The 112647-nt window shown below is 71.2% G+C and carries 103 protein-coding genes, 3 pseudogenes and 2 riboswitches (1 of these 108 only partly in view); of the genes and pseudogenes, 52 read left to right on the plus strand and 54 right to left on the minus strand.

Translation table 11 applies throughout. The features are described from left to right. Positions 1–602: 602 nt before the first annotated feature. Positions 603–859: pseudogene (locus AB0J16_RS23845) on the plus strand (Tn3 family transposase); the annotation flags it as partial. 299 nt (positions 860–1158) lie between these two features. On the opposite strand, the gene AB0J16_RS23850 reads toward AB0J16_RS23845, so the two are convergent. The 3 genes from AB0J16_RS23850 to AB0J16_RS23860 all read right to left on the minus strand — a co-directional run bounded on the left by AB0J16_RS23850 (position 1159) and on the right by AB0J16_RS23860 (position 3619). Further along, positions 1159–1773 (minus strand): TetR/AcrR family transcriptional regulator, encoded by a 615-nt coding sequence (locus AB0J16_RS23850; protein WP_358543080.1) that lies wholly within the window; start codon positions 1771–1773, stop codon positions 1159–1161. Beyond that, positions 1773–2621, minus strand: coding sequence for an oxidoreductase (locus AB0J16_RS23855; protein ID WP_358543083.1), 849 nt, complete (start codon positions 2619–2621; stop codon positions 1773–1775). The genes AB0J16_RS23850 and AB0J16_RS23855 overlap by 1 nt, the downstream gene beginning before the upstream one ends. Positions 2622–2908: 287 nt before the next feature. Continuing rightward, positions 2909–3619, minus strand: a complete 711-nt coding sequence (locus AB0J16_RS23860; RefSeq protein WP_358543086.1) for a TetR/AcrR family transcriptional regulator — start codon at positions 3617–3619, stop codon at positions 2909–2911. Between the two features lie 127 nt (positions 3620–3746). On the opposite strand from AB0J16_RS23860, the gene AB0J16_RS23865 reads away from it, so the two are divergent. Beyond that, entirely contained in the window at positions 3747–4613 is an 867-nt protein-coding gene (locus AB0J16_RS23865) for an NAD(P)H-binding protein (RefSeq protein ID WP_358543089.1), read from the plus strand. A 108-nt stretch (positions 4614–4721) separates the two neighbouring features. Here the strand turns inward: AB0J16_RS23865 and AB0J16_RS23870 are convergent, their stop codons facing one another. Then, positions 4722–10184, minus strand: coding sequence for a carboxyl transferase domain-containing protein (locus AB0J16_RS23870; RefSeq protein WP_358543092.1), 5463 nt, complete (start codon positions 10182–10184; stop codon positions 4722–4724). Positions 10185–10358: 174 nt separating this feature from the next. Continuing rightward, complete coding sequence (locus AB0J16_RS23875; RefSeq protein ID WP_358543095.1) at positions 10359–11522, minus strand: Cmx/CmrA family chloramphenicol efflux MFS transporter; 1164 nt, start codon at positions 11520–11522, stop codon at positions 10359–10361. Positions 11523–11932: 410 nt separating this feature from the next. Between AB0J16_RS23875 and AB0J16_RS23880 the strand changes: the two genes are divergently transcribed. After that, positions 11933–13435: a helicase HerA-like domain-containing protein gene (locus tag AB0J16_RS23880; RefSeq protein ID WP_358543098.1), complete on the plus strand. Its 1503-nt coding sequence runs from the start codon at positions 11933–11935 to the stop codon at positions 13433–13435. Positions 13436–13464: 29 nt separating this feature from the next. Here AB0J16_RS23880 and AB0J16_RS23885 read toward each other — a convergent pair whose 3' ends face one another. The 3 genes from AB0J16_RS23885 to AB0J16_RS23895 all read right to left on the minus strand — a co-directional run bounded on the left by AB0J16_RS23885 (position 13465) and on the right by AB0J16_RS23895 (position 15373). Then, positions 13465–13833, minus strand: a complete 369-nt coding sequence (locus AB0J16_RS23885) for a barstar family protein (RefSeq protein WP_358543101.1) — start codon at positions 13831–13833, stop codon at positions 13465–13467. A gap of 7 nt (positions 13834–13840) precedes the next feature. Next, complete coding sequence (locus tag AB0J16_RS23890) at positions 13841–14254, minus strand: ribonuclease domain-containing protein (RefSeq protein WP_358543104.1); 414 nt, start codon at positions 14252–14254, stop codon at positions 13841–13843. Positions 14255–14368: 114 nt separating this feature from the next. Beyond that, positions 14369–15373: a WYL domain-containing protein gene (locus tag AB0J16_RS23895; protein WP_358543108.1), complete on the minus strand. Its 1005-nt coding sequence runs from the start codon at positions 15371–15373 to the stop codon at positions 14369–14371. A gap of 61 nt (positions 15374–15434) precedes the next feature. Between AB0J16_RS23895 and AB0J16_RS23900 the strand changes: the two genes are divergently transcribed. The 3 genes from AB0J16_RS23900 (at position 15435) to AB0J16_RS23910 (ending at position 17982) form a co-directional block, all read left to right on the plus strand. Beyond that, positions 15435–16052 carry a DinB family protein gene (locus AB0J16_RS23900; protein WP_358543110.1) on the plus strand — a complete coding sequence of 206 codons (618 nt, stop codon included), beginning with the start codon at positions 15435–15437 and terminating at the stop codon, positions 16050–16052. A gap of 6 nt (positions 16053–16058) precedes the next feature. After that, entirely contained in the window at positions 16059–17234 is a 1176-nt protein-coding gene (locus AB0J16_RS23905; RefSeq protein WP_358543113.1) for a winged helix DNA-binding domain-containing protein, read from the plus strand. A gap of 166 nt (positions 17235–17400) precedes the next feature. Further along, positions 17401–17982, plus strand: coding sequence for a hypothetical protein (locus AB0J16_RS23910; protein ID WP_358543116.1), 582 nt, complete (start codon positions 17401–17403; stop codon positions 17980–17982). Between the two features lie 9 nt (positions 17983–17991). Here the strand turns inward: AB0J16_RS23910 and AB0J16_RS23915 are convergent, their stop codons facing one another. Further along, positions 17992–18579, minus strand: a complete 588-nt coding sequence (locus AB0J16_RS23915; RefSeq protein ID WP_358543119.1) for a TetR family transcriptional regulator — start codon at positions 18577–18579, stop codon at positions 17992–17994. A gap of 59 nt (positions 18580–18638) precedes the next feature. On the opposite strand from AB0J16_RS23915, the gene AB0J16_RS23920 reads away from it, so the two are divergent. The 5 genes from AB0J16_RS23920 to chrA all read left to right on the plus strand — a co-directional run bounded on the left by AB0J16_RS23920 (position 18639) and on the right by chrA (position 22892). Next, on the plus strand, positions 18639–19787 hold the full coding sequence (locus tag AB0J16_RS23920; RefSeq protein ID WP_358543122.1) for an FAD-dependent monooxygenase: 1149 nt from the start codon (positions 18639–18641) through the stop codon (positions 19785–19787). A 38-nt stretch (positions 19788–19825) separates the two neighbouring features. Continuing rightward, complete coding sequence (locus AB0J16_RS23925; RefSeq protein WP_358543125.1) at positions 19826–20551, plus strand: ArsR family transcriptional regulator; 726 nt, start codon at positions 19826–19828, stop codon at positions 20549–20551. Between the two features lie 48 nt (positions 20552–20599). Beyond that, complete coding sequence (locus AB0J16_RS23930; protein WP_358543128.1) at positions 20600–20992, plus strand: VOC family protein; 393 nt, start codon at positions 20600–20602, stop codon at positions 20990–20992. 62 nt (positions 20993–21054) lie between these two features. Then, positions 21055–21690, plus strand: a complete 636-nt coding sequence (locus AB0J16_RS23935; protein ID WP_358543131.1) for a TVP38/TMEM64 family protein — start codon at positions 21055–21057, stop codon at positions 21688–21690. Then, entirely contained in the window at positions 21687–22892 is a 1206-nt protein-coding gene (gene chrA / locus AB0J16_RS23940) for a chromate efflux transporter (protein WP_358543134.1), read from the plus strand. The genes AB0J16_RS23935 and chrA overlap by 4 nt, the downstream gene beginning before the upstream one ends. Positions 22893–22943: 51 nt before the next feature. Here chrA and AB0J16_RS23945 read toward each other — a convergent pair whose 3' ends face one another. Next, a complete protein-coding gene (locus tag AB0J16_RS23945; protein WP_358543136.1) occupies positions 22944–24137 on the minus strand; it encodes an alpha/beta hydrolase in 1194 nt (397 codons plus the stop codon). Between the two features lie 309 nt (positions 24138–24446). Continuing rightward, positions 24447–24923: pseudogene (locus AB0J16_RS23950) on the minus strand (ATP-binding cassette domain-containing protein); the annotation flags it as partial. 133 nt (positions 24924–25056) lie between these two features. Between AB0J16_RS23950 and AB0J16_RS23955 the strand changes: the two are divergent. Next, positions 25057–26433 (plus strand): histidine kinase, encoded by a 1377-nt coding sequence (locus tag AB0J16_RS23955; RefSeq protein ID WP_358543139.1) that lies wholly within the window; start codon positions 25057–25059, stop codon positions 26431–26433. Continuing rightward, positions 26433–27092, plus strand: coding sequence for a response regulator transcription factor (locus AB0J16_RS23960; RefSeq protein ID WP_358543919.1), 660 nt, complete (start codon positions 26433–26435; stop codon positions 27090–27092). Before AB0J16_RS23955 ends, AB0J16_RS23960 begins: the two co-directional genes overlap by 1 nt. A 477-nt stretch (positions 27093–27569) precedes the next feature. On the opposite strand, the gene AB0J16_RS23965 is transcribed toward AB0J16_RS23960, so the two are convergent. Together AB0J16_RS23965 and AB0J16_RS23970 are read right to left on the minus strand one after the other, a co-directional pair. Beyond that, on the minus strand, positions 27570–27896 hold the full coding sequence (locus tag AB0J16_RS23965) for an AzlD domain-containing protein (protein WP_358543142.1): 327 nt from the start codon (positions 27894–27896) through the stop codon (positions 27570–27572). Next, positions 27889–28632 (minus strand): AzlC family ABC transporter permease, encoded by a 744-nt coding sequence (locus AB0J16_RS23970; protein ID WP_358543145.1) that lies wholly within the window; start codon positions 28630–28632, stop codon positions 27889–27891. Before AB0J16_RS23970 ends, AB0J16_RS23965 begins: the two co-directional genes overlap by 8 nt. 79 nt (positions 28633–28711) lie before the next feature. Here AB0J16_RS23970 and AB0J16_RS23975 point away from each other — a divergent pair, with 79 nt between their 5' ends. Further along, on the plus strand, positions 28712–29152 hold the full coding sequence (locus AB0J16_RS23975; RefSeq protein ID WP_358543148.1) for an Lrp/AsnC family transcriptional regulator: 441 nt from the start codon (positions 28712–28714) through the stop codon (positions 29150–29152). A 274-nt stretch (positions 29153–29426) separates the two neighbouring features. Here AB0J16_RS23975 and AB0J16_RS23980 read toward each other — a convergent pair whose 3' ends face one another. Then, complete coding sequence (locus AB0J16_RS23980) at positions 29427–29870, minus strand: hypothetical protein (RefSeq protein ID WP_358543151.1); 444 nt, start codon at positions 29868–29870, stop codon at positions 29427–29429. A gap of 234 nt (positions 29871–30104) precedes the next feature. Next, entirely contained in the window at positions 30105–30794 is a 690-nt protein-coding gene (locus AB0J16_RS23985; protein ID WP_358543154.1) for a TetR/AcrR family transcriptional regulator, read from the minus strand. A gap of 110 nt (positions 30795–30904) precedes the next feature. On the opposite strand from AB0J16_RS23985, the gene AB0J16_RS23990 reads away from it, so the two are divergent. The 4 genes from AB0J16_RS23990 (at position 30905) to AB0J16_RS24005 (ending at position 32824) form a co-directional block, all read left to right on the plus strand. Then, positions 30905–31639 carry an SDR family oxidoreductase gene (locus AB0J16_RS23990; protein ID WP_358543157.1) on the plus strand — a complete coding sequence of 245 codons (735 nt, stop codon included), beginning with the start codon at positions 30905–30907 and terminating at the stop codon, positions 31637–31639. Positions 31640–31687: 48 nt separating this feature from the next. Next, entirely contained in the window at positions 31688–31894 is a 207-nt protein-coding gene (locus AB0J16_RS23995; RefSeq protein WP_357650494.1) for a tautomerase family protein, read from the plus strand. Positions 31895–31962: 68 nt separating this feature from the next. Next, positions 31963–32403, plus strand: coding sequence for a helix-turn-helix transcriptional regulator (locus tag AB0J16_RS24000; RefSeq protein ID WP_358543160.1), 441 nt, complete (start codon positions 31963–31965; stop codon positions 32401–32403). 10 nt (positions 32404–32413) lie between these two features. After that, positions 32414–32824 carry a VOC family protein gene (locus tag AB0J16_RS24005; RefSeq protein ID WP_358543163.1) on the plus strand — a complete coding sequence of 137 codons (411 nt, stop codon included), beginning with the start codon at positions 32414–32416 and terminating at the stop codon, positions 32822–32824. A 97-nt stretch (positions 32825–32921) separates the two neighbouring features. Here the strand turns inward: AB0J16_RS24005 and AB0J16_RS24010 are convergent, their stop codons facing one another. Continuing rightward, positions 32922–33872: a DUF5829 family protein gene (locus AB0J16_RS24010; RefSeq protein ID WP_358543166.1), complete on the minus strand. Its 951-nt coding sequence runs from the start codon at positions 33870–33872 to the stop codon at positions 32922–32924. A 167-nt stretch (positions 33873–34039) separates the two neighbouring features. Between AB0J16_RS24010 and AB0J16_RS24015 the strand changes: the two genes are divergently transcribed. Beyond that, the gene (locus AB0J16_RS24015) at positions 34040–35203 is read left to right on the plus strand and encodes a hypothetical protein (protein ID WP_358543168.1); all 1164 of its coding nucleotides are present in this window, start codon (positions 34040–34042) and stop codon (positions 35201–35203) included. 37 nt (positions 35204–35240) lie between these two features. On the opposite strand, the gene AB0J16_RS24020 is transcribed toward AB0J16_RS24015, so the two are convergent. Together AB0J16_RS24020 and AB0J16_RS24025 are read right to left on the minus strand one after the other, a co-directional pair. After that, a complete protein-coding gene (locus tag AB0J16_RS24020; protein ID WP_358543171.1) occupies positions 35241–35882 on the minus strand; it encodes a histidine phosphatase family protein in 642 nt (213 codons plus the stop codon). 51 nt (positions 35883–35933) lie between these two features. Then, positions 35934–36941: a YafY family protein gene (locus tag AB0J16_RS24025; RefSeq protein ID WP_358543174.1), complete on the minus strand. Its 1008-nt coding sequence runs from the start codon at positions 36939–36941 to the stop codon at positions 35934–35936. 138 nt (positions 36942–37079) lie between these two features. Between AB0J16_RS24025 and AB0J16_RS24030 the strand changes: the two genes are divergently transcribed. Together AB0J16_RS24030 and AB0J16_RS24035 are read left to right on the plus strand one after the other, a co-directional pair. Next, positions 37080–37454: a nuclear transport factor 2 family protein gene (locus AB0J16_RS24030; RefSeq protein WP_358543177.1), complete on the plus strand. Its 375-nt coding sequence runs from the start codon at positions 37080–37082 to the stop codon at positions 37452–37454. Positions 37455–37666: 212 nt separating this feature from the next. After that, positions 37667–37882 (plus strand): annotated as a pseudogene (locus AB0J16_RS24035) (helix-turn-helix domain-containing protein); the annotation flags it as partial. A gap of 123 nt (positions 37883–38005) precedes the next feature. Here AB0J16_RS24035 and AB0J16_RS24040 read toward each other — a convergent pair. Beyond that, complete coding sequence (locus AB0J16_RS24040) at positions 38006–38887, minus strand: nucleoside hydrolase (RefSeq protein ID WP_358543179.1); 882 nt, start codon at positions 38885–38887, stop codon at positions 38006–38008. 259 nt (positions 38888–39146) lie between these two features. Here AB0J16_RS24040 and AB0J16_RS24045 point away from each other — a divergent pair, with 259 nt between their 5' ends. Beyond that, entirely contained in the window at positions 39147–39860 is a 714-nt protein-coding gene (locus AB0J16_RS24045; protein ID WP_358543182.1) for a haloacid dehalogenase type II, read from the plus strand. Between the two features lie 72 nt (positions 39861–39932). Beyond that, a complete protein-coding gene (locus AB0J16_RS24050) occupies positions 39933–41114 on the plus strand; it encodes an erythromycin esterase family protein (protein WP_358543185.1) in 1182 nt (393 codons plus the stop codon). Positions 41115–41256: 142 nt separating this feature from the next. On the opposite strand, the gene AB0J16_RS24055 is transcribed toward AB0J16_RS24050, so the two are convergent. Then, positions 41257–41871: a TetR/AcrR family transcriptional regulator gene (locus tag AB0J16_RS24055; protein ID WP_358543187.1), complete on the minus strand. Its 615-nt coding sequence runs from the start codon at positions 41869–41871 to the stop codon at positions 41257–41259. A gap of 98 nt (positions 41872–41969) precedes the next feature. Between AB0J16_RS24055 and AB0J16_RS24060 the strand changes: the two genes are divergently transcribed. Beyond that, a complete protein-coding gene (locus AB0J16_RS24060; protein WP_358543189.1) occupies positions 41970–42719 on the plus strand; it encodes an NADPH-dependent F420 reductase in 750 nt (249 codons plus the stop codon). Positions 42720–42813: 94 nt separating this feature from the next. Here the strand turns inward: AB0J16_RS24060 and AB0J16_RS24065 are convergent, their stop codons facing one another. Then, complete coding sequence (locus tag AB0J16_RS24065; protein ID WP_358543192.1) at positions 42814–43323, minus strand: MarR family transcriptional regulator; 510 nt, start codon at positions 43321–43323, stop codon at positions 42814–42816. Between the two features lie 132 nt (positions 43324–43455). After that, complete coding sequence (locus AB0J16_RS24070) at positions 43456–46416, minus strand: glycosyl hydrolase (protein ID WP_358543195.1); 2961 nt, start codon at positions 46414–46416, stop codon at positions 43456–43458. Between the two features lie 262 nt (positions 46417–46678). On the opposite strand from AB0J16_RS24070, the gene AB0J16_RS24075 reads away from it, so the two are divergent. Beyond that, positions 46679–47557, plus strand: coding sequence for a helix-turn-helix transcriptional regulator (locus AB0J16_RS24075; protein ID WP_358543198.1), 879 nt, complete (start codon positions 46679–46681; stop codon positions 47555–47557). 115 nt (positions 47558–47672) lie between these two features. Continuing rightward, on the plus strand, positions 47673–48137 hold the full coding sequence (locus AB0J16_RS24080; RefSeq protein ID WP_358543201.1) for a hypothetical protein: 465 nt from the start codon (positions 47673–47675) through the stop codon (positions 48135–48137). Positions 48138–48173: 36 nt separating this feature from the next. Here the strand turns inward: AB0J16_RS24080 and AB0J16_RS24085 are convergent, their stop codons facing one another. After that, entirely contained in the window at positions 48174–48563 is a 390-nt protein-coding gene (locus AB0J16_RS24085; RefSeq protein ID WP_358543204.1) for a RidA family protein, read from the minus strand. A gap of 67 nt (positions 48564–48630) precedes the next feature. On the opposite strand from AB0J16_RS24085, the gene AB0J16_RS24090 reads away from it, so the two are divergent. Next, positions 48631–49278, plus strand: a complete 648-nt coding sequence (locus AB0J16_RS24090; protein ID WP_358543207.1) for a CGNR zinc finger domain-containing protein — start codon at positions 48631–48633, stop codon at positions 49276–49278. 279 nt (positions 49279–49557) lie between these two features. On the opposite strand, the gene AB0J16_RS24095 is transcribed toward AB0J16_RS24090, so the two are convergent. After that, positions 49558–50460, minus strand: coding sequence for a LysR family transcriptional regulator (locus tag AB0J16_RS24095; protein ID WP_358543210.1), 903 nt, complete (start codon positions 50458–50460; stop codon positions 49558–49560). A 79-nt stretch (positions 50461–50539) separates the two neighbouring features. Between AB0J16_RS24095 and AB0J16_RS24100 the strand changes: the two genes are divergently transcribed. From AB0J16_RS24100 to AB0J16_RS24120, 5 genes are all read left to right on the plus strand, one after another. After that, a complete protein-coding gene (locus AB0J16_RS24100) occupies positions 50540–51796 on the plus strand; it encodes an MFS transporter (RefSeq protein WP_358543213.1) in 1257 nt (418 codons plus the stop codon). Positions 51797–51798: 2 nt separating this feature from the next. Next, the gene (locus AB0J16_RS24105) at positions 51799–52686 is read left to right on the plus strand and encodes an SDR family oxidoreductase (protein ID WP_358543216.1); all 888 of its coding nucleotides are present in this window, start codon (positions 51799–51801) and stop codon (positions 52684–52686) included. Positions 52687–53030: 344 nt separating this feature from the next. Next, the gene (locus AB0J16_RS24110; protein WP_358543219.1) at positions 53031–53156 is read left to right on the plus strand and encodes a hypothetical protein; all 126 of its coding nucleotides are present in this window, start codon (positions 53031–53033) and stop codon (positions 53154–53156) included. Between the two features lie 35 nt (positions 53157–53191). After that, a complete protein-coding gene (locus tag AB0J16_RS24115; protein WP_358543222.1) occupies positions 53192–53326 on the plus strand; it encodes a hypothetical protein in 135 nt (44 codons plus the stop codon). A 101-nt stretch (positions 53327–53427) separates the two neighbouring features. Then, positions 53428–55455, plus strand: a complete 2028-nt coding sequence (locus AB0J16_RS24120) for a hypothetical protein (RefSeq protein ID WP_358543224.1) — start codon at positions 53428–53430, stop codon at positions 55453–55455. Here the strand turns inward: AB0J16_RS24120 and AB0J16_RS24125 are convergent. Next, on the minus strand, positions 55437–57383 hold the full coding sequence (locus AB0J16_RS24125; RefSeq protein ID WP_358543226.1) for a hypothetical protein: 1947 nt from the start codon (positions 57381–57383) through the stop codon (positions 55437–55439). The two genes, AB0J16_RS24120 and AB0J16_RS24125, sit on opposite strands and share 19 nt — an antisense overlap. Before the next feature lie 73 nt (positions 57384–57456). Then, positions 57457–58425, minus strand: a complete 969-nt coding sequence (gene ftrA, locus AB0J16_RS24130) for a transcriptional regulator FtrA (protein WP_358543228.1) — start codon at positions 58423–58425, stop codon at positions 57457–57459. 98 nt (positions 58426–58523) lie between these two features. Between ftrA and AB0J16_RS24135 the strand changes: the two genes are divergently transcribed. Continuing rightward, positions 58524–58982: a rhodanese-like domain-containing protein gene (locus AB0J16_RS24135; protein WP_358543230.1), complete on the plus strand. Its 459-nt coding sequence runs from the start codon at positions 58524–58526 to the stop codon at positions 58980–58982. A 37-nt stretch (positions 58983–59019) separates the two neighbouring features. Here the strand turns inward: AB0J16_RS24135 and AB0J16_RS24140 are convergent, their stop codons facing one another. Genes AB0J16_RS24140 through AB0J16_RS24155 form a run of 4 tightly spaced genes read right to left on the minus strand, consistent with a single transcriptional unit; the run spans position 59020 to position 62736 of the window. Next, on the minus strand, positions 59020–60237 hold the full coding sequence (locus AB0J16_RS24140; protein ID WP_358543232.1) for an SGNH/GDSL hydrolase family protein: 1218 nt from the start codon (positions 60235–60237) through the stop codon (positions 59020–59022). Between the two features lie 12 nt (positions 60238–60249). Beyond that, positions 60250–61554, minus strand: a complete 1305-nt coding sequence (locus tag AB0J16_RS24145; protein WP_358543234.1) for an FAD-binding oxidoreductase — start codon at positions 61552–61554, stop codon at positions 60250–60252. Between the two features lie 31 nt (positions 61555–61585). Continuing rightward, entirely contained in the window at positions 61586–62290 is a 705-nt protein-coding gene (locus AB0J16_RS24150; RefSeq protein WP_358543237.1) for an SDR family oxidoreductase, read from the minus strand. After that, the gene (locus AB0J16_RS24155; RefSeq protein ID WP_357958631.1) at positions 62284–62736 is read right to left on the minus strand and encodes a carboxymuconolactone decarboxylase family protein; all 453 of its coding nucleotides are present in this window, start codon (positions 62734–62736) and stop codon (positions 62284–62286) included. Before AB0J16_RS24155 ends, AB0J16_RS24150 begins: the two co-directional genes overlap by 7 nt. 158 nt (positions 62737–62894) lie before the next feature. Between AB0J16_RS24155 and AB0J16_RS24160 the strand changes: the two genes are divergently transcribed. After that, complete coding sequence (locus AB0J16_RS24160) at positions 62895–65753, plus strand: BTAD domain-containing putative transcriptional regulator (RefSeq protein WP_358543239.1); 2859 nt, start codon at positions 62895–62897, stop codon at positions 65751–65753. 104 nt (positions 65754–65857) lie between these two features. Here the strand turns inward: AB0J16_RS24160 and AB0J16_RS24165 are convergent, their stop codons facing one another. The 6 genes from AB0J16_RS24165 to AB0J16_RS24190 form a co-directional block, all read right to left on the minus strand. Next, positions 65858–66574, minus strand: coding sequence for an alpha/beta hydrolase (locus AB0J16_RS24165; RefSeq protein ID WP_358543241.1), 717 nt, complete (start codon positions 66572–66574; stop codon positions 65858–65860). 203 nt (positions 66575–66777) lie between these two features. Then, the gene (locus AB0J16_RS24170; RefSeq protein ID WP_358543243.1) at positions 66778–67437 is read right to left on the minus strand and encodes a response regulator transcription factor; all 660 of its coding nucleotides are present in this window, start codon (positions 67435–67437) and stop codon (positions 66778–66780) included. Between the two features lie 28 nt (positions 67438–67465). Further along, positions 67466–68536, minus strand: a complete 1071-nt coding sequence (locus AB0J16_RS24175; protein ID WP_358543245.1) for a sensor histidine kinase — start codon at positions 68534–68536, stop codon at positions 67466–67468. Position 68537: 1 nt separating this feature from the next. Next, entirely contained in the window at positions 68538–69959 is a 1422-nt protein-coding gene (locus AB0J16_RS24180; RefSeq protein ID WP_358543248.1) for an alpha/beta hydrolase, read from the minus strand. A gap of 664 nt (positions 69960–70623) precedes the next feature. Then, positions 70624–72864 carry an alpha/beta fold hydrolase gene (locus tag AB0J16_RS24185; RefSeq protein WP_358543250.1) on the minus strand — a complete coding sequence of 747 codons (2241 nt, stop codon included), beginning with the start codon at positions 72862–72864 and terminating at the stop codon, positions 70624–70626. Between the two features lie 34 nt (positions 72865–72898). Then, a complete protein-coding gene (locus tag AB0J16_RS24190; RefSeq protein WP_358543253.1) occupies positions 72899–73816 on the minus strand; it encodes an ATP-binding cassette domain-containing protein in 918 nt (305 codons plus the stop codon). Between the two features lie 210 nt (positions 73817–74026). Between AB0J16_RS24190 and AB0J16_RS24195 the strand changes: the two genes are divergently transcribed. Beyond that, on the plus strand, positions 74027–75199 hold the full coding sequence (locus AB0J16_RS24195; RefSeq protein ID WP_358543256.1) for a sensor domain-containing protein: 1173 nt from the start codon (positions 74027–74029) through the stop codon (positions 75197–75199). Continuing rightward, the gene (locus AB0J16_RS24200) at positions 75184–75843 is read left to right on the plus strand and encodes a response regulator transcription factor (protein WP_358543259.1); all 660 of its coding nucleotides are present in this window, start codon (positions 75184–75186) and stop codon (positions 75841–75843) included. The genes AB0J16_RS24195 and AB0J16_RS24200 overlap by 16 nt, the downstream gene beginning before the upstream one ends. A gap of 864 nt (positions 75844–76707) precedes the next feature. Here AB0J16_RS24200 and secD read toward each other — a convergent pair. Both secD and AB0J16_RS24210 read right to left on the minus strand, forming a co-directional pair. Beyond that, positions 76708–78999: a protein translocase subunit SecD gene (secD, locus tag AB0J16_RS24205; protein ID WP_358543262.1), complete on the minus strand. Its 2292-nt coding sequence runs from the start codon at positions 78997–78999 to the stop codon at positions 76708–76710. Between the two features lie 37 nt (positions 79000–79036). Continuing rightward, a complete protein-coding gene (locus AB0J16_RS24210) occupies positions 79037–79369 on the minus strand; it encodes a hypothetical protein (protein ID WP_358543265.1) in 333 nt (110 codons plus the stop codon). A gap of 123 nt (positions 79370–79492) precedes the next feature. Between AB0J16_RS24210 and AB0J16_RS24215 the strand changes: the two genes are divergently transcribed. The 5 genes from AB0J16_RS24215 to AB0J16_RS24235 all read left to right on the plus strand — a co-directional run bounded on the left by AB0J16_RS24215 (position 79493) and on the right by AB0J16_RS24235 (position 84377). Beyond that, the gene (locus tag AB0J16_RS24215; RefSeq protein WP_358543268.1) at positions 79493–79870 is read left to right on the plus strand and encodes a hypothetical protein; all 378 of its coding nucleotides are present in this window, start codon (positions 79493–79495) and stop codon (positions 79868–79870) included. 272 nt (positions 79871–80142) lie between these two features. Continuing rightward, on the plus strand, positions 80143–80916 hold the full coding sequence (locus AB0J16_RS24220) for a rod shape-determining protein (protein ID WP_358543270.1): 774 nt from the start codon (positions 80143–80145) through the stop codon (positions 80914–80916). A 32-nt stretch (positions 80917–80948) separates the two neighbouring features. Further along, entirely contained in the window at positions 80949–81290 is a 342-nt protein-coding gene (locus AB0J16_RS24225; RefSeq protein WP_358543273.1) for a TraR/DksA C4-type zinc finger protein, read from the plus strand. A gap of 57 nt (positions 81291–81347) precedes the next feature. Then, a complete protein-coding gene (locus AB0J16_RS24230; protein ID WP_358543276.1) occupies positions 81348–83048 on the plus strand; it encodes a helix-turn-helix domain-containing protein in 1701 nt (566 codons plus the stop codon). Positions 83049–83132: 84 nt separating this feature from the next. Then, positions 83133–84377 carry an FAD-dependent oxidoreductase gene (locus tag AB0J16_RS24235; protein WP_358543279.1) on the plus strand — a complete coding sequence of 415 codons (1245 nt, stop codon included), beginning with the start codon at positions 83133–83135 and terminating at the stop codon, positions 84375–84377. A gap of 70 nt (positions 84378–84447) precedes the next feature. Here AB0J16_RS24235 and AB0J16_RS24240 read toward each other — a convergent pair whose 3' ends face one another. The 3 genes from AB0J16_RS24240 to cobF form a co-directional block, all read right to left on the minus strand. After that, the gene (locus AB0J16_RS24240; RefSeq protein WP_358543282.1) at positions 84448–85674 is read right to left on the minus strand and encodes an MFS transporter; all 1227 of its coding nucleotides are present in this window, start codon (positions 85672–85674) and stop codon (positions 84448–84450) included. A 186-nt stretch (positions 85675–85860) separates the two neighbouring features. After that, the gene (locus AB0J16_RS24245; RefSeq protein ID WP_358543285.1) at positions 85861–86493 is read right to left on the minus strand and encodes a DJ-1/PfpI family protein; all 633 of its coding nucleotides are present in this window, start codon (positions 86491–86493) and stop codon (positions 85861–85863) included. A gap of 167 nt (positions 86494–86660) precedes the next feature. Then, positions 86661–87419: a precorrin-6A synthase (deacetylating) gene (gene cobF / locus AB0J16_RS24250; RefSeq protein ID WP_358543287.1), complete on the minus strand. Its 759-nt coding sequence runs from the start codon at positions 87417–87419 to the stop codon at positions 86661–86663. A gap of 63 nt (positions 87420–87482) precedes the next feature. On the opposite strand from cobF, the gene AB0J16_RS24255 reads away from it, so the two are divergent. The 4 genes from AB0J16_RS24255 to AB0J16_RS24270 all read left to right on the plus strand — a co-directional run bounded on the left by AB0J16_RS24255 (position 87483) and on the right by AB0J16_RS24270 (position 90703). Continuing rightward, a complete protein-coding gene (locus AB0J16_RS24255; protein ID WP_358543290.1) occupies positions 87483–87869 on the plus strand; it encodes a pyridoxamine 5'-phosphate oxidase family protein in 387 nt (128 codons plus the stop codon). Beyond that, positions 87866–89077, plus strand: coding sequence for a precorrin-6y C5,15-methyltransferase (decarboxylating) subunit CbiE (cbiE, locus tag AB0J16_RS24260; protein ID WP_358543292.1), 1212 nt, complete (start codon positions 87866–87868; stop codon positions 89075–89077). Before AB0J16_RS24255 ends, cbiE begins: the two co-directional genes overlap by 4 nt. Then, the gene (gene cobM, locus AB0J16_RS24265; RefSeq protein WP_358543295.1) at positions 89074–89829 is read left to right on the plus strand and encodes a precorrin-4 C(11)-methyltransferase; all 756 of its coding nucleotides are present in this window, start codon (positions 89074–89076) and stop codon (positions 89827–89829) included. The genes cbiE and cobM overlap by 4 nt, the downstream gene beginning before the upstream one ends. Before the next feature lie 73 nt (positions 89830–89902). Continuing rightward, positions 89903–90703 carry a cobalt-precorrin-6A reductase gene (locus AB0J16_RS24270; RefSeq protein ID WP_358543298.1) on the plus strand — a complete coding sequence of 267 codons (801 nt, stop codon included), beginning with the start codon at positions 89903–89905 and terminating at the stop codon, positions 90701–90703. Here AB0J16_RS24270 and cobJ read toward each other — a convergent pair. From cobJ to cobG, 3 genes are read right to left on the minus strand one after another with little or no spacing between them, the layout of a single operon-like run. After that, on the minus strand, positions 90694–92175 hold the full coding sequence (cobJ, locus tag AB0J16_RS24275; protein WP_358543301.1) for a precorrin-3B C(17)-methyltransferase: 1482 nt from the start codon (positions 92173–92175) through the stop codon (positions 90694–90696). The genes AB0J16_RS24270 and cobJ overlap by 10 nt on opposite strands. A 5-nt stretch (positions 92176–92180) precedes the next feature. Continuing rightward, positions 92181–92801 (minus strand): precorrin-8X methylmutase, encoded by a 621-nt coding sequence (locus AB0J16_RS24280; protein WP_358543922.1) that lies wholly within the window; start codon positions 92799–92801, stop codon positions 92181–92183. Positions 92802–92838: 37 nt separating this feature from the next. Further along, on the minus strand, positions 92839–94086 hold the full coding sequence (gene cobG / locus AB0J16_RS24285) for a precorrin-3B synthase (protein ID WP_358543303.1): 1248 nt from the start codon (positions 94084–94086) through the stop codon (positions 92839–92841). Positions 94087–94114: 28 nt separating this feature from the next. After that, positions 94115–94303: riboswitch (cobalamin riboswitch) on the plus strand. Between the two features lie 34 nt (positions 94304–94337). On the opposite strand from cobG, the gene cobN reads away from it, so the two are divergent. After that, positions 94338–98021, plus strand: a complete 3684-nt coding sequence (cobN, locus tag AB0J16_RS24290; protein WP_358543306.1) for a cobaltochelatase subunit CobN — start codon at positions 94338–94340, stop codon at positions 98019–98021. Here cobN and AB0J16_RS24295 read toward each other — a convergent pair. The 8 genes from AB0J16_RS24295 to AB0J16_RS24330 form a co-directional block, all read right to left on the minus strand. Beyond that, on the minus strand, positions 97976–99397 hold the full coding sequence (locus tag AB0J16_RS24295; RefSeq protein ID WP_358543925.1) for a cobyrinate a,c-diamide synthase: 1422 nt from the start codon (positions 99395–99397) through the stop codon (positions 97976–97978). The genes cobN and AB0J16_RS24295 overlap by 46 nt on opposite strands. An 8-nt stretch (positions 99398–99405) precedes the next feature. Next, positions 99406–100008, minus strand: a complete 603-nt coding sequence (cobO, locus tag AB0J16_RS24300) for a cob(I)yrinic acid a,c-diamide adenosyltransferase (protein ID WP_358543309.1) — start codon at positions 100006–100008, stop codon at positions 99406–99408. A 2-nt stretch (positions 100009–100010) separates the two neighbouring features. Continuing rightward, the gene (locus AB0J16_RS24305; RefSeq protein WP_358543312.1) at positions 100011–102173 is read right to left on the minus strand and encodes a VWA domain-containing protein; all 2163 of its coding nucleotides are present in this window, start codon (positions 102171–102173) and stop codon (positions 100011–100013) included. A gap of 19 nt (positions 102174–102192) precedes the next feature. Then, positions 102193–102843: a histidine phosphatase family protein gene (locus AB0J16_RS24310; RefSeq protein ID WP_358543314.1), complete on the minus strand. Its 651-nt coding sequence runs from the start codon at positions 102841–102843 to the stop codon at positions 102193–102195. 6 nt (positions 102844–102849) lie between these two features. Further along, positions 102850–103587: a CbtA family protein gene (locus tag AB0J16_RS24315; RefSeq protein WP_358543317.1), complete on the minus strand. Its 738-nt coding sequence runs from the start codon at positions 103585–103587 to the stop codon at positions 102850–102852. 8 nt (positions 103588–103595) lie between these two features. Beyond that, positions 103596–103784 carry a CbtB-domain containing protein gene (locus AB0J16_RS24320; protein WP_357960438.1) on the minus strand — a complete coding sequence of 63 codons (189 nt, stop codon included), beginning with the start codon at positions 103782–103784 and terminating at the stop codon, positions 103596–103598. Between the two features lie 34 nt (positions 103785–103818). Further along, a riboswitch (cobalamin riboswitch) is annotated at positions 103819–103948 on the minus strand. Next, on the minus strand, positions 103926–105476 hold the full coding sequence (locus AB0J16_RS24325; protein ID WP_358543319.1) for a M28 family metallopeptidase: 1551 nt from the start codon (positions 105474–105476) through the stop codon (positions 103926–103928). Its footprint overlaps the riboswitch before it by 23 nt. 179 nt (positions 105477–105655) lie before the next feature. Continuing rightward, positions 105656–107149, minus strand: coding sequence for a phosphoesterase (locus AB0J16_RS24330; RefSeq protein WP_358543321.1), 1494 nt, complete (start codon positions 107147–107149; stop codon positions 105656–105658). A 343-nt stretch (positions 107150–107492) separates the two neighbouring features. On the opposite strand from AB0J16_RS24330, the gene AB0J16_RS24335 reads away from it, so the two are divergent. From AB0J16_RS24335 to AB0J16_RS24360, 6 genes are all read left to right on the plus strand, one after another. Further along, positions 107493–107972 carry a CrcB family protein gene (locus AB0J16_RS24335; protein ID WP_358543324.1) on the plus strand — a complete coding sequence of 160 codons (480 nt, stop codon included), beginning with the start codon at positions 107493–107495 and terminating at the stop codon, positions 107970–107972. After that, entirely contained in the window at positions 107969–108322 is a 354-nt protein-coding gene (locus AB0J16_RS24340) for a DUF190 domain-containing protein (protein ID WP_358543327.1), read from the plus strand. The genes AB0J16_RS24335 and AB0J16_RS24340 overlap by 4 nt, the downstream gene beginning before the upstream one ends. Positions 108323–108330: 8 nt before the next feature. Further along, positions 108331–108693: a CrcB family protein gene (locus tag AB0J16_RS24345; protein ID WP_358543928.1), complete on the plus strand. Its 363-nt coding sequence runs from the start codon at positions 108331–108333 to the stop codon at positions 108691–108693. Between the two features lie 74 nt (positions 108694–108767). Then, positions 108768–109580: a sulfite exporter TauE/SafE family protein gene (locus AB0J16_RS24350; RefSeq protein WP_358543329.1), complete on the plus strand. Its 813-nt coding sequence runs from the start codon at positions 108768–108770 to the stop codon at positions 109578–109580. A gap of 163 nt (positions 109581–109743) precedes the next feature. Further along, positions 109744–110496, plus strand: coding sequence for a Chromate resistance protein ChrB (locus tag AB0J16_RS24355; protein WP_358543332.1), 753 nt, complete (start codon positions 109744–109746; stop codon positions 110494–110496). Next, positions 110493–110921 (plus strand): DUF1232 domain-containing protein, encoded by a 429-nt coding sequence (locus tag AB0J16_RS24360; protein WP_358543334.1) that lies wholly within the window; start codon positions 110493–110495, stop codon positions 110919–110921. Before AB0J16_RS24355 ends, AB0J16_RS24360 begins: the two co-directional genes overlap by 4 nt. Before the next feature lie 171 nt (positions 110922–111092). Here AB0J16_RS24360 and AB0J16_RS24365 read toward each other — a convergent pair whose 3' ends face one another. Both AB0J16_RS24365 and AB0J16_RS24370 read right to left on the minus strand, forming a co-directional pair. Then, positions 111093–111872, minus strand: coding sequence for an ABC transporter permease (locus AB0J16_RS24365; protein WP_358543336.1), 780 nt, complete (start codon positions 111870–111872; stop codon positions 111093–111095). Continuing rightward, positions 111865–112647 carry the 3' portion of an ABC transporter ATP-binding protein gene (locus tag AB0J16_RS24370; RefSeq protein WP_358543338.1) on the minus strand. It continues 243 nt past the right edge of the window, so the window shows 783 of its 1026 coding nt (coding positions 244–1026); its start codon lies beyond the right edge, outside the window; its stop codon occupies positions 111865–111867. The genes AB0J16_RS24365 and AB0J16_RS24370 overlap by 8 nt, the downstream gene beginning before the upstream one ends.

A 112647-nucleotide genomic window follows, 5' to 3' on the forward strand; every position in this document is an offset into this window, starting at 1 on the left:
TCGTCCCGGTCGGCCAGGAAGGCGGCGGCGGAGTCGAAGGACGCCTGATCCTCGCGGGCAAGCGCCTCCATCGCCGCGCCGATCAGCTCATTGGCGTTACTCACACATGCCGTCCACCTTAAAGAAAGTCCGCCAGAACCCTACCGTGACGGAGCACCGTCCCCTGCTCACCGGCGCGGCGGAAGGCGGCGAGGTCCAGACCGACCCCGGCTGTGTTGTCGTCCCGACCGGCGCAAGTTGGCTTGAGTCCCGGTCCTCAAGCTGCGGAGAATGCTTGTCCGCTCTTATGCCACCCGGTGCAGGGCACGCTGGGGCGTGCCAGCATCGTGCTGACCGTCGGCACCCATGTTTCGGTGCTGCCGCAGCTGTATCACGACAGCGACAAGCGGCCGCGCGGCTGGTGCTGAAGGCGGTGCGGACGACCAGCCGGAAGATCGGCAAGGCCCGGGCTGGGACCTGACCCACATGTGGCTCACCGTGACTCACGATCAGACGACACTGACTACAGATGCGGGTAAAGCCACAGGTCAGTGTGGTAGGGCGGGCGAGACTTGAACCCACGACCTACGGGATTATGAATCCGTGGTTTTGCGTGTCACGCGTTGATCCGCCAGCAGTACGACCAGATCGTGAAGTACACCACCGCCCTGCGCCTGGGCACCGCCGAGGCCGAGGAGGTCCTGCGGCGCTTCACCCGCGGCGGGCCCAAGCACCCCACCTACCGGGCGATCGAGGAACTGGGCCGCACGGTACGTACGGCGAGTGGCAGAAGCGGCCCACCGACGCCGGCCGGCGGGACCTGTCGCCACTGTTCTGGACCCACGTGAACCCCTACGGCCGATTCGAGCTGGACATGAACTCCCACCTCGACCTCGCCACCGCGGTGGCGGCCACTCTTCCCGGCCCCCGAACCCCGCCCGAGGCGGAAACCGCCCGATCGGCGGCTGAAGGTGCGACAGGGTCTGCATCCTGAAGACGCCTGCCCCGACGTCGTCGGCGGGCGGCTCGATCGTTGACCGGAGCGAGGCCGCCATCGGCGATCCGTCTGCTTCGGCCATCAGGAGCGGTCGTACGGCGGTTCTCGATCGGATTGATCTCGGGCTGGGATGTGCCGGCGCCAGCATGTCTGCGCCTTCACGTCCAGGCCAGATGCCTCATTCAGGTGGTGAGACCGGCGCTGGTCAGCCAGATGTGTTCGCAGGTCGAAGATGCTTTTTGTAAATTCTCGCGGGATTCCTGCGAGGCGTGGTAGAAGGTCCGCTCGATCATCCAGCACAAGGCGCGTGCCATCGCTGACGCTTGTTCTGGTTCGGTGCCGGCCTGAACGCCGGCTCGTTCCAGGACAGCGGTGATGGCCGTGATGAACAGGTCAGCCGTGTGGCTCCACAGCTCGCCGATCTCCGGCACGGTCAACGACAGATCGATCGCCGTGCGCATGACCAGACCGTGCTCATCCCACAGCTCAACCGTGCGCTGCATGGCTGCTGCGATGGCCTGGCGCGGCTCGTCGGTCTCTGCAGTGGCCCGGGACCGCTCCCACAGATGCTCAACGGTTCGGGCCACGAGTGCCGTGACCACTTCTTGTTTGGAGCCGAAGTAGAAATACAGAGCGCCGCGGGTGATACCGGCGCCCTGAGCTATGTCGCCGACAGTCATGGCGTCGTAGCCCTTTTGCACCAGTAGAGCTTCGCAGGTGTCCAAAATGGCCCTCTCCCGGACATCGCCCTTGCGTTCGGTGGCGCGCCGGCTCCGCGCGGAGTGGTGGCTGGGCATCAGAGCTGAGCACCCTCGGCAAAGTCGGTCGTACGGGAGAGGGGCTCCCATGCGCGGATGTCCTCGTCCACAGCCTTCCGCGCGGCAGTGACCAGTCGCAGCGCATCCGAGCCAAGGACGAGGTGGGCCGGCGGCTGGTCGACCGACGCGATGTGCACGACGGCCTCCCCGCCCTTGGCCGGATCGCCCAGCTGGTGCCCGCTGGCCTTCTGCCTCGCTTCACGGATGGGGGTGAACAGCTCGTCGTAGTCGTCGATGGACCGCGCGGTGCGTGTCATGGACCGTCCGGCCCAGTCGGTACGGAAGGAGCCGGGCTCGATCGCCGTTACGTGGATCCCGAACTGTGCGACCTCCTTGCCCAGTGCCTCGAGAATGCCTTCCAGGGCGAACTTGCTGCCGCAGTAGGCGGACATGCCGGGCACGGCCATCAGCCCGCCCATGGAGGTGACGGCCATCAGGTGTCCGCGGCGCCGCCGGCGCATGTGGGGCAGGGCCGCCTGCAGCGTGGCGACTGTCCCGAATACGTTGACCTCGAACTGCCGCCGCACGTCGGCCAGCGGCGTCTCCTCGAAGGTGCCCTCCAGGCCGTAGCCCGCGTTGGCAACGACGACATCCAGGGGGCCGACGCTCTGTTCCACCTCCGTGATCACGCTCGAGACGGCGGCGTCGTCGGTCACATCCAGGATGCGGCCGTGAGCGTACCCGGGTTTGAGCCCTTCGAAGGCCCGCAGGTCCTCCTCGGAGCGGACCGTGCCGACGACGGTGTGACCGGCGGCCAGGGCGGCTTGGGCGAAGGCACGTCCAAGGCCCGTGCTGACGCCGGTGATGAGCCAGTTCTGCCTCTGCATTGTTCCTCCTGAGGAGACTCGCGAGGAACTGGACTGCTCCCCATCTCAAAGTCTACACGGTGTCGATTTTTATCATCACCACGTAGATTCTGGCAGTGCGTGCGGGGCGGCGGGCCCGTACATGACGCGCCACGACGGACCGTTGTCTTCCCCTCCGCGGGGGTGCCTCCCGAGGGACGCCGGCCGCGACCGACCGTTGTCTTCCTCTCCCCGCAGGGGGCATCCCTCTCAAAGAACCCCAGCCACCACGGACCGAGACGGTTGTGTGACGAATCCCCCGGGGGCCCTCAGGTGGCCGGGTCGGCGATGCGGTCGAGCCACTCTTCCAGGAGGCGCTGCTCCGGTTCGGTGAGGACGGTGGTCCCGGGCAGGACGGCGCGCAGGGTGACCGCGGCGGTGACCGGTCCGGGGGATACGGCCGCCGGAGCGTCGGTGGTGATCGCGGCGATGACCGCCTCGCGGGCGAGGACGGACAGCTCCGGATCGCGCCGGTCCGCCGGCATGGTGATCAGGGTGACGGTCGTGCCGAGACCGGCCGCCTGGACGAGGTGGGCGGCGCGTTCCTCGCTGACGCGCAGCCGGCCCGCCTCGGCGATCCGGCGGATGTGCGCGGCGAGGACCTCTTCGCCGGCGACGGCGGCGGGCGGGGCAGCGGCCCCGAGGCGGGGCTCGTTCATGAGTAGATACAGGGCCGGATTGGCCAGGCCGAAACCGATGTGCAGGTCCCAGCCGGCGCGGAGGTCCTCGACCGGGTCCGCGATGTGTTCCCGGCCGGTCTTGCTGCTCAGGTAGGCGGCGAAGCCCTCGGCCGCGACCGCGTCGAGCAGGCCTCGCATGTCGCTGAAGAGCCGGTAGATGGTCGGCGCCTGCACACCGGCCGCGGCGCCCACCGCGCGCGTCGACACGGCCTCCCGGCCGCCCTCGGCGAGCAGCTTGGCCGTGGCGGCGAGGATGCGTTCGCGAGGGCCGCCCCCGGCGTCGAAGTCATCGGCATCCATGGTGGCAACGATAACAGATTCGCGTTAGCATCACTATTTATCAGTGATAACGTCCATCTCGTTAGCAGTGATGCGCGGGAGTCGATCTGACCCCGGCGACCCTGCTGCGAGACGACAACTGGAGGTCATGATGATCATCGTCACCGGAGCCGGCGGACAGCTCGGCCGGGCGATTCTGGAGGATCTGCTCGAACGCCTCCCCGCCGAGAAGGTCGCGGTGAGCGTCCGCGACCCTGATAAGGCACAGTGGTTGCGGGAACGGGGCGTCCGCGTCCGCCGGGGTGACTACGCCGAGCCCGCGAGCCTCGCCCACGCCTTCGAGGACGCCTCCCAGGTCCTGATCGTGTCCGCCGCCGCCACCGGCGACACGGGGCTCAGCCTGCACCGCGCCGCGATCACGGCGGCCAAGGCGGCCGGCGCGCGCCGGATCCTCTACACCAGCCACATGGGCGCGAACCCGGCCTCGCTCTTCGCGCCCATGCCGGACCACGCCGCCACCGAGGCGGCGCTGGGGGAGTCCGGCGTCCCCTACACCTCGCTGCGCAACGGCTTCTACGCCGCCACGACGCTGATGCTGTTGCGCGAGGCCCTGCGGACCGGCGAACTGGCCGCGCCGCAGGACGGGCCGGTCTCCTGGACGGCCCACGCCGACCTGGCCGAGGCCGCCGCGATCATCCTGGCCGACGAGGGCCGCTTCGACGGCCCGACCCCGCCGCTCACCGGCTCCGAAGCCCTCGACCTCGCCGATGTCGCCGCGCTCGCCGCCGATCTCACCGGACGCCCGATCAGGCGCGTCGTCATCACCGACGAGCAGTACGTGGCGAGCCTGCTCTCCCCTGGCGTGCCGGAGCCGCGGGCACGGATGCTCGTGGGCATGTTCGCCGCCAGCAGGCAGGGCGAGTTCGCCCAGGTCGACCCGGCGCTGGCCGACCTGATCGGCCACCCGCCGACGCCCCTGCGGGACGTCATGAAAGCGGCGCTCACAGAAGGCTGACGCGGGTCGACATTGGCCCGACGCGGCTGCGGAGGACTAACCCCGTGCCAACGCTGGGCTGACGCGGCCGCGAAGGCCCGACGCGGGTCAACGCCGGGCCAACGCGGGCTAACGCAGACGCGACTCGATGGCCTCGATGATGCGCGGGCGGAGTTCGGCGGCGCGGATGACGGCGTCCACGGAGCCGACCTCGACCGCGCGCTGGATGTTGTGCACCCGGTCGAACTCCGTGGCCACCTCACCGAGCTTCTCCGCGCGGACCGACGCGCGGAGCTCGTCGAGCTCCGCGGTCAACGCGGCGCGCTCGGTGCCGGCGGCGGCCGCGGTGCGCGCCTCCAGGTCCCGTACGCGCGGGTCGGCCGCGGTGCGGACGTTGACGTCGCCGGAGAACACCACCGCGGCGGCGGGGGCGCCGCCGAGCACCGAGGCGAACGAGCCCTCCAGCGCGAGCACGGTCATGTTCGGGTTCAGGGCCTTGGAGAACACCACGAACGCGCCACCGTGGTAGCGCGAGATCACGCAGAACACGATGGGCCCGCGGAAGTTCACGATCGCGCGGCCGATCTCGGCGCCGTACTCCAGCTGCAGCTTCCGCATCGACTCCGGCGAGCCGTCGAAGCCCGACAGGTTCGCCAGCACCACCAGCGGCCGGTTGCCGCTGGCCGCGTTGATCGCCCGCGCGGCCTTCTTCGACGAGCGCGGGAACAGCGTGCCCGCGGTGTAGGTGTCCGGGCCGTCGGTGGGCGGGAACCCGCGCCGCGGCACCGCCCGTGACTCGATGCCGAGCAGGCACACCGGGATGCCGCCGAGATGCACGTCCTGCACCGCCGCGGTGTCGGCGTCGGCCATGCCCGCCCAGCGTTCCAGCACCGGGTGGTCCTGGTCGGACAGCGCCCGCATCACGGTCCGGATGTCGAACGGCTTCTTGCGGTCGGGGTTGGCCTCGGTGGAGAAGATCTCGCCGACGGTGGTGAAGTCGCTGTCCGGCAAGGAGTGCGGGAAGTCGGAGATGTCGCGCTCGACGGGGTCGGTGGTCTTCGCCCGCCGCGGCCCCTGCTCGCCGGGCGCGACGTAGGTGTGGTCGTAGTACGACATCAGCACGTCCCGCGCGGCGGCCAGGTTGGGCGCCCAGTACTGAGCCTGCCCGTTCGGGCCCATCACGCGGTCGTAGCCGCCGATGCCGAAGTTGTCCTCGGCCGACACGCCACCGGAGAAGTCGAGCGACTGCTTGCCGGTCAGCACCATCGCCGAGTCCGGCGTCATCACCAGGATGCCCTTGGTGTGCATGAGCATCGTCGCCTCGGCGTTCCAGTAGGGCTGCGCGCCGACGTTGATGCCCGCGACCACGATGTTGATCTCGCCGCCGTCCTGGGTGAACTCGACGATCCGCTTGAGCGCCGCGGCCACCCAGTCCATGTTCTCGGTGCCGGACTTCATGGAGATCCGGGCGCCGGCCGACAGCGCGTACCACTCCAGCGGCACCCGCATCCGCTCGGCCAGGTCCAGTGCGGCGATCACGCGGCGGCACTCGGCCTCCGACAGCGCGCCGAGCGACTTGGTCGGGTCGCCGAGCAGCAGGACCCTGGTGACGCCCTGCGGGTGCCGGCGGGTCGGCGTGGTGATCACGCCCGCGACGATCGCCGCGGTGTTGCGCCCCTTCGGCCGCTCGACCGGCACCAGCGCGTGGTCGTCGTCGAGGTCGTACTCGGCGAAGTCGCCGAGCCGGCCGGTCAGTTCGTACGGGTAGACCGTGTTGCGGCTGCTGGCCCGCAGCACCTTCTGCCGGTAGTCGTCGAGCGGCTCGACCGGCTCGTCCGACGGCTCGCCGATGGTCAGGTCGGTGCCACCGGTGGCGTCGAAGGTGATGCGCACGGCCATCTTCGTCAGCTCGCCGGTCGTCCGGTCGCGCTGCCGCGCGATGAACAGGATCTCCTCCAGACCGGCGCCCACGGTCGTCGGCCGCACGCGCGCGGCGATCATCTCGATCTCGGCGCGGGTGATGCCGCTCGGCGGCCAGACGTAGACCACGATCCGGTTGGTGTTGAAGCGCTTCTCCGACGGCCGCCGCGACTGCGCGCGGCGGATGGAGTCGAGGCAGGTGGCGATGGTGTCCTCGGCCGTCGGCAGCGCGACCAGCCGGCCGTCGTGCTCGCGCAGCTCGGTCAGGTCGCGCACCTGCGCGAAGGCGACGAGGCGGTCGTCCGACGGGTTCTCCCGCGCCACGCACTGGAAGAGGTAGACCTCCTCGTCCGAGGACGGCAGCCGGGTCAGGTCGAACTTGCTCAGCCGCTCCAGCTGCATCCGCTGCGCGATGTACGGGTGCAGGCCGCGGATCAGCCGCTGCTCGGTCATCCCGGTGTCCGACGGACGGAAGGTGAAGTGGTGGTGCATCACCGTGCCGCCGCTGCCCGCGACGGTGGCGGTGAGCCTGCGCACCTGGCTCGGCAGCGGGTGCGCGCTGACGACCTCGTGCAGCGCGGCCGCCATCGCCTCGGAGCCCTCCGGCTGCCTCTCCCAGGCGAGATAGATGTCGGCGTCGACGGCGTCCTCGCCGCTCACCAGCTCCGCGAGCCCGCGCAGCGCGCTGCCCAGGTCCTCGAAGGCGACCGCGGAGGAGACCACGCGGGAGCCCGCGCGCTCGGCGACCACGAACGTGCAGCCCGCGGCCTGGCTGGTGCGGACGCCGGTGAGACCCTTGTTGCCGTAGTAGCGCCGGGTCAGCACCTCCAGCATGATCGCGTTGTCCAGGTCGTCGCGGGTGAGCCGCTGGCCGAGCAGGCGTACCAGCGGCTCGGTGGTGCGTACCATCTCGGCGATGCGCTCGGCGCGGTCCGGCGCGTCCGGGTGCGCGTCCAGATGGCGCAGGTGCTTGCGCACGTCGGAGTAGACGCGGGCGCGGTTGCGGCGCAGCAGCGGCTGGGCGAACCAGGCGAACACCACGCCGCGCGCGAGGTCGGAGACCACGGGGAAGCGGACCTGGGTCGCGGCCAGCAGCCGCTCCAGCGCGAGACCGGCGGGCTCGCGCAGCGTCTCGTCCGGCGGCGACTCCCGCAGCCAGGCGCGCAGCAACGTCGTGACGACCGCGGCGTCGGCGGACGCGCGCTGCTGGGCGAGGAAGATCCGGAACACCGCGGCCTCGAGCTCGGGAGAGCGCTCCAGCTCGGTGACGCCGTAGTGCCCGAGCGCCTTGGCGAGCTTGGCCTGGAAGGCCGCCGGCAGCCCGGCCCGCTCGACGTCGAGGCTCTGCAGGTAGGTGTGGAAGTACTCGCGAGCGCTGTAGACGTGGCCGGCGCCGCCGTCCTCGCCCGCCGGCCGGTTGCGGCTCAGCTCGGCGAGGTCGGCGAACACCTCGACGAGGGCGAGCTCTTCGGCCAGCGGCCGATGGCCCTCCTCGGTGGCCGCCCGGCGCGCTGTGAGGTAGTCCTCGAGCACCCCGCCTTCGTCGTGCGGGTCGACGTCGAAGCCCAGCAGCAGGCTGCGCAGGTCCTCCTGGCCGCGCGCGGCGCGCTTCCACGCCGGGATCTCGCCCGGCGCGGCGGGCAGGTCCAGCTCGACGGACGCGGCGGCCGAGGTGCTCGCGGCCTCGGCGGCGTCGTCGGCGAGCGGCTCCAGCCGCAGCAGCGGCGCACCGGTCTCGACCTGGCTGCCCACGGAGACGACGCACTCCTTCAGCCGCGCCTTGAACGGCGCCCGCAGGACCGTCTCCATCTTCATGCTCTCCAGCACCAGCACCGGAGCGCCCGCCTCGACCTCGGCGCCGACCTTCAGTGGCGTGGCGACGACCAGCGCGGGCGCGGGGGAGCGGACGACGCCGCCCTCGTCGCGGCTGACCCGGTGCGTCACGCCGTCCACCTCGACCAGGTGGATCGGCCCGTGCGTGTCGGTGAGCAGGCGGTAGGGGGTGCCGTTGACGATGATCCGCCCGGTGTGCCGGTCGAAGCGCTCAAGCTCGACGTCGGCGGTGCGGACGTCGTCACCCGCTTGGACGCCGACGCGGAAGCGGTGCGCGCCGACCCGCGCGACGCGCACGCGGTAGCCGGCGCCACGCAGCTTGAGGTCCAGCGGCCGGCCGCTCTCGTGCTGCACCTGCGGGCGGCCGCCGAACGCCGTGGACAGCAGCCGCTGCCGCTCGGCGCGTTCCTCCTCCTCGTACGCCTCGATGGCGGCGGCCGCCAGCGCGACGGCGGAGTGCCGGTGGGAGACGAGCCTGCCCTGGCCGCGGACGCGGTCGATCCAGCCGGTGTCCGCGCTGGCGTCGATCACCTCGGGCTGGTCGAGCAGGTCGAGCACGAAGCTCTTGTTCGTCGCGCCGCCCTCGATGATCACAGTGGTCTGCGCCATGGCCCGGCGCAGCCGGCCGAGGGCCTCGTCGCGGTCGACGCCGTACGCGATGATCTTCGCGATCATCGAGTCGAAGTCGGCCGGGATGGTGTCGCCCTCGCTGACACCGGTGTCCACGCGGATGCCCGGCCCGGCGGGCAGGTCCAGCCGCGCGATGCGGCCGGGGGAGGGGGCGAAGTCGCGGTCGGGGTCTTCGGCGTTGAGCCGGGCCTCGACGGCGTGCCCGCGCTCCACCGGCGGCGCGCCGTCGAGCCGGCCGCCGGATGCCACCCGCAGCTGCGCCTTGACCAGGTCGAACCCGGTGGTGGACTCCGTGATCGGGTGCTCGACCTGCAGGCGGGTGTTGACCTCGAGGAAGGCGAACAGCTGGTCACCGGGGTGGTAGAGGAACTCGACGGTCGCCGCGCCCCGGTAGTCGACCGCGACGGCCAGCCGTTCGGCCGAGGCCTTGAGCTCGGCCGTCTGCGCGGGGCTGAGCACCGGCGAGGCCGACTCCTCGATGACCTTCTGGTTGCGCCGCTGCACCGAGCAGTCGCGGACGCCGAGCGCCCACGCGGTGCCCTGGCCGTCGGCGATCACCTGGACCTCGACGTGCCGGGCGCCGGTGACCAGGCGCTCCAGGAACACCACGCCGCTGCCGAACGCCCGCGCGGCCTCCTGGCTGGTGCGCTCGTAGGCGTCGGCGAGCTCGGCCTCGTCCGTGACCACGCGGATGCCGCGCCCGCCGCCGCCCGCGGTCGCCTTCAGCATCAGCGGGTAGCCGATCTCGGCCGCCGCCGCGAGGGCGGCGTCCAGGGTCTCGACCGCGCCGCGGCTCCACGGCGCGACCGGCACGCCGACCTCCTCGGCGAGCAGCTTCGCGCCGATCTTGTCGCCGAGCCGGCGCATGGCCTCCGCGCTCGGCCCGACGAAGGTGACGCCGATCTTCTCGCACAGCTCCGCGAACGCCGGGTCCTCGGCGACGAACCCCCAGCCGACCCACGCGGCGTCGGCCCCGGTCTCCACCAGCGCGCGCTCCAGCGCCTTCAGGTCGAGGTACGGGCGCTCGGACGCCGGACCGAGATCGTAGGCGAGGTCGGCCTCGCGCACGAACGTGGCGGCGCGGTCGACGTCGGTGTGCAGCGCGACGGTTTGGATCGGTGTCGCGGTCTCCGCGGCCAGCTCCCGGACTGCGTGGATGAGCCGCATCGCGGCCTCACCACGGTTGACGATGGCGACACGACTGAACACCCGACCGAGCCCTCCTGTTGACTGTGCGCGCCTTCCCTGTGGCACCCCCCGCACCTGTACAGCCTTGCCTCTGCCGGCTCGTAGGGAAATGTCGCAGAGGGAGCACACCAAGGCTCCACAGTTGTAGGGAACGACCAAAAGCACGCGTGCGCGAGCGCGCCAGGTGGCCCTAGGTTACCGTGCGGCCACCACAGCGTGACGCCGTACGGCCTCGGCGAGGCCCGCTGCGGCGAACGCCGCCGCCACCAGCACGGCGCTGACCCACAGAGGCGAGTGGTAGCCGAGCCCGGCGGCGATGGTGGCGCCGCCGATGGCGGGACCGGCCGCCGCGCCCACGTTGAGGGCCGCGGTCGCGAAGGAGCCGCCGAGCGAGGGCGCCTGAGCCGCCGCGTACAGAACCTGGGCGATCAGCGTCGAGCCGACGGCGAACGACAGGGTCCCCTGGACGAAGACGAGCAGCAGCGTGGCGACCGGGCTGCCTGCCGTGGCGGCGAAGAGCGCCCATCCGGCGAGCAGGGCGATCCCGCCCGCGATCAGGACCAGCGTCGGCCGCGTGTCGGACAGCCGCCCGCCGATGGTCACCCCGGCGAACGACCCGAGACCGAACAGCGCCAGCACCGCCGGCACCCAGCCCGGCGAGAAGCCGCTCACGTTGGTGACCAACGGGGTCAGGTACGTGAACGTACAGAAGGTGGCGGCGTTCACCAGCGCGGCCAGCGCCAGCACGACGAGCAGACGCGGGCCGCGCAGGGCCCGGAGCTCGCGCCCCGCGCGGGGGTCCACCGTCGCCGGTGCGAGGTCCGGCACCGATCGCAGCACGGCGAAGACGGCCGGCAGGGAGATCAGGGCCACGGCCCAGAACGCCGACCGCCAGCCGAACGTCTGACCGAGCGCGGCACCGGCGGGCACCCCTGCGATACAGGCGAGCGTGATGCCGCCCAGCAGGATGGAGGTGGCCCGCCCCTTGGCGTTCGGCGCGACCATGCCGGCCGCGGTCGCGAGCCCCACGGCGAGGAAGCCGGCGTTGGCCAGCGCTCCGAGCACCCTGGTCACCAGGAGCACCGAGAAGCTGGAGGTGAGCGCGCCGGCTACGTGCACGAGCATGAACGCGACCAGGAAGACGAGCAGCGCCCGTCTACGTGGCCAGCGCATACTGAGCACCGCCATCAGCGGCGCTCCCACGATCATTCCCGCGGCGAAGGCGGACGTCAGCGCGCCGGCGGCCGGGATGGACACGTTCAGTTCAGCGGCGATGTTCGGAACCAGTCCGGAGAGCATGAATTCGGACGTTCCTTGGGCGAAGACCGCCAGTCCGAGGATGTAGATGGCGAAGGGCATGAGCGAAAGACTCCAGGCCGCGTTGAAAGGGCATCACAGGACGACGCGGCGCGCACCAGCGCTCAGCAAGGGGCGCTACCGCGTGAAAGGAGGGACCAGGTCCGGCACCACGACAGGGGCGGAATTCCTGGAACGAATCAGTCCGTATGACGGTGATCCGGCGGCGGGAGTGACGAAAGGGCGCGCAGGCCTCAGGGGGCGGCGCTGCCGCGTGACATCACGAGAAGCCACCGGAAGAACCGGTGGCTAGCGTCTTGACGCCTCAGGACTGGACATTGGCCCCACGATAGTCAAAAGTCACAGAACTCGTCCACCGCATAATCGCTTTTGCCCAGACGCGGGTTTTTCGCACCTGGGAAGTGAGCATGATGCGCACGACCCCTCGGTGGACGTCCGGAGGGGGAGAAGCGATGAAGGGGTACGACTTCGAGGGAGCGGCACTGGAGCTTGGTGCCCTGGTACGCGAGGACGGCACCGCCGACTCCGCCGAGCGGATCCGCATCCCCCTGAGCATGCTGAACCGGCACGGACTGGTCGCCGGCGCCACGGGAACCGGAAAGACCAAGACCCTCCAGCTCATGGCGGAGCAGCTCGTCGCCCAGGGAGTCCCGGTCTTCCTCGCCGACATCAAGGGCGACCTGTCGGGCCTGGCCTCGCCGGGTACGGCCTCCGAGCGCGTCACCCGGCGCGCCGCCGAGGTGGGTGAGACCTGGCAGCCCGCGGCCTGTCCGGTGGAGTTCTTCTCCCTGGGCGGTCTGGGAGACGGCATCCCGATCCGCGGCACCATGACCGCCTTCGGCCCGACCCTCCTGGCCAAGGTCCTCGGGCTCAACGAGACGCAGGAGTCCACACTCGGACTGATCTTCCACTTCGCCGACAAGCAAGGGCTGCCGCTGCTCGATCTCAAAGACCTGATCGCGGTCATCCGGTATCTGACCACCACGCCGGAGGTGCTGAGCGGCATCGGCGGGCTGTCGGCGGCGACGGCCGGGGTCATCCTGCGCGCCTTGACCAACTTCGAGGCGCAGGGGGCGGAGGCGTTCTTCGGCGAGCCGGAGTTCGACGTGCGCGACCTGCTCCGGGTGACGCCGGACGGTCACGGGGTGATCTCCGTTCTCGAGCTGCCCGCCGTACAGGACCGGCCGCAGCTGTTCTCCACCTTCCTGATGTGGCTGCTCGCCGACCTGTTCCACGAGCTCCCCGAGGTGGGGGACGTCGACAAGCCGAAGCTCGTGTTCTTCTTCGACGAGGCGCATCTGCTGTTCGACGATGCGTCCAAGGCGTTCCTGCAGTCGATCGCCCAGACCGTACGGCTGATCCGGTCGAAGGGCGTGGGCGTCTTCTTCGTCACCCAGACGCCGAACGACGTGCCGACGGACGTGCTGGCCCAGCTGGGCGCGCGCGTGCAGCACGCCCTGCGCGCCTTCACCCCCCAGGACGCCAAGGCGCTCAAGGCCACCGTCTCGACCTTTCCCTCGTCCTCCTACGACCTGGAGCGGCTGCTCACCGAGGTCGGTATCGGTGAGGCCGTCGTGACGGTCCTGTCCGAGACGGGCGCGCCGACCCCGGTTGCCTGGACGCGCCTGCGCGCCCCTCAGACGCTCATGGGACCGTCGAGCCCGGACGTGGTCCAAGGCGTCATCGCCGCCTCGCCGCTTCAGCCGAAGTACGGTACGGCGGTCGACCGCCAGTCGGCTTACGAGATCCTGTCCGCGAAGCTGGCCGAGCCTCCCAAGGGCCCAGAAGCTCCGCGCGAGCCGGAGCGGGCCAGGCAGCCGGAGCCGAAGCAGTCCATGCTGGAGCGGGTGCTGGAGTCGAAGGAGTTCCAGTCCCTGGCGCGGTCGGCGGCCTCCAGCCTCGGCCGGGAGATCACCAGATCCATCTTCGGCACCGCCCGTCGCGGGCGACGCTGAATCAACGCACGCGGACCGGGCCCGAGGTTTCAGGCCAGTGCGGCGGCGACCCGCTGCCGGAGCAGGGCTTCGTGGCCGGGGTCGGTGCACAGGGTCGTGGTCAGCCCCGTCTTGGCCGCGTCGGCGAGCACGGCCAGCAGGGTCGCGAGCTGCCCGGGAGGTTCGGCACTGAGCAGTTCCTCGGCATGCCCGACGATCAGGGTGACCGCGCCGACATCGCGCAAGGAGTCGGTCAGCGCGTCCCAGTTGCGGCCGAAGTGGCCGGGGAGGCGCAGGGCGCGTGCCACCTCCTCGAAGAAGGCGGCACGCGTCCGGCAGGCCCGCCCATCCACCAGCGCCGGCGCAGGGTCGGTGGACACTGTCAGCCAGTGCGGCGGCGGATGTGCGGCGGCGGTCATGGCGGTCCTAGAGCCGGTAGAAGTCGGTGTAGTGGTTGGGGGAGAACCACGTCACACCGCTGCTGCGGTTGACGACGATCCGGTACGCGTCACGCGCGGCACCCCGCGCCCGGGAGTACACGTCGTACTCATAGTAGGTGGCGCCGCTGGGGAGCTGGCCTTCCCGGTTGTAGAAGCGCCCGCCGGTGTAGTTGTACCTGCCGTCCGTCCAGGTGTACCAGCCGCTGCTGGTGGGGTAGTTCTTGGCAGTCCAGATCGAGTTGGCCGAGCGTGCGTCGGCGCAGCGGGAGATGGTGCAGGAGTTGTAGACCGTGGCGTTGGCTGGGGTGATGCCGACCAGGCCGACGAGGGAGGTGATGGCGGCGAGGACGACGGTCAGTCGTACCGGCCAGGAAGGGCGGGGGCGCGGCTGTGTGTGCACGAGGCCTCCTTCGGGGGGTGACAGACATGGTCATGTTCGCCGCTCAACTCAGGTCAAATCAAGGCAAAGAATGCCAAGGGAAAGGTGAACACTTCGCGGACGGCTCCTGCTCAATCACTCTGTACCCGGCGGGGCGGCTATGTCGGTCGCCGCGCCGGCATAACGGCGGGCCAGGCGCGCGAAGGCGTCCTTGAGCTCGGCCGGGCCGACGACCTCGATGTCGGCGTCGAACCTGCCGAGGACGGCGGCCAGGTCGGTCCAGGACCACGAGCCCACGACGAGCCGGCAGCGGTTCGGGCCGAGCTCCTCGACGACTCCGTCGTGAGTGAAGCGGGAGACGGCGGCGGCTGGTAGGTCGAGGATCACCTCGCCGCGACAGGGCCAGTTGCCGGCGCCGTCGAGGCCCCGGAACTTGCTGGTCACGAAGGCGACCAGGTCGCCTCCGGGCAGCTCGCGCGGGGTGAAGCGGGGCCCTGCGGGGGTGCGCGGGGTGATCCGATCGGCGCGGAAGGTGCGCCAATCCTCGCGGTCGAGGTCCCAGGCGACGAGGTACCAGCGCCCGCCCCACGTGACGAGATGATGGGGCTGCGCCCGGCGCGGCGGGGTCGGCACGCCGTCGTCGTCCACACCGGGCGGGTAGTCGAAGCGCAGCACCTCCCGGGCGTGGACGGCGGCGCTGATCGCCATGAGGACGCCACTGTCGACCTGTGGGCCCGGTCGGCGCGCCGGCCGCTCGACGGCGGTGATCTGGAGGGTGTCGATCCGGTGGCGCAGCCGTGCGGGCATGACCTGCCGGACGGTGTTGAGCGCGCGCGCCGCGGCTTCCTCGATGCCCGCCCCACTGGAGGTGGCGGCGGTCTGGAGCGCGATGGCCAGAGCGACGGCCTGCTCGTCGTCGAACAGCAACGGGGGCAGTTCCGCGCCGGCGTCGAGCCGGTAGCCGCCGTCGGGCCCCTTGAAGGCCAGGATGGGATAGCCGAGCTCACGCAGGCGGTCGACGTCGCGGCGTACGGTGCGCGGGCTGATCTCCAGCCGCTCGGCCAGCAGCGCCCCCGGCCATTCCCGGCGCGTCTGGAGCAGCGAGAGCAACGACAGCAGTCGCGCGGAAGTCTTCGGCATGACCTCATTTTGCCCGGAGAAGAGGCCACTCCCTGTCCGCTTCCTCTGCGACTGTTGTCGCATGCCAGACAACGACAACGACTCGAAGGGCCCGAACGCCGTGACCGCCACCACCACACCCCCCGCGACCCTCGACGCCGAGCGGAGCGACCTGCTCGCCGCGATCGCGAACGCGCGATCCGCGGTGACCAACGCCGTCCGCGGGCTCAGCGACGAGCAACTCGGCGAGCGCCCGACGGTCAGTGAGCTGTGCCTGGGCGGGCTGGTCAAGCATGTCGCGTCCATGGAGGATACGTGGCTGCGCTTCGTGGTCGACGGCCCGTCGGCGATGACGTACGGCCTGCCCGAGGGTGTCACCTGGGGCGACATCGCGGCCGGCACCGCACGCGAGATCCCGCAGTGGATGATCGACCACCAGAACGAGTTCCAGATGCTGCCCGGCGACACGCTGGCCGGGATCCTGGCGAGTTACGAGCAGGTCGCCGCCCGCACCGCGGAGATCGTCGCCGCAGTCCCCGACCTGTCGGCGACGCAGCCGCTACCGGAGGCACCCTGGCACGAGCCGGGCGCGGTGCGCAGCGTGCGCGCGGTGCTGATGAACGTCATCGCCGAGACCTCCCAGCACGCCGGGCACGCCGACATCCTGCGCGAAACGCTCGACAGTCAGAAGTCGACCTGAGCGGCGATGACCATTCTGGACACCCGGGCGCTCAACCGCGCGACGCTCGCCCGGCAGATGCTGCTCGATCGCGCCGACGTGCCGGTGCTCGACGCCGTCGCGCACCTGTGCGGCCTGCAGGCGCAGGAGCCGCAGGAACCGTTCGTCGGGCTCTGGTCGCGGTTGCGGGCGTTCGACCCGGCGGCGCTCTCGGACCTGCTCATCCGGCGGGGCGTGGTGCGTACCCACCTCATGCGCCGCACCGTGCACCTCCTGACCGCCGACGACATCCTGGCCTGGCGGGGCCGCCATGACGCCATGCTGCGTCAGCGCGTACTCGGGACCTATCGCCGCGAGCTCGCCGGGGTGGATCTCGACGAGCTCGCGGCGGCAGGACGGGCGGTGATGGCCGACGACGAGCCGCGCTCGATGAGCGAGCTCGCGCGGGCGCTGGCCGAACGCTGGCCAGAGCCGGGACCGCGGGCGCTGGGCGAGATGCTGGTCGCCGCGCTCATCCCGATGGCGCAGCTGCCGCCGCGTGGGGTGTGGCGTGCGCGGGCGGGAGTACGCAACGTCCTGCTCTCCTCCTGGCTGGGGCGCGAGATCGACTCACCGGCCCGGAACGGCTCCGATCCGAATGGCTCCGATTCGGTCGGCTCGAATCGGGCCGGCTCGAATCGGGTCGGCTCTGATCCGGTCGGCTCCGATCCGGTTGGTGAGGCGCTGGTGCGGCGCTATCTGGCCGCGTTCGGTCCGGCCGCCTCGGCCGACATACGGGCTTGGTGCGGCCTGGCCGGCCTGCCGGCCGCGGTGGCCGCGATACGAGAGGAGCTGGTCACCTTCCGGGACGAGCGCGGCCGGGTCCTGCTGGACCTCCCCGACGCGCCGCGCCCCGACCCGGACACTCCGGCCCCGGTACGGTTCCTGCCGGCCTTCGACAACGCGCTCCTCGGTTACCACGACCGCGGCCGGATCATCGACGACGCCCACCGCCTCCTGTCGGTCGCCGGGGCTCGCGTTGTCCTGGTCGACGGCCGGGTCGCCGCGACCTGGACTGTCCAGGCGGGCACCGTGATCGTCACCCCGCTGGGTGGCTTCTCCCGAGCCGACCGAGCTGAGGTCGGCGAGCAGGGGCAGGAGCTGGCGGCGTTCCTGTCCGACGGCGAGAGCGACCGCGTACAGATCGACGTGTCTCCTCGCTGACCGCTACACCCGCGAGCCGCTTCTCCTGAGCCCGGGAGAGGGCTCAGGCGACGCGCGGGTGTAGCGTCTGACCAGACGAGTCGATCATGAAGGAGGCCTCCCGCTGGAACCGCGCGGTGCGCGGCCGGACATGTCCCAAGGTGGGCGTCTCGGCAGATACGGCGCTGTGGCGAGCGCGCTGGCGTCGCGCAGTGACCGGCAGCTCGCCGAGTCGCTGCGGCAGGCGCGGGAGCTCGGCTCGGGGATAGGTGGCACCTCCGCGTTATTGGACGTCGGCGGCGTGCCGGTCTTCGCGAAGCGGGTGCCGCTGACCGACGTGGAGCGCCAGGCGGACAACGTGATGTCCACGGCGAACCTGTTCGGGCTGCCCCCGTTCTGCCAGTACGGAGTCGGCTCGCCGAGCTTCGGCGCCTTCGACCTGTCCGCCCGCGAGAGTGGATTTCTGGCCCGCAACGCGACGCATGACACCGGTTACGCGCTGATGCAGCTGGTCAACTGGCTCGTCACCAACATCTGCGGGGTGGCGGTGCCACCAGAGGGCGGGCCCGTGCGGCGCAACGCGTACATCCGCGCGTGCGCGGCCGGTGCGGACCCCGCCGGTGCTCCGCCGGCTGTCGCCGCGGTGATCCGCCGGTACGCCCCTGTCGCGGCGGTCATGAACGACTTCTACTGGGAGTTGTTCGGCGTCGATCGCACGACGCCGTACCCGGCGGAGAAGGTCGAAGGCGTCCTGAGCGCGCTGCGCTGAGCGACCGCCTCATCGCCGGTCCTCGGGTACGGCACAGCCGTGCACCATGACCTCGACCACGTTCTGGACGGCTTCCCTGCTGACGCTCCCCGGCGGCGCGGCGACCAGGGTGAACAGCGCACCCCCGTAGAGCGCTATCAGGGCCGGGATCCTCTCGCGCGGGATGGTGAGGCCGAGCTTGTCGTGGTGGCCGGCGGTGAGTAGCGACGCCGTGTCCAGCAGGCTCGCGAGTGCCGAGGCGAGCACCGGTCGGCGCGCGGCCTCCATCTGCAGTTCGAAGATCGCCACGTAGCGGTCGCGCAGGGTGGTCGCGGCGGTGAGCAGCGATTGCGTCCACAGGTCGACCAGCGTCGTGGGCTGCTCGGTGGCGCGGTCGATGGCCTGGTCGGTGTCGGCGTGATGCAGGTCGACGATGCGCTCGGCGGCGGCCACCAGCAGTGCTTCCCGGCTGCGGAAGTAGTTCGAGGCCGTTCCTGGTGGCAGGTCCGCCTGCTTCTCCACCGCGCGGTGGGTCAGCCCATGTACGCCCGAGGACGCCAGCAGCTCGATGGCGGCATCGGTCAGGGCTCGGCGACGGGCCGGATTGGTGGGCGGCATGCGCCCATGCTACCAATGATCGTACTAGTACGATCGTAGTGAATCAGCGAGGAGGTCCCATGAGGATCGCGGTGGTCGGTGCCGGGCTCGGCGGAGTGGCGGCGGCGGTGGGGCTGCATCGCGTGGGCCACGAGGTGACGCTCTTCGAACGCGGCGCGGAGCTCCGGGAGGCGGGCACCGGGATCGTGGTCATGCCCAACGGGCTCCGCGCGCTGGAGGCGCTGGGGCTGGCCGGCGATGTTCGCGGGCACGTCATGCGGGCGACTCATTGCGGATTGCGGGACCGGCGGGGACGGCCGCTGCTGGTCACCGACCTGACCCAAGCGCAGAAGGAGATCGGGACGCCCGTCATGATCGAACGAGCGGAACTGCACCAGGCGCTACGCGCCCCGCTACCCCCCGAGCTGGTGCGCACCGTGACCCTGGTCGAGCGCCTGGAACCCGACCCCACCGGGGTGACCGTGATCAGCGACGGCGGCCCCGTCACCAGAGCGGACGCGGTGATCGCGGCCGACGGCATCGGCAGCAGGCTGCGCGCGCAGCTCTTCCCCGGCCATCCCGGGCTGCGGCGGACCGGCCGGCTGGACCTGCGCGGCATGCTGCCCCGCCCTCCCGGTCTGGCGCCGGAACTGCTGGCCAGCCAGCTGGTCGACCGTCGCAGCGGGGCGATGTTCGGCCTTTTCCCCGTCGGTGAGGACCGCCTGTACTGGTTCACCGACTCCCTCCTGAACGGCACGCCGCCGCCCGACGCGGGCGAGGCGCGCAAGCAGATGCTGTCCTTGATGGCCGACTGGCACCCTCTCGTCACGGCACTGATCGAGGCCACCCCGCCCGCCGACATCTATGTCGACCCGATCGCCTGCCTGGCCGAACCCCTGCCCTCGTACGCGGCCGGCCGGATCGCGCTCCTCGGCGACGCCGCGCACGCCATGTCACCCGACCTCGGCCAGGGCTCCAGCCAGGCCTTCGAAGACGCGGCCGCGCTGACCCGCCACCTGACCGGCGCCGAACCGGTGGACGTCGCCCAGCGGCTCCTGCGCTACGACGCCGAGCGCAGGCCCAGGGCCAACGGCATCATGCGGGGGGCGTCCCGGCAATCGCGGCTGACCTCCCAGACCGGCGCCGCCGCCTGGCTGCGCGACATGTTGCTGCGCGCCGTGCCGTCCCGGATGGCCACCCGGCAGCTCGCCGCCCTCTGGCACGCCTGAGAAATCGCATCAAAACAGTTTGATGTATTGTCGAGTACGTGGCGACGTCCGATCGAGTGCCGGTTCCGCTGCTGATGCGCATGGCGGCGCACCCGCTGCGCTGGGCGCTGATGACCGAACTGGCATCCAGCGACCGCCGCGTACGGGAGCTGGTCGCCGCCGTCGACGAGCCGCAGAACCTGGTGTCCTACCACCTGGGCCTGCTGCGTACGGCGGGGCTGGTCGTCGCGCGGCGCAGCAGCTTCGACGGCCGCGACAGCTACTACCATCTCGACCTGGCCGGCTGCGTAACCGCGTTCAGCGACGCCGCCATCGCCCTGCATCCGGCGCTGGTGCCCACGGACCGTGGGCGGCCGAGGGGCGGCTCGGTGTTGTTCCTGTGCACCGGCAACAGCGCGCGTTCCCCGATGGCCGAGGCGCTGCTGCGGCGCCGAGTCGACGGCGTCGAGGTCACCAGCGCGGGCAGCCATCCCGCAGCGCGGCTCCATCCGAACACGGTGCGGGTCCTGCGCGAGGACTACGACATCGACCTCGAAGCCCGGCGGCCGCAGTCGCTGGACGAGGTCGCGGGGCGGCGCTTCGACTACGTGATCACGTTGTGCGACAAGATCCGCGAGGTCCCTCGCGACCACGGATCGGCCGCCACGACGCATTGGAGCCTGCCCAACCCGTCCGACGCCGCGGACACCGACAGCGCGACCTACCCGGAATTCCGGCGTGTCGCGAAGGAGCTCGATACCCGCATCAGATTCCTGCCTCTGTAAGCACGCACAACGCTTGCGTGAACATGAACACGACAAGGAGACCTGACCATGACGACCTCACCGACCGAACTGGCCAGCGTCCGCTACCTCAACGACGACGTGCGGGCCGCTGTCGACTTCTACACCACCCACCTCGGCTTCAGCGTCGCCTTCGACGCCGCACCCGCCTTCGCCGACGTCAGGCGCGGTGCGCTGCGGCTGCTCCTGTCCGGCCCGACCACCTCCGGCGCCCGCGCCACGCCCGATGACGCCGCCACCGCCGGCCGCAACCGCATCCACCTCATCGTCGACGACCTCGACGCCGAGATCGACCGGCTACGCGCCGCTGGACTGACCTTCAGAAGCGAGCCGGTGTCCGGTCCCGGCGGGCGCCAGATCCTGCTCGCCGACCCCGCTGGTAACCTCATCGAACTGTTCCAGCCCGCCCCGAGCCCCGCGTAAAACTGAAAGCACCTTCCATGCTGATACGCCGCCGTGCGCTCCGTACTCCGAGGCTGATCGGGATGGTCGTGCTTCTCGCGGCGTTCGCGACGATCGCGCTGTTCGTCCCCTATCCGGACGCCGAACAGATCCGCGACTGGGCACGGGCCGCCGGTCCGTGGTTCCCCCTCATGTTCTTCCTCACGCATGCGCTGGTGACCATCGTCTTCCCGCGCTCACCGTTCTCCCTCGGCGCCGGACTCCTGTTCGAGCCGGTGACCGGCATCGCCATCGCGATCTCCGCGACCTTGGTGAGCGCGGCGCTGGCCTTCCTGCTCGCCCGCGCGATCGGTCGCGACGCGGTCGCCGCGCGGTTGACCCACCCGGCGGTCGCGGCGGTCAACCGGCGCCTCGCCCGTCGTGGCTGGCTCGCCGTCGGGTCACTGCGGCTGATCGGTCCGGTTCCCTTTCCGCTGGTCAACTACTGCGCGGGCGTGTCGTCGGTCCGGCTCGTGCCCTTCCTGATCGCCACGGCCGTCGGTGTGGCTCCCGGCACGATCGCGGTCGTCCTTCTCGGTGACGCGCTCACCGGACGTACCGATCCTGCGCTGGTCGTCGTCACCGTGATCTGCGGTGCGATCGGGTTGGCCGGCCTGCTGGTCGACGGTCGCCTCGGCGTCGAGCAGCAGGACGCGGAAGATCCGGCCGGGGCCAAGTGAGCCAGGACGAGCCCGGAGCGCACGGGCAGGACCCGGCGGCGGCCCGGCGTCGGCTGCGTGAGGTGACGCTGGTGTTCCTCAAGCTGGGCATCATCGCCTTCGGCGGCCCGGCGGCGCACACCGCGATGATGCGCGACGAGCTGGTACGCCGCCGCGGCTGGGTCAGCGACCAGCGGTTCGTGGACCTGATGGGCGCCACCAACCTCATCCCCGGCCCCAACTCCACCGAACTGGCCATCCACCTCGGTTACGACCGGGCCCGCTGGCGCGGCCTGATCGCCGCCGGGGTGTGCTTCATCCTCCCGGCCGCGCTTATGGTCACGGCACTGGCCTGGGCGTACGTCACCTACGGCAGCACGCCGGCGGCCGAGGGTCTGTTGTACGGCATCGTCCCGGCGGTGATCGCGATCATCGCGCACGCGCTGTTCGGCATGCTGCGCACCGTGGTCAAGACCGTCTGGCTGGGCGTGCTGGCGGTCGCCGCACTGGCCGCGTACCTGCTGGGCGTCAACGAACTGCTGGTGCTGGCGGCCGGGGCGGCGCTGGCCGCCACGGCCCGAGCCCTGCGCCGGCCGCCGGACCGGGGCGCGGCCCACGGGGTGCTCGCGGCTCCACTGCTGACGTTCGGCGGGTCCCCGGTGATCGGCGGGTTGCCGGTGTTCGGCGACCCCACGGGCGGCCAGCTGCTTCAGCTGTTCGCCACCATGCTGAAGATCGGTTCGGTGCTGTACGGCAGCGGCTACGTGCTGCTGGCCTTCCTGCGCGGCGACTTCGTCGACCGGCTCGGCTGGATCACCAACCAGCAGCTCATCGACGCCGTGTCGATCGGCCAGGTCACCCCCGGTCCGGTGTTCACCACCGCCACCTTCGTCGGCTACATGATCGCCGGGCCGCCGGGCGCGTTCCTGGCCACCGTGGCCATCTTCCTGCCCTCGTTCGTCTTCGTCGGCCTGCTCACCAAACTCACCGACAAGCTCCGCTCCAGCGAGTGGACCTCCGCCCTGCTCGACGGCCTCAACGCCGCCGCCCTCGCCCTCATGGCAGGGGTGTCCTACGAACTGGGCCGGACCGCGATCATCGACCCGCTCACCGCGCTCATCGCCGTGGTCACGCTCGTACTGTTGTGGAAGACGCGGCTCAACAACGCCTGGTTCATCGCCGGCGGCGCCGCCATCGGCATCGCGCACGCCCTGCTGTTCTGACTCCCGGTCCCGCCCCGCCATGTGCGCGGGGCGGGACCGACGCTGAGCGAGTCAGGGATTGTGGAAAGCGACCTCGGGGTTGGCCGATGACGGCCCGCTGAGCAGCGGTTGCTTCTTGCCCTTCAGGTGCAGGTCGAAGAAGGCGCCGACGTAGGCGCGGGTGAGCTCGAGGGAGCGTTGCGGCGACAGCTCGTCGGGAGCTGACATGCCGACCGCTTTCTGCAGGATGGTCAGGTCGGTGAAGCCGGTGTGGCTGGTATGGGCCACGGTGAGCCAGCGCTTCCAGCCGCTCATCTTGGGCCAGCTCGCATCCCAGGTGTCGTCCTTGCCGGGGACGTGGTCGGCCTGGCTGCCCAGCAGCAGGAAGGGCCGGTCGAGCGTGACGGCGGGGTGGAAGGTGCCGTCCAGGTTCACTCCAGCCCGTACGCGCTTGTCGACGGCCATGGTGGCGGCACTGGCGTCGCCGCCGAGGGAATGGCCGGCCATGCCTATCCGCTTGGGAGCGATCATGCGGGACTTCTCCCAGGCGGGGTGCCGGCCGGCCAGCTCGTCGATGACGAAGGAGACGTCCTTGGTCCGGTTCTTGGTGATGGTCGCCTGCCCGCCTTCCGGAGGTTTGGGCTGGTCGCACAGAGGGGCGCAGGTGATGATCTGCCCGTCGGGCAGGGTGGTGCCGGAGGACTCGTAGGCGTGGTCGACCAGCGCGATGACATAGCCGCGGCTGGCCAGGTCTTCGGCCAGGAAGGTGAGGCTGGCGCGCGGGAGGCCGAGGCCGGGGGAGAGGACGACGAGTGGATACCGGCCGCGCTTGGCGAGCGCGCCGGTGTGGGCGTAGGTGCGGGTGGCGCTGACGGTCTCGGGAGGGAGTTCGACGCCGGGTGCCTTACGCCGCAGCAGCGAGGCGGCCTCAGCGGTGGTCATGTAGGGGGCGGGGTCGCCGGTGGCGGAGCGGGCGGGATAGTACATCGACACCATGAGCCGGCGCGGGCCCGAGTCGGGCACCCAGGGGTCCTTACGGCTGCTGTCGACCAGGTACAGGATGTCGCGACCGACCGCGTCGGGGCCGGTCGGGCGGGGGAGTTCCAACCGGACGGCGGTGGGGGCCGGGTTTCCGGACACGGTCGCGGTGAGGGCCGGGTTTCCGGTCGCGGTCGCGGTTGTCGTGGTGACGGCCACCGCGATCAAGGTAAGGCAGGCCGTCAACGGAATGGCCAGCAAGCGGGTCCGAATCGACTGCACTGTCATGCGATTTCTCCTCATTAGGGCGCTCATACGTCACGCCGACGTACGACGATCAAGGTCACGACGGCGGCGGCCAGCGGCCAAAGCGCGAAGGCAGCCCAAGAGCCGGCCACCGTCGGCAGAGCGGGGTCGTCACGGAGCTGGGGCAGGCCCAGGCAGGTACGCCAGACGTAGAAGGGGACCAGGGCGTACAGGTCGTTGAGCCACTGGTGGACATTGGGCTGGAAGAAGGTGGGCAGGATGACGAGCGCGGCGCAGACCGCGACGACGGCGGCGGCGGTGTGCCGCAGCAGCGCGCCGATCCCCAAGCCGGTCAGCGCCGTTGATCGGCTCGTCGAACAGCAGCACGGGCGGGTTGCCCAGCAGAGCGGCGGCGATGCCGAGCCGCTGGCGCATACCGAGCGAGAACCCGCCGATCCGGCGGCGCGCCGCTCCGGCCAGGCCCACCTCCTCCAGCACCTCGGCCACCCGGCGGCGGGGCAGGCCGTTGCCGACCGCCAACGCGCGCAGGTGAGCGGCGGCGGTGCGGCCGCCATGGACGTCGCCCGCGTCCAGCAGCGCGCCGACATGACGCAGCCCGGCGTGGTGGCGGGCGAAGGGGCGGCCGTCGATGGTGGCGGCGCCCGCGGTGGGGCGGTTCAGGCCGAGGATCATGCGCAAAGTGGTGCTCTTGCCGGCGCCGTTCGGGCCGAGGAACCCTGTGACGTGCCCCGGTCGTACGGCGAAGGTGAGGTCCCGCACCGCCGTCACCGCGCCGTAGCGTTTGGTCAGTCCGTTGACTTCGATCACCCGGTCAACGCTGTCGCAGCTCGCAGACGCGCCGCATCTGGCCGTGGGCCGGTTTCCGCGGCGCGGGGGTGGCCTGCGGGCATACGCCCACAGGCCGATGCCCGGCCCGAAGCGGGTGACTACGATCGGCCGGGTGCGCGACAAAACGCCCAGACCACCGCTTTGGTCACGGTTGCCCTCCGGCATGCGGGCGCTGCTCATCTGGGGCGGCGTCGCGGCCCTGGTGCCCCTGCTGTACGCCGTGACGCTGACCGACGGTGAAGACCTGTTCCCCGTGGGGGCGGCGCATGCGGGGTTCACCGTCGCCATGGCCGTCCCCTTGGCCTGGGCACGGCAGCGGCCTGCCACGGTGCTCGCGCTGCTGCTGGCCGAGATCGTCGTGGCGACGTCCCTGGGTTATCCGGCCCAGGGGGTCTGGCCGCTCTTCCCGGCGACCGACGTCATGGTCTGCCTCCTCACCGCCACCCGATCGCGCCGCGCGGGCCTGGCGGCGGCGGTCGCCGCGTTGCTGGTGCAGCAGACGGCCTGGCAGCTTGACCTGCTACGCGACGGCCTGCGTGCCTCGGCGCCGGGCTTCCTCGCGCTGTCGCTCCTGCTCGGCCTGGCGGTCTTGGTCGCCTGGCTGGCCGGGATGTTCATCAGGCAGCGGCGCGAGTACGACCGGGCGCTGCGCGCTTACGCCGAGGCTCGGGCGGTCACCGACGAGCGGCTGCGCATCGCGCGAGAGCTGCACGACATGGTCGCGCACAGCATCGGCATCATCGCCATCCAGGCCGGCGCGGGCGCCCGGGTGATCGACAGCCGACCGGATCAGGCGCGCCAGGCGCTGGACGCGATCGAGGACACCAGCAGGCAGACGTTGAAGGGGCTGCGGCACCTGCTCGGCGTGCTCCGCACGACCGAGCGCGGGCATCCCGGCCCGACCGAGCGCGGGCATCCCGGCTCGGCTGGGCGCGAGCTTTCCGGCCCGGCCGGGCGCGGGCGCCCTGGCCTGGCTGAGCGTGGGTATTCCGGCCTGGCTGAGCCGGCTGCTCCCGTGGGACTGGCCGACGTCGACCGGCTGGCCCAGACGACCATGGCCGCCGGTGTCCGCGTAGAGGTTCGCCTGCACGGAGAGCCACGCCCGCTGCCCGCCGCCGTCGATCGGTCCGCTTTCCGCATCATCCAGGAATCGGTCACCAACGTGCTCCGCCATGCGAGCACGGACCACTGCCGGGTCGTGATCGACTACGGGAAAGAGGAACTACGCATCGACGTCATCGACGACGGACACGCTGCTCTCTGTGAGGGCGACAGGCACGCCCTTGCCGGTGAAGAGGACGGGCATGCCGCTGTCTGCGAGGGCGATGGGCATGGGATCGTCGGCATGCGCGAACGGGTCGCCCTGTTGAACGGATGCCTCAGCGCGGGCCCCCGGCCAGATGGCGGTTTCCGCGTCACCGCACGCCTGCCGCTCGCGCCGAGCGGCCTCGGCCAGGACACGGACATCGACCTGGTGGAGGCCCGGTGATGATCCGTATCGTGCTCGCCGACGACCAGCCGCTGATCCGCGCGGGCTTGCGCATGGTCATCGATGCCGCCCCCGATGTCGAGGTCGCCGGAGAGGCCGGAACCGGAGCTCAGGCCGTCCAGCTCGTCCGCCGGCTGCGCCCCGACGTCGTGGTCATGGACATCCGCATGCCGGGCATGGACGGCATCGAGGCCACCCAGACCATCCTCGCCGAGTCCCAGACCACCCGTGTGATCATGCTGACCACGTTCGACGACGACGACAACGTCTACGCCTCCCTGCGCGCCGGAGCGAGCGGATTCCTGGTCAAGGACATGGCGTTGGACGACATCCTGTCCGCCGTCCACGTCGTCGCCGCCGGAGACGCACTGATCGCCCCCAGCGTCACCCGCCGCCTCATCGAGGACTTCGCCCGTGGTCCGGCCCGCGCCCCGTCTCCCGAGGCGCGGCGGCTCGCGGGCGTCACCGAACGCGAGCACGAGGTGCTGGCCCTGGTCGGGGGTGGCCTGTCCAACGCCGAGATCGCCACCCGGTTGCACATCAGCCCTGGCACCGCCAAGGCACACGTGGCCAGCCTGCTTGCCAAGCTGAGCGCCCGTGACCGAATACAGCTGGTCATCATGGCCTACGACGCGGGCCTGGTGTTCCCGTCCCGTTGACAGGCCGGCCTGCTGCCGTCCGGCGGGTTCACGACGGACGTCAGTTGACAGGCCGGCACCCCTGCCGGGCGGCGAGTTCATGACGGACGTCAGCGCTACCTCGGGGGCAGACGGCTCAGGAGTCGGACCGCGGTCGCCGTCTCCTCCTGACTGCGGACTGACTACGGACTGACTGCGGACGAAGTTTCGCGAGCAACTCGCCGCCCGTTCTTGTTCGACGAGCCGCTACCTTCGCCGACGGCTGCGGCCTGGCGCGGTGTCGGCGAAGCGATGGCCGGCGGGCTCTGCAATGGCGCGTGCCGGGACGGCGACACGGCGTTCCGAAGCTGTCCGTCGCTCTGCGCATTCCTTCCGGCGAACCTGGGGGCTCGGGCCCGACCGCAAGTGCGCCCGGGGGTTGCCGGCTCGGCCGCGGATGCCGTACCCGCAGCCCACCCTCTGATTACCGGGCGCCTCATCGGCGGTTGAAAGACAGGCTCAGAAGGCGTTGACGAGGACGACGTACACGGCGGTGCCGAGTCCGACGCTCAGGATGGTGCGGCGGCCCGAGGCGAGGTGGACGACCGCGGTTACGGCGACCGCGAGCAACGCGTACAGCGTCGCGCGCGGGTCGGCGGTGATGGTGCCGTGCAGGGCGGTCAGGGCGAGGATGGCGAGGATGCCGACCGGCATCCAGACCGACAGCTGCGCCACGGCGGCCGAACCGCGCAACGTGCGCAGCGCCGCGAAGGGGACGGCGCGCAGCGCGAAGGTGATGGTGGAGACGATCGCGAGGACGGCGAGGGTGTAGGCGATGTCAGGCATCGTCGGCCTCCGGGACGGGTCGGCGAGTGGTGAGCGCGTGGCGGGCCAGCAGCAGGGCGACGAACAGCAGCAGGGCCGTGAACATGGCGACGCCTGGGGTGACGATGAGGGCTGCCGTCACGCTGGCCGCGGCGAGCAGCACGGAGGGGATCTCGCGGCGGGAGCGGAACGCGTCCAGGGTGAGCACCGTGAACAGGGCGCACAGGGCGAACTCCAGGCCCTTGATCGGTGCGGGCAGGGCCGCGCCGATGGCGACGCCGACCAGGCCGCCGCCGACCCAGTAGGTCTGGCAGGAGATCTGCATCGCCAGCAGCCGGGGCGCGGAGCGTTCCGCTTCGGGGAGGGAGGCGTTGACGGCGTACGCCTCGTCGATCATCGCGTACACGGCGTACGCCTTCGCCCACCGGTTCTTGACCAGGTGAAGCGGGAAGGAGAAGGCGTAGAAGACGTGCCGGAAGTTGACCACCAGGACGGTCAGCGCGACTGCGGCGAGCGGTGTGACGGTGGCCATCATGCCCACCAGCAGGAGCTCCAGCGAGCCGGCGAAAGCGGCCATGGACAGGGCGGGGGCGAGCCACCAGGGCAGGCCGGCCTGGAGGACCAGCAGGCCGAGGGCGATCCCCAGCGGGAAGATTCCCAGCCCCGCGGAGAAGGAATCGCGCACACCTGCGGTGATCTGCTGGCGCCGGGTGGTGTGGGCGGGGGTCACCGCGGTCGGGATCAGTACATCTTGCACCCTTCTAGGGTGCCGGAAAACGGCTGTTATGTGGTTGCTGATATTGCTCAGCCAGTGGTCCGCGGTGCAATATTCTTTCGTGGATTCGATTGACAGAGCAATCATCGCCGAGTTGGAGCGAAACGGGCGGCTGACGAACGTGGAGCTGGCCCAGCGGGTCGGGCTCACCACCGGGCCGTGCCTGCGGCGCGTTCAGCGGCTGGAGGCCGAGGGCGTGATTCGCGGCTACCGAGCGGTCATCGACGCCGCCGCCGTGGGCCGGTCCTTCGAGGTCCTGGTCGACCTGACGCTCGACGCCCAGGACGCGGACACGGTCGACCACTTCGAGCAGACCCTGGCGCGGGCCGAGGAGGTCGTCGAGCTGCGGCGGCTGTTCGGCAGTCCCGATTACTTCGTGCGGGTGGCCGTTGCCGACCTGGCCGCCTATGAGGCGTTCCTGAGCCAGTACGTCATGACCATCCCGCGCGTCCGGGGCATCACCTCGCACTTCACGCTCAAGAACCTCAAGCCGGCTCCATAGCGCGCACAACATGCCCAGCCCCGCCGGGCCGGGCATGTTGTGCGCGGGGTCAGCCGTAGCGCTCGGTGCGCAGTGAACTCCACGACGGCACGTCGACGAGGTAGATCTCCTTCACGTCGCCTTCGGTGTACTCCCGGAAGATCCCGTTCCGGTCGGTCGCGCCCGAGCCGGCGTACTGGCCGAAGAAGTCGGTGCGCCAGCCTCGGCGCGGCGGCCGGCCCGCCAGGCGTTCGACATCCTGCGCGACACATGACCTCGCGGTGCCGGGCGGGCCTCAGATCCCCGTCGAAGCTCTGGCGGTCGCGGCGATGTGCTCCTCGGCGGTCATGCCGAGGTCGGGGTCCTGCCGGTTGAGGTCGTGCTGGTCGTCGGCCCATCGCTGGTAGTCCCGCCGTACGGTGCGCTCGTCGGAGTCGACGACGCGGGCGATCTCGGCCCAGGTGACTCCGGCCAGCACCGCGTGGTGGACGTTGGCGGGATGACGCACGGTACGCGCGATGCACTCCGCCAGCGCCAGCAGCTCGATGTGCTCGGCCACGGTAAGGGGAGGACGGTCGTCGGCTCCGTGCCGGGCCGGGTCATAGATCCCTCGGGTCACCAGCTCGATCCGGGCGCGGGCCGACGCGTGCTTGGCGGCCAGCTCGTCGTAGCGCGCCAGCTGCTGACTGACAGGCATGTCGTAGCGAGCGTCGCGCCAGGTCGCGATCTGTTCGGACACGGTGCTTCTCCAGGGTGACTTAGGGGCGTGGTGACGAGCACGGCAGGAAGCCAGAGCGCCGCCCCGGCTGATCGACGCTGCCATGGCATCCTGTGGATACGGGGATGATGACATGAAACGTCGCGGAAGGCGTCGAGGCGCTGGACGGCCGCGGCCGGCTCGGCCGCCTCTTCGACCGGTCGCCCTACACCGCGATCTTCAATGTCACGGGCAGCCACGGCTGACAGCCCAGCGTTATGTCATGCGTTCGAGCCAGCGCAGGAGAAGGGCGACCTCGGCCGGTTCGAGGGCGTCGGCGCCCCCGAGGCCGAGTTGCGCGTGAAGGCGCAGCGCGGCGGTACGCAGCGGGTCGGCGTCCTCTTGAGCGGTTGTCTCGGTGAGCACGTGCGAGAACACGGCGTCGCGCATGCGATGGGACAGCGCGGGGTCGTCGAACAGGGCCGGGTCGGCGAGGTGGTTGAGGGCGTTGCCGATGCTCGCCGACAGGATCAGCTGGGCGGCGGTCCGCGGCTCGACCTTCAGCGCGCCCGTCGCCGCGCACCGTACGAGCGTCGCCACCAGCAAGTCGAACACGCGATCGCGAGCAGTAGAGTGAGACCACGGCCGGGGAGTGAACATCAGCTGGTAGAGGGCAGGATTCTCCCTCGCGAACGCCATGTGGCCGTCCCAGCCGGCGCGTAGATCGGCCACCGGGTCGGCCGTCTGTTCTTGCGCGGCCTTGAGCGTGGCGTACCTCTCATATCCGTGGTCGGCGATGGCGTCCAGAAGTCCTCGTTTGTCGCCGAAGAGCCGGTAGAGCACGGGCTGGCTCACACCGACCGCCTCACAGACCGCCCGCGTGGCGATCTCGTTGTCCGAGGAGGTCGCCAGCTGACGCTCCGCGGCTTCGATCATCGCCGTGCGAAGGGAGTCCGTTCCTGTCATGCGACCGATGATACGCCTCGGCGCTAGCGACGATACGAAGACCGTGCTACCGTCATGCCATATCGACGATATCGCTCATGCGTATCGACGATACGAATGGAGGAGTTTCCATGAACGAGCAGCGCATAGCAGTGGTCAGCGGCGGCTCCCGCGGGATCGGCCGGGCGATCGCGACGACTCTGGCGGCACAGGGGTCCGCGGTCGTCGTGGGCTACCAAGGGTCGGCCGCGGCCGCCACCGAGGTGGTCCAGGAGATCACCGCGGCCGGCGGCCGGGCGATCCCGGCGCAGGCCGACGTGGCGGACGAGGCCGCGGTCGCGGCGATGTTCGATGAGGCGGAGAAGGTCTTCGGCGGGGTCGACGTCGTCGTGAACTCCGCGGGACGGCTGTCGCTGTCCCCGATCGCCGACCTCGACCTCGACGACCTTGACGCCCTGCACCGCACCAACATCCGCGGCACCTTCGTCATGGCGCGGGAGGCCGCGCGTCGCGTGCGCGCCGGAGGCTCGATCGTCACCATGTCCACCTCGGTGGTGGGCATGCAGCTCCCGAATTATGGGGCGTACGCCGCCAGCAAGGGTGCCGTCGAGGCGACGACGCTCATCCTGGCCCGCGAGCTGCGCGGGCGGGACATCACGGTCAACGCGGTCGCGCCCGGGCCGACCGCCACCGACCTGTTCCTCGAGGGCAAGGACGAGGCCACGATCGAGCGGCTCGCCAACCAGCCCCCGCTCGCGCGGCTCGGCACCCCGGAGGACATCGCCCGGGTGGTCGCCTTCCTGACCGGTCCCGCGGGGCATTGGGTCAACGGGCAGGTCGTGCGCGCGAACGGCGGCATCATCTGACGTCCGCCTCCTGTCAACTCTTCATCACCCACACGAAAGGGAAACACCATGCCGTTCGCCAACCTCAAGGTGCCCGCCGACACCCTGACCCCCGAATCCAAGAAGAAGCTCATCGACGCCGTCACCGACGCCTACGCGGCCGTGTACGGCGAGCGGGCCCGGGCGAACACCCTGGTCCTCATCGACGAAGTCCCCGACGGCGGCTGGGGGCTCGGCGGGGACATCCTCACCGCTGAGATGCTCGGCCGAAGCTGAGCACCTGTCCCAGCCATCAGGCGCATTCGTGCAGGTAAATGGCTATTTTGGGGTGGTATGTTCGTTCCATGAATCCGGAAGACCTCGCCAATCTCGCGCACCTGCGCCGAGCGCGCGATCTGATCGACCGGGAGTACGCGAAGCCGCTCGATGTGCCGACGATGGCCCGCCATGCCCTCATGTCGCCGGGGCACTTCTCGCGACGGTTCCGGGCGGCCTATGGCGAGACGCCGTACAGCTATCTCATGACCCGACGGATCGAGCGGGCGATGGCGCTGCTGCGCGAGGGGATGAGCGTGACCGACGCGTGCATGGCGGTCGGCTGTACCTCGCTCGGCTCGTTCAGCTCGCGGTTCACCGAGGTGGTGGGGGAGACGCCGAGCGCGTACCGAGGCCGGGAGCACGACGCCGAAACGGCGATGCCCGCGTGCGTGGCGAAGGTGCGCACGCGGCCGACACGAAACCCGCCGAGCAGGATCGGAGAAGCGGGTCGCGTCGCCGCCGCCTAACGTTGGCGACATGACCATCGCACTCCGCTACTGCCACATCACCGTCAACGACGTGGACGAGTCGCTCACCTTCTACCGTGACGCCCTCGGCCTTGAGGTGCGCAACGACGTCGCCTCCGGCGGGTTCCGCTGGGTCACGCTCGGCAGCGCGATCCAGCCGGACCTCGAAATCGTGCTCTCCGAACCACACGCCGGCCGTTCCCAGGCCGACGGCGACGCCCTGCAGGAACTGCTCACCAAGGGCGTCCTGGCGATGATCATCTTCAGCACCGACGATCTCGACGCGACTTTCGAACGGGTCCGGGCATCCGGCGCCGAGGTGCTGCAGGAGCCCATCGAGCAGCCCTGGGGGCCGCGCGACAGCGCGTTCCGCGACCCCTCGGGCAACCTGGTGCGGATCCAGCAGGCGCCCAAGGCGTAAGCCCACGCCTCCCGCGGGCGACGCCGTCCGCGGTGCCGGCGAGGAAGCCTTCACCGGCACCGCTTCGCCGTACCCGCGGGTAGGCGTGGAGGGATGCTTACTTGACGGGCGCGTCGAAGGTCCACACGGCGCGAGCGCCGGGGCCGACGGCGAGGGTGGACCGGCCGATCCGCTCCTCGGTCATGGACAGCAGGGGCTTGTTGAGCGACATCTGGATCTGCTTGAGGCCGGCCTGCTCGCGCGCGACGGAGTCCAGCTGGATCCGGGTGCCGCCGCCCTCGGCGACGACGCCGCCGGGAAGCGTCCGGATGGTGAAGCCGCCGGCGCGCAGCAGCGGCACCGTGTTGGCGAGGTCGCGAGCGGGCACCCCGATGCGGATGGAGGTCACGTCACGCATCAGGTGGTCGCGGTAGTCGTCGGGCAGGTAGCGCTCCCGGCCGACGTCGCCGGGGAAGCTCTCGGGCTCGGTCTTGCTGCGCGGGTCGGCGAAGTACTCCGGCAGGTATTCCATCGCCCACGGGTCGAAGGCGTCGTACTGGTCACCGGTGGTACGGATGGTGTCGAACCACGGCACCTTGACCCCGTCGCCGAAGTCACGGGTCTGGCGGTACGGGAACGGATTGGCGATCCCCGCGGCCTTCAGGCGCTCGGTCACCGTGGAGAGGTCCCCCGCGCGCTCGACCGAGGTCCCGAGCCCGGCGGAGCCGAACTCGGCGTCCTGGCCGGGCAGGTCACCCACCGAGAACAGCTCCAGATAGGTCTCGCGACCCTTCAGGTAGCGGCCTTTCCAGGTCAGCCCACCACCGGTCGTGGTGCGGACCTCGAAGTTGGCGAACTTCCGGAGGTAGTCGGAGTTCTCGACCGCGTCGGCGGTCTCCTTGTCGACGACGCTGTAGGCGTGGTTGTAGAAGAGCAGCTGACGGTCGGGCTTCGGCTGGCTCTCGTCTGCCATCGCCGCGCTCGCGCCGCCGGTGACCGCCCCGGACAACGCGACGGTGAACGTCGCGGCGAGGACTGTGATCGTCCGTAAGGTTCGGTGAATCAGCATGGACGTGATCTTAGGTTGGGAAGATCACACCCACTGAGGATTTGACGAACCTCTAACATTGCGCCGGAACCATGCCCGCCGCCCTCGCGAATCCGCAGGTCAACCGCCATGCTGCCCGGCCGCTCTGTGTTATGCGCGTCGCTGCCGCCCCATGCGATGATCGCTACATGCCGTCGTCACGTACGTCCGCCGCCCTGACCGGTTTAGCCCTGGCCGTCCTGGTCGCCGGATGCGCCGATCCGGCCGCCGACCGGGTGTCGCTCATCAGCGCACCCCAGCCCTTGACGTCCGCGCCACTGCCGTCGCTGACGATGGTCCCGTCGCCGCCCTCGCCCATGGTGTCCTCGGGTCCGGTACGGCACCCGTTCCCGATGGCGACCTCCTTGGCCGAGCCCATGGCGACCGGAGCGCCCCTGACCGCGACGGGCCCGCCGCGGTTCTTCGTCTCCGCCCGCACTCCGCTCACCCACTTCCCCGGCAGGTCCAAGACCGCTGTCTTCACTCCGGTGCCGCCCGCCGTGCACAACGCTAAGACCGGGGCGTTCATCGCGAACATCCCGCTGCCGCCCGGCGTCGAGAGTTCCTGGCACCTCGTGGCCGCCGCCCGGGACAACCGCACGTTCGCGGTCGCCGGCTGGACCGAGCCGAAGAAGCCCCGCATCTGCTTCTTCCTGGTACGCCTTGGCGAGGACGGGCGGCCCGGAAAGCCGGTGGCCATCACGCAGACAGACCCCGACGACCTGACGTTCGTCTACGACCTCGCGCTCAGCGCCGACGGCACCCGGCTTGCCTACTCCACGCCGCTCATCGGAGGTGGCGCCAAGATCTCCGTGCTCGACGTCGCCACCGGCCGACGCCGGGACTGGAAGACATTGGCACACTCGATGGTGACCGGCCTGTCCTGGGCCCCGGACGGCCGCTCGCTCGCCTGCGTGCTGGATGGCCGGGCCATCGCCTTGCTCGACCTCGCCCGCCTGGGCGCCGACCCGGAAAGTGCCGCGCCCCGGATCATCAAGAACACCACGGGCGTCATGCTGATCGAGTCGGTGGCCCACACCCCCGACGGCAGCGCGCTGATCTACGCCTTCGGGCATGTCGTCGAACGCGTCCCCGTGGCAGGCGGGCCGGCGCAGACCCTGGCCCGGCCGGAGCTGCCGCCCGGCGCCTCACTGAGCCTGCGCTTCAGCGTCGACGGAACCGGCGAGCACCTCCTGTACGTGCACGACTGGCGCGCCTACCGGATCGGCCTCACCGACGGCGCGGCCACCTCGGTGCCGATCACAGTCGACCAGCGTCCGGGTGAGGGCGACCCGCCGCGCGCGGCCTGGTGACCACCGGGCTTCGCGAGCTCGGCGGGCCAGGTAGAGGTCAGCCGGCTTCGGCGGAGTCGAGATGGCGGGTGTCACCGAGGCTGACGACCTGGCGGTTGTGGAAGAAGTCGTCTTCGCGCAGCGTGGTGATGCTGCCGGACGGCGCCCGGAAACTGGCATGGCCGACCGACTCGATCGGCATCTTGATCCAGGACGCCACGACGAATGTCAGGGAGCCACCGTGCGTCACGATGATCTGGTGTTCGCAGGGGCTCCGCAAGATCTCGTCCATGGCCGCGTAGATGCGCCGTGCCCACGCCGCCTTGGTCTCGGCCCCCTCCACGCCCTCGTCGTGTTCCAACCGCTCCCCGACCACCGGCGGCGGGACGAATCGTTGGTCCAGCCACTCCTGTGGCCTTCCCCCCGCCTCTCCGTAGGATTTCTCCCGCAGCCTGCGGTCCAGGATCGCTTTCACACCGAACAGCTCGGCAACCTTTTCAGCCGTTTGCCGGGTGCGCCGCAGATCCGAGGAGAACAGCTCCACATCGGCACCGTCCGGGATCTGGGTCCGCAGCGCCTGGGCAATGGAGGCCGCCGCGCTGAGACCGGCCGGCGTCAGCCGCGAATCATGCCAGCCGCCGACGACCCCCTCGACGTGGTGCGTCGCCTCCGGATGAGTGACGGCGTAGATGGTGCGCATGAGTGAGCTCTTCCCATAGTGGACAGTTCCGGGATGATCTTAAGAGCCGCCCTACCGGTGATCGGTGTCGGTGGTGTAGCGGGCGGCGACCTCGGCCGCCTTGCGGGCCAGGGCCTGGCGGAGCTCGGCCGGAGCGAGGACTTCGGCGTCGGTACCGAAGGCCAGCAGTACCTCGGCCGCGGCCAGAGAGCGGAAGCGCAGCTCGACGTGCACCCGCTCCGGTTGGTCGTCGGCGTCCGGCGAGAGGTCGGTGGGAGGGGGCCCGGCCAGATCTGCTTCGTGGATGCGCAGGAATCTGGCAAGGATGTCCCGGTGGACGCTGACCGTGACGGGCAGTGGGGCGGGAATGTCGTCGATGTGGCGGCGCAGGCCGTCCCAGACGTCGGCCAGTTCGAGGCCGTCGCGGCGTCGTACGGGCTCGTCGAGTATGCCGGCTGACTGGGCTCGATCGGTTCGGAAGAGTGCGGGCTCGCCGCGATGGTCGGCGATGAGGTACCAGACGCCTGCCTTGTTGACCAGGCCGTACGGATCGAGGGTGTAGGAGCGGACGCGGTTGTCGCGGCCGTGCCGGTAGCGCAGGCGCAGCCGCCGGTCGGTGAAGATGGCCTGCTGGAGTACGGCCAGATCGACGGCCGGCCCGGTGGCGGGGCGTGCCGGTCCGCCGCGCCAGCGCACCGGGTCGATGAGGATACGGCGGCTGGCCAGGTCGGCGTCCGGCCGGTGCGGGGCGGGCAGGGCGGCCATCAGCTTGCGCAACGCGGAGCCGAGGGCCCGGCCCAGGCCCAGCTCGGTGTGAGCATGATCGGACAGCAGGACGAACAGGGCGCGGGCCTCGTCGGCGGTCAGGCCGGTGACATTGGTGCGGTAGCCGGGCAGCAGGGCGATGCCGCCATGGGGCCCGCGCACGGTGTAGACGGGCACACCGGCCGCCGACAGCGCCTCGATGTCGCGCATGACGGTGCGGACCGACACTTCCAGGCGCTCGGCCAGGTCGCCGGCGGGCAGCCGGCCGTGGGTCTGGAGCAGCAGCATGATCGACAGCAGTCGCTCGGACCTCATGGTGCCAAATTTACCTATGTATATGACAGCACCTGACATATACCTCGGTGAAGCTACAGGCAGAGAGCCACCTACAGGAGGCGGCTCCGAGCGTCCCCGGGCTCGCCAGGGATAAAGCGCCACGAAAGGAACTGTGCTGTGACCGCAACGAACGCGCTCGCCCAGAAGGTCGCCGAGGACTTCGTCCGCGCATGGACCAGCAAGGACGTCGAGAAGGCGCTGAGCCTGCTCGCCGACGACGTCGTGTGCGAGGCCCCGACCGGCACGTTCGAGGGAGTAGAGGGCTACCGCCAATTCCTCGAACGGTTCGCGAACTCGCTCATCGGCGCCACCGTCATCGACGTCCTGAGCAACGACACGAACGCGGCGACCGTGTACGCCGTCGACACGCCCATCCTGAAGGACTTCCGCGGCATCGACTACCTCACCGTCGAGAACGGCGAGATCACCCGCGTGATCAGTGTCTTCGACCTGCTCCCGATGGCTAAGGCCAGAGGCGACATCCAGCACTGACCCGGCCGCGCCGGGGCCCGCATGCGTGAGCGGCAACAGCCTCGGTCAGCAGGCGCGGGCCTGCTGGGCCGCGTCGCGGGCAGCCATTCAGGCGGTGTGCGGGTCGAAGGCCGCCCGGTTCTGGGCGACGAAGCTCTCCCCATCGAAGGGGCCGGCGCCGCCGATCTTCTTCACGAGGTCGTTCGTGCCGGCGAAGACGCCGTGCCGGGCGGATGTGGGTGACGGCCACCGGGAAGCGCTCCAGCACGCGTTCCGCGACCCAGTGCTGGCGTGCCGCGTTGCTGGCGGTGTCGCGACGGACACTGATCCGCCGCTTCCGCGAGGAGAGCGGCACTCCGCCCATGGCCTGGCTGACCGACGCGCGCATCGACCGGGCCCGCGAACTGCTGGAGGCGACCACCGTGCCCATCGAGCAGATCGGCCGCCTCACCGGGCTCGGCGCTCCCGGGCCGCGTTCCACCGGCACCTTGGCACCTCGCCTCAGGAATACCGGAGCCTGTTCCGCCACGAGGACGAGATGGCGGACGCCTGACCGATCACACCCGCGCGCGTCAGTCGTGCTCGCGGCCGAACGCCCTGATCTTGGCGAACATGTCCTCCAGCAGGAAGCGCACGTCGATCTCCTCGCAGACCTTGATCGGGTGGTTCGAGCCGGGCAGGTAGGAGCCGCCCGCGCCGAAGCGGGGAGCGGGCCTGACGCGCAGGTTTCCGCTCGCGGGAAAGAGCATCAGCGCGATGGCCGGTGAATCGCCCAGTGAGCGGGACTCGATCGGGCCGGGGTGGTACGTCGCGTTCCACTCGTGCAGCTGCTTGATCAGGTAGCGGCCCAGCGGGCCGGCGTCGCCGATCTTCTCCGCCAGTTCGGCATAGCTCACCGAGACCTTGGTGTAGACGTCTCTGGGCACCTGCCACACGCTGATGCCGGAGTCGAACACCACGTTGGCGGCGTGGATGTCGTTGGAGAGGTTGAACTCGATTCGCGAGCCTTCGTCGTAGCCGCGGTACCCGGAGCCACCGATCCAGATCACCACCACCGGCCGTCGTACGAGGTCGGGGTCCAGCAGGATCGCCGAGGCCATGTCGGTCAGCGGCCCGAGGAACGCCACATAGAGCGGGTCTTCCTCGCTCGCGAGCTTCGACTCCTCGATGATCAGCCGGGCCCCGGGAGAGTCCACCGCGGTGTGCTCGTCCGGCAACGGCGTCGCCGCGCCGTTCGCGACGGTGACGGAGCCGGTCAGGCCGAGCAGATCCAGCAGGAGATCGATCTCCTCGCGAGACTCCTCCATGCTCCGCTGCGACCGCGAGCTGCCGAAATGGGCGGGGATCAGCCCGCGCATGTCGAGAGTCGGCGACAACAACCCGTGGACGATGGCGAACTGGTCATCGGCCTCGTTCTTGGCGTCGGTGTTGATGATCACTCTGCGCTGGCGCATCGCAGCTCCAATTGCATAATTATGCACTGCCGCATAATCTTCCGTTCCGGTAGGTTGTCCGATCTCCGGGGCGCTGTCAATGAGGAGCGCTGTCAACGACTGGCAGATGATCTCGGATCGCCTGACTGCCTGTTATACGGTTAACCGTGTCGATTAACCCGATTACGGTGGCGGGCGCCGTCGCCGACGAGCTGTGCCGTCGGCTGTTCGCCGGCCTGGTAGGCGCAGTGCGGAAGACCTCGTCCCAGGAGCGTGCACGGTGACCTTCAGCGATTTCGACGCCCTCAGCTTCGACTGCTACGGGACCCTCATCGACTGGGAGACCGGCATCGCGGCCGTCCTGCGTAAGTGGGCCGGCACACACGGTCTCCGGATGACTGACGAGCAACTGCTGGCGGCGTACGCGCCGCACGAGGCGCAGGCTGAGGTCGAGCACCCCAGCGACCTCTACCCCCGGATCCTGGCCCGCGCGATGCGGGGCCTGGGTGCGAAACTCGGCGTGCCGGTCAGCGACGAGGAGGCAGAGCGGCTGGCGGTCTCCGTGCCTGACTGGCCGGCCTTCCCCGACTCGGCGGAGGCGCTCGAGCGGCTCGCGCGCCGGTACAAGCTCATCATCTTGTCCAACGTGGACCGGGCCTCCTTCGCCGGCTCGAACAAGCGCCTCGGCGTCACCTTCACCAGCATCCTCACCGCTGAGGACATCGGCTCCTACAAGCCGTCTCCCCGTAACTTCGCGGCGCTGGTGGGCGAGGCCGGGCGGCTCGGAGTGGCCGACGGCAAGTTGCTGCACGTGGCGCAGAGCCTGTTCCACGACCACGTGCCGGCCAAGGCCGCGGGCCTGCCGACGGTGTGGATCGACCGCCGTCATGACAACCCGGGAGGGGGAGCGACGCCGGCGCCGTCGGCCGATGTCACCCCGGACTGGACCTTCACGTCCATGGGCGCGTTCGCGGACGCGGTCGACGCTGTTTGACGGTACACACACGTAAACAGTCTGAAATGCCGCCAAAGTTTACACAGAAGGTTCAACGATACAGTCGAATTCATGACGGCCTTCAGCCGGGACGCCGCCCGCCCCCTCACCGGCGGCGCCCTCACCGCGCTCCTGTCTCCCGCCATCCGCCTGCTCGGCCTCGGCGAGCCCACCCACGGCGTCGAAGCCTTCCTCGAACTGCGCAACGAGCTCTTCCACCACCTCGTCGAGCACGAGGGCTACCGCTCGATCACCTTGGAGAGCGACTGCCTCGCGGCCCTGACCGCCGACGCGTACGTCGCCGACGGCACCGCGACCCTCGACGACGTGATGAGCCGCGGCTTCAGCCACGGCTTCGGCGCCTCACCCGCCAACCGTGAGCTCCTGCGCTGGATGCGCGCCTACAATGAGCAGCGTTCTCCGCACGAGCGGCTCCACTTCTACGGCTTCGACGCCCCGCTGGAGGTGACCGGCGTCGCCAGTCCCCGCCCAGCCCTGACCGCGCTGTACGACTACCTCGCCGCCCACCTCGACCTGGCCTGGAGTCGCGAGACCCTCGACGAGCTGCTCGGATCCGACGAACGCTGGATCGACCGGGGCATCATGGATCCCACCGAGTCCGTCGGCCGCGCCCCCGGGGCCAAGGAACTGCGCCTGCTCACCGACGACCTGCGCGCGCTGCTCACCGCGCACGCCCCCCACCTGGCGGCCACCACCTCACTCGACGACTGGTGGCGCGGCGACCTGCACGCCCGCACCGCCGCCGGGCTCCTGCGCTATCACGCCGGCCTGGCCGACACCGCGCCCACCCGCCTCGGCACGCTCATGTGCCTGCGCGATGCGATGATGGCCGACAACCTCGACTCCATCGTCCGCCGCGAGGCCCGTCGCGGCCCCACGCTCGCGTTCGCCGGCAACCGCCACCTGCAGCGCGACAAGAGTCACTTGTGGTTCGCCGGTCAGTCGCTCCAGTGGTGGAGCGCGGGCGCCATCATCGGCACCCACCTCGGCGACCAGTACGCCTTTGCCGCCGCCACCTTCGGCACCCGCGGCTCCGATGTCCCTCATCCCGACACCCTCGAAGGGCTCCTGTCGACCCTGCCTCACGCCCGCGCCGTCATCGATCCCGGCCGCCTCGCCGAGACCCTCGACCGGAAGCTGACGCCTCGCGTGCCGGCCGACCACACCTATCTGCCCCTCGACCCGGCCACCATCGACCAGATCGACGCCATCGTCTTCGTCAAGGAAATCTGAACCACCCATCGTGGCCGCCGTCCCCGAAAGGGGTCCCTTCCTGGGCGCGGTTCGTCACACGACCGCCTCAATGCCTGTGACGGCCTGTCGTGGCCGGGGCCCCTTGATGGGAATGCCCTTCGGGGGGAGATGGCCGACCACCTCAGTGGTGGGTGGGTGTGCCGTCGAGGTGGTGGAGGGCGGCGAGGAGGGGCCAGGTCGACGCGGCCATCTCGTTCGGTGTCCGCGGGCATCCGCGCTGGAGCCAGTCGGAGGCCACGCCGATGAGCGCGCCGGCGGTGAACGCGGCGGGTACGTCATGCGGGACCTCAGGCGCCGCGACCGGTGACGCGCATGCGGCGAGGTGGATGGTCGCGGTGATGCGGCGGCGTACGTGGTCGATGACGCGCGCGCTGCCCTGCGGCCCCAGCAGGCTGCGATAGAGACCGGCGTACTCGGCGAGGTTGGCGAAGAACGCGGCCAGCGCCTGGATCGGGTCCGGCGCCTCGTCCGCCGTCTCGCAGGCGAGGGCGGGCAGGGACTCGATCAAGTCGTCGACCATGGCGGTGCAGGCGGCTTCAGCCAGCTCGTGTACGTCCCGGTAATGGGAGTAGAAGGCGGAACGGCTCACCTCGGCCCGCTCGGCGACGTCGGCGACGCTGATCTGCGACAGGTCCCGCTCCTCGGCGAGCTGGATCAGAGTGCGCCGCAGGGCCGCCTGGGTGCGTCGCACGCGCAGGTCGACCTTCGGGGGATTGCTGTCTCTGGTCGTTGCCACATCCGTAACTCTAGCCTACCGTACATGTGTCTTTATTCTTGCATGTGTGCTGTATCTTGCAGATGTCCCGTAAATTTCCTCACTGAGATGGAGACGCCATGACCAAGACCCTCGGCCTCATAGGCACCGGAATGATCGGCGGCACGCTGGCCCGCCTCGCCGTCGCCGCCGGCCTGAACGTCGTTCTGAGCAACTCGCGCGGCCCCGAGACCCTCGCCGATCTCGTGACCGAGCTGGGCGGGCAGGCCCGCGCGGCCACGCCGGCCGCGGCCGCCGAGGCCGGTGACCTGGTCGTGGCCACCGTTCCGCTGCACGCCTACGAGCAGCTGCCGGCCGCCGCTCTGGCGGGCAAGATCGTGATCGACACGATGAACTACTACCCGGAGCGCGACGGACGCATCGCCGAGCTGGACTCCGACGAGCTGACCTCCAGCGCCCTGGTGCAGCGGCACCTGGCCGGCTCACGCCTGGTCAAGGCGTTCAACAACATCGACTTCCACCGCCTGTCCACCAGCGCCCGGCCGGCCGGGGCCGCCGACCGCAGCGCCCTGCCCATCGCGGGTGACGACCCGGCCGCCAAGGCCGAGGTGATCGCGCTGCTGGACGTCCTTGGCTACGACGCGGTGGACGCCGGGTCACTCGCCGACAGCTGGCGCGTCGAACCGGGCACGCCGGTGTACGTTCAGCCGTACTTCCCGGGGCAGATGCCCGAGGGGGTCGGCCAGGACGAGGCGTTCCGCTGGTTCTTCGAGACCCCGGGCGTCCCGGTGTCGGCCGCTCAGGTGAAGGAACTGATCGACAGCGCCGTCCGAGGCGTGGCGGGCGGAAAGCTTCCCTCTGTGGCGTAGTCCGGCGCGGCCGGGATCGGGCTGACGCCCTCGCCCACGATGGCGTGGGGGCCACTCAGCCCGACCTGGCATGGCCTTTCGGCGTCGGCAGTTTTCACGTTGACAGTTGCCACATCGTGTCGCGGGCAAAGCGGGCGAGGAGGCGTTTGAGCGTGTCCACGTCCTCGTCGCTCCAGTCCGCCAGGAGCGACTCAAGGTCCTGCTGGACGCACTCCATGATCCGCTCCCCGATCTCCCGTCCCCGGGGAGTGAGGGCGAGCAGCACGCTGCGTTCGTCCGATGGCTCGCGAACACGCACGATGAGGCCCGCGTCGTGCAGGCGATGGGCGATCTTGGTGAGATTGGCCCGCCCTGTTCCGAGGGCCAGCGCGAGGTCGCTGGGCCGCATCGCTCCCCGGTAGCTGAGCTGGTTCACGACGAGGAACATCGGCACATCGTTGACGGGGAATTCGACGGCGGCCATGAGGGCCAGCCGTACCGCATGACTGTCCGCCCAGTGGATGATCGAGGAGAGGGAGACGCGCGGATCGAGGAGGTCCGGGGCGATGACGGAGGACAGGTCGATGTCCTGATCGTCCAGCTCGTGGCGTTGTGTCCGCGTCACGATGTGCCTCTCCTCGCCCGTTGTATCCCCGGGAACCCTACTGCCGGTCGGGCGGGTGGGCGACCGGATGCGGAGGCCCACCGCGCGACCGGTCGCCGGCCCGGCCGCTTCAGCCCGCCCCTCCCGGCTGGCTCAGCTCGCCGTCGCTTCGCGCAGTAGCAGCAGTCGCACCGGTCCGAGCAGGCCGTGGTCGTGTACCTCGGTCTGCTGCATCCCAGCGCCTCCGGCGAGCTGTGCGGCGATGTCGGGAATCGAGTCGTAGTAGCCGCGGGCGAGCAGCCGGTTGTTCAGCGAACTCGACACCCGGACCGTCACCGTGTTCTCCCCGGGCCGCAGGTCGGAGGTGACATCCACGGTCGGGCGGGAGGTGTCGAAGCCCTTGACCGTGCCCTCATTGACCTGGACGGAGCCGAGGCCACCCGCCGTCGATCCGAGGTCCAGCACGTACCTGGCCCCCGCGACGGGCGCCTCCTCCAGGGTGAACGTCGCGTCGTACGCGCCGACGCCGCTGACGTCGGGACCGACCTCGGGGAGGTCCTTCCACGGGCGGAGCGAGCCGTGGCCGCCGTCGAGGCGGGTGATCGCGGTGGTGGGCCGTACCTCGCGGGTCTCGTAGCCGAGCCCGCGGTCCTCGCTGATCACCTCGAACTCGCCGGCGTCCCAGCTCTCGACCGTGGTCGTCCACTCCACGATCTCCTGGAGGAGGCGCGGCTCGACGGGCTCGGAGCCTGACGGCTGCCGTGCCGAGCGGTCGATCGTGAACAGCGCGGTCTCCCCGGGCGCCAAGCTCACGGTGATGATCGTCCGCCCCGCTTCGTGCCGGACGCCGGAATGAGGGCGGATGTCGCCGGTCCAGGGGTCGATCCGGTGAGCCGTCCCGGTGCCGGGGAGGGCGATCTCGACCGTGGCCGCCTCGCCGGTCTCGTACAGGAAGTGGTACAGGTACAGGTGCAGCAGGTCGCCGTCCTCGCGCAGGTGGCTGAGCAGGCTGCGGTTCTCGCCGGTGAACTCGGCGCGTCCGGCGATGCCGAGTTCGCGCAGCGCCTCGACGGTGCCGGCCGGGGCGTTCACCTCGGCGACGGTCGGCAGCGCGCGGAGTCGCGCCATCGTCTGGGCGAGCTCCTCGTCGCGGCCGTCGAGCCCCGGAGTGCGGGCGGCGGCATGGGGGTGGGTGGTGTACTGGCCGGCCATGAGCCACTTGAGCTCGGTGGCGCCGTTGACGATGAGCAGCTTCAGCCCCTGCCGCGCCCACTCCAGGAGCTTGACCGCCACGTCCGGGTCGAGCGTGTCCTGGTAGACGACGAGCGCCTGGTAGCCGGGGCCGTGCGGCTGCACTAGCCCGTCCGCGAACGACACCTCCTCGCGCAGCAGCAGTGAGCCGTCGAAGAACTCGTAGGTCCACCCGGCGTCCTGCATGCCCAGGTCCCGCCACCAGTGGTTGTCCCGGTCGCGCATCCACATGCGCCCGTAGGCGTCCTCGTCCGGGACCCGCCGCCCGTCCTGGTCGAGGAAGACCAGCCCCGAGGTGTTGTCGGTGAAGTGGTCGGTACGGAGGATCCCCACGTCGATCCGCGGCCGGCCCTGCCGCAGGACGCACTGGTAGCGGCCGATCGCCTTGTTCCACAGCGGGTAGAACTCCGCCGCGGGCTGACGTGTGTCGAACCGCTCGGAGAACATCGGCCACATGCCCTCATGTCCCGGCCAATGGGTGACACCCTCCGCGCCCGCGGTGCTCGCCCAGCCGTGCAGCACGGTCTTGGTGATCCCCGCCGCCAGCTGGGTGGCGATGATCTGGTCGTAGAAGCGGTGGTCGAGCATGTGATTTCGGGTGGTCGCGCCGGTCTCGGAGGAGTACTGCTTGCCGAACAGGTGCGCCGGACCGGCCAGCAAGCGATAGGCGTCGATCTGCGCGCCGAACTCCAGGGACTCCGTCTCGATGCCGTCGACCTCCGGCCCGGGCCGGGTGAGCTCGAACGGCAGTCCGTAGCTGATCTCGGCGCGGAGCGAAATCCCGTTGGCGTGCAGGAACGCGGCGAAGGGGCGGAGCATGTTCTCGATGTAGAGGTCGGTGAGCGTACGCACGTAGTCGAAGCGCACCTTCTCGACGGTGACGCGGTGCTCCTCGCGCACGTCGTTCTGGTAGATCGTGCTGACAGCCATGAAGGGCGCGGACCGGATCAGGAAGGGCAGCCAGCGGGTGAGGTCGTACCCGCGACGGGCGCGGAACTCCCGCGCGAGGGTGCGCCCCCAGAACATGCCCCCGGCGCCGTAGACGGACAGTTCGAGGGAATCCATGTACATCTGCGCGCGCGGGTTGCGGCTGATCTGCTCGCGCAGCTCCGGTGTGAGGACGACCGAGTCCCAGTAGTCGATGACCGCGTCGACTCCGTCCCGGTCCAGGTAGTTGACGGTGTAGTTGACCGACGCCGAGGGGGAGGCGGTCTGTCCGGTGCCGTGCATCCAGAAGACGAACAGCCGCCAGTCGCCGTCGGCGGGCGCGCTCCACTCCAGCGCCTCGTCCCGCACCTGGTCGGAGAGGTCGACGACGGAGTCGAGGTCGAGGATCGCGCCCGCCTCGCCGCTCTCCAGCAGGCGGGCGGCCACGACGGCCACCAGGTGCTGCTCGGTGATCTTGCCGCGGTGGCCGGGAATGTGCAGCGTCGGCGGCTCGGCGTCCAGGTCGACGCGCGGCAGCGCCCCGCTGCGGGAGCTCGAAGGGGCGAGGTCCTCGAACACCACGTCGAGCTCCTGGGCCGCGGCCGGGTCGTCGGGGGTGATCGTGGGGAGATTCGCGTTCGACCAGTTCGTGCCGGAGGTGAAGCTCACCGACATGTTCCGCTTAGTGGTCTCTTCGACGACCACCTGGGAGTCGTGCACCCACTCCTCCGCGCCCCAGCCGTAGCGAGAGTGGTCGATGGCGCCCTCGTCCATCGCGAGGAACTCCATCCCGCCGAAACCCAGCCGGTGCGCGGTGTCGATCTCGCGGATCAGCGTCTCGTCGGTGTGCAGGCCCTCCGCCAGCCACCAGCGCAGCTCGGGCCGGAACTCGATCGACGGGTCGGCGATCATGCGGGCGAGGTCGTCAAGTGACACGCGTTTCTCCCTGAACGTCAATGGGGCCCTGAGAGTGCCCGCCGGACCGACACTAGGGCGCGCAACAGCAGAAAACAATGTCGTGAGGAAACAATAAATTGTCCTGAGGAAACTTGTGAGCTCTCGCGTACGCCTCGGAACAACGGCTCGACAGTGGCTCGACAGCGTCTCGGCTTCGCGGCAAGCTTGAGATCAGTGGACGCGGCCGCCAGCGGTCCGAGCCGGAACTACCCGAAATGTCAGCCAGTGGCGTGGAGCGGATATGACGGTTCCGAGGCCGGACAACCACTACGCGCGCCTGCTCGGCGCCACCCTGCGCGGCCACCGGGTGGCGCGCGGCATGTCGTTGCGCAAGCTGGCCGGTCAGATCGGGCTGAGCGGGCACGGCACGCTCGTCGACTACGAGCACGGACGGCGCATTCCGCCGGAGGACCTGCTGACGGCCTGCGAGAAGGTCCTGGACATAGCCGACGGCCACCTGCTCAACCTGCGGGAGAAGGCCCTGGCCGAACGCGCGGGCCACGCCGCCGCCCTCCTGCTCGACCCGCCGTCCGAGTCGGGGTTGGAGCCGGTGCCCGAGCCACCTCGCAGGCGGCGTGGGCTGATCCTGTCCGCAATCGTGCTGCTCGTCGCCCTGACGGTCGGCGCGGTGGTGACGTTCCCACTGATCACGGGCGGCGCCGCCGCGACGGTCCGGGTCGGGTTCGAGCGCGACACCGACGACTGGGTCATCCTGTACGGCCCGCAGGTCGCCCAGGCCGAGGTGACGACGAGCATGGCGTACGAGGGCCGCCACAGCCTCCTGGTCACGGTCGCCGGCGCGTCCTCGTCCAAGGGCTACTCCGCCGTGGGCACCACGCACGACCTCACCGGCCTGCGTACCGGGATGAAGGTGACCTTCCACCTCTGGGTCCCGGGACGTCAGTCCGGCGGCGTCCGGTTCTTCGCCTACGACTCGGCCTCCAAACCCCATTGGGCCCCGGAGACCGGCGAGACGGAGGTCCACCTGCCGTCCACCGCGGGTTGGTCCGCGTTCACCTGGACCGTCCCGCAGGTGGACCGCGTGCACGCGATCGGCATGCAGATCTGGTCGGAGTCCGACCGGCCGCTCATCGTCGCCGTGGACGGCGTGGCCTGGTAGCCGGTTCACCGATGGTCCGGGAACGGTTCCCGTTTGGTCCGCTTCGGGTCGCGGCGGCTTGACCAGGGATAACGTCCCCATCGTCGCGTACCCCTCACCGGCAAGGAGAGCAGGCATGATCCCGAGACTCCGCAAGGGCAGGCTCGCCGCCACGGCGGCCGTGGCGATGGTCGCGCTGTCCCTGATGGCCGGCCCGGCGGCCGCGTCCAAGGGCGGCTGCAAGGAGAGCTCCACCATCCAGGGCTACCAGATGGGTGTGTGCCTCTCGGACCTGGACCAACCCATCCTGACCTTCCCCGACGTCTACGTGAACAAGACCCCGGCCAGCACCTCCGGCTGCCGGCTGTACCTGGAGCTGTGGGAGGGCGGCAAGTGGGAAGGGGAGGTGGTGACCGACCCCTTCTCCTGCGCCAAGGGACACTACCCGCTGGTCGCCGGCGACAACGGCATCGCCAGGGAGCCCGGCTGCCACAAGCTGCACTCGCACGCCTACATCCGCATCAACGGCGGCCCCATCATCCGGATCGGCGACAGCCCCGAGATCTGGTACGGCTGGCCGGGCGACACCTGCCCTTCGTGACCTACCGGGACGCCCCCCGCGCGGCGACGCGGGGGGTCACACGACGGCGACGGCGTCGACCTCGACGAGGAACCCGGGGCCCAGGCCGGCGACGACGTGCACCGTGATGGCCGGCGGTGGGTCGGCCCGGTTCCACACCTCCTGGAAGGCGGCCACGCCCTCGTCGAAGGTGTGGCCGTCCACCACGGCGATGCGCCAGTGCACGATGTTCGCCAGGCTCGCCCCCTCGCTCGCCAAGATGGCCGCGAGGTTGCGGAACACCTGCCTGGCCTGCTCCCCGACCGTGGGACCGACGACCTTGCCGTCGGCGTCGACGCCGTTCTGCCCGCCGATGTAGATCGTCTTGGTCGGCTGTTCGACCACGACGGCCTGGCTGAAGGCCGGGCTGCGGTGGAGTCCCTCGGGGTTGATGTGCCGTGTGCTCATGTGTCGCCCTCCTCTGACGCTGACACCAGTAATAGTGGTTTCGTACGACACCAGTTATAGTGGTTTCATGCGTATGAGCACAACCGGCCGGATGCTGCACGACCCCAAGGGAGGGTCGTTCTGGTTCGACGCCGGCGCAGTCTGCCTGGACTTCGCCCACACGGGCGGCGAGGGTCGTTACGCGGTGTTCGAAACCCTGCACGAGCCTGCCGACCTGGGCGAATGGCTGGCCGAGCCGCCGCTGGCCGCGGTCATGACGGTCCCCGTGACGGCCCGCGAACTGATCGCGGCCAAGGCCCTCCGCCAGGCGATCTGGGACGCGGCGCACGCCCAGGCCGCGCGTCGCCCTCTCCCCGCCGAGGCGGTCGCGACCATCAACCGGGCCGCGGCCGAAGCGCCGCTGGTTCCCGAGCTGGTCTCCGCGTCGGTCTCGGCGTCGGTCTCCGCGTCGGTCGCCGGAGGCGCGACCGCGGGGTGGGTGTCGCCCGTGCGGGCGACGCAAGCGCTGTCGACGCTGGCGCGGGAGATGATCGAGCTGCTGTCCGGGCCGCTCTCCGGGCGCATCCGCGAGTGCGCGAGCGACGACTGCCCGCTCGTGTTCGTCGACTCCTCCCGCCCGGGGGCCCGGCGCTGGTGCGCGATGGAGCGCTGCGGCAACCGCCACAAACTCCGGGCGCACCGCGCCCGGCGCACCACGGAGCCGGATGGCGGCTGATGCCGCCATCCGGCCCGGGGAACGTCAGCGCGCAGGTTTCACGTCTTGCTCACGGCATGCCGAAGGCGAGGCCCGTCCGGCGGCCTGGTCGTACCGATGAATCCAGGAAGTGATCCCACCGCCAGCTTGGTTGTCGCCTGCCAGTTCGATCACGGAAACCTTGCCGTACGTGGTTGAGGCGTCGCGAACAGTTCCGATCACTGCACGCTCGCGCCGCTGGCCGTGGCGTTGGTGAAGGACGGCGCAGGCGACGCCGCGGCCGTTGAGCGCTTTCTTGACCTATTCGTCGGGAACCGCCACCGCGGATTCCGCCGCCGAGATGCCGAGGGCGGACAGGAACGCCGCGGCGACGGGGGAGGGAGAGAAGCGACTCCAGATGAGGTGCTCCATACGGGCGGGAGCGTCGCGAAGCTGGAGGACGGGCAGATCGGCGAGTTCGGCCACGAACGCGGCGGGCAGCATCCCGATGCCCAGGCCCTGCCGAACCAGGCGAGTGATGAAGTCCACGGTCGTCACCTCGAAGGCGACCTCCCGCCGCACCCCGGCCGCCGCGAACGCCTCGTCCGACTGGGCCCGCGCGGCGGTGCCCGGGGGGAAGTCGACGAACGGTTCGTCCGCCAGTTGACGCAGGTCCACACGCTGCTCGTCCGCCAGCGGGTGGTCGGGCGCGACCAGGGCGACGAGGTCGCCGCGCGCCAGTTCGCGGCCGCGGACTCCCTTGGGGCGCACGCCCAGGGGAAGCCCCAGGAAGGCGACGTCCAGGGTGCCCTGGCTCACCCCTTCGATGAGATCCTCGCTCGCGCCCGAGCGGAGGCTGATCCGTACCTGCCGATGCCGCAGGTGGAACTCCTTCAGCGCGGCCGGCAGATCGACCGCCGCGACCGTGGGGATGGTGCCGATGGCGAGCCGGCCGCGGATCTCGCCGGCGGCGGCCGCCACCTCGGCGCGGGCGCGTTCGGCGGCGTCGAGAGCCTGGCGGGCCGCGGGCAGGAACGCCGCGCCGGCGGGGGTCAGCCGGACGCGGCGGCTGGTGCGCTCGAACAGCTTGGCACCCAGCTCGCGCTCCAGGCGGGCGATCTGGTGGCTCAGCGCGGACTGGACGACCAGGCACTGCTCGGCGGCGCGGGTGAAGTTGCTCGTCTCCGCGACCGCGACGACGTAGCGCATCTGCTGCAGTTCCATGGATCAATCGTGATACACGATCGGTCCGATGACAAACATGCGTTGGACTCATTGATCTCCTGTCGCCCAAGGTAGGGGCATGACGGCGATGAGACCTCACAACACGGACGGCGGCCTGTCACGCGGGCTGCTCCTGCTCATGTCGGTGGCGACCGGGCTGGCCGTCGCGGGCAACTACTTCGCGCAGCCGCTGCTCGACCTGATCGGCCGGGAGCTGGGGATCGGGTCATCACGGGCGGCGCTGTTGGTGACGGCCGCGCAGATCGGGTACGCACTGGGGCTGGTCCTGCTGGTGCCGCTCGGCGACCTGGTGGAGCGGCGGCGGCTCGCCATGTCGCTCTACGCGGCGACCGCGGTGTTCCTGCTGGTCTCGGCCATCGCTCCCCATGGCATGGTCCTCCTGGTCAGTACGGCCCTCACCGCGCTGACCTCGGTGGGCGCGCAGGTCGTGGTGCCGTTCGCGGCGACGCTGGCGGCTCCGGCCGAGCGTGGCCGGGTGGTCGGCACGGTGATGACCGGGCTGATGCTCGGCCTGTTGCTGGCGCGTACGGCATCCGGAGCCCTGTCGGAGCTGGGCGGCTGGCGGACGGTCTACTGGGTGACCGCGATCCTGATGGCGTTGATGGCCGTGCTGCTGCGCGCCTTCCTTCCCCGACTCGGCGGAGGCGGTGGGCGCCGGTCTTATGTCGGTCTGCTGCGCTCGACGGCGGCGATGTTCCGGTACGAGCCGTTGCTGCGGTGGCGGGCGGGCATCGGCGCGTTGAGCCTCGCCTCGTTCAGCGTGCTGTGGACGGCGCTGACCTTCCTGCTGGCGGGCTCGCCGTACGGCTGGCCGGAGTCGGCCATCGGCCTGTTCGGGCTGGCCGGTGCCGTGGGCGCGCTGACCGCCACGGTGGCCGGGCGGCTGGCCGACCGCGGGTACGTGCAGATCGTTTCCGGCGCCGGGACGGTCCTGCTGGTGGCGTCCTGGCTGGCGCTCGCGGCCGGGGCGCACTCGCTGGTCTTGCTGCTCGCCGGCGTGATCGTGCTGGACCTGGCCCATCAGGCGGTGCTCAACAGCAGCCAGAACGTCCTCTACGCACTCCGGCCCGAGGCCCGCAACCGGATCAACTCCGCCTTCATGACCTCCCTGTTCGTCGGCGGCGCGGTGGGGTCCGCGCTGGCCTCGGCGGTCTGGGCGAACAGCGGCTGGACCGGCGTGTGCGTCCTGGGCGCCACCCTCTCGGCCGGGACCCTCGTGCTCTGGATCCTGGAGCGCGTCATCGTCGACCGGGCGACAGGCAAGCCCCCTAAGGTCGTCCGCGACCTCGTCCGTACCTCCACCAAGGGAGAATGAGCATGTCGCGTACCGTGCTGATCACCGGCGCCACCGGAACCGTGTCCACCGCACTGATCAACGCGCTGGAAGGCGCCGATGTGGACCTCCGGGCTCTCGTCCGCGAAGAGTCCAAAGCGGCCGGCCCGCGCGAGCGGGGCGCCGAGGTCTTCGTCGGTGACCTCGACGACGCCCGGTCGCTGCCGCCCGCCTTCGAGGGCGTGCAGGACGTGTGGCTGCTCACCCCGAACAGCCCGCGCGCTCCGGAGCACAACATGAACGCCGTGTGGGCCGCCCGCCAGGCCGGCGTGGAGCGCGTCGTGCGCCTGTCCGTCGTCGGCGCGGCGCACGACGCGCCGAACCGCAGCGGCAGGTTGCACGCGCTGTCGGACCGGGAGACCGAACGGTGCGGCATGCGCTGGACGATCCTGCGTCCCCACTGGTTCATGCAGAACCTGCTGAACGAGGCGGGCGACCTCGCCGCCACCGGCACCTTCTCGCTGAACATGGCCGCGGCGCGGGTCGGCATGATCGACGCACGCGACATCGCCGAGTGCGCGGCCCGCGTGCTCCTCGACGACCCGGATCGCCACCACGGCCAGACGTACACCCTCACCGGCCCGCGCTCGCTGACGTTCGACGAGGTCGCCGGCCACCTGGGTCTCGCTCTCGGCAGGTCCATCACGCACGTGCCGGTCAGCGACGACGCCAAGCGCAAGACACTGCTCGGCTACGGCGTTCCGCGGTGGATCGTCGACATGCTGGAGGAGTACGCGCAGGCGTATGAATCCGGCTGGGGAGACTTCATCACCGATACGGTCGCCGACCTTCTCGGCCGCCCGCCGCGCGACGTCGCCGACTTCGCCCGCGACCACGCCGCCGCGTTCGCCCCGGCCGCCGGCAACGACTGAAGGCATCAGACCATGCGACCAATCACGGGATTTGGTGCGACTCTCGCCGCACTCATGCTGGCCATCACCATGGGCGGTTCCGCCGGAGCGACATCGGACCGGCGGGCCAGGACGTCTCCGACCTCCCTCTCGTTACCCGACGGCTTCCAACCCGAGGGCATCGCCATCGGACCCGGCCCGTTCGCCTTCATCGGCTCCATGGCCGACGGCTCCCTCTACCGCGCCGACCTGCGCACCGGACGCGGCGCGATCATCAGCCGCGGGCCCGGCACACCGTCACTCGGGATGAAGACCGACCCGCGCGGACGGCTGTTCGTGGCGGGCGGCACGGGTGATGACGCGCGGTGCGGATCCCGCTCACCGGGGATCTGGTGTACGGCGACGGCTTCAACGCCAACGGCATCACCCCGACTCCGGACGGTCGGGGCCTGATCGTCGTGCAGTCGAACACCGGCGGACTGTTCCGCTGAACGCGGCGGGGACCAGCGGCCGCGTCGTGCGGCGGGTGAGTGATCGCCGGTTCGACGTGCCGGCGACCGTGGCGGCCTTCGGGTCCCGGCTGTACCTCCCCAACCCCCGCTTCGACACCAGCCCGACCCCCACCACCCCGTACACCGCCGTCGCGATCCCCCGCCCCTGAGCTGCGGTCGTGAGTCGCCATCGCGTCCTCCTAGGCCGACTACGGCCCTAGCCGTAATAGGAGTACTTGACCGTCACCCCCCTACTTCCTAGATTTCGGTCATGACCTTAATCAGGAGAATCCTGGCGGTGGGGCTCAGCGCCGCCATGCTGCTGAGCGTGGCGCCCCCCGCCCACAGCGCGGCCGACCGGCACCGGACGGGCCGGGTGACCGATCTCGGCGTCCCGCTGCAGGACGTGCTCCTCCTCGGCGGCGTCGTGGCTCCCGGCCCAGACGGCCAGGCGGCGCTTTGGGGCGCCTCCTCGGGTACCCCCGCCCACCTCAACGCCGTCGACCCCGCCACCGGCGCCGAACGCGGCCGGTTCGACCTGCCGGGCGCCGCCGGGTCCTGGGCGGTGGACGCGACGCCCGACGGCAGCCTCTACGCCGGCACGTACGGCGACGGCCGCCTCTACCGCTGGACCCGCCAGGGCGGCGTCGCCGACCTGGGCCGCCCCCTGCCGTCGGAGAACTTCATCTGGTCCGTGGCGGCCGGCGAGGGCGCGACCGTCTACGGCGGTACGTCACCAGGCGGCCGGCTGTTCGGCTACGACCCGGCCGGCGGCGTCCGGGACTACGGCCGGCTGTCCCCGTCGCACGCCTACGTCCGCAGCGTCTCCCACGCCAACGGCAAGATCTACGCGGGTACGGAAGCCCCGGCGGCCGTCTTCGAGGTCGATGCCGCCACGGGCGTGGCCGAGCGGCTGCCCGCCCCGCCGGGGCTGGACCTCACCGACAAGTGGGCCTACGACGTCAACGCCGTCGGCGGGTTCCTCTATGTCAGGTTCGGCAGCGCCTTCCCGGGGCCGTTGCACGTCTGGGACATCGCCGCCCATGCCTGGACGGACACCGTCGAGTCGGCCCACGGCCTCGACGTCTCACCGCCCGACGACCAGGGCCGCGTCTACTTCGTCAAGGCCGCCGAGCTGGTGTGCTACGACCCGCGCACCCGTACGGTGACCGGGACCGGGATGCCGTTCACGGGGCGGGTGGCGAACACCCGGGGCATCGGCTGGGCGGAGCTGGGCCTGCCCGACTATCCCGGCAAGAGCCTGGTCGGGCTGCTGTGGAGGGGGCTGATGTTCCGCTACAACCCGCAGACCGGCGCGCGCTCGTTCGTACAGACCGGCATCAAGGGCGAGCCGATCGACATCACCGCCATCGCCGATGGTCCGGACGGCCGCGTCTACGCCGGTGGCTTCCTCAACGGCGGGTTCGCCGCGCTCGACCCGAAGACAGGGGAGCGGGCCGAATTCCACACCTTCTCCCAGAGCGAGGCCATGACCGCGCACGCCGGCAAGCTGTACGTCGGCGCCTACCCCGAGGCCAGGGTCTACGCCTACGACCCCGCGCTGCCGTGGAACAGCACCGAGTACTCGCCCAGCCCGGAGCCGGGACCGGCGCCCAACCCGGCCAGGCTGTTCGACCTCGCGGCCGACAAGCAGATCAGGCCGCGCGCCCTGGTGTCGGCGGGGCGCTACCTGGTCGCCGGTACGATGCCCGACCTCGGTCAGCTCGGCGGGGTGCTGGCGGTGTGGGATCCGGTGAAGGGCGAGCTGAAACACGCCGCGCGCAACGTCGTACAGGACCAGAGCATCGTGTCGCTGGCCTACCGCGACGGCGTCGTCTACGGCGGCACCTCGATCTACGGCGGCCAGGCGGCCACCCCGCCCACCCAGCCCGAGGCCAAGCTGTTCGCCTGGTCGGTGCGGGAGAACCGGCTGCTCTGGGAGATCGTCCCCGCGCCGGGCAAGCCGGCCATCCCGGCGCTCACCTTCGACCGCCGCGGGCGGCTGTGGGGGATCGCGGGCGGCGAGGTGTTCGCGGTGAACGTGGCGGCCCGCAAGGTGGTCTCCAAGGTCACCCTCTCGTCGAGTACGAGCGCGAGCGGCGCACTCTCCCTCAACAGGAGGGACGGCCTGCTGTACGGCGCGCACGCGGGGACGGAGGTGTTCGCGCTGGACCCGGTCTCCGGGCGGCGGACGGTGCTGCGGCAGGGACCTGTGCACCAGCTCGCGGTGCACAGGTCCGGGGACGTCTACTTCGCCGAGGGGCCGCGGTTGTTCAGGTATCAGCCGCAGAGCCGGTAGGTGGAGAAGTTCTCGAAGCGTGACAGGTACATGTGCTGGTCCGGGCCCTTGAGCAGGATCGAGATCGGGCGGGCGATGAGCGTGAGCGTCATCGCCGCCCGGTCGATCCGGTAGGCCTTGCCCTGCACCTTGCCGTACAGCATGCCGTCGCGGCCCAGCTCGATGTTGGTGTCGAGCCAGACCTGGGTGGCGGTGGACCACGGGTAGGTCTGGTGCCGCACACTGCGCAGGGTCTGGCCCGTGGCCGGGTCGAGCTCGAAGAGCGTGTCCGGCGTGAGCCCCCAGAGCCTGCCCTCGCCGTCGAAGGTGATCGAGCCGAGCGCCAGGTCGCCGGGCACCGGGGTGCTGGTCCACTTGAGGGTGTCGGTGGCGATGTCGTAGGCGAAGGCACGGGCTTCGCCCTGAGGGGTGCTGGTGCCGCCGAACGCCGACGTCGTGCCGTACAGGACGCCGTCGCGGTAGGCCAGGGCGATGATGCTGTGACCCGGGATGAGGTCGCGCCTGATCACCGACCTGCCGGTGGCGGGGTCGAGCAGCCCCAGAGCGCCGCCGACCGTGCCGGCCTTGGGCACGGTGCCGAAGGCGAGCCAGTCGCCGGCCGAGACCATGGCGAAGGGCCGGTCCTGCTCCTGGTCGGCGAGGCCGAGCAGCAGCCGGGGCTCGGTGCCGTCGAACTCGTAGATGCGGGCGCCGGGGTAGACACCGAGGTAGAGCTTGCCCTTGTGGGTGACGATGCCCTCGCTCTGGCCGACGTTCGGCCAGAACTGTGCCGCGCCGGTCACCGGGTCATAGGCGGCCAGGCCGCCGGTGAAGAAGCCGCCCGCGTAGACGCGGCCGTCAGGGCCGACCCCCATCGACCTGATGGAGACGGGCTGGCCGGTCAACGTGGAATCGAACAACTTGCCCCGGCCGCTCTTGCGGTCGTAGTGCCACATACGGCCGGTGGAGGAGGTGCCGACGAGCGTGTGGCCGATCCAGCCCAGCGGGCGGGCGGCGCCGCCGCCGAAGTCGGTGAAGCCGAGCCGGGTCGTCTTCCGGCGCTTGATGTCGTAGACGGCGAGCTCTTCGCCCTGGAACAGGTAGACGCGCTCGCCGCGGGCCCCGCCGCCGACGGTGAGGCTGTCGACGTCCTCCACCACGTCGCGCCATCGGTTCCCGGCCAGGTCGTAGACGCCCATGGGGTTGGCGCCGGTGGAGGTGCCGAAGCGGACCAGCAGGCGACCGGCCACCACGTCCAGGTCGTAGGCATAGCCGCTGCCCTGGATCGGTGGGTCGATGACCTTGATCAGGGTGCCGTCGGGCTTCAACACCGCCACCTTCATGCTCGCGGCGCCCATGCCGGCGTAGATCGTGCCGTCCTTGGCGATGGCGAGGTCGCGTATGTACTGCTCGCCCGGCACCGGGCTGCCCAGGTCCGAGATCTGCCCGGTGGCCGTGTCGTAGCGGAAGAGCCGGCCGTTGGGCGAGGTGCCGCCGTAGACGGCGGAGCCGTCGGGGCTGGCGGCCACGGTCCACACGAACGTCTCGCCCGGCACGGCGATGCCCAGTTCGCTGACCTTGTCGGTGGCGGGGTCGTAGCGGAAGAGCCGGCCCATGGCCCCGGCCGTGGCGTTGTAGCTGCCCACGTAGACGGAGTGATCGGGGGCGACGGTGACGGCCCAGGAGCCGAGCGCGTACGGCAGCGGCCGTTCGGCGACCAGAGTGGCGTCCGCCGCGTTCCTGATGCCGAGCATCGCGGGGCCGGACGCGCTGGAGGTGACCGAGTAGACGCGGGCGCCGTCGCGCGCCGTGCCCGCGGTGGTGGCGCCGGTGAGCGGCAGGGTGCCCAGGCTCTGGAAGCCGCAGCCTGTCGGAGGCGCAGCGGTTTCGGCCTTGACCGGAGATGTGATGGACAGTGCGATGGCTAATGCCACAGCGAGGATGCGCATAGGTCCCTCCAAGAGAGATATAACGGCCTTGACCGTAATTTCTCGCCTGGCTCTCTGGCAAGAGCCGCCAGGGTCAGCGGCCGAATGCCTTCCGGTACGCGGACGGGGAGGTGTGCATCGAGCGGCTGAAGTGGTGGCGGAAGGTCACCGGGCTTTCGAAGCCGACGGCGGCCCCGACCTCCTCGACCGGCGCCGTGGCCGACTCCAGCAGCGGCAGGCTGGCCGCGATCCGCTGCGCGATCACCCAGCGCAGGGGGCTGGTCCCGGTCCTGCGGTTGAAGTGCCGGACGAAACTGCGCTGCGACATCCCGGCGACACGGGCCAGCACCGCCACCGTGATCGGGCGGGAGAGATTGGCCAACGCCCATTCCATCGTCCTGGCCACGGCGTCGTCATCCTCGACGGGGGTGACGGCGGCCTCGATGAACTGCGCCTGGCCGCCCTCCCGGTGCGGTGGCACGACCAGCCTCCTGGCCACCGCGTTGGCCACGCCCGGGCCATGGTCCCGGCGGATGAGGTGGATCAGCAGGTCGATGCCGGCCGCGCTGCCCGCGCTGGTCAGAACATCGCCGTTGTCCACGTACAGCACGCCCGGATCGACCCTGACCTGCGGAAAACGCTCCTGGAGCAGCTCGGCGTACCTCCAGTGCGTGGTGGCCGAGCGGCCGTCAAGGAGGCCGGCCGCCGCGAGGACGAAGGCCCCCGAGCAGATCGACACGACGCGGGCGCCCCGCTCGTGCGCCCGTCGCACCGCGTCGATGAGTGCGGGGGAGACCTCGGCGCGGACGTCCGCCACACCCGGGACGATCACCGTCCGCGCCTCGGCGAACACCTCCAGCCCGTACGCCGCCTGGATGGTGAAGCCGCCGACCGCCCGCAGCGGGACGTCGTGCTCGGCGCAGACGGCGAGGTCGTACCACGGGACGTCCAGCTCCGGCCGAGGAAGCCCGAAGACCTCGACGACGCACCCCAACTCGAACGTGCTCATGCCGTCGTAGGTCAGGACCGAGACGGTGCGGTTGCTGTCATAGCGTCGGAGCATGGCTGGATATTAGCGACATTAGGCATTCATGCCACTCGTGAGGGTGCGGGGGAGCGCTGCACCATTCATGGAAGGAACGAGTTGGAGGTAATCCCGAAATGTCAGCAGTTCTCGCCACGCTGGCCGCCGACGTGGCCGCCACTGTCGCTCACTTTTCCGCCCGTCTGACGTTCGAGACGGACGTGTCCGATGTCCACGCCGATCTCAGCGCGGGTGATGCGAGCATCGTCGTGGTCGACTCGCGCAGCGTGGAGAGCTGGCGTCAGGGCCACATCGAGGGCGCCCTTCACCTGCCCACGGCGGAGATCGCCGCACGCGCGCCATCGATCGTCCCCCGTGACGTGACCGTGGTGACGTACTGCTGGGGGCCCGGGTGCAACGGGGCGACGCGCGCGGCGCTGGAGTTCGCCAAGCTCGGTTATCGCGTCAAGGAGATGATCGGCGGCTTCGAGTATTGGGCCCGCGAGGGCTTCCCCGTCGTGACCGGCTCCGGCGTGGAGAGGCGGCCCGCCGACCCGCTGACGGCTCCCGTCCACGCCGACGCATGCGGCTGCTGACCTGGTCACATACGGCCGCTGACCGCGGACCCCGGCTTCATAGGGTGCGCAGGTCGATGGCGTCGGCCATCGCCTGGTAGCCCGCCGGGTTGGGGTGGAGGTGGTCTCCGCTGTCGAAGCCGGGCCGAATCCGGTCGGGGTCGGCGGGGTCGGCGACGGCGCGCTCGAAGTCGACGACCGCGTCGAACGCGCCGCTGGTCCGGATCCACGTGTTGACCGCGTCGCGGATCCGCTCGGCCTCGTCAGTGAGGTACGCGTACCCCTTGGCGGGCAGGAGGGTGCCGCCGACGATCCGCACGCCGTGCGCGTGGGCGGCGCGGATGAGCTGCCGGTAACCGCCGATCAGGTCGTCGGCACCGACCTTCACCGCGGGCGAGGTGCAGGGCGTGGGTTCCTGCAGGCCCAGGAGGATGTCGTTGATGCCCTCCAGCACGATCACGCTCTTGACGCGGGACCGGTCGAGTACGTCCCAGCGAAAGCGCGCCAGTCCCCGCTCACCCAGGCACGCTGAGTCGTTGAGCAGGCGGTTGCCGGCGATGCCGAGATTGAGCACCGGCCGTCGTCCGGCCAGCCTGTGGGCCAGCGCGTCCGGGTAGCGGTCGTCGGCGTCCTGGGTGGCGCCGTACCCGTCGGTGATGGAGTCGCCGAAGGTCGCCACCGCTGCCGCGTCGCCCAACACGTCTACTCCGGACAGGTAGAACCAGGAGCTGTTGGTCTCGGCGAAGGAGGCCGCGCCGAGGTCGCGGAGGTGATCGCCGATGGCCCGGTAGGAGGTGGCCTGCGCGAGGTTGTGGTAGGTGGCCGGGCCGGTGGTGCCCTGGAAGTAGAGCGTCACGGTCAGCCGCTCGCCCGGCTTGACCGCGAGACGGACGGGATCGCTGGCGGCTTGCCCACCGGTGGGAATGTTCACGGAGGCGGAGCGCGCGAAGGACAGCGGTCGGAGGGTCTCCGCCTGCACTGCGGCGCCCGTGCCGGCCTTGCCCACGCTCGCGCCGGTCAGCCGGAGCGGGGTGCCGCCGTAGCGGTTCGACAGCCGGATCCGGAGCCTCGAGCCGCCGGCGGTGACCCGCACCACCTGGCGGACGGAGTGGTTGGCGAAACCTTTCTCCGCCCAGGTGGGATACCAGACGTCGGCCGACGGCTGCTGGACGGCGCTCGCCCATCCCGCTGTCCACCTGCCGGTTTCCGCGTCGGCGGGTGCCGGTAACGCCGTCAATGTGGCGATCAGGGCGGCCGCGGTCGCGATTTTCCACATGTGGGTGCTCCTTCAGTCCAGGACGGGGAAGTTGGCGCGGAAGACGCCATAGGGATCGCGGTCGCGCTTGATCTCGCGCAGCCGGGCCAGGGCGCCGGCGGGGAAGGCTTGGGCGGCGTTCTCCGCCGGCGCGAGGAAGGTGTACGGTTTGCGCCCGCTGACCGCCTGCCCCAGCGCCTCGACCAGGGCCGCCTGCTTGCCCCGCACCGCGTCGGCCAGGTGAGGCAGCCGCAGGCCGAGCAGGTAGAGCAGGTACGGCTCGGCGAGCACGCCACCCGCGCCGCCGCCGGGATCGGCCTCGGCCAGCGCCCCGCCCAGATGCCGGACCTGCAGGTTCAGCAGCGGCGCGAGGTCGGCGCCGGCGAGCGTCTCCAGCGTCGCCTCGTCCAGGCCGGTCAGCAGTTCGGCGCGGGCCAGCATCGGGCTGGGCTCGATCGGCTCCGCGGCGATCGTGCCCAGGTCGGCGAGGTCCATCAGGCCGCGGCTGTCGGAGAGGCTGCCGCCGATCTCGTCGAAGACGGCCAGCAGCGCCTTGGCCTCCGCGTCGTCGCCGAGGTAGGTCACGTCCACGGTGACCATCGGCGGGGCGGGGGGCGGCGGAGCCACGCGGTTGACCCACACCGACAGCTCGCGTGGCGCGTCCGCGGTGATCTGGCGGAAGGCGTCGAACACCGCGGCCGTACGGGCGGCCGGCCAGACGATCCGTCCGCCGTACACGCTGGGCGCCGGGTACAGCGCCAGCTCGATCGAGGTGATCAGCGCGTAGTCACCGCCACCACCGCGCAGCGCCCAGAACAGCTCGCTGTCGGATTCGGCGGTGACCCGCACCTGCTCGCCGTCGGCGTCGACGATCTCGAAGGCGCGTACCGAGTCGGCGGCCCAGCCGTACTCGCGGCCGAACCACGAGATCCCGCCGCCGGCGACGAACCCGGCGACCGTCACCGCCGGGCTGCTGCCGGCCAGCCCGGTGAGGCCGTACTTGCCGGTCTCGGCCAGCACCCGGCCCCACCGCACGCCGGCACCGACCCGGGCGACACGCGCCTCCGCGTCGACCTCCACCCAGTCCAGGCGGCCGGTACGCAGCAGGATCACCCCCTGCACATCGCCCGAGGCGCCATGGCCCGACGGCTGGGCGGTGACCGTCAGCCCGGCTTCGCGGGCGTATCGCACCAGCGCCGCCACATCCTCGGCGTTCTCGGCCGTCACCACGGCGGCCACCGGCTGGTGCACGCCCACCGCCCACGGCCGGGCCGCCTCGTCGAACCCGTCCTCGCCGGGGAGCAGTACACGCCCTCGGACGGCATTACGCAGATCCATAGCTGTCATCTCCTTCAGGGGTTACCAGGGACTACCAGGGAAGAGGGCCTTCGTGCTGGACGAAGGTGGCGGTGGGGCCGTCGGCTTCCAGCAGGGCCATGGCCACGATCGGTGCGGCGCCTTCTTCGGGGGTTTTGATGCCTTCGTTGTGGTTGATGTCGGTCTTGACCCAGCCCGGGTCGACCGTGTTGACCTTGATCGGGGTGTCCCACAGTTCTTTGGCGTAGGACACGGTGATCATGTTCAGGGCGGCCTTGGAGGAGCAGTAGGCCAGGTTGAGCATCGGCCACAGCGGATGGCTCCGGTCCAGGGTGCGGCCGATCGAGCCGCGCTCGCTGGAGACGTTCACGATGCGGCCCGCCGACGAGCGGCGCAGCAGTGGCAGCATCGCGTTGGTGACCTCGATGACGCCGAACACGTTGGTCTCGTAGACCTGGCGGGCCTGCTCTACCGAGGTCTCGCTGGGCGGCCCGTCGGCGAAGGTGATCCCGGCGTTGTTGACCAGGATGTCGAGCTTGCCGTACTCCTGCTCGATCCATGTGGCTGCGGCTCTGATGCCGGCCGCATCGGTGACGTCGAGTCGCACGTACGGCAGGCCGAGCAGCTCGGCCCCGGCGCGTCCCCGCTCCTCGTCACGGGCGCCGATGATCGCGGTGATGCCCCGGTCACCGAGCTGGCGGGCGATCTCGAAACCGATGCCCTTGTTCGCGCCGGTGACGAGGGCGACCGCTACCATGCCGCGCCCGCGATCTGCCGGGTGGTGGCGTTGAGCCTGTTCCACAGGTTGACGGTGGAGACCGTCATGATCAAGGCGGCGAGCTCGGTCTCGGAGTAGTGGTCGGCGGCCTCGTCCCACACGTCGTCGCCGACCTGACCGCCGTCGGCGAGCCGGGTGACCGCCTCGGCCAGTGCCAGCGCGGCGCGTTCCGCATCGGTGAAGTACGGGGCCTCGCGCCAGGCGGCCACGGCGAAGAGCCGCTCGTCGCTCTCGCCCTGCTTGCGCAGGTCCTTGGCGTGCATGTCGACGCAGACGCTGCACCCGTTGATCTGGCTGGCTCGCAGCAGCACCAGGTCGGACGTGACCTTGGGCAGCCCGGCCTGGTCGGTGGCCTTCTGGAGGTTCATCAGCGCCTGCATGGCACCGGGCAGGACGATGGCGGGGTTCTTCATGCGTGCTTGCATGGTCTGTCTCCTGGAGAGTTCCGAACGTTGTCGCTCATATGACTGAGGCGAGCGGGGGAATGTGACCGCCGCGCCGTACGACCAGCATCACGGGGGCGATTAATACATCGGCGATGCATCGGCGATGTGGTGATCCGCCGCGGATATAGACTCCTGCGATGCTCGGCGGGAATGTACGGTTTGCGGTCCTGGGTGCCGTGGAGGTGTCGGTCGATGGCCTGGAGCTTCCTTCGCTCGCCCCGCGGCACCGTGCGTTCCTGGCGTACCTGTTGCTGCATTCCGGCACGGTGCTGAGTGTCGAGCGGCTGAGCGAGGCGATGTGGGGCCCGACGCGGCCGGACACCGCCCGGGCTCAGGTACACGCCGCGCTGACGGCGATCCGGCGCACGCTGCGCGCGGCGAACGCGGGCCACCTGGTCGAGACCCGGCCGGCCGGATACGTGATCACTCCGGAGCCGGGACAGCTCGACTTACAGGAGTTCACCACGCTCGTGGCCAAGGCGAGGTCCGAACTGGGGTCCGAACTGGGGTCCGAGCGGGGGTCCGAGCCGGCCGCGGCCGTACGGACGCTGCGTGGAGCGCTCGCCCTGTGGCGCGGGCCCGCCTTCGCCGACGTCCAGGCCCATTTCGCCGAGAGCGCCAGGGCACGGCTGGAGGATCGGCGGCTGGCCGCGATCGAGCGGTTGGTGGAGCTCGAGTTCGCCGCCGGAAGGCACGAGGAGCTCATTGATCAGCTGGCCGCCGAGCTGACCGCCCATCCCTTGCGTGAACGACTGGCCGGGCAACTGATGCTGGCCCTGCGCCGCGCCGGGCGCCAGACGGACGCGCTGGCCGTCGGCCGTGGCTACCGCCGCAGACTGGCCGATGAGCAGGGGCTGGATCCGGGCCCTGCCTTCCTGGCCGTGGAGGAGACCGTCCTGCGCGGTGAGCCGCCCGTGGCTGCCACGATCCGGCCCGCGGCGGCCGACCTACTCGCCACGGCGAGGCCCGCGGAGGCCGTGCTGCCCGCTGCCGTCACGGCCCGGCCCGAGGCGGCGTTCCTGCCCTACGACATCGCCGACTTCGCCGGCCGCACCGCGCAGGTGGAGGAGTTGTGCGAGCCCGCCGGCCAGGCGGTGACGATCTCCGCGATCGACGGCATGGCCGGCATCGGCAAGACGGCGCTGGCCGTCCACGCCGCGCATCGGCTCGCCGAGCGATACCCCGACGGTCAGCTCTTCATCGACCTGCACGCTCACACAGCGGGCCAGCGGCCACTTGAGCCCGGGGAAGCGCTGGAGGTGCTGTTGCGGCAGCTCGGCGTGCCGACCGAGCGCATCCCCGCGTCCATGACGGAGCGGGCCGCGCTGTGGCGAGCCGAGCTGGCCGGCCACCGAGTAATGCTGGTGCTGGACAACGCCGCCGACGCCGCCCAGATCCGGCCCCTGCTGCCGGGCGCTTCGAACAGCCTGGTGCTCATCACCAGCCGCCAGCGGCTCACCGACCTGGATGGCGCGCGGGCCCTGTCCATGGACGTACTGCCCCTGCCCGACGCCTTGGCGCTCTTCACCGGCATCGTGGGCGAGCGTGCGGCCGCCGAGCCCGCGGCGGTCACCGAGGTTCTGCTGCTGTGCGGGTTCTTGCCGTTGGCCGTACGCATCGCCGCCACCCGTCTGCGGCACCGCCCTCGCTGGAGCGTGGACCATCTCGCCGAGCGCCTGCGTGATGAGCGCCGCAGGCTCACCGAGCTGGCCAGGTCGGAACGCGGCGTGGCGGCCGCGTTCACCCTGTCGTACCGCCAGCTCACCGCTGACCAGCAGCGGCTCTTCCGCCTGCTCGGACTGCATCCCGGCCGCGACTTCGAACCCTACGCGGCCGCCGCGCTCGCCGATCTCCCCGTGGAGCATGCCGAGGACGTACTGGAGGACCTGCTGGACGCGCACATGCTTCAGCAGCGCGTCTTCGGCCGGTACGTCTTCCACGACCTGCTCCGCCGGTACGCCGCGGACCTGGTGGCCGAGCAGGAGCCGCCGCAGGCCAGGGACGCGGCGCTGACCCGGCTGCTCGGCCACCAGCTGACCACGGCGTCGGCCGCCATGGAGGTGCTCTACCCCGACAGCGCCCACCGGCGACCGCGCATCGAACGAGCCACGCTCCCACCGGTCCCGCTCCATGACGCGCCGCAGGCATTGGCGTGGCTGGAGGCCGAACGAGCCAACCTCGTCCTGGCCGCCGATCGCGACGTGGCGCACACCAGCCTGCTGGCCACCACGCTGTACCGCTATCTCTACGACCACGCCCACCACGACGACGCCCTCACTCTGTACGGCAAGGCACTGCGGGCCGCCCGACGCCGTGAGAATCCGGCCGACGAAGGGCGGGCGCTGACCGACCTCGGCTGGGTGCATCAGGTGCGGGGGCGCCATGACGTCGCCCGTGAGCACTTCGACCGGGCGCTGGCCGCCTGCCGTACAGCTGAAGACCGGCGAGGTCAGGCGCGGGCGCTGCTCGGCTTAGCCAGGGTGAGTACGGACGAAGGCGACCACGAGCGGGCCAAGGAGGCGAACCTGCGCGCCCTTGAACTGTTCCGCGACATCGGCGACCGGTTCGGGGAGGCCGTGACGCTGGACTACCTCGGCATCGTCCACGAGCGGCTTGGCCGGTACGCGCTGGCGGCCGACCTGCATCGTCAGGCGCTGGAACTGTCCCGGGAGATCGGCAGCCGAGGCGGTGAGGCCGACGCTCTGGACAACCTCGGGGTGGCCTGCACCCGGCTGGGCCGGCTCACCGAGGCACGTGACCATCACGAGCAGGCGCTGGAGCTGTATCGGCTCTTCGGCTACCGGCGAGGCGAGGCCAAGGCACTCAACAGCCTGGCCGAGATCGCGGCGACCATGGGAGACCTCGGCCAGGCCGTACGCCTGCACAGCGCGGCTCTCGATCTGGCCGTGGAGCTGAGCAACCGGAGCGAGGAGAAGCGCGCCCGCGAGGCCATCGCCCAGCTCCTCCCCGCACCGGAGACCTCTCACCGAAAGTGACCAGGGGGCTGGCGGTCACCGGTACGACGACGCCTGCGGACGGTACATGTCCTACCGCCGGACCGGCCACAGCCGCCATGACGGACTCGCAGTCGACGGTGGTGTCAGCACAGATGACGGGCGAAGAAGCGCAACGCGCTGTCGGCCTCGAAGGCCGGCACGTCCCCGTGCTTGCCGGGGTTGGCGTGCAGCGTCTTCTCACTCGAACCCAGGGCGTCGAACAGCGCCAGGGCATCCTCGCGCGGAACCCGCTCGTCATCCCACTGAACCAGGAACCGCACGGGCACCGCGACCCCGGCGGCGGCCTCGGCCGAGGCCAGTGACGTCCCGCTCAACCCCAGCACCGCCGCGCGGACGCGCGGCTCGGCGGCGACCAGCGGAATGCCGAGAGCGCAGCCCAGCGACATGCCCCAGTAGCCCACTGGGCCGACATCCCCGAGCGCGTCCAGGACCGCGCGCCATTCCGGGACGGTCTGGGCGGCCAGCAGAGTGTGCAGCTCGGCCAGCAGGGGGAGCGGGTCGCCCGCGCCGGCCATGCGGGCGCGCATCTCGGTGATGATCCGCTCATGTTCGGCGCTTCTGGGCCGGTCGCCATGGGCGGGGGCGTCGATGGCCGCCGCCGCGTACCCGCACTCGGCCGCCAGCCGGACGGCGCGGGCCACCACGCCAGGGGCCCGCTTGTGCTCTCCGCCGCCATGTCCGATGAGAACCAGAGCACGGGGCTCGGCGTCGTCCGGCGTCCACAGTACGCCGGGGATCTCGCCAAGGGTGAAGGGTCGTTCGGTGACGCCGTCGGTAGACGTCTGAGAGATGAAGCGCATGCGCGTTTCACGCCTTTCGGGATGCCTTGCGCGGGCGCTCCCTAGGCCATGCGAGGGAGGGAGCCCCGACCTGTCACAGCGTTGATCGGACTCACCTCCTGGGGTTTGATGCGGTGCACGGCGACGCCGAAGTTATCACAAGGGGGGCGCTCACGTTCCGCAGGGCGGGCGATGCCTGACGCGGCACCAGGGCCGACGGACGGTCAAGGAGCGTCGCGGGTGACGAGGCCGTGTTCGTGGGCGTAGATCGCGGCGTGCACGCGGGTCCGCAGGCCGAGTTTGGTGAGAATCCGGTTGACGTGGGTTTTGACCGTGCCTTCCTCGATGGTGCATGCCGCGGCGATCTCGCCGTTGCTCAGTCCTCGGGCCAGCAGGCGTAGCACGTCGTGTTCGCGCGGGGTCAGCAGGTCGAGTTCAGGTGTGGCGGGGCGCGGGGACAGTGCGGCGAAGCGGCTGATCAGGCGGCCGGTGACCTGCGGGTCGATCAGCCCCCGGCCCTGGTGCAGTTCGCGGACCGCCGTGACGAGCACGTCGGGATCACTGTCCTTCAGCAGGAAACCGGCCGCTCCTGCGCGTAGCGCGCCGAACAGGTACTCGTCGAGGTCGAACGTGGTCAGAGCGAGCACGCGGGGAGCGGACTGGGCGCTGGCGAGACGGTCAATGGCCGCGATGCCATCCATGCCGGGCATCCGCAGGTCCATCACCACCACGTCCGGCCGCCGCCACAGCGCCTGGTGCACCGCTTCGGCGCCGTCGGCGACCGTCGCGACCACGTCGATGTCGGGTTCGCCGTCGAGTATGCACCGCAGCGCCTCCCGCGCCGCCTCCTGATCGTCGGCGACCAGCACCCGGATCGTCACCATGCCCTCCTTACCCTAAGCGGTCGTTTCCCTAAGCGGTCCCTTCCCTGGGCAGATCGGCCCGGACCCGCCAGCCGCCCGTTTCGACCGGTCCCACCGACAGTGTGCCGTCGAACAGGCGCACCCGTTCCCGCATCCCCCGGATGCCCTGGCCCTCAGCCTGGGACGCCGGCGCAGGGGCGCCGTTGTCGAGGACCTCAACGCACAGGCCGCGGTCGTCATGACGTAGGTGGACGGTGACCTCGCTCGCGGTCGAATGGCGTACGACGTTCGTCAGTGCCTCTTGGACCACCCGGTAGGCGGTGTGGTCGACGGCCGGCGGCAGGACGCCTGCTGTCCCCGTACGGCGGATGGTGATCGTACGATCGGCGGAGGTGAGCTGCCCGGCCAGCCGCTCCAGGTCGGCGATGCCGGGCTGAAGGGCGGCCGGGTGCTCGCTGAGCGTCCGTAGCAGGTCACGCACCTCCGTCAGCGCGGACAGCGACAGGTTCGAGATCACTTCCAGGGCCCGCGTAGCCGAGGTCTCGTCGCGCATTCGCCGGGCCGCCGCGGCCTGCAACCGGATCGCCGTCAGGTGGTGGCCCACGCTGTCGTGCACGTTCCTGGCCAGCCAGGTGCGCTCCTCGGCCAGCACACGCTCCGCCTCGGCCCGCTGCACTCGCAGCGACTGACCGGCCCGGTCCCGGTGCAGCCGCAGCGCGTAGCCCGTGGCCACCGGCGCGACACTCATGATCACTATGCTGGTGAGCGCCAGCCCCTTTCCGCCGGTCACCATGCCGATGCCCGTCACCCAGCATGTGGAGATCGCCAGCACCAGAGCGGGACGCCGCGGCCGGTGGTAGACGGCCGCGCAGAACACGGCCATCGTGACCAGCATCCCTTCCCAGCGGTGCAGCTGGACCATCCCGGCCAGCGCGATCACCGCGGAGGCCACCGCGGCGGTCAACGGCAGCACCCGCCGGATGAACAAGGGGAGGCTGACGCCGGCACTGAAGACGACCAGGAGCGGCACGTCGGGCGGGACCGACCCTTCCAGCGCCGTCAGCAGCGTCGCAGCGGTCGCGGCGCCGACGACGAGCAGAACCTCCCTCAGCCAGAGCATGTCACGATGATGCCGGACCGCAGGTCGTGCCCAAGGGCGGGAGCTGCCCGGTGATCAGGTAGCGGTGCACCTGATCGCGGATGCAGGGATTGCCGCTCAAGTAGAGCGCGTGACCGCCCTTGGCCGCCATGTAGCGGGCGCCGTCAAGTTGTGCCGTGATCCGGCGGGCGTACGCGGGCGGCGCCACGTCGTCGTACAGGCCGCCGGCGATCAGGATCGGGGGCAGGCCGCGAGGCTGTACCGGATGGGGCGGGAAAGGCGTCTTTCGCGGGAGTCCGGTGCAGAAGTTGGCCAGCGGCCACGCGATGGTCCAGCCGATGCGCGGCGCGGTGCGCTTCAGCCGCTTCTCCGTGGCCTTGACCTCGTCATATGCGGTCGGGTACGGGAAGTCGGCGCAGTTCGCGATCCTGCTGAAATCCGGATCGGCCACACCGGTGGACGGCTTGGCGAACCGGGTGGCGTCACCCGCGTACGCCTCGGCCAGGGACTCGGCCAGTCCGGGCCACGTCGCATCGAACGTGACAGTCGCGCGGGAGGCGATCAGTGTCGCACTGGCCGCTGCTCCGGCGCCGGCGCCGGGCGCGGGGATCGGCCGCTTGGCTGCGCGGTCCATGACCTCGTCCCACACCTTGAGCACGTCGCGGCCGTGGAGCGCGCAGCTCTGGTCGGTGGCGCACCACTCGGCGAAGCGATGGAGGTTGTCTTCCTTGACCTTCGCCTTGGGCAGGAGCCATTCGGCCCACGATCGGTTGGTGTGGTCGATCGGGCTGTCCAAATACATGCGGCCGACGCGTGAGGGGAACTTCTCGGCGTAGGCCACACCGAGGACGGTGCCGTAGGAGTTGCCGTAATAGTTGAGTTTCTGTTCGCCCAGCGCCCCTCGGACGGCCTCCAGGTCATGGGCCCCTTGACCGGAGTCCAGGTGGCCCGCGAGCGGGCCGGCGGCCTCGGCGCAGCCGTGACCGAAGCGGCGGTTCTGCTCTGTGTACCGGGTGTAGGCGGCGCGGTCGGGGAACACCCACTCCGCGTTCGCAGCCCACGGCGCCGGGCCGGGGCAGCGCACCCCGGTGCTCGCCTCGAATCCGCGCGGGTCGAAGACCACCACGTCGAACCATTGGGTCAGGTCGGCGAAGGCCTGCTTCGCCTGACGCAGGACCGAGATCTGCTGGGCGGGGCCGCCCATGTTGAGGACGAGCGTCCCCTTCTTGGCGGCCGGGTCCCTGGCGGGCAGCTTGGCGAGTCCCAGCGTGATCTGCTCACCCTTGAGGGCGGCCCAGTCGGCGGGTACGGTGAGCCGGCCGCATTGCAGGCCGTCTCCGCAGTCCTGCCAGGAAAGCTTGGCGCCTGCCGTCGCTGTCGCCGGTGCCGCCGCCACCGCGGAGAGCAGCATCGTGCCGAGCACGGCGAGGATCGTCTTCTTCATGACCCTCAGCCTTGCCGGACGGCCTGTTGGTGGTCGTCCACCTTTCGATAGATCCTCACGCGCGCGCACCGGCGATCACCTTTCGATGGATCTTCACGCGTGTGCACCGGCGCTCGCCTTGCGATTCGCCGAACCGGCGCATGGTGTGGGTGATGTAGGGCGAGACGGTGGGATCGAGGCCCAGCAGCGCGCCGAGGCGAAGACCGGTCGCCGTCCTCGCAAAGCACCAGCGTGCCGCGGGTGCTGACCGTCATGTTGTCGGGCAGGTCCAGCGCCAGTGTTGTCGGGCAGGTCCAGCACCGAGTAGCGCGGCGACCTGCGCCTGCCCTGGGTACGGCCCTCCGCTCGAGTCCACGCGGCCAGCCCCAAGTGCTCACCCGCTGCCGGCTGTCAGACACGAGTCTGCCGCGTTGCATCGGACGGACCCGTTAAGACTGATTAGTAGCTAAGCGTGACGATGACCACACTCCGCATTCTCAGATCTGAGCAGTTGTGGAAGCGGGAAGACCCCGGCAATGTGAGTGAGATCGCCGGGGTTCTTGATGTTCACGTCGGCGGCTGAGGGCGCGTTTCCGTCGGCTACCGAGACGTGGCCCGCCCCCTTGCCGTGGCCAGATGGCCCACTCTTACCGCAGCACCGGGCTCCGCACCACCATGCTGAGCTTCACTCGGCGGGGCGGCAGACGGTGCCGGGTGGAGGGAGACGCAGGCTGGTCAGGTAGCGGTTGACGTGGCCGATGATGCAGGAGACGCCGCTGTTGTAGAGCGCGTGGCCGTACGCCTGGTATTGGATCGCCGCCGAGCCCGGTACGCCCCGTACGAGGTCCGCGGACGGGTCGAAGTCGGTCCAGGAGCCGACGCCGAGAAATGGCGGCAGTCCCTTGGTGGGCAGCGGCTCGAACGGGTCGGTGACGGGGGTGGGCCAGCCGGCGCAGCCGAGCCGGTGCCACAACTCGATACCGGAGAAGTTGGGCAGTAGCCGCTCCCCCTTACGGCGCTTTTCGCGGTAGTCCGCGTAGGAGTTGTATCCCATGCCATCCGGGCAGTGGGTCATGTTCATGCCGACGACCGAGGGGACCTTGAGGCTATACGTGCCTTGCCGGACATAGTCGGCGAAGCCGGAGGCATCGCCGATCACGGCCCGTTTGATCGCTTCGGCGAGTTGCGTCCATCGCGGATAGTCGGGCTTCTGACCAGGCGAGATGACGCTGGGAGCGGCGGCCTCCTTGATGTCGAACCCGCTGTAGGCGACCTGCGACGGCTCTCCCCTGATCGGGATCGGTGAGCGGTCGGCGCGCTTGATCAGCGCCCGCCAGACCTCGCCGACGTCCTGGCCGTGCAGGGCGCAGGCGGTGGTCGCCGCGCACCAAGCGGCGAAGCGTTCGAAGGACTTCTCGCTGGTGAGCCTGCTCTCCGCGTCGTCCATGGTCGGGCTCATCGTGCCGTCAATCACCAACGCCCGGACTCGGGCGGGGAACAGGCGGGCGTAGGTGACGCTGGGGATGCCGCCGTAGGAGGAGCCGATGAAGCTCAGCCGCTCCTCGCCCAGCGCGACACGGATCGCCTCCATATCACGCGCCACGGACGCCGAGTCGAGGTGGTCGAAGTACTCCGGGTCGGCGGCGCGGCAGCGCTGCGCGGCTTCCCCGTTGCGCCGGCCAAGCTCCGCGTACTCGGCGGGGCTGTCGGGCAGGGCGATCCACGGTCCACCGATCAGACACTTGTACGGCAGCACGCCCTTGTCGACGGTGTTACGCGGTTCGACGGTGACGATGTCGAAACGTTCGCGCAGTTCGGAGAAGCTGCCCGCGTACTTGCTCAGGTCCTTGACTCCGGAGGCGCCCGGGCCGCCAGGGACCGCGAACACCGCGCCGATGCGGCGTTGGACACCTGTGTTCGGCAGCATCCCGACGGTCAGGCGGATCTTCCTGCCGGATGGCTTGGACCAGTCCACGGGCACCTCGATCGAGGCGCACCTCATCTCCTTGGACAGTTCCTTGTCCGCGCATGCCGCCCAGTCCAGCGAGGAGGGTCCAGAGCCGGGCGAACCGGACGCGGCAGCGGGCACCGCCGACACCAGCATGGTGACGGCCGCACCGATGGCCAGGGCCCTGATCCGGCGTCCCCTGAGCGTGATCGCCGTCGCGCCCGCCGTCAGTGCGGCGATCACGTACGCGACCAGCAGCCCCGCCGCAGCCGCGGGCGACAGCTGCCCACCGCCGACCCCCGCGATCTGGAGCGGCAGATTCTCGATCATGAACGAGCCGACCTGGGCGCGTAGGGAGGAGGGCAACGTCTTGACCACCACCGGCAGCACCACGATGATCACGGTCAGCACGACCAGGGCGCCGGGGGTGGAGCGGACGGCGGCCCCGACGCCCAGCCCGATCAAGGCGAAGGCCGCCATCGACAACCCAGCGCTGATCACCGAGGCGAGCACGCCCGGCTCCGACAGTGACGTGCCCAGCGTCTGGCCGTCGCGGAGCAACTGGCCGGCCCGGTCGCCGAGCACCACCATGGCGGCCGCGTGCATGGCGAACGCCAGAATCTGACCCGCCACCAGCGCGACCGCGGCCAGGCCCGGGATCTTGGCCAGCAATAACGCGTGCCGGCGCGGCACGGCGACCAGGCTCGTCTGGATCATCTTGGTGCTGTACTCGGAGGTGATCGTGAGGGCGCCCAGCGTGGCGAAAACGAAGTAGGCGACCGCGATCCCGTTGCCAAGGCCGTCGCCGTTGCCGGTGAAGGCCATCCGCTCGTCCGGCGACTGGTTGTCGAACCCGCGGCCGATCATGAACGCCACGCCGGCGCAGGCCAGGACGGCCGCCACCGAGCAGGCCAGCAGGTAGAGATTCGAGCGGAGCGAGCGGAGCTTGAGCCACTCGGAAGCGATCACATCGATCATCGGACGGCCTCCCTGTCACCGGCCTTGTATTCCGTCATCGGACGGCCTCCCCAGCACCGGCCCGGTATTCCGTGCTGTCCTCGGTGAGCCGCATGAAGGCGTCCTCCAGGGAGGCGCCGCGCGGGGACAGCTCCGCCAGCGCGATGCCACCGGAGAGCGCCAGCGCGCCGATCCTGGCCGCGTCGAGATTCCGTACGGACAGGGCGCCGTCGTCCTCAGGGGTCACCGTCGCACCGTGCGCGTCCAGAATGGCGGCGAGGCCGGCCGGGTCGGGCGTGCGGACCAGCACGTCGCGCTGGAAGTGGCCGGCCAGAGCATCGATGGGGGTGTCGGCGATCAGCCGGCCCCGTCCGATGACGATGACGTGATCGGCGGTGAGCGCCATCTCGTTCATCAAGTGGCTGGACAGCAGCACGGTGCGGCCCTCGTCGGCCAGCGAGCGCAGCAGATCGCGCAGCCAGCGGATGCCCTCCGGGTCGAGGCCGTTCAGTGGCTCGTCGAACATCAGCACCCCCGGATCCCCGAGGAGCGCAGCCCCGATCCCCAGGCGTTGCCGCATGCCCAGCGAGAAGCCGCCGATCCGCTCGTCGGCGACGCCGGTCAGGCCGACCTGCTCGAGCACGGCGGCCACCCGGGCACGGCCGATGCCGTTGCTGCGGGCCAGGCAGGCGAGATGCGCCCGCGCGCTGCGGCCCCCGTGCACAGCCCCGGCGTCGAGCAGCGCTCCCATTGAGCGCATGGGCCTGGACATTGACGCGTATGGACGGGCGTTCACCAGGGCCTTGCCCGCGAGGGGCACCTCCAGGCCGAGCACGACGCGCATGGTGGTGGATTTGCCCGCGCCGTTCGGGCCGAGGAAGCCGGTTACCAGTCCCGGTTTCACGCTGAATGTTAGGTCGTCCACGGCGACCTTGTCGCCATATCTCATGGTCAGTCCGCTCACTTCGATCACGGCCTGGCCTCCCTTCGTCGGTTGACGGCCGCCGGCCTTCTGGCTCGGGTCGCCGATCTCGATGCCTGCTTCGGTTGACGGCCGCCAGCTTTCCGGCTCGGGTCGCCGATCTCGATGGGCGTGCGCCCACCGGCCGGGGCGAAGATTCCCACCTCCGGAGGTAGGCCTAGACCTACCGACCGCGCGCCGCGCATCGGGCAGACTTCTGGCGTGACCGGCATTCGAAACCTCATCGCCGCAGGTGGTGGGCTGCTGCTCAACGTCGCCACGGGTGTGGCCGCGCTGGTGCTGCTCGCCATGCTGCTGGTGAGCCTCGCGCTGGTCCCGGTAGCCGGGCTCGGCCTGCCGCTGCTGGTCCGCGTGCTCGCGCTCGTACGGTCTCTGGCGCGGCTGCAGCGTGACTGGGCGAGCCAGGTGCTCGACCCGGCCAACCACCGGCCGCACCGGTGGCACAGCAGACCGCGAACCCCACTGGTCCTTGTGCTGCGGGATGCGCGGACCTGGCGGGATCTGGCGTGGCTGGTCGTGCACGGCCTCACCTGGCACGGCCCGGCGCTCGTCATCTGGGCGCTCCTGGCCGCGTTCGACTACATCTTCTCGGTGCAGGTGGTCGTGGTCGACAGCGTGACCACGTTCGCCTTCAGTGTGGCCGTCGTGGCCATCGCGGTGATCGCCGTCATGGCGGTGCCCGTACTGCGCACCGGGCAGGCACGGCTGACGGGGATGTTGCTCCTGCCTGACGCGACCCCGGCCGCGCGCATCCGACACCTGACCGAGTCGCGGGCCGTGGTGGTGGACGCGCAGGCGGCCGAGCTGCGCCGGATCGAACGCGACCTGCACGACGGCGCGCAGGCCAAGCTGATCGCGATCCGGATGAACCTGGGTCTGGCCCGCAACGCCCGCGATCCCACCCAGGCCCAGCTGATGATCGACGAGGCCAGGGAGGTCGCCGGCCAGGCGCTGACCGACCTGCGTGACCTGGTGCGCGGCATCCACCCTCCGGTGCTGACCGACCGCGGTTTAGCCGGGGCGATCCAGGCCGCCGCGCTGCTGTGCCCGATACCGGTGACGGTCGAGATCGAGCTGCCTGGCCGGCTGGAGGCGCCGGTCGAGTCCGCGGTCTACTTCGCCGTCGCCGAGGCCCTCACCAACGTGGCCAAGCACAGCGGCGCGTCGCGTGTGTGGCTGCGGCTGTCCCATGTGGGCGGCCTGCTGCGCGTGAAGGTGTGCGACGATGGCCGCGGCGGAGCCAACCGGGCCAGCGGCAGCGGCATCCGAGGCATCGACGCGCGTCTGTCGGCCTTCGACGGCCGGCTCATCATCCGCAGTCCTCTCGGCGGCCCTACCGAACTCACCATGGAGTTGCTGTGCGCGTTGTCATAGCCGAAGATCTCGCCCTGCTCAGGGATGGGTTGATCCGCTTGCTGACGGCGTACGGCTTCGAGGTGGTCAAGGCGGTCGACAACGCTCCGATGCTGCTCGACGCGCTCGCTCATGGCCGTCCGGATGTCGCCGTGGTCGATGTGCGGCTGCCGCCCGGCTATACCGACGAGGGGCTGCGCGCCGCCCTCGAGGCGCGGCGGCTGGTGCCGGGCCTGCCGGTGTTGATCCTTTCGCAATACGTGGAGCAGTTGTACGCCCGCGAACTGCTCTCCGACCGGCCTGGTGGGGTGGGTTACCTGCTCAAGGATCGCGTCGGTGACGTCGACCGGTTCGTGGACGCGGTGCGTCAGGTGGCCTCCGGCGGCACCGTGATGGATCCCGAGGTGATCTCGCAACTACTGAGCCGTCACAGCCGCGACGAGCCACTGGGTGAGCTGACCCCTCGGGAGCGGGAGGTGCTGGCGTTGATGGCGGAGGGGTTGTCCAACATGGCGATCGCCGCCCGGTTCCAGGTCACGGACAAGGCGATCAGCAAGCACACCAACAACATCTTCGCCAAGCTTGGCCTGCCGCCGTCCGACGATCACAACCGGCGGGTGCTGGCGGTGCTCGCCTACCTGCAGGCCGCCCCAGAGACGGCTTGACCTGGCGGCCTCTCAGGCCGGGCTGTCGAACTGGCGGCCTCTCAGGCCGGGCTGTCGAACTGGCGATCCCCCAGGCCCGGCTGCCGAACTGACAACAGTTGGATAGGCGACCCCACACCAGTCTGGAACCCACAGAACGACAACTCCCTCCTGTGCCGGGCAGCGAGGAGCAATCGTGCCAGGCGTGCGCGGTCGTGGTGGCATCGCTCCGGCGGCGGCTTCTTGCTCAAGGCTGCCCGGCGGTTTCCAACAAGGTTGCCCGGCGGCTTCCCGCTCAAGATGGAAGGAGGGCGGGGGAGCGGCAAGGTCGTGGGAAAGCATCCGGCGGACACGCTCGTTAGCTCTGGCCCAGCCTGCCGGGCCTCGACTTCGGTCCTCTTCGGCCTACTCCTCCAGCTGCCGGGGTGCTTCCGCCACCCGTTGCCTGCGCTGCTGAACGCCACCCCACGCCTCTTCGGGGATAGGGTCTCATTGCGAATCTACATTGTAAAGGCGCTCAACTGAGAACTTCCACACACCAACAAAGCACGGGCTTCGCCCGTACCCCCATCAACAACTCCATTGACGACTCGCTGATGGGAACGCAGCGGACTGGGGGGCAGGGCGCTCGGCACATCTGTCAGCGCCGGCTCACCCAGTCGCTGAGCCGGCGCTGGTGACGGGGGCGGGGGCGGAGGGCGGAGGGCGGGGCGCTCCGGTGGCGTGGATGACTCCTCTGCATAGTTCCACCGGGCGCCCCGTGCGGTGCTTACAGGACCGCACGGGGCGCCCCGTGCGGTGCTACAGGACCGCGCCGCCCCGTGCGGTGCTACAGGACCGCGCCGCCCCGTGCGGTGCTACAGGACCGCGCCGCCCCGTGCGGTGCTACAGGACCGCGCCCGTGCCCTGCCGGCGGCGTTTGCGCGGCTGGGGCGGCTGGGGTGGGGGTTGCTTGCTGAGGCGTTCGAGCTCGATTGCGAGGGGGCCGGCCACGAACGATGACGACGCGGTCCCCACCACGATGCCGAAGATGAGCGCGATGGCGAAGTCGCGCAGCGTGTCACCGCCGAAGACGGCCAGCGCGGTGAGGATGAACAGGGCGCCCAGGCCGGTGTTGACGGTACGCGGCACGGTCTGCAGGATCGCCGCGTTGACGATGCCGGGGAAGCGTGCCTGCCGCGAGGCCTGCCATAGTTCGCGGACGCGGTCGAAAACCACCACCTTGTCGTTGATTGAGTAGCCGATGATGGTCAGCATGGCTGCCAGGAAGACCCCGTCGATGGGTTTGCCCAGCCAGGCGAACAGGCCGAGCACAGCGAGGGTGTCCACGACGAGGGCCATCACGGCGGCGGCGCCGAATGTCCAGCGGAATCTGACGGCCAGGTACAGCAGTTGCGCCGCCAGCGCCACGGCGAGTGCGATGAGCGCGTTGCGCCGCAGTTCGTCGCCCAGGCTGGGGCCGATGAGCTCGTCGCGTTGCTTGGTCACTTCGCCGAGCTGGGTATCGAGTGCCTGCTCGATGGCGGCGCTGTCGTCGGCGCTGATCTGGCCGGTACGCACGGACACGCTGGTGCCGGAGCTTTGCACGTTGGCCGCCGGGTGGCCGGCCTCGGCCACCGCCTGCCGCGCGGTCTCGGCGCTCACCGGTTGCGCGGCTGTGTACTGGAGCATCCGACCGCCGGTGAACTCGATGCCGAGGTTGAGCCCGTGCAGGGCCAGCCCGGTCACGGCCGTGGCGACCAGGGTGGCGGCCGCGGCCAGCCACCGTCGGCGCCCGGCCATCAGGGACGGGTCGCGCCGGGTGATCCAGGCCCTGACCCGGCCGTGCACCGCCAGCCCGGACAGCCGGGCCAGCCGGGGGCTGGTTCCGCTGAGGATGAGGTGGGTCAGGACACGGGTGATGAGCATGGCGGAGACGAGTGAGGCAAGGACGCCGACGGCCAGCGTCACACCGAATCCGCGCACCGGCCCTGAGGCCAGCCAGAACAGCAATCCGGCGGCCAGGAGCGTGGTGATGTTGGAGTCGGCGATGGCGCTCCAGGCGTTGGCGAAGCCTCGGTCGAGGGCGGTGCGCAGGCTGCGGCGCGGCGCGCGGCCATACTCTTCCCGCGCTCGCTCGAAGACCAGCACATTGGCGTCGACCGCCATGCCGATGGCCAGAACGAACCCGGCTAGGCCGGGCAGGGTGAGCGTCGCGCCGAGGGCGAGCAGGGCGGCGTAGGAGATGAGCCCGTAGGCGGCCAGCGCGAGGGTGGCCAGCAGCCCCGACAGCCGGTAGGTGAGGATGATGAACAACGCGGTGAGCAGGACACCGGCGATGCCTGCCTTGGCGCTGGCCTCGATGGCCTGCGCGCCGAGCGTGGGGCCGACGGTGCGCTGCTCGATCAAGGTGAGCGGGACGGGCAGGGCGCCGCCCTTGATCAGCACGGCCAGGCCTTGTGCCTCCTGGTGGGTGAAGGAGCCGCTGATCTGGGTGGATCCGCCGGGGATGCCGATCTGGCAGGGCACGCCCGCATCGACTTGGGGCGACGAGATGATCTCGTTGTCCAAGACGATGGCGACCCGCCGCTGGGGGTTGCTCGGGCTGTGGCAGGCGGCCTCGCCGGTCAGCCGCTGCCAGGCGGCGGCGTCGCGGAAGTCGACGGTGGCGAACCAGCCCGGCCCCTGCTGCGGGTCGTTGCGTGCGGCGGCGTCGCTCACCCCGTCGCCGGTGATCGCGGCAGGGCCGAGCCGCAGGCGTTGCCCGCCTTCGTCGGCCAGGACCTGCCCGGATGCGCCGATGCCCCTGCTGGTGGGGGTGCCTTGATCGGCGCTGGTGTCGTCGGCTTGTTCCAGGACCGGGTGGAAAGTGAGCTGGGCGGTCTTGCCGATGACTTCGGCGGCCTGGCGGGGATCGAGCACCCCGGGCAGCTCGACGATGATGCGCCGATCGCCGGAGCGCAACAGGGTGGGGTCGACCACGCCGAGCGCGTCGGCGCGCCGGCGCAGCACGTCCAGGGCACGGTCAGTGGTCTCGGCGTCGGCCTTGACTGTTGAGGCGTCTCGGGTTTCGAAGACGAGTTGGGTGCCACCGCGCAGGTCCAGCCCTAGACGTGGCGATGTGGTGAGGGTGAATAGCAGTGCGGTGGCGGCGATGGCGCACGCCGCCACCGCGCGCCAGAAGGGCGCGCGGGACATGAAGCCTCCACGGGCTGTCGAAGAAGGAAAGGGGACGTCAGCGCGTCGTGGAGGGTGGCGCTCGGGCCGGCGCCTGACGGGCGGGCGGCTGAGGTGCCGCGGTGAAAGGCCGGGCGAGGGCCGTCAGGGGCCGCGCCCGTGGACCGGGCCGTTCGGTGGACGGCAGTACGGCCGGCCACATCGGCAGCGCGGGCGCGCTGCGGGCGGGATGCAGCCGGGGCAGGGCCGCGTCCTGCACGGCGTGCTCGGACGGGCCGCTCCACCAGGTCGCGGGCGTCGCGGTGACGGGCAGCTGGGCGCTGCCAGGCGCGGGGCCCAGCAGGAAGGCCGACAGCAGCAGGAGCAGAACGGCGGGCAGTCTGCTGCGCACGTCTCCTCCTGGCAGGTTACGGGTCGGGTCTCGGCGGTCACCGTACCCCGGCCCCGGCGCGGATCGCACCCTGCGATGGAACGGCATGCCCTTTTTCGCGCCGTCTGGGCTATGGTCTGCCCTATGACGGGACCGTGGAGAACACCACGAGGGTCCATCGCGTTCGCCGGCGTGATGGGTCTGGTCCTGCTGTGCTTGGTGCTGGCCGGCGCCACCGGCAGTGCGAGCGCCGACGGCCCGATCGCGCCTGAGAATTCGCTGTCCGGCCTGGCATGGAGCCCGGACGGTGGGGGCGGTGACCTGCCCGGTCTGCCCCCGCAGGCGGGTAGCGTCCGCGAGCACCACGTGCTGGCGCTGTGGCCGCCGTTGCGCGGTGAGCGTCACGATGAGCCCGCTTATCTGGCGCTGTCGGCGTCGCCTGGCTCGAAGGTCGATGAGCTCCGCGATCCGCAACAGCTCGCGCACCGCACTGCGGGATCGCGCAGCCCGCCGCTCATCTAGCCGACGCTACCTCTCTCCGAAGGGCTGCGGCCGCTCGTGCCGTGGATCCTGACGCCCCATGTCCCGAGCCCATGGACTGCGCCCTGGGTGGGGCTGGTCCATGCTCGCCGTCGCCTTCGGAGCCCTCTCGCGGTCCCTGCAGCAGGGCCGTGTCCTGTACTGCCTTCCTTTGGCCTCAGCAAGGAGCCGATCATCGTCATGTCCGTTGTCGAATCAGTTCACGCCTGGCCGCGGCTGGAGCGGCCACATCCGGCATCGCCGGGAGGTGCGAGGTGAGCACCGGGCAGCGCTTCGTGGCGCTCGACCTGGGTACCGCGCGTACCCGGTCGCTGTCCTTGAGCGGGTTCGCCATCGTGGACCGGCCGTCGTCGGTCACCCGGCCGCCGTCCGGCTCCGGCCTGGCGGCCGCGCTGTGGCCCGTCCGGCACGGCATGGTGGCCGACCCGGACGCCTGCCTGCGGCTGGTGCGGCGGCTGCTGCAGGACGCCCAGGTATCGGGGAGCCGCCCGCGATGGGTGCTGGCCGGCGTGCCGGTGGCGGCCTCGCCGAGCGATCGCCGGGCGGTCCGCGCCGCGGTCGCCGAGGCCGCCGGATGCGAAGTGGGCCTGATGGAGGAGCCGATGGCCGCAGCCGTCGGCGCCGGCCTGGACATCCTCGATTCCCAGCCCTGCCTGGTCCTGGACGTGGGGGCGGGCATTGTCGAGGCCGTCGCCATCGCGGACGGGGCCGTCACTGACGCGGTCGCCCTCCAGCTCAACGCCACCACCAGCGAGGGGCTGGTGTCGTATGCGCTGGAAGGCGTCATCGAGATGACGGCGGGCCTGGTGCGTCGCCTGCCCGCCGCTTCGCGTCCGGCCGCGCGCGAGCGGGGTCTGACGGTCACCGGCGGCGGTGCTCACCAAGAGCAGCTGCTGGCCCGCCTCCGCGCCGCGCTTCGCCTGCCGGTCACAGCGACGCCCCAGCCGCAGCACGCCACCATCCGCGGCCTGATGCGCCTGTGCCTGCAGCCGTCTCTGACGGCCGCCCTCGCCCCGCGCGTCCGCTGACGTCTTCGCTTCGCAAGAAAGGACCTTCGATCATGACCGACAGCCACGCGACCTCACACCTCAGCAGCGTGCAGCTTGAGTCGCTGCGCCAGGACCTGACCCAGCAACGGGAGCAGCGCAGCCGGTACCTGGATAGGCTGCGGGCACAGGAGCAGGACGGTAGCGGCGCCGACGGCACCTGGCAGGAGCTCCTCGCCTCGATCACCGCCGCCGAGCGCGCCGTCGCCGAACTCGCTCAGGCCTACGACAGGCTGGAGGCCGGCATCTACGGCCGCTGCGGCCACTGCCAGGCGGCCATTCCGTTCGAACGGCTCAAGATCCGGCCGCTGGCCCGCAACTGCATCGAGTGCCAGCGGCGGCACGAGGCCGCCTGACAACCAGTGAGAGGGGAGCGGGGTCGCCCCGCCCCCTCTGGGCACCCGGAGCCGCACATGATCACATTGGACCGCCTGGTGAACGTGCTCGGCGGGTACGGCGTACGGTTGTGCGGCCGTCCCGAGACCCGCTCGGCCTGGCTGCGCAGCGTGGCGGTGCCGGATGCCACCGACCGCCACGTCACCGGTGATCTGCTCCTGGCCGTCGGCACCTCCTCGATCGCCGAGGCGGTGCGGTGGGCGGCCGCCGCCCGCGCCGCGGCGGTCCTGGTCCGCCCCATCGAGACCGCGACCGGGACCGACGCTGACCCCCCGTGCGCCTCGCCGAGCGCGGCGGCCGAGCGCGAGGCCGCCGCGCTCGGCGACCAGCTCGGGGTGGCTGTGCTGCTGGCCGATTCCGCGGTCTCCTGGAGCCAGCTCGCCGGCGTGGTGTACGGGCTGGTGCTGGAGAGCCGCGAGACCGCTTCGGGACGCGGCCCGACCGACCTGTTCGCCCTGGCCGACAGCCTGGCCGACACGATCAGCGGGGCGGTGACCATCGAGGACCGGCACTCGCGGGTGCTGGCCTACTCCCGCTCCCAGCAGGCGGGGGATCCGGCCCGGTTGGAGACGATCCTCGGCCGGCGCGTCCCGGACCGGCTACGCGAGCTGTTTCAGCAGCGGGGGGTGTTCGCCCAGTTGGCGGCGACGGACGAGCCGGTGTTCGTCCCCGCCGATCCCGGGCACGGCCTGACCGGGCGGATGGCGGTGGCGGTGCGGGCCGGCCGCGAGTTGCTCGGTTCGGTCTGGGTGAGCTGCGAGCGCCCGCTGACCGGCGCCCGCCGGCGCGCGCTGGCGCACGGCGCACGCACGGTAACGCTGCACCTGCTGCGCTCGCGGGCCAGCGCCGACCTGGAGCGGCAGGTGGAGTCCGACCTGGTCCTCCGGCTGCTGGAGGGCAGCGTCGACGCGGAGACGGTGATCAGCCGGCTGGGCCTGCCGTCGCAGGCGCTGCGGGTCATCGCGATCCGCGCCCACACCGACGGCGAGGAGCCCCACGCCGCGCTGCTGCTGGCCTTCGAACAGGCCACCATCGGCTTCGGCTGGTCCAGACCCGGCCGCAGCACCCTGCTCGGCGACACGCTGTACACGATCCTGCCCGCCGAGCAGGCGGACATCGCCCGCCACTGGATCGCCGCGCTGCGGGTCGAACTGCCCGCCCGGGTACGCATCGCGGCCGGCATCGGCGCGCCCGCCGCGACCGAGGAACTGCCCGCCGGCCGCCAGGAGGCCGACGAGTGCCTGGCTTTGCCCGAGACCGGCCGGCCCGGCACTGTCGCGCCCGCCTACGACGAGTCGTGGGACGACATCTTGCTGCGGCGGCTACGCGCGGCCTCGCGCACCGGCCGTACCCCGGCCCGCGGGCCGCTGAGCACGCTGCTGCGACATGACGCCCGCCATGGCACACGCTACGTGCCCACGTTGCGGGCCTGGCTGGAGACCCAGGGCGACCCCGCTTTGGCCGCCGAACGACTGCGGGTGCATCCCAACACCGTCCGCAACCGGCTGCGCAAGATGAGCGAGATCACTCTCCTGGACCTGGACGACCCCCGTAAACGCCTCGCCATGATCATCATGCTGGCCGCCTCCGACGCCGAGGACGACCCCGCCGATGATCTTGTGCCAGGCCTGTCGCTGACGCCGACGCGGCCGGTCAACGCTGTCGAGGCGTGGCTGGGGGCCGGGCGTTGTGACGATGGCACAACGGCCGCGAAGTGATTGTCGGCCGCCCACAACGCCGCCGGCTGCCGCGCGCGCCATGCTGGCTTGGACACCGGCATTCGTACCCGTTGGAGGTTGGGCATGGTCGGCAACTGGCCGCGATCGGTGATCGTGGTGGGCGCGGGCATCGTGGGCCTGTCGACCGCGTGGTTCCTGCAGGAGCGCGGCGTCGAGGTCAAGGTGGTCGACCGTGGCGGCGTGGCGGCCGGCGCATCCTGGGGCAACGCCGGATGGGTCGCCCCAGGCCTGGCCATCCCGCTGAACGAGCCTGCGGTTCTGCGCTACGGCCTGCGCTCGCTGCTGAACGCGGACGCGCCGCTGCACGTGCCGGCGAGCCTCGATGCGGGGCTGTGGGCGTTTCTGGCCCGGTTCGCCGCCAACTGCCGCTGGCGATCGTGGATGCGCGCCGTGCGCGCCAACCTGCCGCTCAACGAGGAATGCGTCGAGGCTTACGAGGTATTGGCCGCCAACGGCGTGTCCGCCCCGGTCATCGCGGCGCCGATCACCGCCGCGTTCCGCACGGCACGCCATGCCGAGAGCCTGCTGCGCGAGCTGCGCCGACTGGAAGCGGCCGGGCAGCGGGTCGACCATACCGTGCTGGACGCCCGGCGACTGGCCGAGCACGTGCCGCTCGCCGGTCCGGCGCTGGGCGTGGGGGTGCGCATCGACGGGCAGCGCTACGTCGACCCGGGCGCCTTCGTGCACGCCCTGGGCAAGGCCGTGATGAGCCGCGGCGCGACCGTGTACGCCTTCGAGGTCGACGAGGTGCGCACCGACGGCAGGAAGGTGATCGTGCGCTCGGGCAAGGGCACCGTCCTGTCGGCCGACGCGGTGGTACTGGCCACCGGTGCGTGGCTGCCCCGCCTGGCCCGGCAGTGGGGCGTGCGCGTCCCGGTCCGGGCCGGCCGCGGCTACTCCTTCACCGTGCCGGTGGACCACCCCGTCCCTGGCCCGATCTACCTGCCCGACGTACGGGTGGCGTGCACGCCGTATCGCAACGGGCTGCGCGTGGCCGGCACCATGGAGTTCCGCGACCCGGACGCCCCGCAGGTGCCCGCCCGGCTGGAGGCCATCGTCGCCTCCGCCCAGCCCCTGCTGCGCGGTGTGCACTGGGACGAACGCACGGATGTCTGGGTGGGCCCTCGCCCGATCACCCCGGACGGCCGGCCGCTCATCGGCGCGACCAAAGCCCCCGGTATCTACGTGGCCGGCGGTCACGGCATGTGGGGTCTGGCCCACGGCCCCATCACGGGGCGGCTGCTCGCCGAGCACATCACCACCGGCAAGCAGCCCACCGCCCTTGCCGACTTCGCCCCCCTGCGCTGACGGGCTTCTCCTGTCCGGCCGAGCGCGCGGGCTGGCCATTGTGCCGAATACGTCAGGCAGATCTTCGCCGTCAACCTGGCAGGCGCCGCAGCATCAATGGCACCAGCAGGAACGCCAAGCCGGCAGCCAGGAAAGCACCGGCTCCGACAGCGCCGACGACGGTCGCGGCGGCCGCGGCCAGCGGTGGGACCATGGGTTGCGCCACGCCCCACGATGATCCTTGTACGGCGAACCAGCGCGGCCGGTCGTCTTCCGGCGCGGCATCGGCGACCGCCGCTTGCCAGCGGCCGAGCAGGACGCTGTTGGCCGCGGTACAGCCCAGGTAGGCGGCGATGGTGAGTGGCACACTGGTGGTGGCGGCCATCACCAGCGCGAGCACCCCGAGCAGCAAAGCGCCCACCCCGAGAATCAGCCCGTGCGAGCGCCCGGCCAGCAGCCGGCGGGCGGCCCACAGCGTGAGGGGGGCCAGCGCGGCGGCGCTCGCCAGCGTCAGGCCGGGCAGCCACGATGCGGCGCCCCGTTCCAGCAGCGCCAACGGCACGTACATCAGCACCGCCAGAGAGCCGATCGCGAACGCGGTGCCCGCCACGGTCAACCGCATCAACGCGGCGGGTGGCCGCCAGCGCCCGCTCAGCCGCTCGGTGCGGTGCCTGCTCTTCCCTGCGGGCTCGGTGCGGCGCTCGTTTGGCCCAGCGGGCCGCTCGGCGCGGCGGCCGCTCTTCCCAGCCTGCTGCTCGGCGCCGCGCCCGCCGGATCGGGCATCATCGCGTGGCAGGAACGAGACCGCGACGGCCGCCGCGACCAGGCAGGTGAGCGCGTCGGCGGCCACCAGCCAGCGCACTCCCAGCGGCAGGAGCACCGCCGCCAGCAGCCCCGCCGCGGCCCCGGCCGCCGACAGTGCCACTCCCAGGACGGCGAAGGTGGCATGGCGCTGCTCACCCTCGCTCGCCCTCGCCAGCAGTTCCTGCGAGGGGGGCTCGTACACCTCGAAGGCCAGTCCGACCAGCGCGATGGCGATCAGCACCTGCGCCGGGCTCTGCGCCAGGACGAGCGTGAACAGGGCCAAGCCGGTCGCGGCCAGCCCGGCACTCAGCACACCGCGCGGCGAGAACCGCTCCAGCAGCAGCGCCCCCGCCCAGCGCGAGAGCAGCGCGGCCACCCCGAACAGGGCCAGCGCCGCCGCGGCCAGCTCCGGCCCGGCCAGCACCGCCAGGAAAGACAGCGCGTAGGCGCCGAGCGCGTTGAGAATCCGGACCCACAGCAGCACCCGCGCCGCCACCGGCAGCGACCTCCACATGGAACCCCCGAGACGCCGACAAAGACGCCATCCTCACAGACGCCACCGACGATTCCGGTGCCCTCCTGGAGTCTGGTGGCGCCGTGGGAGCCCAGGGACCTGCGGCTCGGCTGGCCGGCCGAGCTCGGTGCCGCGCCCACGGGATCCGCGTTCGCATCGGCCGACCGGCCAGGCTCGCCGCCGTCCCTATCCCGTTGCGGTCCTCGTGCGCAGCGTCGCTTCGACCGTACGCACCCTGGAGATGACGCGCTGGACGATCTCCTGCTTCTCACCGACAGGCGCCGCGTACTCTATCGCGGCCCGGGCGGCGGCCTCGCCGACCGTGTGGAGGAGCGTCCACGCCGCCAGATAGACAGATGCCAGGCATCCGCCCGCGGTGGCGATCGCGCCCTCCGCGTGGAACGGCGCGTCCAGCACCGTCACTCCGCGCTCTTCGAGCCAAGGCCGTGTGATGGTGTCGGTGCAGGCGGGTCGTCCGGCCAGAAGGCCGAGGTGCGCGAGCATCAGGGCTCCGGAGCACTGCGAGCCGATCAACTGTCGTGCGGGATCAAGGGGGAGACGCGTGAGCAGGGTGTCATCAGCGACGACATCACGGGTCTTGATGCCGCTGCCGAGGAGTACGACGTCGGCCTCGGCGATGAAGTCCAACGGCCGTTGTCCGGTCACCTCCACGCCGTTCATCGAGGTCACGGCGGGCGCTGGTGTCGTGATGTACGCGGTGACGTCCTGACCTTGCACGCGAGCGCGATTGATCAGCCCATACGCGATAAAGCTGTCGAGCTCGTTGAATCCGTCAAAGGTGACGACCGCGACCTGCAAGCTCACTCCCTGCGCAGCTCTCCACAGCAAGCTCATATGGTACAAGTCTCACGACTGGCAGTTCAGGTCGGGCTCCTGCTGGGGGCGACGACGTCTTCCACGCCACCGACCGCCGCGTCCGCGAGCTGCCCATCACCGCCGATGCGCTGCTTTGACCACGCGGGTCCTCAGCCGTCCGTACGGGGGAGGCGGCGCAGCAGGTAGGTGTCCATGATCCAGCCCTTGCGAGCCCTGGCCTCGGCGCGAAGCTCACGGATCCGGTCGCCGACCTCGGCCACCGGGCCGGACACCAGGATCTCGTCGGGGCTACCCAGATAGGCGCCCCAATGGATGTGGAAGTCGTCGAGGCCGGCGAAGGAGCAGTGGGCGTCCAGCATGACGACGACGTCGTCGGCGGACGGGCCGTCCTCGGCCAGACGGCGGCCGGTGGTCAGGTGCACGGGGCGGCCGACCTGGGTGAGGCTGGTGCGGTGCCGGGCGGTGAGCGCGGCCACGCTGCTGACCCCGGGGATCACCTCGTAGTCGAAGGTGACGTTTCCGCGTTGGAGTATCTCCTCGACGATGGTCAGCGTGCTGTCGTACACGCCCGGGTCACCCCACACCAGGAACGCCCCCGTCTGGCCCTCCTTCAGCTCCTCGCGGATCAGCTCCTCGCAGGCCAGCGCGCGGCGGGAGCGCCAGTCCTCGACGGCGGCGGTGTAGGCGGGGGTGGTGCGGTCGCGCTCGGGGTCGCGGGCCTCGGCGATCCGGTACGGCGGGCGGCCGTGCTGGTCGATCAGGTCCAGCCTGAGGCGTACGAGATCCTGTTTGACCTCGCCCTTGTCGACGATGAAGAACACGTCCGTGGCGGAGATGGCCTTGGCCGCCTGCAGAGTGAGATGGTCGGGATCTCCGGCGCCGATGCCGATGATGAGTAGCCGCTTCACCCGCACGAGTCTGCCAGAGAGCCGGATATACGATATGCCTCCGCAATTCCCTTGAGGAGGCTCGTGAATCTGGTCGAGCAGGGCGCCGCTTTCGCCGCGTTCTGGCAGGAACGGCACCTGTGCACGCTCTCAACGGCGCGTTCCGGCGGGCCGCCGCACGCGGTGCCGGTCGGCGCGACGCTGGATCTGGAGACCGGCATCGCCCGGGTGATCACCTCCGGGACCTCGTACAAAGCCCGGCTCATCGGGGCGGACGGCGCGCTGGTCGCGCTCAGCCAGGTGGACGGCCGACGGTGGTCGACGCTGGAGGGGCGGGCCGTGGTGCGTACCGAGCCGGAGCAGGTGGCCGACGCCGAGCGCCGTTACACCGCCCGCTACAAGCCGCCCCGGCCCAACCCGGCGCGGGTGGTCGTGGAGATCCAGGTGACGCGCGTGCTGGGCAACGTGTGATCACCGTCGTCGGCATCGGCGCGGATGGCTGGGACGGCCTGCCGCCGGAGTCGCGCCGCGTACTGGAGGCGGCGGAGGTGCTCATGGGCGCCTCCCGCCAACTCGGCCTCGTGCCTCGGTCCCGTGCGGAGCGGGTGGCCTGGCCCTCGCCGCTGCTGCCCGCGCTGCCCGCGCTCATGGAGCGGTACGCCGATCTCCAGGTGTGCGTGCTGGCCAGCGGCGATCCGATGTTCTACGGCATCGGCTCCACCCTGGTGCGGCTGCTCGGCGCGGCCCGGATCAGGGTGCTGCCTCATCTGTCGTCGCTGTCGCTGGCGTGCGCTCGGCTGGGCTGGCCGGTCGAGCAGGTGGACGTGGTCAGCCTGGTGGGCCGACCTCTGGCCGCGCTGAACGCGGCGGTCCTTCCCGGGCGCCGGGTCCTGGTGCTGGGCGCCGGTCGGGACACTCCAGCTCTGGTGGCGGGGCTGCTGGCCGGGCTCGGGTACGGTCCGAGCCCGATGACGGTCTTGTCGGACCTGGGCGCGGCGTCGGAGTCCGTCCGGACGGGAACGGCCGAGAAATGGGCGGGAACGGCCGCGATGTCGGCGTTGCAGGTGATCGCGGTCGAGTGCGTCGCCGGACCCGGCGCCGAGCCGTTCGCTCGCGTGCCCGGACTGCCGGACACGGCCTTCGAGCATGACGGGCAGCTCACCAAGCGCGAGGTCCGGGCCGTCAGCCTGTCACGGCTGGCGCCGCTTCCCGGCGAACTGCTGTGGGACGTGGGCGCGGGCGCGGGCAGCATCGCCGTCGAATGGCTGCGCGCCCACTCGTCGAACGCCGCCGTGGCGGTCGAGAGCAGGGCCGATCGCGTCGCCGCCATCCGCCGCAACGCCGACCGGCTCGGGGTTCCCGCCCTGCGGGTCGTGGAGGGGCGAGCGCCGGTGGCGCTGGAGGGTCTGCCCGCGCCGGACGCGGTGTTCGTCGGCGGCGGCGCCACCGCGCCCGGAATGCTGGAGACCTGCTGGGCGGCGCTGCGGCCCGGCGGCAGGCTCGTGGTGAACGCCGTGACCTTGGAGTCGGAGTCCGTCGTCGCCGGATGGTACGCCCGGCTGGGCGGCGATCTGGTGCGCCTGTCCGTGCAGCGGGCCGCGCCCGTCGGCGGGTTCACCGGCTGGCGGGCCGCGATGCCGGTGACCGTGTGGTCGATCACCAGAAAGGACGTGCCGTGACCGTGTACTTCATCGGGGCGGGGCCCGGTGCCGCGGATCTGATCACGGTGCGGGGGTTGCGGCGGTTGGAATCATCGCCGGTCTGCCTGTACGCGGGCTCGCTCGTCCCCCGCGAACTGCTGGAGTCCTGCCCGGCGGGCGCCAGGCTGGTGGACACCGCGAACCTGACGCTCGACGAGATCGTCGCGGAGCTGGCCGCCGCCCACACCAAGGGCGTGGACGTGGCGCGGCTGCACTCGGGGGACCCGTCGGTGTTCAGCGCGGTGGCCGAGCAGATGCGCAGGCTGGACGTGCTCGGCGTGCCGTACGAGGTGGTGCCGGGCGTTCCGGCGTTCGCGGCGGCGGCGGCCGCGCTGGGCCGGGAGCTGACCGTGCCCGGTGTCGGCCAGACGGTCATCCTGACCCGTACATCGGCGCGCGCCACGCCGATGCCCGACGGCGAGGACCTGACCACGCTTGGTGCCAGCCGGGCCACGATGGTGCTGCACCTGGCCGTGCAGCGGATCGACGCGGTGGTGGCGGAGCTGCTGCCCTCCTACGGGGCCGACTGCCCGGTCGCGGTGGTGGCGCGGGCGAGCCGGGCCGATGAGGTCGTTCTGCGCGGCACGCTGACGGACATCGCCGCGCAGGTCCACGAGGCGGGGATCCGCCGCACCGCGGTGATCGTCGTCGGCCGGGCGCTGTTGGCGACGCAGTTTCCCGACAGCCACCTGTACAGCGCGGAGCGGGAGCGATCATGCGACGGGACTTGATCGCGCTGCCCCTGCGGCAAGGCAGGCGGTGCCGCAGGGCGAGCGGCAAGGCGCGGGAGCGCAGGATCGCGGCATGAGACGGGTTCTGATCCTGGGCGGCACGGCGGAGGCGCGGGCGCTGGCCGCCGAGCTGGCCGACGTCCCGAGCGTGCACGTGGTGTCGTCGCTGGCCGGGCGGGTGACGAACCCGAGGCTGCCGGTCGGCGAGGTGCGTTCGGGCGGGTTCGGTGGGCCGGACGGGCTGGCCACGTGGCTGGCCGCCGAGCGGATCGACGCCGTGGTGGACGCCACCCACCCGTTCGCGGCGCAGATGACGGCTTCGGCGGCCGAGGCGTCGGCGCGCACGGGCGTGCCGCTCCTCGTCCTGCGCCGACCGGGCTGGCCGCAGGGACCAGCCGACACCTGGCAGCGCGTCGACTCCCTGGAGGCCGCCGCCACCCGCTTGGCCGAAGCCGCCACCGCCCGCCTGGCCATCGCCAAGCCGGTCGAGCCGACCGAGGGCACTACCGAGTCGGCCGGGCCGGTGCGGGTGTTCCTCACCACCGGGCGCCGGAGTCTGCCCGTCTTCACCGGGCTGGCCGGAGTGTGGCTGCTGGCCAGGTCCGTCGATCCGCCCGAACCGCCGGTCCCGCCCCACGTACACGTACTGCTCGACCGCGGGCCCTACACGGTCGAGGGCGAGCTGGCCCTCATCCGCGAGCACCGTCTGGACGTGCTGGTCACCAAGGACAGCGGCGGCCGGCTGACCGCCGCCAAGCTCGTCGCGGCCCGCGAGCTGGGGCTACCGGTGATCATGGTGGACCGGCCGCCGCTGCCGACGGGTGTCCGTCTGGTGGAGACCGTGAACGCGGCGGCCCTCTGGGCTCAGGGGTAGCGGCGGGGGGTGTAGACGACGCCGCGAGCGGTGACCTGGGTCGTGGAGGAGCCGACGATCAGCAGGCAGCGCATGTCCACCTGGGCCGGGTCGAGCTCGCCGAGCGTGGTGACGGTGACGCTCTCCTGCGCGCCGCCGACGTCACGGCCGATCACCACGGGGGTGGCCGCGTCGCGATGCTCCAGCAGCAGGTCACGCGCGGCGGCGAGTTGCCACGTACGGCTGCGCGAGGCCGGGTTGTACAGCGCCAGCACCAGGTCGGCCTTGGCCGCCGCGGTCAGCCGGCCGGCCACCACGTCCCACGGTTTGAGCAGGTCCGACAGCGACAGTACGCAGTAGTCGTGGCCGAGCGGCGCGCCCGCCCTGCTGGCCACCGCCTGCGCGGCCGTCAGACCCGGCACGATCCGCACCGGCACGTCAGGGAACCCGGCCGCCGCCTCCTCCAGCACCGCGCTGGCCATGGCGAACACCCCGGGATCGCCGGAGGACACCACGGCCACCCGTGCGCCCGTCGCGGCCAGCTCCAGCGCGTGCCTGGCGCGTTCGGCCTCCACCCGGTTGTCGGTGCGGTGGCGGCGCTGGCGCGCGTTGGGCGCCACCCGGTCCACGTACGGGCCGTAGCCGACCAGGTCGGTGGCCGCGGCGAGGGCCTCCTGCGCTTCCGGCGTGAGCCACGGCCGCCCGGCCGGGCCGAGGCCGATGACGGTCACCTCGCCGCGCCCCTCGGTCGACGAGGGCTCGGGGACGAAGGTGCGCTCGGCCGGGCTGGCGAGCAGGGCCAGCGAGAAGTACGGAACGCCGTCGGCGTCCACGTCCTTGAGCGGCGCGACGCGTTCGGCGCCCATGGTGGCACGCTCGACGTACCAGGCGTCGTCCAGCCGCCCTGCCTCGGCCAGGGCGTCGCGGACCTTCTCGAACGTCCTGCCCAGCTTCAGCACCGCCGCCGAGTCGGTGCCGCGCAGCCGCTCGGCCAGCACTTCGGCGGGCAGCGTGCCGGGCAGTATGGTCAGCACTTCGTCGCGCTCCACCAGCGGCCGCCCCAGGACGGCGGAGGCGGCGCTGACCGAGGTCACGCCCGGCACCACCTCGGTCGGATAGCGGTGGGCCAGCCGCTTGTGCATGTGCATGTAGGAGCCGTAGAACAGCGGGTCGCCCTCGCTCAGCACGACCACGGTCCGGCCCGCGTCCAGGTGGGCGGCCAGCCGTTCGGCGCAGTCGGCGTAGAAGTCGTCCAGCGCGCCCTGGTAGCCGCCGGGGTGGTCGGTGGTCTCCGTGGTCAGCGGGTACAGCAGCAGCTCCTCGATCTGCCCCTCCCGCAGGTACGGCAGCGCGATCGAGCGGGCGATGCTGCGGCCGTGCCTGGCGGCGTGGTAGGCGATCACGTCCGCCTCGCCGATCAGCCGGGCCGTCTTGACCGTGACCAGCTCCGGGTCTCCCGGGCCCAGTCCGACCCCGTACAGTCGTCCCGTCATCGCCGTCACTCCGTCTCGTTCGCGATGGCGTTGACCGCCGCCGCCGTCATCGCACTGCCGCCGCGGCGTCCGTGCACCACCAGGTATTCCAGGTCGCTGTCCGCCAGAGCCCGCTTGGACTCGGCCGCGCCGATGAAGCCGACCGGCACGCCGAGCACCGCCGCCGGCCTGCCGGCCCCCTCGGCGACCAGTTCGAGCAGCCGGAACAGGGCGGTCGGGGCGTTGCCGATCGCCACCACGGCGCCGTCCAGCCGGTCGCGCCACAGCTCCAGGGCGGCGGCGCTGCGTGTGGTGCCGAGGCGTTCGGCCAGCTCCGGCACGCCTGGCTCGCCCAGAGCGCACACCACGTCGTTGTCGGCGGGCAGCCTGCGCCTGGTGACGCCGGAGGCGACCATCTGCGCGTCGCACAGCACGGGCGCGCCGCGCCGCAGCGCCTCGCGGGCCCGGACGACCACCGAAGGCGACCAGTCCAGGTCGGCGACGAGGTCGGTCATGCCACACGCGTGGATCATCCGCACCGCCACCTGGGCCACATCCGGGGGCATCCCGGTGAGATCGGCTTCGGCACGGATGGTCGCGAACGAACGCCGGTAGATCTCGGCGCCGTCGCGCAGGTAGTCGGTCACTGCTGCCTTTCCTCGCATCGGTCGAAGCTGACCGCCATCAGTGCGGCCGTTCCTCGTATCCGTCGGCGGTGGCCACCATCTGGACCACCCGGCCGCGGGGCAGTCCGCAGCGCCGCTCGCAACCGGCCCAGTGCACCGGCGTCGCAGCGGGCGCGTCCAGGGTCGCCACCCACCGCCGTACGTCCTCCTGCACGTCCGCCAGCGATTTGGCGCAGCCGGGACGTCCGGTGCAGGCGCTCACGCCGACCCAGGGCGACGCCGGATCGGTCACCAGCCCGGCCGTGGACAGCTGCCGCACCGCCCGCTCGGCCGCGGCGGGGGACAGGTCCAGCAGGACGACCGTTCGCCAAGGCGTCAGCCGTACGGGAACCGCCCCACCGTCGTCGGCGGTGTCGGCGATGGCGTTTACCTGAGCGGCGGACAGCCGCCCGAGCGGCACCACGGCCTCCAGCGCCACGCGGCCGTCCCGCTGATCGACAGGCCCGGGGCGACGGGCCGAGAAGGCAGGGGAGGCGTCCAGGGCGGTCGTCTTACGCGCGCCCGCCACGCCCAGGTGGGCGGCGATTCGGGCGGGACCGTCCGCCAACTCCGCGATCCGCCACGCGCCCCGGTCACGATCGGAAAGCCCGCGCTCCCGCTCGTCGAGGAACGCTTCGGCGGCGGCGATCATCAGCCCGACCGCCGCGTCACGGGACACGACAAGCCCGACGTCCACGCCCGCCAGCAGCAGTGACAACCAGGCGCCACCGCCCGCCACCGCGCCCTCGGGCAGTGAGACCCAGGCGTCACCGTCCACTGCCGCAGGCACGAGAGTGACATCGGCGGCCAGCTGCCACGTATCCCCAGTGCCGTCGTCCAGCGCGAACAGAAAGCGCCCCGGCAGCCCGGCCAGCCGGACCCGTGCGCACAGAGCCAGGTCCAGGGCCTCGACCAGGGGTTGCGTGTCCACCGAACCCGAGGGACCACGGCCGCCGAGCGGCGAGGCGACGATGTTGCGTACCCGTTCGTGCGCGGCCGAGGGCAGCAGCCCAGCGGTGGCGATCCGTTCGGCGAAGGCGGCCGGCGCGCGCAGGCCGCGCACCTGTACGTTCGCCCGCGACGTGAGCTCGACCACCCCGGAGCCCAGCTCCGCCGCGCAGGCCGCCAGCTCGCGGAGCTGCCCGCCGGAGACCGCGCCGCCGGGCAGGCGGACCCGGGCCAGCGGGCCGTCGGCGGCCTCGTGCACCTGGAGCGCTCCCGGACAGGCGTCGGGCCGGACCCGTCCGGAAAAGTCGGCTATGGACACGATGAGGATGGTAACGCCACTTCTGGTGGAGGTTGCTCCTGCCGTAGGCTCCTGGGTAGGCGATGGCAAAGGGAGGAAGCCGGTGCGAATCCGGCGCGGTCCCGCCACTGTGACCGGGGAGCGAACCCCACCGCAGGCCACTGCCCGGCAACGGGTGGGAAGGCCGGGGTGAGCGCTGATCCGGGAGCCAGGAGACTCCTGCCGTCGCGACACCCACGACCGGGGCGAGGACCCCGAGGGAGGATCGCGCCGTGCCTGGCGACAGCCGTACCGTCCTGCTGCTCTCCACCTCCGACACCGACCTGTTGAGCGCGCGTGCCTGCGGCGCCGCCTACCGCCTGGGCAACCCCGCCCGGCTCGGCCCCGACGATCTTCCCGGCCTGCTGGAGGGGGCCGACCTGGTCGTCGTACGGCTGCTCGGCGGTCGCCGCGCCTGGCAGGAGGGGCTCGACGCGCTGCTGGCCGGGCCCCGTCCGGTCGTAGTGCTGGGCGGCGAGCAGGCGCCGGACGCCGAGCTGATGGAGCTGTCCACGGTGCGCGGCGGCGTCTGCGCCGACGCGCACGCGTACCTGGCGCACGGCGGGCCCGCCAACCTGACCGAGCTGCACGCCTTCCTGTCCGACACCGTCCTGCTGACCGGGCGCGGGTTCGCGCCGCCGGCGCCCACGCCGTCCTGGGGGCGGCTGGAGCGCGAGGCACGGTCACACGAGGGGCCCGTGATCGGGGTGCTCTACTACCGGGCGCACCACATGGCGGGCAACACGGCCTTCGTCGAGACGCTCTGCGCCGCCGTCGAGGAGGCGGGCGGGCAGGCGCTGCCGGTGTTCTGCTCCTCGTTGCGCACCGCCGAACCCGAGCTGCTGGACACCCTGCGGGCCGCCGACGCGCTGGTGGTGACCGTACTGGCGGCGGGCGGCTCGCGTCCTGCGACAGCGGGCGCGGGCGGGGACGACGAGGCGTGGGACGTGGGCGCGCTGGCCGCGCTCGACGTGCCGATCCTGCAGGGCCTGTGCCTGACCACGGCCAGGCAGGCGTGGGAGGACAACGACGACGGCCTGTCGCCGCTGGACGCCGCCTCGCAGGTGGCCATCCCCGAGTTCGACGGCCGGATCATCACCGTGCCGTTCTCCTTCAAGGAGATCGACCCCGACGGGCTGACCGTCTACGTCGCCGACCCCGAGCGGGCCGCGCGGGTGGCGGGCATCGCCGTACGCCACGGGCTGCTGCGCCACACCCCGCCTGGCGGGCGGCGGCTGGTGGTGATGCTGTCGGCGTACCCGACCAAGCACTCGCGCGTCGGCAACGCCGTCGGCCTGGACACCCCCGCCAGCACCGTACGGCTGCTGGCCCGGCTCGCCGAAGCGGGCTACGACCTGGGCGAGGGCTTCCCCGGCGTGGCCGAGCAGGACGGCGACGCGCTCATCCACGCGCTCATCGCCGCGGGCGGCCAGGACCAGGACTGGCTGACCGAGGAGCACCTGGCGGGCAATCCGGTACGCATCTCCGCCGCCTCCTACGAACGCTGGTACCGCACGCTCCCCGCCGACCTGCGCACCGGGATCGAGCGGCACTGGGGAGCCCCGCCCGGCGAGCTGTTCGTCCATGACGGCGACATCGTCCTGGCGGCGCTGCGCGCCGGGAACGTGGTGGTCATGGTCCAGCCGCCGCGCGGCTTCGGCGACAACCCGATCGCCATCTACCACGACCCCGACCTGCCGCCCAGCCACCACTACCTGGCCGCCTACCGCTGGCTGTCGGCCGAGTTCGGCGCGCACGCGATGGTGCACGTGGGCAAGCACGGCAACCTGGAATGGCTGCCGGGCAAGTCGGCCGGCATGTCCGCCTCGTGCGGCACCGACGCGGCCATCGGCGACCTGCCGCTGATCTACCCGTTCCTGGTCAACGATCCGGGCGAGGGCACCCAGGCCAAGCGGCGGGCGCACGCGGTGCTGGTGGACCACATGGTGCCGCCGATGGCGCGGGCGGAGACGTACGGCGACATCGCCCGGCTGGAACAGCTCCTGGACGAGCACGCCACCATCGCCGCCATGGACCCGGCCAAGCTGCCCGCGATCCGCGCCCAGATCTGGACACTGATCCAGGCCGCCCGGCTCGACCACGACCTCGGGCTGGCCGATCGGCCGCACGACACCGAGTTCGACGACTTCATCCTGCACGTGGACGGCTGGCTCTGCGAGGTGAAGGACGCGCAGATCCGCGACGGCCTCCACGTGCTCGGCCAGGCGCCGGTCGGGCAGGTCAGGGTGGACCTGGTGCTGGCCATGCTGCGCGCCAGGCAGATGTGGTCGGGCCGCGAGACGCTGCCCGGCTTACGTGAGGCGCTCGGCTTGGCCGAGGACGGCACGGCGGGGCTGGCCGACGTGGACCGGGCCGAGGCGACCGCCCGTGCCCTGGTGGCGGCGATGGAGGAGCGAGGCTGGGCGCCGGAGGCGGCCGAGGAGGTGGCGCAGGAAGCTGCGGAGAAGCTCGCGGAGGAGGTTGCGGAGGAAGCTGTGGAGGAAGCTGCGGAGGAGGTCGCGGAAAAGGTCGCGCAGGAGGTCGCCCTCGCGCTGCCCGCCGATCGGCGCGAGCTCGTCACGCGGGTGCTCGCGTTCGCCGCCACCGAGGTGGTCCCGCGCCTGGCCCGGACGACCGACGAGCTCGACCACATCCTGCACGCCCTGGACGGCGGCTACGTGCCCGCCGGGCCGAGCGGCTCGCCGCTGCGCGGCCTGATCAACGTACTGCCGACCGGCCGCAACTTCTACTCCGTCGATCCCCGCGCGGTGCCCAGCCGCCTGGCCTGGGAGACCGGCCAAGCGATGGCCGAATCGCTGCTGGAGCGCTACCGCGCCGACACCGGCGACTGGCCGCGCTCGGTGGGGCTGTCCATCTGGGGCACCAGCGCCATGCGTACGGCCGGCGACGACGTGGCCGAGGTGCTGGCCCTGCTCGGCATCCGCCCCGCATGGGACGAGGCGTCCCGCCGGGTCACGAACCTGGAGCCGATCCCGCCGGCCGAGCTGGGCCGGCCGCGCGTCGACGTGACCGTCCGCATCAGCGGCTTCTTCCGCGACGCGTTCCCGCACGTGGTGGCCATGCTGGACGACGCCGTACGGCTGGCCGCCGGGCTGGAGGAACCGCCCGAGCACAACTACGTACGCGCCCACGTGACCGCGACCGGCGGCGAGGAGCGGCACGCCACGATGCGCATCTTCGGCTCCGCGCCGGGCGCCTACGGGGCCGGGCTGCTGCCGCTGATCGACAGCCGCAATTGGCGCGACGACACCGACCTGGCCGAGGTGTACGCGGTCTGGGGTGGCTACGCCTACGGCCGCGACCTCGACGGCGTGGCCGCGCGCCCGCAGATGGAGGACGCCTACCGCAGGATCGCCGTGGCCGCCAAGAACGTCGACACACGCGAGCACGACATCGCCGACTCCGACGACTACTTCCAGTACCACGGCGGCATGATCGCCACGGTCCGCGCGCTCACCGGCCGGGCCCCGGCCGCGTACGTGGGCGACAGCACCCGCCCCGACGCCGTGCGCACTCGCACCCTGTCGGAGGAGACCTCACGGATCTTCCGCGCCAGGGTGGTCAACCCGCGCTGGCTGGCGGCGATGCGGCGGCACGGCTACAAGGGCGCCTTCGAGCTGGCCGCGACCGTGGACTACCTGTTCGGCTACGACGCCACGACGGGCGTGGTGGCGGACTGGATGTACGACAAGCTCGCCGAGACGTACGTGCTGGACCCGGAGAACCAGGAGTTCATGACCCGGTCCAACCCATGGGCATTGCACGGCATCGCCGAACGGCTCCTGGAGGCCGCCGAGCGGCGCATGTGGGAGCACCCGGACCCGGAGATCCTGCGCGGTCTGCAGGAGGTCTATCTCAAGACCGAAGGGGACCTGGAGGACGACACGAGCCGGTGAGCGAGGGCCGGCGATCCGGCCCAGTGAAGGTGCAGGTAGGACGCGGTGACCAGCGGGTCGCCGTGTCCGTCCGTGCCGCCGCCCCGGTTACGGAACAGCGGCTCGCCCGCGTGCTCGACCGTGGTCCGGTGGAACTCGTGCCCGTGGAAGCGCTCGCCCGCCCTGGTCAGGGGCGAATCCTTCAGGGCCACGGCGTCCCGGTAGCCGAGCGTGAGCCTGCCGGTCATCCGTGCCCGGCCCGGCACCCGCCCGCACATGCGCCGCCCGTCCAGCTCCTCGCACAGGTAGAGCAGCCCGGCGCACTCGGCGGCGATCGGGCCGCCGAAGGCCGCCACCTGGTCACGGAGCTGCTCGTTGGCGGCCAGCTCGGCGGCGTACACCTCGGGGAAGCCGCCGCCGAGCACCACCGCGGCGGTGCCGTCCGGCAGCTTCTCCTCGCGCAACGGGTCGAAGGTCGCCACGTCCGCGCCGGTCGCGCGCAGCAGTTCGACGTGCTCGGCGTACCCGAACGTGAAGGCCGCCCCGCCCGCCACCGCCACGACGACACCCTCTCCTACGCGCGCTCTCTCCTCGACGCGCGCGCTCTCCTTCGCCGGGCCCCATGCCGGGCCGGCGAGCTCGGGCGCCGCCGTTTCCGGGTCCCATGCCGGGTCGGTGAGGGCGGGCGCCGTCGCGGGGTCCCATGCCGGGGCGGTGAGTGGGGGCGCCGTCGTCGCCAGCCGCATCAGCCCGTCCAGGTCGCAGGAGCGCGCCACCAGGGCGCCGAGCCGTTCCACGGCCCGTACCGCCTCGGCCTCACGCTCGGCGGCGGGCACCAGACCCAGATGGCGGGAAGGTGTGGAGACGGCGTCGTCGCGGCGGATCGCGCCGAGCACCGGCATGCCTGCCGCGTCCAGAGCGGCCCGGCACAGTTCCTCGTGCCGGTCCGAGGCGACCCGGTTGAGCACCACTCCGCCCACCCGTACGCGCGGGTCGAATGTGGCGAACCCGTGCACCACGGCCGCCACCGACCGGCTCTGCCGGGCCGCGTCCACGACCAGCACCACCGGCGCGTCCAGCAGCCGGGCGACGTGCGCGGTGGAGGCGAAGTCGCCGTCGCCCTTACCGTCGAACAGCCCCATCACGCCCTCGACCACCGCCACTTCACACCCGGCCGCACCGTGCAGGAACAGCGGTGCCACCCGCTCCTCGCCCACCAGCCACGGATCCAGGTTGCGCCCCGGACGCCCGGCGGCCAGCGCGTGATAGCCCGGATCGATGTAGTCGGGCCCCACCTTGTGCGGCGAGACCGCCAGCCCGCGCGCCCGCAGCGCCGCCATCAGCCCGGTGGCCACGGTCGTCTTGCCGCTGCCCGACGCAGGCGCGGCGATCACCAGCCGCGGCACTACCACTCGATGCCTTTCTGACCCTTCTGCCCGGCGTCCATGGGATGTCGTACCTTGCCCATCTCCGTCACCAGATCGGCGAGTTCGACCAGCCGCTCGGGCGCGTCCCTGCCGGTGATCACCAGGTGCTGGTTGCCCGGCCGCCCGGTGAGCGTCTCCAGCACGTCGTCCAGATCGAGCCACCCCCACTTCAGCGGGTAGGTGAACTCGTCCAGCACGTAGAACCGGTACGTCTCCGCCGCCAGGTCGCGTTTGATCTGCGCCCAGCCCTCACGGGCGTCGGCCGCGTGATCCTCCTCGGTGCCGGGACGCTGGATCCACGACCAGCCCTCGCCCATCTTGTGCCAGGTCACCGAGCCGCCCTCGGCCGTGTCGCCGAGCACCTTGAGCGCCCGTTCCTCGCCGATGCGCCACTTGGCCGACTTCACGAACTGGAACACCCCGATCGGCCACCCCTGGTTCCAGGCGCGCAACGCCATCCCGAACGCGGCCGTCGACTTCCCCTTGCCCGGCCCGGTGTGCACGATCAGCAGCGGCCGCGTCCGGCGCTGCCGGGTCGTGAGACCGTCGTCGGGCACGGTGGCGGGCTTCCCTTGCGGCATGATCAGACCGCCTTCCGGTGATCACGTACGACCGAACTCAGGTCGGAGAGCGTGTCGAGCGAGACCAGGCGCGCCCGCAGTCGCACCGCCAGCCGGACCGCCAGACCCAGCCGCACCGGGCCGCTCTCGCAGTCCACGACCACGCTCGCCGTGCCGTCCAGCAGGGCGGCGGCCCGTTCCACATCGCCGCCCGCCGTCACCCGCCCGTCGGTCACCAGCACCAGCAGCGGCCGCCGTGCCGGGTCACGCAGCCGCTCCACGCGCAGCACCTCCGCCGCCCGCACGAGCCCGGCCGCCAACGGGGTACGGCCGCCGGTCGGCAGCGAGCGCAGCCGGGCCGCGCCCGCCTCCACCGACGAGGTCGGCGGCAGCGCCAGCACGGCGCCCGCGCCACGGAAGGTGACCAGGCCGACCTTGTCGCGCCGCTGGTAGGCGTCGAGCAGCAGACTGAGCACCGCCGTCTTGACGGCGCTCATCCGCCGGCGAGCCGCCATCGAGCCACTGGCGTCCACCACGAACAGCACGAGGTTGCCCTCCCTGCCCTCGCGCACTACCTCGCGCAGGTCGTCCTGGCGCAGCACCAGCCCGGGACCGGTGCGCCCGCGCGTCACCTGGTACGGCGCCGCCGCCAGCATCGTCGCCATCACGTGGAGATCGCGGACCCGTCCGCCGGGGCGGCGTGCGGCGGTGGCCCGGCCGCGTGTGGTGCGCGAGCGCGAGCGCCGCCCCGCCACGCCCTCGCCGATCCCGGGCACCTGAAGCAACGGCACCCTGTACGGCGCCGCCAGCCCGGCCACCCGGCCCGGCGGCTCCTGCTCGCGTGTGCCCCCGGCGTCCGGTGGCTGCCCAGCCTCGGCCGACTGCTTCGCCGACCCCCTGCCATCCGGCATCCAGCCGAAATTCGGCATCCAGCCGTGGTTCGGCACGCGGCCGTCGTTCGGGACGCGGCCATCATCCATCGTCCCGCCGTCGGAGGGACCGGTCGGCTGATCGCGCATCGGTGTTTCGCCGTCACCCGCCGGTGGCGCGGCGCTCGCCGGGCGGCCGTCCTCCCCAGGCCCGGAATGGTCAGCAGCCCCGGAGACGTCAGGAGGCCCGGAGGCGTCAGGACCCCCGCCACCGGGACCCTCCGGATCGTCCGGATCCTCATCCTCCGACGTGCTCTCCAGCAGCTCGTCGAGCAGCGACTCGTCCAGTCCCGGCGCGTCGAAGGGGTCGCGCCGCCGCCGATGCGGCAGCGACAGGCGGGCCGCCGCCCGTACATCCTCGGTCGTCACCGCCTCGCGCCCATGCCAGGCGGCATGGGCGATGGCGGCGTTCGCCGTGACCAGGTCGGCCCGCAATCCGTCGACCTCGAACGCCGCGCACACCGTCGCGATCTGCCGCAGCCGCGCGTCGGGCAGCCGCACGCCGGACACCCGGCCGCGGGCCTGGGCGATCCTGGTCGCCAGCGCCGATTCCTCGGCCGCCCACCTGGCCGCGAACTTCTCGGCGTCCGCGTCGAAGGCCAGCCGGCGCCGTACCACCTCGGCGCGCTCCACCGGATCCCTGGACGCCTTCACCTGCACCGTCAGCCCGAACCTGTCCAGCAACTGCGGACGCAGCTCACCCTCCTCCGGGTTCATGGTCCCGACCAGCAGGAACCGGGCCGGATGCCGGACCGAGACCGACTCCCGTTCCACGTAGCAGGTCCCCAGGGCCGCCGCGTCCAGCAGCAGGTCGACCAGGTGGTCGTGCAGCAGGTTCACCTCGTCCACGTACAGGACGCCGCGGTGCGCGGCCGCCAGCAGGCCCGGCTCGAACGCCTTCACCCCCTCCGTCAGCGCCCGCTCCACATCGAGTGAGCCGGCCAGGCGGTCCTCCGACGCGCCGACCGGCAGCTCCACCAACGCGGCCGGACGGCGAAGCCCTTGGGCGTCCGGCTCGTGCGGGCCGTCCGGGCACTCGGCGTCGGGCGCGGCCGGATCGCAGGCGAACCGGCAGCCCGGCACCACGTTCACCGGGGGCAGCTGGGCGGCCAGCGCGCGCACGATGGTGGACTTGGCGGTGCCCTTCTCACCCCGTACCAGCACACCGCCCACCCGTGGCGAGACGGCGTTGAGCACCAGCGCCAGCTTCAGGTCGTCGAGCCCGACGACGGCGCTGAACGGATACGAGACGATCAAGACAGGACCTTCCGTACGTTCAAGAAAGGATCTTCCGGTTGACGTGGGCGACCCGCCAGCCGCCTCGCGTGACGGTCAGCTCAGTGACGGACAGCGGCGCGAGATCGAAACGGGCGGAGTGCACTGGGTCCAGTCCCAGCGCATGGCCGAGGGCCGCCCGGATGGCGCCCGCGTCGCAGACGGCGACCGCCTCGGGCTCCCCGCGCACCGAGTCGAGCCAGTCGGCCACCCGCGCCGCCAGCACGGTCAGGCTCTCCCCGCCGTGCGGCGCCGCGTCCGGATCCGCCAGCCAGCTCGCCAGCGCGTCCGGCTCCTCCCGCGCGACCCGTCCGTACGGCAGGCCGCGCCACCGGCCGTGATCGGCCTCCGCGAGCGCGGCGACCACGCACGCTTCCCGGCCGAGCGCGGCGGCGGTCTGCCGCGCCGCGGCACCGGGAGCGACCCACGCCACCGAGTCGACCGCCGCCGAGCCGCCCGCCGCCGAGCCGGTCACTGCCGAGCCGGTCGCCGCCGAGCCGACAGCCATCGAGTCGGCCACCACCGAAGCCAAGCCGTGTGCCCTGGCCAAGCCGTGTGCCCTGGCCAGGCTCGACGGGTCGGCGTCCTCATCCGCCCCGGGAAAGCAGGCGGTCCGCATCCCCGGCGTGCTGGCGTGCCGGACGAACAGCACGCCGGCTCAGCCCGGCGAGGCGGCGGTCGCGGGTACGGCCCCCCGCCGCGCCGCCCTGTCGCTCACCCACCCGAACAGCACACCGAAGGCCGTCCAGAAAACGAGCTGCGTCCCTAACGACACGAGCCTGAACTGCCACAGCAACGTGGCAGGAAAGCCCTCGGGCACCTCGTCCACGGTCGGCAGCAGCAGCCACGCGGCGACCACCGGGACCAGGTACGCGACCCCGGCCGCGACCCACCGCGCCCAAGGCCCGGCGGTCACCCGGCGCGCGGTCGCCACCGCGATCGCGATCGCGGCCAGGCCGACAAGGATCATCACGACATAGAGGGCGGTCCGGCTGTTGATCGTTTCCGGGTCTCCGACAGCCGGCGGATTGGCCGGATATTTCACGAACGGTACGAGGATCACCGCCCCGAACGCCGACCCGGCGGCGGCGAGCGCCAGCCCGCCCTCCGACCGTGGACCGACCCGGCCCCGCAGACCCGCGTACACCAGGGCGAAGACCCCTCCCACGGCCAGCCCGTACAGGCCGGTGGCGAGGAAGAGCCCGGCCTTCTGGCCCGGCCTGCTGACCAGTTCCTCCTCGCCGTGGTCATGGCCAGGTTCCTGCGCGGCGTGCGCCTGTTCCAGTGCGATCGCACTGTCCACCTGCGGTTCCCCGAAGGCGAAGGCGAAGCCGCCCGCGATCAATCCGGCCAGCAGGCCCAGAAGCAGGCCCCTGACCAGCAGGGTGCGTACCATGCCTGGGTCTAGTGGCAGGGCACGCCGAGCAGGTGACGCCCGTCGTGCATGAGTTCGTGCAGGTACGCACCCGTCTGCGAGATGGCGCCGTTGTCCATCAGCACCAGGTAGGCGACCAGCAGCAGTACCGGTACGGCCAGCAACCACAGCCGCAGACGGGGGAACGGAATGACGGTAGGAGCGGACAGACCACTCATCAGTGCCTCCTCAGGGATGACGCGTCCCAACAAATGAGGTCACGGAGGCCCAAGCGACCTGGCTCCCGGGATCTACGTCCCGGATACAGTGGCGCGTCCGCACCGGCATCTCACCGGATTTCCCTTGGACAACCGTGAAATCTACCGGAACGTATCCTTTCCTCCCGTTCGCGTCAACACATCGAGGAAGCCGGACGTTGACGGTGTGAAGCGCGCACGGCTGGTCGCGGGTGCCACTCGCGGCGGGATGGAGCGGAGGTTGAACGCGTATCGCGCGACGGAGTCGGCGATGGCGTCCGCGTCCACGTCCAGCGCCGTGGCGTTGATGTTGGCGATGGTGTCGCACGCCTGGTGGTAGCAGGCGTCGTAGGCGACCCCGGCAGTCCCGCCGAACAGCGCCGCCTCCGCGGCCGTCTTGATCCCCTCGGCGCCGGTGAAGATGCCGCCGGCCGGGATCCCGACCGCGATGAACGGCCCGTAGTCCGAGCGCCCGTCGAAGTCCGTGCCCACCGTGGGCAGGCCGCGCGAGCCGTAGAACGCCGCCAGCTGCTTCTCGATCTCGGCGGAACCGGGCGGACCGGCGGGGGAGCCGACGTTGTCGGAGTCGTCCCCGTCGTACAGCTTGTAGGCGTAGTTCGGCGTGGCCACCATGTCGAAGTTCAGGTACACCCGGACGCGGTCCCGCTGCGCCTGCGACAACGACCCGACGTACTGATCGGAACCGAGCAGCCCGATCTCCTCGGCGGCCCAGAAGGCGAAGCGGACCTTGTTCTTGACCGGGTAGAGCGCCATCTCCTCGGCGACCTCCAGGATCGCCGCGCTGCCCGAGCCGTTGTCGTTGATGCCGGGCCCCGCCGTCACGCTGTCGAGATGCGCGCCCACCATGACGACGTCGCGCGGGTCGCCGAAGCGGGTCTCGGCGATCACGTTGTCCGTGCTGCCGAGCACGAGGTTGGCGTCGACCTTGAGGTGTACGGTCGCGCCCGGCGTGTTCGCGAGTTCGTTGCCCACGGCGAAGTCGGCGAACACCATGGGGATCCCGCCCCGCCACTCGCCGATGTCCAGCGGGAACGCGTCGGTACGACCCGGCTGACCCTCGTTGAAGATGATGAGCCCGGTCGCACCCGCCGCGGCCGCGTTCTGCACCTTCGTGACGAACGGGCAGGTGCCGCGCTGGACGAGCGCGATACGGCCGGCCACGAACCCGGCGAAGTCCGCCGCTTCGCAGCCGCTGGTCGAGGTCGGCGTGGGAGTGGGTGGCAGCGTGAGGTCCACGCCCTGGACCTGCGCGGTCACCTCGCCCGAGGGGGAGGGCTGGAAGGTGAAGAAGTCCTCGTTCGGTACGTACGTCTTCGCGCTCGGCGCGGTGAGCGCCAGCGTCGGCGGGCTGTTCTCGGCCCAGCTCTTGACGTAGTTGATCGGTTGCAGCGTGACCTTGTAACCGGCCTTGCGCAGCTTGTTCGCCACGTAGTCGCGGGAGGCGCCGTAGCCGCTGGTGCCGGTCGCGCGGATGCCGCCATGGGCGGTGGCGATGTCCTGCAGGGCTTGCAGGTGCTTGGCGACGTTCGTCCCCTTGACCTGCTTGACCAGCAGCTTGGCGAAGACGTCGTCCAGGCCGCCGGCGGTGGCGGGCACGGCCATGGCGATGGTCAAGGAGAGCGCGGTGGCCAGGATGGTGATGACTCTGCGCATTCGGATTCCCCTGTAGGACAGGAACGGGAAGGCAGACGATCCCCGAGGCTCGCCGAACGCGAACGTAACCCGGCCCCGCACCGTTGGAAAGACCCCCAGCTGAAAGACCCCCGGCGCCACGCTTGGCGCGGAGAGAGGGCGGCCGCGCGTGGTACGCGGGACCGCCCAAGGCCGGCGGGCTAGCGGACGCGGATGAAGACGGGATTGGAGTAGAACCACAGGTCCTGCCACGGGCTCTCCTTGCCGTCGGCCGCCGGCTCCATCTCGTCGGTGCTGGTGCCGCGTACCCGCAGGTAGCTGTCGGCCTGCACATCGCGCAGCGTGTGCCGGATGACATAGTCCCGGCCCTGCCGGCGCCAGTCGCCCGGCCCGAAGCGCGCCACGACCTTGGTGGTGGGGTTGGTGTCGGCGTCCAGGTTGGCGCTCACGCCGCTCACCTGTCCGGTGATGAGGTCGACGCGCCGCACCTCCGGGCGGTCGCCGTTGCCGTTCTTGCCCTCCAGCGGCCGGAACCGGATCTCGGCCTCGACGTCGGTGCGGTTGCGCCGGTTGACCACCAGCGTCTCGCCGACGGTGGCCTGGCGGCCCTGGTTGCCGGCGGTGACGTCGAGAGCGGTGATCAGGTCGCCGGTGGCGACGAAGATGCGGCCGTTGCGCAGGGCGTCCATGATGTCGCCGTAGTCCTGGCGGGCCATCACGTACGTCTTGCTGTACTCGCCCGGCCAGAAGTCCGAGCCGCCGCGGGTCCAGTGCACGTGCGAGTCGGAGGTGGCCGTGATCCACCAGTGCCGGCCCTCGCCCAGCAGCGAGTCCCACAGGCCGCCGACCCGCGCGGTCATCTGGTCGAAGCCGCCGTAGGTGGGGTGGTTGCCGTACCCGCCGCGGGCGCCGCCGTTCAGCGGGCCGGCCTGGTGCCCGGGGGCGCCCTCGAATCCCACGTACACGTCGGGGGCGGTGTTGTTGCCGTTGCGGAACTCGCGCGGAGTGTCCTGCCCCCACACGCCGAGCCCGGTCGCCGACCGCGCCGCGTGGTGCGCGATCACCAGCGGCTTCTGCCGCATGTCGCGGGCGGCCTTGAGGAACTCCACCATCTTGGCCTCGGTGTCGCGCCCGGGGTCGGCCGGGAAGGCGTCGTGCTTGGCGAAGCGACTCTCCAGCTCGAACAGCTGCCGCGCCTCGTCGGCGTGGTGCGGGATCATCAATGTGTGGTGGTCCAGCGCCGGCGCGTCGAACTCCATGCCCCAGAACTGCAGGACCTCGGGTACGAGCACCCGCGAGCGCAGCAGGTCGGGGTAGGCCTGCTCCAGGTTAACCTTGGAATGCGTCGGGCCGCCGTGGTCGGTGCACATCGCCCAGGTCAACCCGAAATACTTGGCCATGATCGCGTTGGTGACGATCGGGTAGACCGCGTCGGCGCCCTTGTGGAAGGTCGGCGGGCTGGTCTTGATGTCGAACTCACCGCTGTACTCGGAGTGGACATGGTGATCGCCCGCCCGCCACATCCGGCCGTTGTTGGCGCCGTCGCCGAAGGAGCGCTCGTCGTCGGCCTGCGCGGCGGTGCCGCCCACCAGGGGTGCCGCGGCGGCCAGCGTCGCGCCGACACCGGCGTACTTGACCAGCCGCCGCCGGGAAAGCCCGGCAGATTCGGGCCGTTCATCCTTGTTGTTCCTCACGATGAAGCCTTTCGCGGTGCAGGTAGGGTGCCGACCCGCAAGCCTCGAAGAGCCCGCTGAACGCCATGTGAACGCCGCTCGGGACGAGCAAGAACACTGCGTTGATCCCATCCGGAACCCGCCCGAACCCGGGGCCGCTGTCGACGCTGAAAGGGGCAGGCCCGAGAGGTCGCCGCCAGGTCCTGTTCGGGCCGATCGGTATAGTCGAGGGGAACCTCCCTGGGGGAGGTCGCGGTGGTGGGGCCCACCGCCTCGCCGCCGATCCGGTGGCGGGTAACCGTGGCACCCAGCCGCCAACGGTCCCTACCAGAGGTTGTTTCGTGCTGCTGGTAGGAGGATTTTCATGTCCCGTCCCGAAACGGAGCGTCCCGTGGACGCCGATGTCGACCTGCGCGTGGCCGCCCAGCGGGCCGAGCTGCGCCGGGCTCCGTGGGCGACGCTGGGGGTGATCGCGCTCGGCGGCGCGGCGGGTGCGCTGACCCGCTACGGCCTGGGCGTGGCCTTTCCGCGCCAGGCCGGGGCCTTTCCGTGGACGACGCTGGCCATCAACACCGTCGGGTGTCTGCTGATCGGAGTGCTCATGGTGGCCATCACCGAGGTCTGGTCCGCGCCCGGATGGGTGCGCCCGCTGCTGGGCGTCGGCGTGCTGGGCGGGTTCACCACCTTCTCCACGTACATCCTGGAGACCAGCCAGCTGCTGGCGGGCGACGCGGCTCGCATGGCGCTGGCGTACCTGGCGCTGACCCCCGTGCTGGCCTTGACCGCGGTATGGGCGGGCAGCGCCGCGGCCCGCTGGTGCCTCGGAAAGAGCAGGCGGGCATGAAACTGACCGGAGCGGCGCTACGGCTGACCATCTACGTCGGCGACACCGACACCTGGCACCACAAGCCGCTGTATCACGAGATCGTCCACCGCGCGCATGCGGCCGGGCTGGCCGGCGCGAGCGTGTTTCGCGGCATGGAGGGCTACGGCGCCTCCAACCACATCCACACCTCGCGCATCCTGTCGCTGTCGGGGGACTTGCCGGTGTCGGTCGTCATCGTCGACGCCGCCGAACGGATCCGGGCCTTCCTGCCGCAGCTGGACGAGCTGATCTCTGAGGGGCTGGTCATCTTGGACGAGGTCGAGGTGATCCGCTACGTCGGCCGCCCCAGCAGCGGGCAGGCCCGGTGAGCGGCCCGCTGACAGTGGCGCTGGTCGTTCTCGGCGCGGCGATCGGCGCGCCCCTGCGCTACCTGGCCGACCGGTTCGTCCAGGCCCGCCACGATTCCCTGTTCCCGTGGGGCACCTTCAGCGTCAACCTGGCCGGATCGGCGCTGCTGGGCTTCCTGGCCGGACTGCCCGCCGACGGCGCGGTGCTGGCCTTCGCCGGCGCCGGGTTCTGCGGCGCGCTGACCACCTACTCCACCTTCAGCTATGAGACCCTGCGGCTGGCCCAGGACGGCGCTCGCTTCGTCGCCTGGGCCAATGTGGTGGCCAGCGTGGCCGGCGGCCTGGGCGCGGGCGTGTTCGGCTTCGCGCTGGCCCATGCCGTGACGGGCTGAGCCTGGTGGTGATCGATGCCGCGCTCGCGTCGGCGTCGGATGGCGCATTCGCGTCCACTTCGGATGTCGTGTCCGTGCCTACGTCGGATGTCGTGTACGCGTCGGCGTCGGGTGCCGCGTGGGCGTCGGATGCCGCGTTCGGGTTGACGTCGGTGATCGACGGCACGTTCGCGCTGACGCTGGCCGCCGCGTGCGCGGCGGCGTTCGTGCTGGCGGTGGTCTCGGCGGTGGCCGGGTTCGGTGGTGGGGTGCTGCTGCTGCCGGTCTTCACCGCCTTGTTCGGGTTACGCGTGGCGGTGCCGATGCTGACGCTGGCCCAACTGGCCAGCAATGGCTCCCGGGTCGTGTTCAACCGGCGTGAGCTGCGCTGGTCACTGGTGGGCTGGTTCGCCCTCGGTGCCGTCCCGCTGGCCGTGGCCGGCGGCCTGCTGCTGGCGCACGCTCCGCTGGGGCCGCTCAAGCGGCTGCTGGGCGTCTTCTTGCTGGTCGTGGTCGCCTGGCGGCGCCTGCGCCCCCATCCCCGCTCGCCGGCCGACCCGGCCTTCGCGGCGGTCGGAGCGGCCTCCGGTCTCGGCTCGGCGCTGCTGGGCTCGGTCGGACCGCTCACCGCGCCGTTCTTCCTGGCGTACGGCCTGACGCGAGCCGCCTACATCGGCACCGAAGCGGCCAGCGCCCTGGTCATGCACCTGGCCAAGATCGCCGCTTATGGTGCCGGAGATCTGCTCGGCTGGCGCGTCCTGACCTACGGCGCGGCCCTGACCCCGGCCACGCTGGCCGGCGCCTGGCTGGGCAAGAAGATCGTCGCCCGGGTGAGCGACGGCGTGTTCGTCGTGGCGGTGGAGGCCGGGCTGGTGGTGGCCGGCGGGTTGTTGCTGATCGGTCTCTGACCTGGGTGGATTCTCGTGGCCGCGGCTTTCAACGGCCGGTGTCGGCCTGGCCGCGAATGGCGGCGGTGACGCGAATCGGCGATCAGGTAGAGGCCGTGATACCGGAGCTCATCTCGCTGGAGCTATTCGTTGCCGAAAATTGTTACGGGTGTAACATGGGCGCGTGACGGAGAGCGCGGACGAGCAGGGCTGGTTGTTGATCAGCGTGTCCACGGCGGGAGCCGCCCCGACGCTGCGGGTGCAGGTGTGGCGCAAGCTGCGCTCGCTGGGCGCGCTGTATCTGCAGCAGTCGGTATGCCTGCTGCCCGAACGCGAGCAAACCCTGCGGCAGGTGCGCCGCTTGCTCGACCGGGTCCGTCAGCAGGGCGGCACCGGCCGCCTCCTGCACATGGCGCTGACCGATCAGGCCGAGAAGCGGCAGGTCACCGGCGAGTTCAACGCCGCCCGAGACGCCGAGTACGCCGAAGTACTGGAGCGCCTGCCCGCCTTCCGGCAGGAACTGGCGCGTGAGCGGGAGCGCGGCAGGGCCACCTACGCCGAGGTCGAGGAGTCGGAGGCCGACCTGGAGCGTTTCCGCTCCTGGCTGGCCAAGATCGCCGCCCGCGACTACTTCGCCGCCCCGGCCGGCGCGGCGGCGCGAGCCGGGGTCGAGGAGGCCGCAGCCGACCTGGCCGCCTTCGAGCAGGACGCGCTCGCGGCCGAGTCACCGGCCACGGAGAGCGGTCTCACCGTGGTGGCGCGGACCGCGTCCGAGGCGCCCGCCACTGACAGGGGTTCCACAAGGGCGGCGCGGACCGCGGCCGAGGCGCGGGTCACGGAGAGCGATCCCACAAGGGCGGCGCGGGCCGCGTCCGAGGTGCCCGTCACCGAGAGCGGTCTCCCCGTGGCGGAGAACGGAACGGGGAAGCGGCCATGACCGGCTGGTGGGGATGGGATCTGCTGATCGGGATCGCCGTCGCGCTGCTGGTCACCTGGTTGGCGCTGATCGCGGCGCTGGCAGTCCTCCGGCCGCGCGGTGGGCTGCTGCGCGAGGCGTTGCGCCTGCTGCCCGACGTGCTGCGGCTGGTGCGCCGCCTGGCCGCCGACCGTGAGTTGCCACGCGGGGTGCGGGTACGTCTGGGGTTGCTGCTGGCCTATCTGGCCATGCCTCTCGATCTTGTGCCCGACTTCATCCCGGTCCTGGGTTACGCCGACGACGCGATCATCGTCACGGCGGTGCTGCGCTCGGTGGTCCGCCGCGCCGGGCTGCAGGCGGTGCGCCGCCACTGGCCCGGCACCGAGGACGGGTTCACCGCGCTGTGCCGCCTGACCGGCCTGGCCGAGCGCGGCTCGGCGTCCTGAGTCCCGCTGAGAGCCTGTGGCATCCAGCCGACCGCGGGCCGGCTTTGTGGCATCTTGCCGACTGCCGGCCAGCGAGCTCGGGCGGCCCGCCCGCTGACCTGCAGGTTTGGGCGGCCCGACCGCTGGTCAGCGGGTAGGCGGCGTTCTTCTGTCCCGCAGGCTGCGTGCCCGTCATCGGGTATGGTCGGCGCGGTTCCACCAGAGGGCGGTCGTGACGACTCCGGCCGCGCCGGTGGCCGCGCACAGCAGTAGCCCGGCGAGGCCGGGCGGGTCTTGGCCGGGGCCGGCGATGCGGGCGTACAGGGCGGGCACCGACCAGGGGAAGGCGGCGCCGTAGCCGAGCGCGGCGATCACCTGAGCGGCGAAGACGATGGCGAGCAGGACGCCGACGGCGGCCAGGTAGCCGCGGCCGGCGCTGGCGGCCAGGGCCGGTGGGGTGGTGGTCAGCGCGGCCAGCGCGGCCGCGGCCACGATGCGGCCGACGCCTTCGCCCGCGCTCGGCCCTGACCAGCCGGGCAGGGCGAGCAAAGTGCCGATCAGCAGACCGAGCCCGGCGAGTAGCAGGGCCAGCAGCAGCGCCCAGAGCGCGGCGATGGTGAACTTGGCGGCCACGATGGCGGTGCGGGAGGTGGGCAGGGCCAGCAGGTCGGTGGCGGTGCGATCACTGAACTCGCGGCCGAACAGCCAGATGGCGATCATCCCGTAGAGGCCCAGGCCGCCCACCGCGACGGCCTGGGCGAGCAGGGCGAGATAGCCGGGCCAGTCGGCGCTGGCGCTGGACAACTGGGCCTTGGCGCCGAGCAGGCCGAACGCCCGGGCGCGGGCGGGGTCGGCCAGGATGAACATGAACATCCCGCACATCAGCGCGACGATCGTGAAGGCCAGCGCGGTGATCCAGGGCAGACGGCTCCGCCGCACCTTCAGCAGTTCCGCCCACAGCGCCTCACGCATGCTCGGCCCCCGATTCGGCACTCGGTTCGGCACGCCTCTCGGCCGCCGACCCGGCACGCGTCTCGGCCCCCGATTCGGCGCTCGTCCCGGCTCCTGGTGCGGCCTGGGCGCTGGGCCCGACCGTACGCAGGAAGAAGGTCTCCAGGTCTTCCTCCTCCAGATGGAGGTCGGTGGGCGGCACGCCGCCGTGGACCAGGACGGTGGCGACCTGTTCCGGCTGGGCCAGGGCGCGGGGATCGGTGAGCAGCAGGCCGGCCGGCCCAAACTCGGGGCGGTAGCCGTATGCGCGGAGCACCGCGCGGGCGGCGTGGTCATCGCGGGTGGCCAGGCGCAGATGGCGGCGGCGGTGCCGGTCCAGGTGGTCGGCGTCGTGTTCGCCGATCAGGTGGCCGTGGTGCAGGATGCCGATGCGGGTGGCCAGGCGGGCGACCTCGGCCAGCAGGTGGCTGGACAGGAACACGGTGGTGCCGTGCTGGTGGGCCAGATCGGTGAGCAGGGCGCGGATCTCGGCGACGCCGGCGGGGTCCAGGCCGTTGACGGGCTCGTCGAGGATGAGCAGGGCGGGGGCGTGCAGCAGGGCCCTGGCCAAAGCCAGGCGCTGCAGGTTGCCGAGCGACAGGGCGCGGGCGCGGCGGTCGGCGTACGGGGTGAGCGCCAGCCGTTCGATGATGTCCTCGGCGTTGCCAGGTAGCCGGCGCAGCCGGCGGACCACCTCCAGGTTCTCGCGTACGGTCAGCTCGGGATAGGCGGCGGCCTCTTCCACCAGGTAGCCCAC

The sequence above is a fragment of the Nonomuraea sp. NPDC049750 genome (genome assembly GCF_040659625.1).
Taxonomy (GTDB): Bacteria; Actinomycetota; Actinomycetes; order Streptosporangiales; family Streptosporangiaceae; genus Nonomuraea.

What these genes read in the sequence shown, in the direction of transcription:
- AB0J16_RS24170 (WP_358543243.1), bottom strand. Translation starts at nt 67,437, where the DNA reads ATGGTGACGATCCGGGTGCTGGTCGCCGACGATCAGGAGGCGGCGCGG.
- AB0J16_RS24240 (WP_358543282.1), bottom strand. Translation starts at nt 85,674, where the DNA reads ATGTGGAGGTCGCTGCCGGTGGCGGCGCGGGTGCTGCTGTGGGTCCGG.
- AB0J16_RS24185 (WP_358543250.1), bottom strand. Translation starts at nt 72,864, where the DNA reads ATGATCGATGTGATCGCTTCCGAGTGGCTCAAGCTCCGCTCGCTCCGC.
- AB0J16_RS24165 (WP_358543241.1), bottom strand. Translation starts at nt 66,574, where the DNA reads ATGCGCTTCATCTCTCAGACGTCTACCGACGGCGTCACCGAACGACCC.
- AB0J16_RS24005 (WP_358543163.1), top strand. Translation starts at nt 32,414, where the DNA reads ATGACCATCGCACTCCGCTACTGCCACATCACCGTCAACGACGTGGAC.
- AB0J16_RS23880 (WP_358543098.1), top strand. Translation starts at nt 11,933, where the DNA reads ATGAAGGGGTACGACTTCGAGGGAGCGGCACTGGAGCTTGGTGCCCTG.
- AB0J16_RS24365 (WP_358543336.1), bottom strand. Translation starts at nt 111,872, where the DNA reads ATGCGTGAGGCGCTGTGGGCGGAACTGCTGAAGGTGCGGCGGAGCCGT.
- AB0J16_RS24010 (WP_358543166.1), bottom strand. Translation starts at nt 33,872, where the DNA reads ATGCTGATTCACCGAACCTTACGGACGATCACAGTCCTCGCCGCGACG.
- AB0J16_RS24155 (WP_357958631.1), bottom strand. Translation starts at nt 62,736, where the DNA reads ATGCAAGCACGCATGAAGAACCCCGCCATCGTCCTGCCCGGTGCCATG.
- AB0J16_RS24225 (WP_358543273.1), top strand. Translation starts at nt 80,949, where the DNA reads ATGACCGACAGCCACGCGACCTCACACCTCAGCAGCGTGCAGCTTGAG.
- AB0J16_RS24085 (WP_358543204.1), bottom strand. Translation starts at nt 48,563, where the DNA reads ATGAGCACACGGCACATCAACCCCGAGGGACTCCACCGCAGCCCGGCC.
- AB0J16_RS23865 (WP_358543089.1), top strand. Translation starts at nt 3,747, where the DNA reads ATGATGATCATCGTCACCGGAGCCGGCGGACAGCTCGGCCGGGCGATT.
- AB0J16_RS23885 (WP_358543101.1), bottom strand. Translation starts at nt 13,833, where the DNA reads ATGACCGCCGCCGCACATCCGCCGCCGCACTGGCTGACAGTGTCCACC.
- AB0J16_RS24050 (WP_358543185.1), top strand. Translation starts at nt 39,933, where the DNA reads ATGACGGCCTTCAGCCGGGACGCCGCCCGCCCCCTCACCGGCGGCGCC.
- AB0J16_RS24015 (WP_358543168.1), top strand. Translation starts at nt 34,040, where the DNA reads ATGCCGTCGTCACGTACGTCCGCCGCCCTGACCGGTTTAGCCCTGGCC.
- AB0J16_RS23990 (WP_358543157.1), top strand. Translation starts at nt 30,905, where the DNA reads ATGAACGAGCAGCGCATAGCAGTGGTCAGCGGCGGCTCCCGCGGGATC.
- AB0J16_RS24145 (WP_358543234.1), bottom strand. Translation starts at nt 61,554, where the DNA reads ATGGATCTGCGTAATGCCGTCCGAGGGCGTGTACTGCTCCCCGGCGAG.
- AB0J16_RS23995 (WP_357650494.1), top strand. Translation starts at nt 31,688, where the DNA reads ATGCCGTTCGCCAACCTCAAGGTGCCCGCCGACACCCTGACCCCCGAA.
- AB0J16_RS24120 (WP_358543224.1), top strand. Translation starts at nt 53,428, where the DNA reads ATGACCTTAATCAGGAGAATCCTGGCGGTGGGGCTCAGCGCCGCCATG.
- AB0J16_RS23920 (WP_358543122.1), top strand. Translation starts at nt 18,639, where the DNA reads ATGAGGATCGCGGTGGTCGGTGCCGGGCTCGGCGGAGTGGCGGCGGCG.
- AB0J16_RS24175 (WP_358543245.1), bottom strand. Translation starts at nt 68,536, where the DNA reads ATGCTCTGGCTGAGGGAGGTTCTGCTCGTCGTCGGCGCCGCGACCGCT.
- AB0J16_RS24180 (WP_358543248.1), bottom strand. Translation starts at nt 69,959, where the DNA reads ATGAAGAAGACGATCCTCGCCGTGCTCGGCACGATGCTGCTCTCCGCG.
- AB0J16_RS24040 (WP_358543179.1), bottom strand. Translation starts at nt 38,887, where the DNA reads ATGCGCCAGCGCAGAGTGATCATCAACACCGACGCCAAGAACGAGGCC.
- AB0J16_RS24075 (WP_358543198.1), top strand. Translation starts at nt 46,679, where the DNA reads ATGACGGTTCCGAGGCCGGACAACCACTACGCGCGCCTGCTCGGCGCC.
- cobJ (WP_358543301.1), bottom strand. Translation starts at nt 92,175, where the DNA reads ATGACGGGACGACTGTACGGGGTCGGACTGGGCCCGGGAGACCCGGAG.
- AB0J16_RS24215 (WP_358543268.1), top strand. Translation starts at nt 79,493, where the DNA reads ATGACGGGACCGTGGAGAACACCACGAGGGTCCATCGCGTTCGCCGGC.
- AB0J16_RS23895 (WP_358543108.1), bottom strand. Translation starts at nt 15,373, where the DNA reads ATGCCGAAGACTTCCGCGCGACTGCTGTCGTTGCTCTCGCTGCTCCAG.
- AB0J16_RS24360 (WP_358543334.1), top strand. Translation starts at nt 110,493, where the DNA reads ATGACCGGCTGGTGGGGATGGGATCTGCTGATCGGGATCGCCGTCGCG.
- secD (WP_358543262.1), bottom strand. Translation starts at nt 78,999, where the DNA reads ATGTCCCGCGCGCCCTTCTGGCGCGCGGTGGCGGCGTGCGCCATCGCC.
- AB0J16_RS23985 (WP_358543154.1), bottom strand. Translation starts at nt 30,794, where the DNA reads ATGACAGGAACGGACTCCCTTCGCACGGCGATGATCGAAGCCGCGGAG.
- AB0J16_RS24230 (WP_358543276.1), top strand. Translation starts at nt 81,348, where the DNA reads ATGATCACATTGGACCGCCTGGTGAACGTGCTCGGCGGGTACGGCGTA.
- AB0J16_RS23860 (WP_358543086.1), bottom strand. Translation starts at nt 3,619, where the DNA reads ATGGATGCCGATGACTTCGACGCCGGGGGCGGCCCTCGCGAACGCATC.
- AB0J16_RS24125 (WP_358543226.1), bottom strand. Translation starts at nt 57,383, where the DNA reads ATGCGCATCCTCGCTGTGGCATTAGCCATCGCACTGTCCATCACATCT.
- AB0J16_RS24135 (WP_358543230.1), top strand. Translation starts at nt 58,524, where the DNA reads ATGTCAGCAGTTCTCGCCACGCTGGCCGCCGACGTGGCCGCCACTGTC.
- AB0J16_RS24060 (WP_358543189.1), top strand. Translation starts at nt 41,970, where the DNA reads ATGACCAAGACCCTCGGCCTCATAGGCACCGGAATGATCGGCGGCACG.
- AB0J16_RS24105 (WP_358543216.1), top strand. Translation starts at nt 51,799, where the DNA reads ATGTCGCGTACCGTGCTGATCACCGGCGCCACCGGAACCGTGTCCACC.
- AB0J16_RS23875 (WP_358543095.1), bottom strand. Translation starts at nt 11,522, where the DNA reads ATGCCCTTCGCCATCTACATCCTCGGACTGGCGGTCTTCGCCCAAGGA.
- AB0J16_RS24325 (WP_358543319.1), bottom strand. Translation starts at nt 105,476, where the DNA reads ATGCGCAGAGTCATCACCATCCTGGCCACCGCGCTCTCCTTGACCATC.
- AB0J16_RS24340 (WP_358543327.1), top strand. Translation starts at nt 107,969, where the DNA reads ATGAAACTGACCGGAGCGGCGCTACGGCTGACCATCTACGTCGGCGAC.
- AB0J16_RS24100 (WP_358543213.1), top strand. Translation starts at nt 50,540, where the DNA reads ATGACGGCGATGAGACCTCACAACACGGACGGCGGCCTGTCACGCGGG.
- AB0J16_RS23945 (WP_358543136.1), bottom strand. Translation starts at nt 24,137, where the DNA reads ATGACAGTGCAGTCGATTCGGACCCGCTTGCTGGCCATTCCGTTGACG.
- AB0J16_RS23935 (WP_358543131.1), top strand. Translation starts at nt 21,055, where the DNA reads ATGGTCGTGCTTCTCGCGGCGTTCGCGACGATCGCGCTGTTCGTCCCC.
- AB0J16_RS23960 (WP_358543919.1), top strand. Translation starts at nt 26,433, where the DNA reads ATGATCCGTATCGTGCTCGCCGACGACCAGCCGCTGATCCGCGCGGGC.
- AB0J16_RS24080 (WP_358543201.1), top strand. Translation starts at nt 47,673, where the DNA reads ATGATCCCGAGACTCCGCAAGGGCAGGCTCGCCGCCACGGCGGCCGTG.
- AB0J16_RS24320 (WP_357960438.1), bottom strand. Translation starts at nt 103,784, where the DNA reads ATGAGTGGTCTGTCCGCTCCTACCGTCATTCCGTTCCCCCGTCTGCGG.
- AB0J16_RS23855 (WP_358543083.1), bottom strand. Translation starts at nt 2,621, where the DNA reads ATGCAGAGGCAGAACTGGCTCATCACCGGCGTCAGCACGGGCCTTGGA.
- AB0J16_RS24000 (WP_358543160.1), top strand. Translation starts at nt 31,963, where the DNA reads ATGAATCCGGAAGACCTCGCCAATCTCGCGCACCTGCGCCGAGCGCGC.
- AB0J16_RS24235 (WP_358543279.1), top strand. Translation starts at nt 83,133, where the DNA reads ATGGTCGGCAACTGGCCGCGATCGGTGATCGTGGTGGGCGCGGGCATC.
- AB0J16_RS23930 (WP_358543128.1), top strand. Translation starts at nt 20,600, where the DNA reads ATGACGACCTCACCGACCGAACTGGCCAGCGTCCGCTACCTCAACGAC.
- AB0J16_RS24020 (WP_358543171.1), bottom strand. Translation starts at nt 35,882, where the DNA reads ATGCGCACCATCTACGCCGTCACTCATCCGGAGGCGACGCACCACGTC.
- ftrA (WP_358543228.1), bottom strand. Translation starts at nt 58,425, where the DNA reads ATGCTCCGACGCTATGACAGCAACCGCACCGTCTCGGTCCTGACCTAC.
- AB0J16_RS24335 (WP_358543324.1), top strand. Translation starts at nt 107,493, where the DNA reads ATGTCCCGTCCCGAAACGGAGCGTCCCGTGGACGCCGATGTCGACCTG.
- AB0J16_RS24140 (WP_358543232.1), bottom strand. Translation starts at nt 60,237, where the DNA reads ATGTGGAAAATCGCGACCGCGGCCGCCCTGATCGCCACATTGACGGCG.
- AB0J16_RS23850 (WP_358543080.1), bottom strand. Translation starts at nt 1,773, where the DNA reads ATGCCCAGCCACCACTCCGCGCGGAGCCGGCGCGCCACCGAACGCAAG.
- AB0J16_RS24095 (WP_358543210.1), bottom strand. Translation starts at nt 50,460, where the DNA reads ATGGAACTGCAGCAGATGCGCTACGTCGTCGCGGTCGCGGAGACGAGC.
- AB0J16_RS24270 (WP_358543298.1), top strand. Translation starts at nt 89,903, where the DNA reads ATGAGACGGGTTCTGATCCTGGGCGGCACGGCGGAGGCGCGGGCGCTG.
- AB0J16_RS23905 (WP_358543113.1), top strand. Translation starts at nt 16,059, where the DNA reads ATGACCATTCTGGACACCCGGGCGCTCAACCGCGCGACGCTCGCCCGG.
- AB0J16_RS24160 (WP_358543239.1), top strand. Translation starts at nt 62,895, where the DNA reads ATGCTCGGCGGGAATGTACGGTTTGCGGTCCTGGGTGCCGTGGAGGTG.
- AB0J16_RS23965 (WP_358543142.1), bottom strand. Translation starts at nt 27,896, where the DNA reads ATGCCTGACATCGCCTACACCCTCGCCGTCCTCGCGATCGTCTCCACC.
- AB0J16_RS24150 (WP_358543237.1), bottom strand. Translation starts at nt 62,290, where the DNA reads ATGGTAGCGGTCGCCCTCGTCACCGGCGCGAACAAGGGCATCGGTTTC.
- AB0J16_RS23900 (WP_358543110.1), top strand. Translation starts at nt 15,435, where the DNA reads ATGCCAGACAACGACAACGACTCGAAGGGCCCGAACGCCGTGACCGCC.
- AB0J16_RS24025 (WP_358543174.1), bottom strand. Translation starts at nt 36,941, where the DNA reads ATGAGGTCCGAGCGACTGCTGTCGATCATGCTGCTGCTCCAGACCCAC.
- cobO (WP_358543309.1), bottom strand. Translation starts at nt 100,008, where the DNA reads ATGCCGCAAGGGAAGCCCGCCACCGTGCCCGACGACGGTCTCACGACC.
- AB0J16_RS24315 (WP_358543317.1), bottom strand. Translation starts at nt 103,587, where the DNA reads ATGGTACGCACCCTGCTGGTCAGGGGCCTGCTTCTGGGCCTGCTGGCC.
- AB0J16_RS24090 (WP_358543207.1), top strand. Translation starts at nt 48,631, where the DNA reads ATGCGTATGAGCACAACCGGCCGGATGCTGCACGACCCCAAGGGAGGG.
- AB0J16_RS23915 (WP_358543119.1), bottom strand. Translation starts at nt 18,579, where the DNA reads ATGCCGCCCACCAATCCGGCCCGTCGCCGAGCCCTGACCGATGCCGCC.